This is a genomic window from Mycobacterium fragae (genome assembly GCF_002102185.1).
Taxonomy (GTDB): domain Bacteria; phylum Actinomycetota; class Actinomycetes; order Mycobacteriales; family Mycobacteriaceae; genus Mycobacterium; species Mycobacterium fragae.
The window spans coordinates 1-114258 of sequence record NZ_LQOW01000014.1 but is presented as its reverse complement, the minus strand read 5'-3'; the positions used below and the strand labels follow the sequence as shown (position 1 = coordinate 114258).

At 65.0% G+C, this 114258-nt stretch carries 112 protein-coding genes, 1 other RNA gene and 1 pseudogene (1 of these 114 only partly in view); 53 read left to right on the top strand and 61 right to left on the bottom strand.

Annotated elements, in window-relative coordinates; genetic code table 11:
* Positions 1–537, bottom strand: partial view of a phosphotransferase family protein gene (locus tag AWC06_RS07060; protein ID WP_085195777.1) — the 5' portion only. 612 nt of this gene lie to the left of the window's left edge; only the first 537 of its 1149 coding nucleotides appear in the window; its start codon is at positions 535–537; the stop codon falls past the left edge of the window.
* A 41-nt stretch (positions 538–578) separates the two neighbouring features.
* On the opposite strand from AWC06_RS07060, the gene AWC06_RS07055 reads away from it, so the two are divergent.
* From AWC06_RS07055 to AWC06_RS07045, 3 genes are all read left to right on the top strand, one after another.
* On the top strand, positions 579–1199 hold the full coding sequence (locus AWC06_RS07055; protein ID WP_085195775.1) for a TetR/AcrR family transcriptional regulator: 621 nt from the start codon (positions 579–581) through the stop codon (positions 1197–1199).
* On the top strand, positions 1196–2068 hold the full coding sequence (locus AWC06_RS07050) for an SDR family NAD(P)-dependent oxidoreductase (protein WP_085195773.1): 873 nt from the start codon (positions 1196–1198) through the stop codon (positions 2066–2068). Before AWC06_RS07055 ends, AWC06_RS07050 begins: the two co-directional genes overlap by 4 nt.
* Before the next feature lie 70 nt (positions 2069–2138).
* Positions 2139–2474: a VOC family protein gene (locus tag AWC06_RS07045; protein WP_085195771.1), complete on the top strand. Its 336-nt coding sequence runs from the start codon at positions 2139–2141 to the stop codon at positions 2472–2474.
* A 5-nt stretch (positions 2475–2479) separates the two neighbouring features.
* On the opposite strand, the gene AWC06_RS07040 is transcribed toward AWC06_RS07045, so the two are convergent.
* Positions 2480–2965 carry a polyketide cyclase gene (locus tag AWC06_RS07040; protein ID WP_227371001.1) on the bottom strand — a complete coding sequence of 162 codons (486 nt, stop codon included), beginning with the start codon at positions 2963–2965 and terminating at the stop codon, positions 2480–2482.
* Between the two features lie 17 nt (positions 2966–2982).
* Entirely contained in the window at positions 2983–3396 is a 414-nt protein-coding gene (locus AWC06_RS07035) for a hypothetical protein (RefSeq protein WP_085195767.1), read from the bottom strand.
* A gap of 46 nt (positions 3397–3442) precedes the next feature.
* Between AWC06_RS07035 and pdxR the strand changes: the two genes are divergently transcribed.
* Positions 3443–4864, top strand: a complete 1422-nt coding sequence (gene pdxR, locus AWC06_RS07030) for a MocR-like pyridoxine biosynthesis transcription factor PdxR (RefSeq protein ID WP_085195765.1) — start codon at positions 3443–3445, stop codon at positions 4862–4864.
* Here the strand turns inward: pdxR and AWC06_RS07025 are convergent.
* Together AWC06_RS07025 and AWC06_RS07020 are read right to left on the bottom strand one after the other, a co-directional pair.
* The gene (locus tag AWC06_RS07025) at positions 4810–5847 is read right to left on the bottom strand and encodes an aminotransferase class V-fold PLP-dependent enzyme (RefSeq protein WP_085195763.1); all 1038 of its coding nucleotides are present in this window, start codon (positions 5845–5847) and stop codon (positions 4810–4812) included. The genes pdxR and AWC06_RS07025 overlap by 55 nt on opposite strands.
* An 11-nt stretch (positions 5848–5858) precedes the next feature.
* Positions 5859–7193, bottom strand: a complete 1335-nt coding sequence (locus AWC06_RS07020; RefSeq protein ID WP_085195761.1) for an aminotransferase class I/II-fold pyridoxal phosphate-dependent enzyme — start codon at positions 7191–7193, stop codon at positions 5859–5861.
* 39 nt (positions 7194–7232) lie between these two features.
* Between AWC06_RS07020 and AWC06_RS07015 the strand changes: the two genes are divergently transcribed.
* The 8 genes from AWC06_RS07015 to AWC06_RS23935 all read left to right on the top strand — a co-directional run bounded on the left by AWC06_RS07015 (position 7233) and on the right by AWC06_RS23935 (position 12901).
* Entirely contained in the window at positions 7233–7886 is a 654-nt protein-coding gene (locus tag AWC06_RS07015) for a pyridoxamine 5'-phosphate oxidase family protein (RefSeq protein ID WP_085195759.1), read from the top strand.
* The gene (locus AWC06_RS07010) at positions 7886–8344 is read left to right on the top strand and encodes an SRPBCC family protein (RefSeq protein WP_085195757.1); all 459 of its coding nucleotides are present in this window, start codon (positions 7886–7888) and stop codon (positions 8342–8344) included. Before AWC06_RS07015 ends, AWC06_RS07010 begins: the two co-directional genes overlap by 1 nt.
* Before the next feature lie 115 nt (positions 8345–8459).
* The gene (locus AWC06_RS07005) at positions 8460–9401 is read left to right on the top strand and encodes a DUF4129 domain-containing protein (RefSeq protein WP_085195755.1); all 942 of its coding nucleotides are present in this window, start codon (positions 8460–8462) and stop codon (positions 9399–9401) included.
* Complete coding sequence (locus tag AWC06_RS07000; protein ID WP_085195753.1) at positions 9398–9880, top strand: hypothetical protein; 483 nt, start codon at positions 9398–9400, stop codon at positions 9878–9880. The genes AWC06_RS07005 and AWC06_RS07000 overlap by 4 nt, the downstream gene beginning before the upstream one ends.
* Positions 9881–9899: 19 nt before the next feature.
* Positions 9900–10868, top strand: a complete 969-nt coding sequence (locus AWC06_RS06995) for an AAA family ATPase (protein ID WP_085195751.1) — start codon at positions 9900–9902, stop codon at positions 10866–10868.
* Positions 10869–10881: 13 nt separating this feature from the next.
* Positions 10882–12138: a DUF58 domain-containing protein gene (locus AWC06_RS06990; protein ID WP_085195749.1), complete on the top strand. Its 1257-nt coding sequence runs from the start codon at positions 10882–10884 to the stop codon at positions 12136–12138.
* Positions 12135–12599, top strand: a complete 465-nt coding sequence (locus tag AWC06_RS06985) for a hypothetical protein (RefSeq protein WP_085195747.1) — start codon at positions 12135–12137, stop codon at positions 12597–12599. Before AWC06_RS06990 ends, AWC06_RS06985 begins: the two co-directional genes overlap by 4 nt.
* A gap of 44 nt (positions 12600–12643) precedes the next feature.
* Positions 12644–12901, top strand: a complete 258-nt coding sequence (locus AWC06_RS23935; protein WP_372458020.1) for a three-helix bundle dimerization domain-containing protein — start codon at positions 12644–12646, stop codon at positions 12899–12901.
* On the opposite strand, the gene AWC06_RS06980 is transcribed toward AWC06_RS23935, so the two are convergent.
* The 18 genes from AWC06_RS06980 to AWC06_RS06895 form a co-directional block, all read right to left on the bottom strand.
* Positions 12821–13603 (bottom strand): enoyl-CoA hydratase, encoded by a 783-nt coding sequence (locus AWC06_RS06980; protein WP_085195745.1) that lies wholly within the window; start codon positions 13601–13603, stop codon positions 12821–12823. The two genes, AWC06_RS23935 and AWC06_RS06980, sit on opposite strands and share 81 nt — an antisense overlap.
* Positions 13600–15180, bottom strand: a complete 1581-nt coding sequence (nuoN, locus tag AWC06_RS06975) for an NADH-quinone oxidoreductase subunit NuoN (protein WP_085195743.1) — start codon at positions 15178–15180, stop codon at positions 13600–13602. The genes AWC06_RS06980 and nuoN overlap by 4 nt, the downstream gene beginning before the upstream one ends.
* The gene (locus AWC06_RS06970; protein WP_085196053.1) at positions 15177–16745 is read right to left on the bottom strand and encodes an NADH-quinone oxidoreductase subunit M; all 1569 of its coding nucleotides are present in this window, start codon (positions 16743–16745) and stop codon (positions 15177–15179) included. Before AWC06_RS06970 ends, nuoN begins: the two co-directional genes overlap by 4 nt.
* Positions 16742–18622 (bottom strand): NADH-quinone oxidoreductase subunit L, encoded by a 1881-nt coding sequence (gene nuoL, locus AWC06_RS06965; RefSeq protein WP_085195741.1) that lies wholly within the window; start codon positions 18620–18622, stop codon positions 16742–16744. Before nuoL ends, AWC06_RS06970 begins: the two co-directional genes overlap by 4 nt.
* Position 18623: 1 nt before the next feature.
* Positions 18624–18923, bottom strand: coding sequence for an NADH-quinone oxidoreductase subunit NuoK (gene nuoK / locus AWC06_RS06960; RefSeq protein WP_085195739.1), 300 nt, complete (start codon positions 18921–18923; stop codon positions 18624–18626).
* Entirely contained in the window at positions 18920–19675 is a 756-nt protein-coding gene (locus tag AWC06_RS06955) for an NADH-quinone oxidoreductase subunit J (protein WP_085195737.1), read from the bottom strand. Before AWC06_RS06955 ends, nuoK begins: the two co-directional genes overlap by 4 nt.
* The gene (gene nuoI / locus AWC06_RS06950) at positions 19672–20196 is read right to left on the bottom strand and encodes an NADH-quinone oxidoreductase subunit NuoI (protein WP_085195735.1); all 525 of its coding nucleotides are present in this window, start codon (positions 20194–20196) and stop codon (positions 19672–19674) included. The genes AWC06_RS06955 and nuoI overlap by 4 nt, the downstream gene beginning before the upstream one ends.
* Positions 20189–21427 carry an NADH-quinone oxidoreductase subunit NuoH gene (gene nuoH, locus AWC06_RS06945; protein ID WP_085195733.1) on the bottom strand — a complete coding sequence of 413 codons (1239 nt, stop codon included), beginning with the start codon at positions 21425–21427 and terminating at the stop codon, positions 20189–20191. The genes nuoI and nuoH overlap by 8 nt, the downstream gene beginning before the upstream one ends.
* The gene (locus tag AWC06_RS06940; RefSeq protein ID WP_085195730.1) at positions 21424–23820 is read right to left on the bottom strand and encodes an NADH-quinone oxidoreductase subunit G; all 2397 of its coding nucleotides are present in this window, start codon (positions 23818–23820) and stop codon (positions 21424–21426) included. Before AWC06_RS06940 ends, nuoH begins: the two co-directional genes overlap by 4 nt.
* A 49-nt stretch (positions 23821–23869) precedes the next feature.
* Positions 23870–25198: an NADH-quinone oxidoreductase subunit NuoF gene (gene nuoF / locus AWC06_RS06935; RefSeq protein WP_085195728.1), complete on the bottom strand. Its 1329-nt coding sequence runs from the start codon at positions 25196–25198 to the stop codon at positions 23870–23872.
* On the bottom strand, positions 25198–25962 hold the full coding sequence (gene nuoE, locus AWC06_RS06930) for an NADH-quinone oxidoreductase subunit NuoE (RefSeq protein WP_085195726.1): 765 nt from the start codon (positions 25960–25962) through the stop codon (positions 25198–25200). The genes nuoF and nuoE overlap by 1 nt, the downstream gene beginning before the upstream one ends.
* Entirely contained in the window at positions 25959–27287 is a 1329-nt protein-coding gene (gene nuoD / locus AWC06_RS06925; RefSeq protein ID WP_085195724.1) for an NADH dehydrogenase (quinone) subunit D, read from the bottom strand. Before nuoD ends, nuoE begins: the two co-directional genes overlap by 4 nt.
* The gene (locus tag AWC06_RS06920; RefSeq protein WP_085195722.1) at positions 27287–28030 is read right to left on the bottom strand and encodes an NADH-quinone oxidoreductase subunit C; all 744 of its coding nucleotides are present in this window, start codon (positions 28028–28030) and stop codon (positions 27287–27289) included. The genes nuoD and AWC06_RS06920 overlap by 1 nt, the downstream gene beginning before the upstream one ends.
* The gene (locus AWC06_RS06915) at positions 28027–28581 is read right to left on the bottom strand and encodes a NuoB/complex I 20 kDa subunit family protein (protein WP_085195720.1); all 555 of its coding nucleotides are present in this window, start codon (positions 28579–28581) and stop codon (positions 28027–28029) included. The genes AWC06_RS06920 and AWC06_RS06915 overlap by 4 nt, the downstream gene beginning before the upstream one ends.
* Before the next feature lie 8 nt (positions 28582–28589).
* Positions 28590–28967, bottom strand: coding sequence for an NADH-quinone oxidoreductase subunit A (locus AWC06_RS06910; RefSeq protein WP_085195718.1), 378 nt, complete (start codon positions 28965–28967; stop codon positions 28590–28592).
* 195 nt (positions 28968–29162) lie between these two features.
* Positions 29163–29633, bottom strand: coding sequence for an Rv3143 family two-component system response regulator (locus AWC06_RS06905; protein ID WP_264479928.1), 471 nt, complete (start codon positions 29631–29633; stop codon positions 29163–29165).
* Positions 29608–30141, bottom strand: coding sequence for a YceI family protein (locus AWC06_RS06900; protein WP_085196051.1), 534 nt, complete (start codon positions 30139–30141; stop codon positions 29608–29610). Before AWC06_RS06900 ends, AWC06_RS06905 begins: the two co-directional genes overlap by 26 nt.
* Positions 30142–30159: 18 nt before the next feature.
* Positions 30160–30573 carry a nuclear transport factor 2 family protein gene (locus AWC06_RS06895; protein ID WP_085195714.1) on the bottom strand — a complete coding sequence of 138 codons (414 nt, stop codon included), beginning with the start codon at positions 30571–30573 and terminating at the stop codon, positions 30160–30162.
* A gap of 152 nt (positions 30574–30725) precedes the next feature.
* Between AWC06_RS06895 and AWC06_RS06890 the strand changes: the two genes are divergently transcribed.
* Positions 30726–31160, top strand: a complete 435-nt coding sequence (locus tag AWC06_RS06890; protein WP_085196049.1) for an Hsp20/alpha crystallin family protein — start codon at positions 30726–30728, stop codon at positions 31158–31160.
* A 164-nt stretch (positions 31161–31324) separates the two neighbouring features.
* Positions 31325–32032 carry a hypothetical protein gene (locus AWC06_RS06885; RefSeq protein WP_139819943.1) on the top strand — a complete coding sequence of 236 codons (708 nt, stop codon included), beginning with the start codon at positions 31325–31327 and terminating at the stop codon, positions 32030–32032.
* Here the strand turns inward: AWC06_RS06885 and AWC06_RS06880 are convergent.
* The 10 genes from AWC06_RS06880 to AWC06_RS06835 all read right to left on the bottom strand — a co-directional run bounded on the left by AWC06_RS06880 (position 32029) and on the right by AWC06_RS06835 (position 41723).
* Complete coding sequence (locus AWC06_RS06880; RefSeq protein ID WP_085195712.1) at positions 32029–32373, bottom strand: DUF6285 domain-containing protein; 345 nt, start codon at positions 32371–32373, stop codon at positions 32029–32031. The two genes, AWC06_RS06885 and AWC06_RS06880, sit on opposite strands and share 4 nt — an antisense overlap.
* Positions 32370–33311, bottom strand: a complete 942-nt coding sequence (locus AWC06_RS06875) for a phosphotransferase family protein (protein ID WP_085196045.1) — start codon at positions 33309–33311, stop codon at positions 32370–32372. Before AWC06_RS06875 ends, AWC06_RS06880 begins: the two co-directional genes overlap by 4 nt.
* Before the next feature lie 44 nt (positions 33312–33355).
* Positions 33356–34594 carry an acyl-CoA dehydrogenase family protein gene (locus tag AWC06_RS06870; RefSeq protein ID WP_085195710.1) on the bottom strand — a complete coding sequence of 413 codons (1239 nt, stop codon included), beginning with the start codon at positions 34592–34594 and terminating at the stop codon, positions 33356–33358.
* A 10-nt stretch (positions 34595–34604) separates the two neighbouring features.
* On the bottom strand, positions 34605–35225 hold the full coding sequence (locus AWC06_RS06865; protein ID WP_085195708.1) for a TetR/AcrR family transcriptional regulator: 621 nt from the start codon (positions 35223–35225) through the stop codon (positions 34605–34607).
* Positions 35225–36121 carry a hydroxymethylglutaryl-CoA lyase gene (locus tag AWC06_RS06860; RefSeq protein WP_085195706.1) on the bottom strand — a complete coding sequence of 299 codons (897 nt, stop codon included), beginning with the start codon at positions 36119–36121 and terminating at the stop codon, positions 35225–35227. Before AWC06_RS06860 ends, AWC06_RS06865 begins: the two co-directional genes overlap by 1 nt.
* A complete protein-coding gene (locus AWC06_RS06855; protein ID WP_085195704.1) occupies positions 36118–37323 on the bottom strand; it encodes a CaiB/BaiF CoA transferase family protein in 1206 nt (401 codons plus the stop codon). The genes AWC06_RS06860 and AWC06_RS06855 overlap by 4 nt, the downstream gene beginning before the upstream one ends.
* The gene (locus AWC06_RS06850; protein ID WP_085195703.1) at positions 37320–38498 is read right to left on the bottom strand and encodes an alpha/beta hydrolase family protein; all 1179 of its coding nucleotides are present in this window, start codon (positions 38496–38498) and stop codon (positions 37320–37322) included. The genes AWC06_RS06855 and AWC06_RS06850 overlap by 4 nt, the downstream gene beginning before the upstream one ends.
* Positions 38499–38500: 2 nt before the next feature.
* Positions 38501–39589: a homogentisate 1,2-dioxygenase gene (locus AWC06_RS06845; RefSeq protein WP_085195701.1), complete on the bottom strand. Its 1089-nt coding sequence runs from the start codon at positions 39587–39589 to the stop codon at positions 38501–38503.
* Between the two features lie 128 nt (positions 39590–39717).
* Positions 39718–40692 (bottom strand): NADPH:quinone oxidoreductase family protein, encoded by a 975-nt coding sequence (locus AWC06_RS06840; RefSeq protein ID WP_085195699.1) that lies wholly within the window; start codon positions 40690–40692, stop codon positions 39718–39720.
* A gap of 32 nt (positions 40693–40724) precedes the next feature.
* On the bottom strand, positions 40725–41723 hold the full coding sequence (locus AWC06_RS06835; protein WP_085195698.1) for an acrylyl-CoA reductase family protein: 999 nt from the start codon (positions 41721–41723) through the stop codon (positions 40725–40727).
* Between the two features lie 22 nt (positions 41724–41745).
* Between AWC06_RS06835 and AWC06_RS06830 the strand changes: the two genes are divergently transcribed.
* Positions 41746–42603 carry an oxidoreductase gene (locus AWC06_RS06830; protein WP_085195696.1) on the top strand — a complete coding sequence of 286 codons (858 nt, stop codon included), beginning with the start codon at positions 41746–41748 and terminating at the stop codon, positions 42601–42603.
* The gene (locus AWC06_RS06825; protein ID WP_085195694.1) at positions 42603–43148 is read left to right on the top strand and encodes a GNAT family N-acetyltransferase; all 546 of its coding nucleotides are present in this window, start codon (positions 42603–42605) and stop codon (positions 43146–43148) included. Before AWC06_RS06830 ends, AWC06_RS06825 begins: the two co-directional genes overlap by 1 nt.
* A 25-nt stretch (positions 43149–43173) precedes the next feature.
* Here the strand turns inward: AWC06_RS06825 and AWC06_RS06820 are convergent, their stop codons facing one another.
* On the bottom strand, positions 43174–43836 hold the full coding sequence (locus AWC06_RS06820; RefSeq protein ID WP_085195692.1) for a TetR/AcrR family transcriptional regulator: 663 nt from the start codon (positions 43834–43836) through the stop codon (positions 43174–43176).
* A 90-nt stretch (positions 43837–43926) separates the two neighbouring features.
* Between AWC06_RS06820 and AWC06_RS06815 the strand changes: the two genes are divergently transcribed.
* The 3 genes from AWC06_RS06815 to AWC06_RS23575 are packed head-to-tail and all read left to right on the top strand — an operon-like array spanning position 43927 to position 45996.
* Complete coding sequence (locus tag AWC06_RS06815) at positions 43927–44481, top strand: pyridoxamine 5'-phosphate oxidase family protein (RefSeq protein ID WP_085196043.1); 555 nt, start codon at positions 43927–43929, stop codon at positions 44479–44481.
* Positions 44482–44493: 12 nt separating this feature from the next.
* On the top strand, positions 44494–45846 hold the full coding sequence (locus tag AWC06_RS06810; RefSeq protein WP_085195690.1) for an amidohydrolase family protein: 1353 nt from the start codon (positions 44494–44496) through the stop codon (positions 45844–45846).
* A gap of 39 nt (positions 45847–45885) precedes the next feature.
* Positions 45886–45996 carry a type II toxin-antitoxin system Phd/YefM family antitoxin gene (locus tag AWC06_RS23575; RefSeq protein WP_227371000.1) on the top strand — a complete coding sequence of 37 codons (111 nt, stop codon included), beginning with the start codon at positions 45886–45888 and terminating at the stop codon, positions 45994–45996.
* Positions 45997–46160: 164 nt separating this feature from the next.
* Here the strand turns inward: AWC06_RS23575 and AWC06_RS23860 are convergent, their stop codons facing one another.
* From AWC06_RS23860 to AWC06_RS06785, 5 genes are all read right to left on the bottom strand, one after another.
* Positions 46161–46427, bottom strand: coding sequence for a cytochrome P450 (locus AWC06_RS23860; protein ID WP_308066044.1), 267 nt, complete (start codon positions 46425–46427; stop codon positions 46161–46163).
* 29 nt (positions 46428–46456) lie between these two features.
* On the bottom strand, positions 46457–47350 hold the full coding sequence (locus AWC06_RS06800; protein ID WP_308066043.1) for a cytochrome P450 family protein: 894 nt from the start codon (positions 47348–47350) through the stop codon (positions 46457–46459).
* 12 nt (positions 47351–47362) lie between these two features.
* Complete coding sequence (locus AWC06_RS06795; RefSeq protein ID WP_085195688.1) at positions 47363–48130, bottom strand: 1-acyl-sn-glycerol-3-phosphate acyltransferase; 768 nt, start codon at positions 48128–48130, stop codon at positions 47363–47365.
* Positions 48130–50001, bottom strand: a complete 1872-nt coding sequence (locus tag AWC06_RS06790) for an acyl-CoA synthetase (protein ID WP_372458024.1) — start codon at positions 49999–50001, stop codon at positions 48130–48132. Before AWC06_RS06790 ends, AWC06_RS06795 begins: the two co-directional genes overlap by 1 nt.
* A gap of 312 nt (positions 50002–50313) precedes the next feature.
* Positions 50314–50982 carry a TetR/AcrR family transcriptional regulator gene (locus AWC06_RS06785; protein ID WP_085195684.1) on the bottom strand — a complete coding sequence of 223 codons (669 nt, stop codon included), beginning with the start codon at positions 50980–50982 and terminating at the stop codon, positions 50314–50316.
* A gap of 124 nt (positions 50983–51106) precedes the next feature.
* Here AWC06_RS06785 and AWC06_RS06780 point away from each other — a divergent pair, with 124 nt between their 5' ends.
* The 6 genes from AWC06_RS06780 to alsS all read left to right on the top strand — a co-directional run bounded on the left by AWC06_RS06780 (position 51107) and on the right by alsS (position 58153).
* A complete protein-coding gene (locus tag AWC06_RS06780) occupies positions 51107–52237 on the top strand; it encodes a VOC family protein (RefSeq protein ID WP_085195683.1) in 1131 nt (376 codons plus the stop codon).
* Entirely contained in the window at positions 52234–53172 is a 939-nt protein-coding gene (locus AWC06_RS06775; RefSeq protein WP_085195681.1) for a fumarylacetoacetate hydrolase family protein, read from the top strand. The genes AWC06_RS06780 and AWC06_RS06775 overlap by 4 nt, the downstream gene beginning before the upstream one ends.
* Positions 53169–54743 (top strand): bifunctional 3-(3-hydroxy-phenyl)propionate/3-hydroxycinnamic acid hydroxylase MhpA, encoded by a 1575-nt coding sequence (gene mhpA / locus AWC06_RS06770; RefSeq protein WP_085195679.1) that lies wholly within the window; start codon positions 53169–53171, stop codon positions 54741–54743. The genes AWC06_RS06775 and mhpA overlap by 4 nt, the downstream gene beginning before the upstream one ends.
* A gap of 98 nt (positions 54744–54841) precedes the next feature.
* Positions 54842–55720 (top strand): enoyl-CoA hydratase/isomerase family protein, encoded by an 879-nt coding sequence (locus AWC06_RS06765; protein ID WP_169715308.1) that lies wholly within the window; start codon positions 54842–54844, stop codon positions 55718–55720.
* A 1-nt stretch (position 55721) separates the two neighbouring features.
* Positions 55722–56480 (top strand): acetolactate decarboxylase, encoded by a 759-nt coding sequence (gene budA, locus AWC06_RS06760; RefSeq protein ID WP_085195675.1) that lies wholly within the window; start codon positions 55722–55724, stop codon positions 56478–56480.
* Between the two features lie 2 nt (positions 56481–56482).
* Positions 56483–58153: an acetolactate synthase AlsS gene (alsS, locus tag AWC06_RS06755; RefSeq protein ID WP_085195673.1), complete on the top strand. Its 1671-nt coding sequence runs from the start codon at positions 56483–56485 to the stop codon at positions 58151–58153.
* Between the two features lie 32 nt (positions 58154–58185).
* On the opposite strand, the gene AWC06_RS06750 is transcribed toward alsS, so the two are convergent.
* The 5 genes from AWC06_RS06750 to hisN form a co-directional block, all read right to left on the bottom strand.
* Positions 58186–58599 (bottom strand): EVE domain-containing protein, encoded by a 414-nt coding sequence (locus AWC06_RS06750; protein ID WP_085195671.1) that lies wholly within the window; start codon positions 58597–58599, stop codon positions 58186–58188.
* A 208-nt stretch (positions 58600–58807) separates the two neighbouring features.
* Entirely contained in the window at positions 58808–60016 is a 1209-nt protein-coding gene (locus AWC06_RS06745) for an acyl-CoA dehydrogenase family protein (RefSeq protein ID WP_085195669.1), read from the bottom strand.
* Positions 60017–60043: 27 nt separating this feature from the next.
* Positions 60044–61432 carry an acyl-CoA dehydrogenase family protein gene (locus AWC06_RS06740; protein ID WP_085195667.1) on the bottom strand — a complete coding sequence of 463 codons (1389 nt, stop codon included), beginning with the start codon at positions 61430–61432 and terminating at the stop codon, positions 60044–60046.
* Positions 61433–61511: 79 nt separating this feature from the next.
* Entirely contained in the window at positions 61512–62600 is a 1089-nt protein-coding gene (amrS, locus tag AWC06_RS06735) for an AmmeMemoRadiSam system radical SAM enzyme (protein WP_085195665.1), read from the bottom strand.
* Between the two features lie 23 nt (positions 62601–62623).
* Positions 62624–63406 carry a histidinol-phosphatase gene (gene hisN, locus AWC06_RS06730; protein ID WP_085195663.1) on the bottom strand — a complete coding sequence of 261 codons (783 nt, stop codon included), beginning with the start codon at positions 63404–63406 and terminating at the stop codon, positions 62624–62626.
* Positions 63407–63482: 76 nt separating this feature from the next.
* Here hisN and AWC06_RS06725 point away from each other — a divergent pair, with 76 nt between their 5' ends.
* Positions 63483–63812: a hypothetical protein gene (locus tag AWC06_RS06725; protein WP_085195662.1), complete on the top strand. Its 330-nt coding sequence runs from the start codon at positions 63483–63485 to the stop codon at positions 63810–63812.
* Here the strand turns inward: AWC06_RS06725 and AWC06_RS06720 are convergent.
* The 6 genes from AWC06_RS06720 to AWC06_RS06695 form a co-directional block, all read right to left on the bottom strand.
* Positions 63706–64842 (bottom strand): tellurite resistance/C4-dicarboxylate transporter family protein, encoded by a 1137-nt coding sequence (locus AWC06_RS06720; RefSeq protein WP_085195660.1) that lies wholly within the window; start codon positions 64840–64842, stop codon positions 63706–63708. The two genes, AWC06_RS06725 and AWC06_RS06720, sit on opposite strands and share 107 nt — an antisense overlap.
* 10 nt (positions 64843–64852) lie before the next feature.
* The gene (narI, locus tag AWC06_RS06715) at positions 64853–65602 is read right to left on the bottom strand and encodes a respiratory nitrate reductase subunit gamma (protein ID WP_227370999.1); all 750 of its coding nucleotides are present in this window, start codon (positions 65600–65602) and stop codon (positions 64853–64855) included.
* A complete protein-coding gene (narJ, locus tag AWC06_RS06710) occupies positions 65599–66222 on the bottom strand; it encodes a nitrate reductase molybdenum cofactor assembly chaperone (RefSeq protein WP_085195658.1) in 624 nt (207 codons plus the stop codon). Before narJ ends, narI begins: the two co-directional genes overlap by 4 nt.
* Complete coding sequence (narH, locus tag AWC06_RS06705) at positions 66219–67793, bottom strand: nitrate reductase subunit beta (protein ID WP_085195656.1); 1575 nt, start codon at positions 67791–67793, stop codon at positions 66219–66221. Before narH ends, narJ begins: the two co-directional genes overlap by 4 nt.
* Positions 67793–71545: a nitrate reductase subunit alpha gene (locus AWC06_RS06700; protein WP_372458019.1), complete on the bottom strand. Its 3753-nt coding sequence runs from the start codon at positions 71543–71545 to the stop codon at positions 67793–67795. Before AWC06_RS06700 ends, narH begins: the two co-directional genes overlap by 1 nt.
* Before the next feature lie 346 nt (positions 71546–71891).
* Positions 71892–73250 (bottom strand): FAD-dependent oxidoreductase, encoded by a 1359-nt coding sequence (locus tag AWC06_RS06695; RefSeq protein WP_085195654.1) that lies wholly within the window; start codon positions 73248–73250, stop codon positions 71892–71894.
* Between the two features lie 64 nt (positions 73251–73314).
* Here AWC06_RS06695 and prfB point away from each other — a divergent pair, with 64 nt between their 5' ends.
* The 9 genes from prfB (at position 73315) to ssrA (ending at position 80142) form a co-directional block, all read left to right on the top strand.
* Positions 73315–74421: a peptide chain release factor 2 gene (gene prfB / locus AWC06_RS06690; protein WP_085195652.1), complete on the top strand. Its 1107-nt coding sequence runs from the start codon at positions 73315–73317 to the stop codon at positions 74419–74421.
* Positions 74411–75382: a mechanosensitive ion channel family protein gene (locus AWC06_RS06685; protein ID WP_085195650.1), complete on the top strand. Its 972-nt coding sequence runs from the start codon at positions 74411–74413 to the stop codon at positions 75380–75382. The genes prfB and AWC06_RS06685 overlap by 11 nt, the downstream gene beginning before the upstream one ends.
* Positions 75379–75837, top strand: a complete 459-nt coding sequence (locus AWC06_RS06680; RefSeq protein ID WP_085195648.1) for an Rv3103c family proline-rich protein — start codon at positions 75379–75381, stop codon at positions 75835–75837. The genes AWC06_RS06685 and AWC06_RS06680 overlap by 4 nt, the downstream gene beginning before the upstream one ends.
* Positions 75838–75883: 46 nt before the next feature.
* Positions 75884–76573 carry a cell division ATP-binding protein FtsE gene (gene ftsE / locus AWC06_RS06675; RefSeq protein ID WP_085195646.1) on the top strand — a complete coding sequence of 230 codons (690 nt, stop codon included), beginning with the start codon at positions 75884–75886 and terminating at the stop codon, positions 76571–76573.
* Positions 76574–77467, top strand: a complete 894-nt coding sequence (ftsX, locus tag AWC06_RS06670) for a permease-like cell division protein FtsX (protein ID WP_085195644.1) — start codon at positions 76574–76576, stop codon at positions 77465–77467.
* Between the two features lie 2 nt (positions 77468–77469).
* The gene (gene smpB / locus AWC06_RS06665; RefSeq protein WP_085196037.1) at positions 77470–77964 is read left to right on the top strand and encodes an SsrA-binding protein SmpB; all 495 of its coding nucleotides are present in this window, start codon (positions 77470–77472) and stop codon (positions 77962–77964) included.
* On the top strand, positions 77961–78809 hold the full coding sequence (locus AWC06_RS06660; protein ID WP_085195642.1) for a DMT family transporter: 849 nt from the start codon (positions 77961–77963) through the stop codon (positions 78807–78809). The genes smpB and AWC06_RS06660 overlap by 4 nt, the downstream gene beginning before the upstream one ends.
* A gap of 26 nt (positions 78810–78835) precedes the next feature.
* Positions 78836–79675, top strand: a complete 840-nt coding sequence (locus AWC06_RS06655; RefSeq protein ID WP_085195641.1) for a maleylpyruvate isomerase family mycothiol-dependent enzyme — start codon at positions 78836–78838, stop codon at positions 79673–79675.
* 98 nt (positions 79676–79773) lie between these two features.
* Positions 79774–80142: a transfer-messenger RNA gene (gene ssrA, locus AWC06_RS06650) on the top strand.
* 35 nt (positions 80143–80177) lie between these two features.
* Here the strand turns inward: ssrA and AWC06_RS06645 are convergent.
* Complete coding sequence (locus AWC06_RS06645) at positions 80178–81995, bottom strand: serine/threonine-protein kinase (RefSeq protein ID WP_085195639.1); 1818 nt, start codon at positions 81993–81995, stop codon at positions 80178–80180.
* Positions 81996–82329: 334 nt separating this feature from the next.
* On the opposite strand from AWC06_RS06645, the gene AWC06_RS06640 reads away from it, so the two are divergent.
* Entirely contained in the window at positions 82330–82809 is a 480-nt protein-coding gene (locus tag AWC06_RS06640; RefSeq protein ID WP_169715307.1) for a CAP domain-containing protein, read from the top strand.
* Positions 82810–82819: 10 nt separating this feature from the next.
* Here AWC06_RS06640 and AWC06_RS06635 read toward each other — a convergent pair whose 3' ends face one another.
* From AWC06_RS06635 to AWC06_RS06590, 10 genes are all read right to left on the bottom strand, one after another.
* Positions 82820–83215 carry a GNAT family N-acetyltransferase gene (locus AWC06_RS06635; protein WP_085196035.1) on the bottom strand — a complete coding sequence of 132 codons (396 nt, stop codon included), beginning with the start codon at positions 83213–83215 and terminating at the stop codon, positions 82820–82822.
* A gap of 55 nt (positions 83216–83270) precedes the next feature.
* Positions 83271–83876 carry a GNAT family N-acetyltransferase gene (locus AWC06_RS06630; protein ID WP_085195635.1) on the bottom strand — a complete coding sequence of 202 codons (606 nt, stop codon included), beginning with the start codon at positions 83874–83876 and terminating at the stop codon, positions 83271–83273.
* Positions 83877–83957: 81 nt separating this feature from the next.
* Positions 83958–84347, bottom strand: coding sequence for a hypothetical protein (locus AWC06_RS06625; protein WP_085195633.1), 390 nt, complete (start codon positions 84345–84347; stop codon positions 83958–83960).
* A 60-nt stretch (positions 84348–84407) separates the two neighbouring features.
* Complete coding sequence (locus AWC06_RS06620; RefSeq protein ID WP_085196033.1) at positions 84408–84935, bottom strand: YkgB family protein; 528 nt, start codon at positions 84933–84935, stop codon at positions 84408–84410.
* Positions 84936–85279: 344 nt separating this feature from the next.
* Positions 85280–85717: a DUF5709 domain-containing protein gene (locus tag AWC06_RS06615; RefSeq protein WP_085195631.1), complete on the bottom strand. Its 438-nt coding sequence runs from the start codon at positions 85715–85717 to the stop codon at positions 85280–85282.
* A gap of 29 nt (positions 85718–85746) precedes the next feature.
* Complete coding sequence (locus tag AWC06_RS06610; protein WP_085195629.1) at positions 85747–87330, bottom strand: GMC family oxidoreductase; 1584 nt, start codon at positions 87328–87330, stop codon at positions 85747–85749.
* A gap of 230 nt (positions 87331–87560) precedes the next feature.
* Positions 87561–89840 (bottom strand): winged helix-turn-helix domain-containing protein, encoded by a 2280-nt coding sequence (locus tag AWC06_RS06605; RefSeq protein ID WP_085195627.1) that lies wholly within the window; start codon positions 89838–89840, stop codon positions 87561–87563.
* A 601-nt stretch (positions 89841–90441) separates the two neighbouring features.
* Positions 90442–91452, bottom strand: a complete 1011-nt coding sequence (locus AWC06_RS06600) for an alpha/beta fold hydrolase (RefSeq protein ID WP_085195625.1) — start codon at positions 91450–91452, stop codon at positions 90442–90444.
* Positions 91453–92110: 658 nt separating this feature from the next.
* Positions 92111–94924 carry a helix-turn-helix transcriptional regulator gene (locus tag AWC06_RS06595; RefSeq protein ID WP_085195623.1) on the bottom strand — a complete coding sequence of 938 codons (2814 nt, stop codon included), beginning with the start codon at positions 94922–94924 and terminating at the stop codon, positions 92111–92113.
* Between the two features lie 91 nt (positions 94925–95015).
* The gene (locus AWC06_RS06590) at positions 95016–97823 is read right to left on the bottom strand and encodes a helix-turn-helix transcriptional regulator (protein WP_085195622.1); all 2808 of its coding nucleotides are present in this window, start codon (positions 97821–97823) and stop codon (positions 95016–95018) included.
* Between the two features lie 511 nt (positions 97824–98334).
* Here AWC06_RS06590 and AWC06_RS06585 point away from each other — a divergent pair.
* From AWC06_RS06585 to AWC06_RS06500, 17 genes and pseudogenes are all read left to right on the top strand, one after another.
* Positions 98335–98688: a phosphoenolpyruvate carboxylase gene (locus tag AWC06_RS06585; protein WP_227370998.1), complete on the top strand. Its 354-nt coding sequence runs from the start codon at positions 98335–98337 to the stop codon at positions 98686–98688.
* A gap of 443 nt (positions 98689–99131) precedes the next feature.
* Positions 99132–100358, top strand: a complete 1227-nt coding sequence (locus AWC06_RS06580) for a PPE family protein (protein ID WP_085195618.1) — start codon at positions 99132–99134, stop codon at positions 100356–100358.
* A 339-nt stretch (positions 100359–100697) separates the two neighbouring features.
* The gene (locus tag AWC06_RS06570) at positions 100698–101618 is read left to right on the top strand and encodes an NADP-dependent oxidoreductase (protein WP_085195614.1); all 921 of its coding nucleotides are present in this window, start codon (positions 100698–100700) and stop codon (positions 101616–101618) included.
* Positions 101619–101635: 17 nt separating this feature from the next.
* Positions 101636–102070, top strand: a complete 435-nt coding sequence (locus AWC06_RS06565; protein ID WP_085195612.1) for a cupin domain-containing protein — start codon at positions 101636–101638, stop codon at positions 102068–102070.
* Positions 102071–102117: 47 nt separating this feature from the next.
* Complete coding sequence (locus tag AWC06_RS23570; RefSeq protein WP_085195610.1) at positions 102118–102585, top strand: hypothetical protein; 468 nt, start codon at positions 102118–102120, stop codon at positions 102583–102585.
* Positions 102582–104105, top strand: a complete 1524-nt coding sequence (locus AWC06_RS06555; RefSeq protein ID WP_085195608.1) for a dihydrolipoyl dehydrogenase family protein — start codon at positions 102582–102584, stop codon at positions 104103–104105. Before AWC06_RS23570 ends, AWC06_RS06555 begins: the two co-directional genes overlap by 4 nt.
* A 26-nt stretch (positions 104106–104131) precedes the next feature.
* Entirely contained in the window at positions 104132–105070 is a 939-nt protein-coding gene (locus AWC06_RS06550; protein WP_139819951.1) for an NADP-dependent oxidoreductase, read from the top strand.
* Positions 105071–105101: 31 nt separating this feature from the next.
* Positions 105102–105491, top strand: coding sequence for a Rid family hydrolase (locus AWC06_RS06545; RefSeq protein ID WP_085195604.1), 390 nt, complete (start codon positions 105102–105104; stop codon positions 105489–105491).
* Positions 105488–106153, top strand: a complete 666-nt coding sequence (locus AWC06_RS06540) for a nitroreductase family protein (RefSeq protein WP_085195602.1) — start codon at positions 105488–105490, stop codon at positions 106151–106153. Before AWC06_RS06545 ends, AWC06_RS06540 begins: the two co-directional genes overlap by 4 nt.
* 103 nt (positions 106154–106256) lie before the next feature.
* Positions 106257–107792, top strand: a complete 1536-nt coding sequence (locus AWC06_RS06535; RefSeq protein ID WP_085196031.1) for an MFS transporter — start codon at positions 106257–106259, stop codon at positions 107790–107792.
* Entirely contained in the window at positions 107789–108211 is a 423-nt protein-coding gene (locus AWC06_RS06530; RefSeq protein ID WP_211281925.1) for an MmpS family transport accessory protein, read from the top strand. The genes AWC06_RS06535 and AWC06_RS06530 overlap by 4 nt, the downstream gene beginning before the upstream one ends.
* Positions 108208–111189 (top strand): MMPL/RND family transporter, encoded by a 2982-nt coding sequence (locus AWC06_RS06525; RefSeq protein ID WP_085196029.1) that lies wholly within the window; start codon positions 108208–108210, stop codon positions 111187–111189. The genes AWC06_RS06530 and AWC06_RS06525 overlap by 4 nt, the downstream gene beginning before the upstream one ends.
* A 155-nt stretch (positions 111190–111344) precedes the next feature.
* Positions 111345–111563: a ferric uptake regulation protein gene (locus tag AWC06_RS06520; RefSeq protein ID WP_085196027.1), complete on the top strand. Its 219-nt coding sequence runs from the start codon at positions 111345–111347 to the stop codon at positions 111561–111563.
* 252 nt (positions 111564–111815) lie between these two features.
* The gene (locus tag AWC06_RS06515; RefSeq protein WP_085195599.1) at positions 111816–112196 is read left to right on the top strand and encodes a nuclear transport factor 2 family protein; all 381 of its coding nucleotides are present in this window, start codon (positions 111816–111818) and stop codon (positions 112194–112196) included.
* 36 nt (positions 112197–112232) lie between these two features.
* Complete coding sequence (locus AWC06_RS06510) at positions 112233–113150, top strand: TIGR03564 family F420-dependent LLM class oxidoreductase (RefSeq protein WP_085195597.1); 918 nt, start codon at positions 112233–112235, stop codon at positions 113148–113150.
* A gap of 188 nt (positions 113151–113338) precedes the next feature.
* Positions 113339–114109, top strand: a complete 771-nt coding sequence (locus AWC06_RS06505; RefSeq protein WP_085195595.1) for an SDR family NAD(P)-dependent oxidoreductase — start codon at positions 113339–113341, stop codon at positions 114107–114109.
* Between the two features lie 30 nt (positions 114110–114139).
* Positions 114140–114258: pseudogene (locus AWC06_RS06500) on the top strand (WXG100 family type VII secretion target); the annotation flags it as partial.

Genomic DNA, 114258 nt, shown 5'->3' with positions numbered 1-114258 from the left:
GATCGAGTGCAGCTTGGCGAGGATCTCGATGGTCGCGTCCTGCAGTTCGCGTTGACGTGCGGGGGGAGCGTCGGCAAACCAGTTGTTGCCGAAGGTATAGGGCATCACGTCGGGCGGCACGCTGCCCTCGACGTAATCCATCAAGAAGAACGGCGTGCCGAGCACCTCACCGATGGATTCCAGCCAGCGCACCCGGGGCACCGGAACGTCGGTTCGCTCGGCGACCTGACGCATCACCTCGAATTGGTGATCGAGCCGGTACGACGGAAACACCGGGACGTCTTGCGCGGTCGGTGCGACCCGGGCCACCAGCTTCTGCTCCACCGTCTCGCCGTCTTGGGGCCAGCGGGCGGTCAAGATGATGGTTTCCGACGACATGCCGGTCGAGTCGACGCCGCTCTCCACGGTCACGTCCGGGGTCACGCCGCCGGGTAGCACCGTCGAGAGCCATTGCGACATCAGCGTCGGGACGGTGGTGGTGTCCCGGCTCGAGCGTTGCAGTCGGCCGATATCCTCGACGGCCGGTTCGTTGGGCACGGGTGCCTCCTCGAGGCAATTACGATACGGTGGGTAGCGTTATGAAATCAGACCCTTCGGCGGTTGACAAGGCCCCAAGTGCCGGGCGCCCCCGGGATCCGCGTATCGACGCTGCCATATTGTCGGCGACCTCGGAACTGCTTGTGCAAATCGGCTATTCGAACCTGACACTGGCCGCGGTCGCCGAACGCGCCGGCACGACGAAGACCGCGCTGTATCGACGGTGGTCGAGCAAGGCGGAGTTGGTGCACGAGGCCGCGTTTCCGGTGGCTCCCACGGCGCTGGCGCGGCCGGCCGGGGACATGGCGGCAGACGTGCGGGCGATGATCGCGGCGGCGCGCGACGTGTTCACCACTCCGGTGGTGCGCGCGGCGTTGCCCGGGCTGGTCGCCGACATGACCGCCGATTCCGCGCTGAACGCCCGGGTAATGTCGCGTTTTGCGGATTTGTTCACCGCCGTGCGGGTGCGGCTGCGTGAGGCCGTCGACCGCGGCGAGGTGCATCCGGATGTGCACCCCGACCGGTTGATCGAGCTGATCGGGGGAGCGACGCTGTTGCGGTTGCTGCTGCGCCCGGACGAGCGGCTCGACGACTCCTGGGTCGATCAGACCACCGCCATCGTCGTGCATGGTGTCACCCGCGATGTAGGGTCGGCCGGATGAGCCGACGACTGGACGGCGGGGCCGCGATTGTCACTGGCGCCAGCCGCGGATTGGGGCGCGCGATCGCTTTGGCGTTGGCGGCCGAGGGAGCTGCGGTAGCCGTGGTCGGCCGAACCGAAAACGTCTGGGACGAAAGGCTTCCCGGCACCATTGGCCAGACCGTCGCAGACATTGAGGCCGCCGGCGGACGCGCGGTCGCCATCCGGGCCGATTTGCTCGAGCGCGACGATATCGCGCGGCTGGTCAGCGAGGCTCGAGATGCATTGGGCCCCATCACAATTCTGGTCAACAACGCCGCGTTCACAGCACCCGGCCGCCCGCCTAAGCCTGGTGACGACGCACGCACAAAGCCGGCCAAAGCGGCGTCGGGCGCGGCCAAACCGGACTGGCCGCCGGTGCTCGGCACGCCGTTGGCTGCGTATCGGCGGCACTTCGAGATCGCCGTGTTCGCGGCCTACGAGCTGATGCAATTGGTCTGCCCAGACATGATTGCGGCGGGCTCGGGTTCGGTTATCAACATCACCTCCATCGCGTCGCGGATGCCCGGTGACGGGCCGTACCCCGACCGAAGCGGCGGCGTGCTGCCCGGCTATGGCGGATCCAAGGCCGCCCTCGAGCACTTGACCTGGTGTGCGGCCTACGATCTGCAGGGCCACCACATCGCGGTGAACGCCCTGTCGCCGTCCAAACCGATAATGACGCCGGGCCTTTCCTACTACGCCCGCGACTTCGTCGAGGTGGCGCCTGCGGAGGAATTCGCTCAGGCAGCCGTGGAGCTGGCACTGGTGAATCCCGATGTCGTCACCGGGCGGACGATCGGTCATCTGCAGGTGCTCGACGGTAGCTTCCAGCCGTACGCGTCAGGCTGATCGGAACTTGTCAGACCCCCGCGCGACACTGCTGTCGTTGAATGCAATCTTCAGCGAAGGGATGACGAGCATGGCCAACGCAGTGAACTATTTCGAAATCGGCACCCCCGACCCCGGCGCCACCAGTGCTTTCTACGACGGACTGTTCGGCTGGCAGATCGATCAGTCCGGCGACTACCGCATGATCGACGGCGACAAGGGCGGGGTGTGGGACAGCACGGCGATGGGCGGCGGGTCGTACGCGATCTTCTATGTGCAGGTCGACGACGTGCAGGCGACCATCACCAAGGCGTCCGAACTCGGGGCGACCGTCGTGGTGCCCTACACCGACAACGGGCCACTCGAGTTCGCCCATCTGCAGGACCCGCAGGGTAACCGGTTCGGGGTGTGGCGGCCCAAGGGGTAGGGGGCTCAGCGCGGCTTGGTCGCGGCTCGTTCGGCGAGGTGCTTGAGGTTGAGCAGCTGCCGGCGAGCCATGACCAGATCGCCAACCGATAGCCACGGCGCCAACCAGCGACTCATGGCGGTAGTCACCTTCATCAGCAGCCGGGTGGTCCGGTCTTTCGGCACAAGGACATAGGAGATGCAGGCACCCATGATCTCGCCGGTGAGGTGGGTAGGCGGGTCTACGGCGAGGATGCGCCCGAATCGACGCCTTCCAGCGGTGGTGAACGCCTCGCCGACGGCGGGCTCAGGCAAGCCGGCCAGCTCCATTGGCGATCGACGCCCGAGGTTGTCGATCCAGTCGTACGAGTATGGCGCCAGCCTGATCTGAGCCACCCACGGCCACAGTGCTTCTGGCGTTGTGTGCACGGTGACTCCGCGCCACGCCTGCAAAGTCGGCGCGCGGACGAAGTCATCGCATGGATAGTGTCGGCCGACTTCGTCGTCCGTCACATTCCAACGGTCGCCGATCATCGGCCTCGGTTGTCCGCGGTGATGCAGTTCCGCAGTGCCACGGCAAGCAGTATGGTGCCCAGCGCCAGGCCGACGAACTCGAGCAAACCGACCAGCCTGCCGTCGGCGTGCCCGGTGTCGACGATGTGGCTGAGGGCGTGCAGCGCCCAGTGCAGCGTCGCGAACGCCAAGGCCGGCACCCGCCAGGCCGGCCATCGCAGCGCGGCGAGCAACAGCAGGCCAAGCGGCAGTTCGAACGAGGCGTTGTCGAAGATGTAGTGGCCGTTGCGCGGACCGAACGCCCCGAGGGTCTCGAAGAACACGTCCGGCGCTGCCAGCATGAACAATCCCATGAGCGTCGAGTACACCCCGAACGCGAGCAGAACCGCCATGACGAACCGTGAACGGGTGGGCACAGACGTGGTGGTCATGGTCAAACACTAGTCGCTGACTGGCCGCAGGTTAGGCTCCAATTCTATGACGGTTTTGGGTACCACTTCAGGTCCGGAGCTGCTGGTGCAGCTTGATCGCGGCCGCTCCGAGCCGCTGCACCGCCAGCTCGCCGACGCACTACGCGCTGCGATCCGCGCCGGCCGGCTCGCGCCGGGTGCTCGGATGCCGTCCACCCGGGTACTCGCGACCGACCTGGGCGTCTCGCGGAGGTTGGTCGTCGATACCTACGGCCAGCTGATCGCCGAAGGGTTTCTGGTCAGCCGGCGCGGATCGGGCACCCGCGTCGCTCGGGTCGACATCCCCGCCGCTGCGCCTCAGGCCGACGTCGATGCGCCACCGCGCTACGACGTCGACTTCGCTTCGGGCACGCCTGATCTCACGGGGTTCCCGCGCGATATCTGGCTGCGGGCGCTGAGACAGGGTCTATCGCACGCGTCGTCGGACATATTCGGCTACGGCGCTGCGCGGGGAATCGCCGGCCTGCGGTCGGCACTGTCGGAATACCTGGGGCGCACGCGCGGCGTGGTCGCCGACCCGGATCGCATCGTGATGTGCTCCGGGGTCACGCAAGGCATCGGCCTGGTTGCCCAGCTCTTGCTGCGCCGTGGCGGCCTGCCGCTGGCGATGGAAGATCCCGGTTTCTGGGTACATCGAGTCGTGTTGCAGCACCACGGTATAACCCCAGTCCCGGTTCGGGTCGACGACGACGGCATCGATGTTGGGGTGCTCGAACAAACCGGAGCGGGCAGCGTACTGACCACGCCGGCCCATCAGTCACCCACTGGGGTGGTGCTGAGCGCGGCTCGCCGTGCCGCGCTGCTCGAGTGGGCGCGCGCCGGACGTTTCATCATCGAAGACGACTACGACGCCGAGTACCGATACGACCGTGCGCCCGTCGGCGCACTGCAGGGTTTGGGTCCCGACCGTGTCATCTATCTGGGTTCGGCCAGTAAGACCCTTGCGCCTGGCCTGCGCTTGGGTTGGATGGTTTTGCCAGCTGAGCTGGTGGACACCGCGACAGGTTTGAAAAACCTGGCCGATTATGGCAATTCGGTCATGGACCAAATCGCGTTTGCCCAGCTGCTGGCCTCCGGTGGATACGATCGCCACTTGCGTCAGATGCGTCGGCGCTACTTGACTCGACGAAACATCTTGCTGGGAGCCATAAGTCGATACCTGCCGCAGGCAACCGTGCTCGGGGCCGCGGCCGGTGTGCACCTGACGGTAAAGTTCCCTCGCGGTTATCCGATCGATGCGATCGTGCGTCGCGCCGCCGAAATGCGGGTCAGGGTCGAAGCTCTCACATCGTTTTACGCCGACGAAACTGCTGCGCCACCGGGCTTGATACTGGGTTACGCGAACCTCACCGAGTCGCAGATCATCGCGGGGGTTCAGACGCTGGCCAAGGCGTCGAGGAGCCGGTCGAGGTCGGCCTCAGTGTTGTAGAGGTGAAACCCGACGCGAACGGCGCCGGCCCGCACAGATGCGTGGATACCGGCTCGCCTCAACGCGTCGGCGGCGTGCGGCGCCGGAATCGACACGATCGCCGAGTCCACTGGCGGCAAGTCGAGTTCGTAGCGCAGCCGGTTCGCCAGCCCTACCGTGTGGGCTTCGACCGCGGACCGATCCAGCGATGCCACCCACGGCAGTGAAATCCCCGCCCCCAGCACGCTGAACCAGGCCGGTGAAGCGTCGAACCGGCGTGCACCGGAAGCCAAACGCAACGGCAACCCGTACAGTGACGACCACAGCTCTTGGCCGGCATAGGGATTCGCCCCGTGCGGTACCAACACGTCTTGCATTCGCTTGCTCAACGACATCCACGCCACGCCACGCGGTCCGAGTAACCACTTGTAGCTCGCGGCGATTGCGACGTCGACCCATGGCAGCTCGATGTTCTTCCATCCAAGAGCTTGGCTGGTGTCGATCACTGTGATGGTTCGCGACCCCGCGACCGCCCGGCGCAAGCTCGGCACGTCCAGCAGGGCGCCGTCCGCGGATTGCACCAGGCTGGCAGCCACTACATCGAAATCACCGGCAGAATCCTCCAGCCGGCCATGCGGCAACTCGGTGATGGTGACACCCCGGCCCGCTTGGGCTGCGAATGGGAAAGTGACGCTGGTGAATTCGTCGTGAAACGTTGCCACTCGACTGCGGTCCGGTATCGACGACGCCACCAGGCCGATCAGCGACGAGACGCTGTTACCCAGCACGACGTGGCCCTCATCGACCCCGTTCATTGCCGCGTAGGCGCGCCGACTGGCGCGCATCGGTTCGTCGAATGTGCTCAGCTCCAGTCGCCCCTGCTCCCAGCAGTCGGCGCCCTCGCGCAGCGCGTCGGCCACAAACCGCGGCGGCACTCCGTATGTGGGGGTATCCAGAAACCCCTCCGCTCCGATGAACTCGGCACCGAACGCCTCGCGCGACACGGTGCATCCTCTCACACGCCGGCAGGCCCGACAGCCTGTATTGCCTCAGCAACAGCGTCGGCGAGCGCGTCGATTTCGGCGGCGTCGAGGGTGGAGACGGTGATCCGCATGCCTGGCGGTGTGTCGATCCTGAAGCGTGTCCCCGGCGCCGCAGCCCAGCCCGCGCCGAGTAGCCGGGTGATTGCCACCGTTTCGTCGGGAACCGGAATCCAGACATTGAGGCCGGAGCGACCATGAGCGACGATGCCGCGCTCGCCCAGCGCCGAGCGCAGCAGGTCGCGGTTGCGGGAATAGACGGCTTGCGCCTTGTGCACCAAGCGGTTTGCCGCCTTGTCGCGCCACAGACTCACAGCGAGATCCTGCAGTAGGTAACTGACCCAGCCCGGACCAAGCCGCAACCGCCCTTGCACCCGTTCGGCGGTGCGGCGGTCGCCGGCGAGTATTGCCAGCCTCATGTCGGGGCCGTACGCCTTGGATGCCGAGCGCACGAACGCCCAGTGGCGAGTTGACCCGGCCAGGGTATGCAGCGAGACGCCCGCGATACCGGCGCAGTGGTCGTCTTCGACCAGCACCACGTCGGCATGGTCAGCCAGCAGCCGGCGCAGCTCGCCGGCCCGTCCCGCCGAGACGGCGGCGCCGGTCGGGTTCTGGGCACGCGTCGTCACAACCAGCGCACGCGCACCCCGTCGCAGTGCCCCGGCCACATCGGCGACCAGTGGCCCGTCGTCGTCCACCCGCACCGGCTCGACCGAAAAGCCTAGCGCGCCCAGCAGATCCAGCAGGTTGGCCCAGCCCGGGTCCTCGACCGCCACCCGGTCACCGGGGCGCAGGTGCGCAGCCAGCACGCGCTCGATGCCGTCGAGGGCCCCGGCGGTCACCGCGAGGTGCTCGGCCGAAACGCCATCGGCAGGCAGCGATGCCTCCGCGTAGTCGGCCAGCTCCGGCGAGACCGCAGGTTCCCCGTACAACACCGGGGCCCGGCGTCGCCGCGTACCGGCACCGCAGAGTTCGGCGGCGGCGATCGGCAGCAGAGCCGGATCGGGATTGCCCGTGGAAAGATCTCGCGCGCCCGGCGGGACGGCCAGCCCGCGCAGGGAGCGCGGCGTGGTCGCCGGCCGATCCCGCACCCGGGTTCCGCGCCGGCCTGCGGTCTCGACGGCGCCGCGATCGCGCAGCAACCGGTAGGCCGCAGCCACCGTGTTGGCATTGACGCCGAGCCGCATGGCCAGCTCCCGGATCGGCGGTAGCTCGGCGCCGGGCGGTAAGGCGCCCGTGGAGATGGCCTCTTCGACGTTGGTGGCGATGGCCTCCGCACCGGAACCCGTTATGGTGTATTGTACTGGCACGGATTACAGTATGTACTATTACAAAGTGGGAGGCAACCGTTGTCCTACCTACCGACGCCGCAGACCACGCCCACCCGGTATCGCGAGCGCGCCCGCTATGACCGCGCAACCGTGCACGGCATCCTCGACGAGGCGTTGATTTGTCACGTCGGTTATCTCAATGCGGGTCGCCCGGTGGTGCTCCCGACCACGCACGCCCGCCGAGGGGAAACGCTCTATTTGCACGGATCCACCGGCAGTGGGCCGATGCTGGCGGCGTCATCGGATGGGCTGCCGGTTTGCGTCACCGTCACCCTGGTCGACGGCCTGGTGCTGGCCCGCGCGGCGCTGCGCCACTCTCTGCAGTACCGATCGGTGGTCGTGCTGGGCACCGCGCGTCTGGTCCAGGATCGGCGGGAGAAACTGCGCGCGCTGGACGCGCTGCTCGATCACATCGCGTCCGGCCGCTCCGCTGACAGCAGACCGCCGAATTCTCGCGAACTCGCGGCCACCGCCGTGCTCGCGGTCGATCTCGTCGAGGTGTCCGCGAAGGTGCGTGTGGGCGGACCTGTCGACGACCAAGACGACATCGCGCTGCCGCACTGGGCTGGGGTGGTGCCGCTGACCCTGGCCGCCGCCGCGCCCGAGCCTGCCGACGACCTGAACCCCGCTGTTCCGCTGCCGCCCTATCTCGAGCCTTATCGTCGACCCTGATGGCCGACGACACCGACGTTCCTCGGGTGGTGAGCGCGACCCGCGAGATCGCGGCGAGCGTGGACCGCATTTTCGAGCTGATCGCCGATCCGTCGCAACAGCCGCGGTGGGATGGCAACGACAACCTCGCCGAAGCGAAAGCGGGACAACGTGTTCGGGGCGTCGGGGACGTGTTCATCATGACGCTGACCGGCGGCAGCATTCGCGAGAACCACGTCGTGGAGTTCGAGGAAGCCCGTTGTATCGCTTGGCTCCCGTCGGAGCCTGGTCGGCGACCGCCCGGGCATCTTTGGCGCTGGGAACTCGAGCCGCTGGGCGAAACCCTCACCCGGGTTACCCATACCTACGACTGGTCGCGCTTGACGGACAAGAATCGCCTTCCGCGCGCGCGACGCACGACGCCGGAGAGGCTGCGGGCTTCGCTGGATCGGCTCGCCGAGATCGCTGAGCGCGGCTGACCGTGGTGCGGCGGGCCTAGATGCCGCGATTGGTGGCAGCACAGGCGGCCGACGTGCCAGGATGAGCAAACGACGTGCCGCAACAGCGGCAGGCAACCGGTCGAGTGGTGTGCCAATGTTTGATAGGGCGACGGGCCGCGTGGTCGTCGTGATCGTGCTGTTGATCCTGCTGGCCGCGTCCCTGCGCGGCTATATCCCGGGCGCCCCGCGCGCGACACCTCAAAAACCGCCGGACAACCCGGGGTCGCTCGTCTACGTTGTCGTGCTGCTAGGCGTGTCACTGGTGATCGTCGCCGTCGCGCTCATCGCCCGACTGAGTGATCCACGTACGCGAGCAGGCAGCGCCGGCGGCCTACCCGACAGGTTTTCCGGCGGTGCGGGCTCGGGCCGACCGGGTTGGCGGGTGCTGCTGATCGGCACGGCAGTCCTCGTCGCGTGGCTGCTGATGGTGTGGTTGCTCGCGGGCCTGGTTGTGCAGCACGGAATCAGGCAGGGTGCGCCGACACCGGAATCACCCGCGCCGACCCCCCCGAGCACCGTCCCCTCACCGCCCGGGCCGCCCGCTGCAGGGGGAGAGGGCGACGTGCTGGGATACCTGATCGCGAGCGCGGTGGCATTGGCGGTGCTGATCGTCACAGGTGCGATCGTCGCCCTCCGCCGTCGGCGCGTCGCGCCACCGCACGCCGTCTCCGCCGGACCGTTTGTACCGCCTCCGGCCCCCGGGGCCTCCGAATCGTTAGCGCGCGCAGCAGAAGTCGGCCTGGCCGAAATCGGGGACCTCAGCCGCGAACCACGGGAGGCGATCATCGCCTGTTATGCCGCGATGGAACGTGAACTGGCGCATGTTCCCGGGGCGGTCCCGCAGGACTTCGATACCGCGACGGAGGTGCTCGCTCGTGCCGTCGAACACCATGCGCTGCATGTCGATAACGCCAGCCAGCTGGTGAATTTGTTCGCCGAGGCCAGGTTCAGCCCGCATGTGATGAACGAGGGACATCGCGAAAAGGCGGTGCGGGTGCTGCAGCTGGTGCTCGCCGAATTGCGGAGCGCCGTATGAAAAGGCTGGTGGTCCTGAGTGTTTGCGTCGTGGTGAGCGTCGAGCTGGCCGCGTTGGCGCTACACGATCGCCGGCTCGTGCTGTGGGTGGCGGGTGCCGCGGTGGTGTTCGCGTTGATCAACGTGCGCCGCTACCTCGGCCATGACGCCGAGCCGTCGCCGGCCGTGTCTCCGAACGGCCTGGAGGAATCCCTGCGCAACTGGTTGTCTCGAACCGAGACGATGATCCACTGGTCGGAATCCACCCGATCAGACTGGGACCGCCATCTGCGTCCAATGTTGGCGCGGCGGTTCGCGATCACGACCGGCCAAAAACAATCCAAAGACCCGGTAGCGTTTCACGCCACCGGGCGAATGCTTTTCGGCGCCGAACTGTGGGCATGGGTCGATCCCAATAACGTCGCGCAGACCGGTGGGCGCGAGCCCGGACCGGGCCGGGCGACGCTCGAGCGAATTCTGGAACGGCTGGAGCAGGTGTGACTGACGGTATGACTCGATCATGACTATGCCGGCGGCAACAACCACTGCCCGCTGCACGGCGGTGCTCGACGAAATCGAGCGCGTCGTGGTCGGCAAGCGTTCCGCGCTTACCCTCATCCTCACCACCGTGCTCGCTCGCGGGCACGTGCTCATCGAGGATCTGCCCGGCCTCGGCAAGACGCTGATCGCCCGCTCCTTCGCCGCGGCGCTCGGGCTTGATTTCACCCGCGTGCAGTTCACGCCCGACCTGTTGCCCGCGGATCTGCTCGGCTCGACCGTCTATGACATGCAATCGGGCCGCTTCGAGTTCCGCTCCGGGCCGATCTTCACCAATCTGCTGCTCGCCGACGAGATCAATCGGACGCCGCCCAAGACCCAGGCGGCGTTGTTGGAGGCGATGGCGGAGAACCAGGTGAGTATTGACGGCGAAACCCACCGGTTGCCAACACCATTCATTGTTCTGGCGACGGACAACCCGATCGAATACGAAGGCACCTACCCGTTGCCGGAGGCGCAGATGGACCGGTTCGCGGTGCGGCTGGAACTGCGTTACCTCTCCGAGCAGGACGAGACATCGATGCTGCGCCGACGCCTGGACCGGGGGTCGGCCGAGCCGACGGTGGGTCAGGTTGTCGACGCGCACGACCTGCTGGCCATGCGTGAGTCGGTGGAACAGGTCAGTGTGCACCAGGACGTCCTGCACTATGTGGTGTCGCTGGCCGCCGCGACTCGACACCACCCGCAGGTGGCCGTCGGCGCCAGCCCCCGCGCGGAGCTCGATCTGGTCCAGCTTGCCCGCGCCCGTGCCCTGCTGGTCGGCCGCGACTATGTGATACCCGAAGACATCAAGGCACTCGCCACGCCCGCTGTGGCGCACCGGATCACGTTGCGTCCGGAGATGTGGGTCCGAAAGATCCAGGGCTCCGACGTCATCGAGGAACTATTGCGGCGCTTGCCAGTTCCACGAATGCGGGGCGGCGCCGAGTGAGCGACGCATCGATGTGATCGAGACCTGCGAACCCGACCTGCATTGGCGCGCATCGGCGTTGACGCGTGCAATAGCAACCTGTGCCGCGGTGGCGTTGGCCGCCGCGTTTATCCGATCATCCTGGCAGCTGATCGCGTTCGCGGCGCCCCTACTCGGTGTGCTGTGTTCGATCAGCTGGCAGCGCCCGCTGCCCAAGGTCAAGGTGCACGCGGAGCCCGGCTCTCAACGATGCTTTGAAACCGAGCAAGTCCAGCTGACCGTATGGACCACGACGGAAAACCCCGGTGTTGCAGCAAAACTCACGGTGTCGGCAATCGAAGGGATGTCACTCGACGTTGTGGAGCGCACCTCCAGACAGCGCCAAACCGTGGTCACCTCAGCCGAACGGTGGGGCCGCTATCCGATCCGCGCCACGGTCGAGGTGGTCGCGCATGGCGGACTGCTCGCGGGCACCGGAACCGTCGACTCGGCCGACGTCACCGTATTTCCGCTGACACCTCCGCAAGCCACGTCGACACCGCAGACCGAGCTGCTCGACCGACTGGGCACTCACCTCACCCGGCACATCGGCAGCGGCGTCGAGTACGCCGACATCCGTACGTACGTACCCGGCGACCAACTGCGCAGCATCAACTGGCCGGTGAGCGCTCGCCGCGGCCGCCTGCACGTGACGCAGCGGTTGACCGACCGGTCCGCTGACGTGGTGGTGCTCATCGACAACTATCCGCAGCCCGCGGGCCCGGCGACGGACTCCACTGAGCGAACGGTGCGCGGCGCTGCGCAAGTGGTGCAGACCGCGCTGCGCAACGGTGATCGGGCCGGCATCGTCGCGCTCGGCGGCCGACGGCCGCGGTGGCTGGGCGCCGACATCGGGCAGCGGCAGTTCTACCGGGTACTCGATACCGTGCTCGGCGCCGGTGACGAATTCGAAACCACCACTGGGACATTGGCGCCGCGCGCCGCCGTTCCGCCGGGCGCGATCGTCGTCGCGTTCTCCACGCTGCTGGACACGGAGTTCGCGCTGGCACTGATCAACTTACGCAAACGCGGTCACGTCGTGGTGGCGGTCGATGTTCTGCAAGGCTCCCCGTTCAGCGATCGGCAGGATCCCCTGGTCGACCGGATGTGGGCGCTGCAGCGGTCCGCCATGTACCGCGACATGGCCACCACCGGTGTCGACGTGGTGGCCTGGCACGAGGATCGCACCCTGGAGCAATCGATGCGTGCGATGCCCGATCGCCGCCGCCCCGTGCGGGGACGCCGATCATGACGCTCGGTACCCAGGTCGCCGGCATCTTGTCGACGGTGTGCGGGCTACTGATGGTGGCGGTCGCCGGGATCGGATCGCACGGATTGGCCTTCACCGGGGCACTGTTGGCAATCGCGGCCGTCGCAGGCGGAACGGTGTCTCGCCCGGTGGCCACGCTTGCGGTGCTGCTGACCGTGGCTGCGCTGGCGCTCTCGGATCCCGCTGCCACCCAGGCCGCGGCCTCCGGACTGGCCGCGTGCGGCTACCTGGTGCTGCGGCATGCAGCCAGTAGCGGCACGGGTCTCGACGGTCTCAGCGGAACGACGATGATCGGCGCCGTGGGGTTTGCCTTCGCCGGCTTGGTCGCCACGGCGTTTCCGCTGCAATTGGCGTGGATACCGCTAGTTGCGCCCCTGGCGGTGTTCGCGATCTATCTGTTGGCCACCCGGCCGTTCCTGCGCGACGAGAATCTTCCACGCTGATCAAAAATGTTGACCGGCGTTTACCAGTTGGTAAGGCTATCGCAATGCCGTATGAGGAACGGGCCCTGCTGGTAGACATCGAGCGCCGCCTCGCCGACAAGTACGCGGCGCTTCCCCCGGATCATATTGCCGCTGCGGTGCGGAACGCGTATGCCCCGTTCCGGCGCAGCCGGATACGCGGGTTCCTCTCGCTGTTGGTGGAGCGACGCGCCGAGCGGGAATTACGTGGGTTGACGGCGGATCTGGCGCCGGTTGCGTTCACTGACTTCGGCGTAGCGGGCGCCGAGACCATCGCGATCTAGCTGCTGTGCGCCGGCGATGGCCTGCTCGGCGACGAGCGCCGGATCGGTGACGGCCGCCGACCCGGTGACGTAGATTTCCTTGAGAGCAGCCATGGTTGGCGCCGGCACCTCGGCGATCTGGCCGGCCAGCTCCACGGCCTGCGGCAGTAGCCGGTCGTGCGCCACCACCTCGGTCACCAACCCGATCCGCTCGGCACGCGCGGCGTCGATGACTTCGCCGGTCATCGACAGCCGCCGCGCCATGGCCGCGCCGACCAGCTGGGGCAGCCGGGCCGTCATCCCGCCGGCGGGCAGGATGCCAACTCGGGCATGGGTATCGGCGAAAACGGCGCGCTCCGAGGCGATCAGGAAGTCGCAGCCCAGCGCCATCTCCAAACCGCCGGTGAATACGGGGCCGTTGACCGCGCCGACGACCGGTGTGGCCATCTCGGCCACCCGGGTGATGCAGCTGCGCGACCGGAAGCGCTCGAAGTATGCCGAGCCCTCGCGCGCCGCCTGCTTCAGATCGATCCCGGCGCAGAACGCCGGATCGGCCCCGGTGAGCACCACCGCTCGCACCGACGGGTCGGCGTCGGCCTCATCCAGCGCCGTGTAGAGCGGCTCGATCAGGTTGGTGTTCAACGCGTTCCGCGCTTCAGGGCGGTTCATGGTCAGTACGCGCACCGGGCCGGTGTCGTCGGTGAGAACGAGCACCGTGCTCACCTGACCAGTTGGGCAGCCTGGTTGACCAGATCGAGCAGCGGCTGCGGGAAGACGCCCAGCCCGATGGTGACTGCCGCGCACACCGCGATCGTCGCCTTGCTCCAGTTGCTGGGCATCACCACGTGCACCTGCTCGGTGGGCGGCTCGGTGAAGAACATCAACACGATCACCCGGACGTAGAAGTACGCCGCCACCCCGCTGGCGATCACACCGATGATGACCAGCGGCACCGCGCCTCCCTTGGCCGCCGCTCCGAACACCGCGAACTTGCTGACGAACCCGCTGGTCAACGGTATCCCGGCGAACGCCAGCAGGAACATGGAAAACAACAGGCCCACAACAGGATAACGCTGGCCCAGCCCGGCCCAGCGGGACATGTCGGCGTCTTCGTCGCCGTCGGCATTGCGGACCAGGCCAACGACCGCGAACGCGCCCACCGTGCTGAAGCTGTAGGCGACCAGATAGAACATCGTCGACGAGACACCCGCCGGGATGTCTGCGATCACGCCGGTGAGGATGAAACCCACATGCGCGACCGACGAGTACGCCAGCAGCCGTTTGACGTCAATCTGATTCACCGCGGTGATGGTGCCGACCACCATGGTCAGAATTGAGATCGCCCACACCACCGGCCGCCACTGGTCATGTAGCGGCGGCAGCGCCACATACACCACCCGCAGCAGCGCACCGAACGCGGCGACCTTGGTGGCCGCGGCCATGAACCCGGTGACCGGAGTCGGCGCGCCCTGGTAGACGTCGGGAATCCAGGAATGGAACGGCACCGCGCCGACCTTGAACAGCAGGCCGACCGCCAGCAGCGCAACACCGGTCAGCGCCAGCGAGTCGTTGGGGTGCGCCTTGAGCGCGTCGGCAATGCCGGCCAGCGCCAGCGTGCCTGTGGCGCCGTAGAGCAGCGCCACACCGTAAAGGAAAAACGCCGACGAGAATGCGCCCAGCAGAAAGTATTTCAGTGATGCTTCCTGTGACAGGAGCCGGCGGTGCCGGGCCAGTCCACACAAGAGGTAAAGCGGCAGCGACAGGACTTCCAGTGCGACGAACATCGTCAACAGGTCGTTTGCAGCCGGAAACACCAACATGCCGCCGACGGCCAGCATCGTCAGGGGGAAGACCTCGGTCTGTCTTACACCGGCGCGGATCGCCTGACGCTCGGCCACGCTGTCTGGCACGGCAGACGCCTGCGGGGTAAACGAATCCAGCCCGGGAGCAATGGCCGTGGCAGCGCCCGGACCGGCGCCGGAATCCTCGCCGCCGCGGCGTTCCGCGATGAAGATGATCGCCATCACCGAGACCAGCACGATGGTGGCCTGCAGCAGCAACGCCGGGCGATCGATGGCAAGCCCCCGCAGTACCGCCGTGTTACCGGCCGCCGGAATCTTCTTGGCCACCAGGATAACTGCAACAAATGCGGCGACCAGTCCGCAAATCGCAAGTGTCACCTGGGCGCCGTAGCGGAACCGCCGCGGCAAAAACGCCTCCAGCAGCACGCCGATCACCGCGGCCCCGAACACGATCAGCATCGGGGAGATCAGGACGTACTCGACGCTGGGCGTGCTCATCGGCGAGGCCCTTCGGCCGTGCGCGGCGCGTGCTGGTGCACAGTGGGCGCGGGGTCGTGCTGGCCGATCGTGGTCATGGTGTTGCCGACCGCGGGATTGATGATGTCCAGCACCGGTTTCGGATAGAAGCCCAACAGCACCAGCAGCGCGATCAGTGGCGCGACAACGACGACTTCGCGCGGCACCAGGTCGCGGATCCGCTCGTTGCCTTCCCTGACCGGTCCGGCCATCACTCGTTGGTAGAGCCACAACATGTAGATCGATGAGAGCACCAGGGCGGTAGCGCCGAATGCCGTCGCCAGCCAGTAGCGGTTGAAAGTGCCGACCAGGACCAAGAACTCACTGATGAAGGGCGCCAGACCGGGCAGCGACAGCGTGGCCAGCGCCGCCACCAGGAACGTCCCCGCCATCACCGGGGCCACCTTCTGCACGCCGCCGAAGGCAGCGATCGAGCGAGTGCCGCGGCGGGCGATGAGGAACCCCGCGATCAAAAACACCGCGGCGGTAGACAGCCCGTGGTTGACCATGTACAGCGTCGACCCGCTCTGCCCCTGGCTGGTCATCACGAAGATGCCGAGGATGATGAAGCCGAAATGGGAGATCGACGTGTAGGCGATCAGCCGCATGATGTCGGTCTGGCCGATCGCCACGACCGCGCCGTAAACCACACCGATGACCGACAGCACGACGATCAGCGGACGGAAATACGTTGACGCGTCGGGGAACAACTGTAGGCAGTAGCGCAGCATGCCGAAGGTGCCGACCTTGTCCATCACCGCCATCATCAGCACCGCGGTTGCCGGTGTGGACTCGACCGCGGCGTCGGGCAGCCAGCGATGGAACGGCCACAACGGGGCCTTGATCGCAAACGCGAACATAAAGCCGCCGAAGAGCGCCTTGAGCACCGCCGGATCCACGCCGAGGCGCCCGGACTGCACAGCGGTGACGATTTCGCGGAAGTCGAACGTGCCCGAACCGTGCTGCGCGGTCACCACATACAGCCCGATCACCGCGGCCAGCATGATCAAGCCGCCGAACAGGTTGTACAGCAAGAATTTCACCGCGGCGCGTGACCGGTGTGCTCCCTCACCGAAGCCGCCGATGAGGAAGTACATCGGGATGAGCATGGCCTCGAAGAACACGTAGAACAGCAACACGTCCAGCGAGACCAATGAGATCAGCACCATCGACTCGACGGTCAGGGTCAGCGCGACGTAACCCTGGGGTCCTCGAGCGCGTTCTCCGCCGTCGTTCCAGCCGGCAAGCATCAGCAGCGGCACCAGAACGGCGGTCAACAGCACCAGGACCACCGCGATGCCGTCCACGCCCAGGGTGTAACCGGCGCCGAATGCCGGTATCCACGAATGCGATTCGGTGAACTGGTACGTCGCACCGCCGGTCTTGAACCCGACCGTGATCACGATCGCCAGGGCCAGCACCGCCGTGGCCACGGCCAGGCCGAGCCATTTGGCGAATTGCCGGCCCGCGGGCGGCACCACGATCACCACCACCGCGCCGGCCAACGGCACCAGCCACAGCGCGCTCAGCCACGGAAAGGTGGTCATGCCCACAGTTGCACCGCCAGAATCGCCGCGGCAACCAGCGCCGCTCCCACCAACATCGACAACGCATACGAGCGGGCGAATCCGGTCTGCAATCCGCGCAACCCGTCCGAGATCCGGCTCACCAGGGCGGCCAGCGCGTTCACCGAGCCGTCCACGCCTTGGTTGTCGATCTCGACCAGCGCGCGGGTCACTTGTCCGCCCGGCCGCATGAACACCTCCTCGTTGAAGGCGTCGCCGTAGAGGTCGCGCCGTGCCGCGACAGTCAGCACCGACACCTTTTCCGGCGCCGCGTCGGGCACCGGACGCGTGCCGAAGGCCCAGTAGGCCACCGCGATTCCGACCCCGACGACGATTATCGCCACTACGCTGATGACCCATGCCGGGACGGCATGGCTGGCTTCATGAACCCCGACCACCGGTTCCAGCCAGTGCTGTAGCGTGCCGCCGACCGCCAGCAGGCCGCCGGAGAATACCGATCCGACCGCGAGCAGGATCATCGGCCAGGTCATCACCGCCGGCGCCTCGTGCGGATGCGCATCAGCGGCCCAACGCTTTTCGCCGAAGAAGGTCATGAGCATCACCCGCGTCATGTAGAACGCGGTGATCCCGGCGCCGAGCATCGCCGCGCCGCCCAGGATCGGCCCGCGGATCCCGCCGGCGCCCAGCGCGGCCTCGATAATGGCGTCCTTGGAGAAGAAACCGGCGAGGGGCGGCACCCCGATGATCGCCAGATACCCCAGCCCGAAGGTGGCGAACGTGACCGGCAGGAAGGTGCGCAGGCCGCCGTAGCGGCGCATGTCCTGTTCGTCGTTCATCGCGTGAATCACCGCGCCGGACCCGAGGAACAGCCCGGCTTTGAAGAAGCCGTGGGTGAGCAGGTGCAGGATCGCGAAAGCGTAACCGGCCGGGCCCAATCCGGCGGCCAACACCATGTATCCGATCTGGCTGATCGTCGACGCCGCCAAGGCCCGTTTGATGTCGTCTTTCGCGCAGCCCACGATCGCGCCGAACAGCAGGGTCGCGGCGCCGACGATCACCACGGCAAGTTGCGCATCCGGGGAGAGGTCATACAACGGATTCGACCGCACGATCAGGTACACGCCCGCGGTCACCATGGTTGCGGCGTGGATCAATGCCGACACCGGGGTGGGGCCCTCCATAGCGTCGAACAACCAGGCCTGCAGCGGAACCTGAGCGGACTTGGCGCAGGCGCCCAGCAGCATCAGCAGTCCGATCGCGGTCAGCACGCCCCGCCCGGCCCCGGGTGCGGCGGAGAAGACACCTGCGAACGACAACGTGCCGAAGTTGGCGAACATCAAGAACATCGCGAGCGCCAGCCCCACGTCGCCGACCCGGTTCATGACGAAGGCCTTCTTGGCGGCGGTGGCCGCGCTCGGTCGCTGGTACCAGAATCCGATCAGCAGGTATGACGCCAGGCCGACACCTTCCCAGCCGACGTAGAGTCCGAGATAGTTGTCGGCGACCACCAGCAGCAGCATCGCCGCGAGAAACAGGTTGAGGTAGGCGAAAAACCGTCTGCGGTCGGGGTCGTCGGCCATGTAGCCGATCGAGTAGATGTGGATCAGCGACCCGACGCCGGTGATCAACAGCGCGAAGCAGATCGACAACTGGTCGACCTGCAGCCCGAAATCGACCTGTAATCCGCCGACCGGCACCCAGCTGAACAGGTTCTGGTGGATGGCACGGTCGCTGCGGCAAACCATGTTGGCGAGCAGCGCCAGACCTACCCCGAACGAGGCCAGCGCCGCAGCGCAGCCCAGTAGGTGTCCCCACCGGTCGGTGTGCCTGCCGCCCAGCAGCAGGATGAGGGCGCCGGCCGCGGGCAGGGCTACGAGCAGCCAGGTGAAGTCCGTCATCTCAGCCCTTGAGCAGGTTGGCGTCGTCGACCGAAGCCGATCTGCGGGCACGGAAAATCGTCATGATGATGGCCAGGCCGACGACGACCTCGCAGGCGGCCACGACCATCGTGAAGAACGCCACCATCTGGCCGTCGAGGCGGCCATGCATCCGGGCGAAGGTGACGAACGCGAGGTTGACCGCGTTGAGCATCAGTTCCACGCACATGAACATCACGATGGCGTTGCGCCGCAACAGCACACCGGCAGCGCCGATGGTGAACAGCAGCGCCGAAAGATACAGGTAATTCTGCGGATTCACGACCCACCGTCCTGCTCGGAACCATTGCCGACCGTGCGCTGCTCCAGCACCGGAGGCACCGACAGTTTCGAATAGGAGCCGTCGGGCAGCCGCGCGGCCACGTCGACCGCGTTGTGGCGGGCGTAGACGCCCGGTCCGGGCAGCGGCGTGGGGTATCCGCCTGAGCGGAACCGTTCGATCGAGAGCTCCCGTTGGGTTTTGCGTCGCTCGAAGCGCTCCCGGTGGGCCAGCACCATTGCCCCGACGGCCGCAGTGATCAGCAGGGCGCTGGTCAACTCGAACGCCCAGAGGTAGCGGGAGAAGATCAGTGTCGCCAACCCTTTGACGTTGCCGCCGGCGTTGGCCTTGGTCAGCCCGGCGAAGCCGGACGTGGTCACGATGCCGATACCGGCGATCAGCACGACGCCGAACCCGAGGCCGGCAACCACGGCCGCAATTCGTTGTCCGCGTATGGTTTCCACCAGCGACTCAGCCGAATCCACGCCGATGAGCATCAACACGAACAGGAACAGCATCATCACCGCACCGGTGTAGACCACGACCTGGACCACGCCCAAAAACAGGGCGTCTTGGGTCATGTAGAACACGGCCAGGATAATCATCGTCATCGCCAAAAACATCGCGGAGTACACCGCGTTGGCGGCCATCACCACCCCCAGCGCACCGATCAGTGCCAGCGCACCCAGCACCCAGAACATCACCGCTTCACCGGTGGAGGTGCGGGTCAGCGCGTCGGCCAGCAGTGTGGTCATTGGCTCGCCTCGGCAATGGGTTTCACGTTGCCCTGGTAGTAGTCGAAGTCGGTGGCACCCGGAGCCCTCGGGTGCGGCGGCGGTTGCATCCCCGGCTGCAGCGGCGCCAGCAGCCGGTCCTTCTCGTAGATCAGGTCGGCGCGGTTGTCGTCGGCCATCTCGTAGTCGTTGGTCATCGTCAACGCCCGGGTTGGGCAGGCTTCCACACACAGGCCGCAACCGATGCAACGCAGGTAGTTGATCTGGTACACCCGCCCGTAGCGCTCGCCGGGCGAATAGCGTTCTTCCTCGGTGTTGTCGGCGCCCTCCACGTAGATCGCGTCAGCGGGGCAGGCCCAGGCGCAGAGCTCGCAGCCGATGCACTTTTCCAGGCCGTCCGGGTAGCGGTTGAGCTGATGGCGGCCGTGATAACGCGGCGCAACTGGGCCGGGCTTCTCCGGATACTCCTCGGTGACCGGGCGTTTGAACATCGTCGCCAACGTGACACCGAAGCCGGCGATCGCATCGAAGAATCTAGCCACGCGCTTCCTCCTTGGTCCGCGCTTCGCCCGGCAGCGGTGGCGTCGGGAACACCGCCGCGGGAAGCTCAGTTTCGGCCGGTGACTCGCGGCGGGCCCGCTTGCGAACAGCCCTGCGGCTGAACGGTCTTCGCAAAACCAGCAATAGTCCAGCGGTGACGACGAAGCTGGCAATGACCAGCAGGGCGGTCCAGTGTGCATACCCTTGGTCGCGCATCGTGCGGATTACCGCGGCGATCATCACCCAGATCAGCGATACCGGAATGAGGATCTTCCACCCCAGCGCCATGAACTGGTCATAGCGGAGCCGCGGCAGGGTGGCCCGCAGCCAGAAGTAGATGAACAGGAAGGTCCACACCTTGGCGGTGAACCAGATCAGCGGCCACCAGCCGCTGTTGGCGCCCGCCCACATGTTCACTGGCCATGGCGCGTGCCAGCCACCGAAGAACAGCGTCGCGGCCAACGCCGACACCGTAGTCATGTTGATGTACTCGGCAAGGTAGAACATCGCGAACTTCAGCGACGAGTACTCGGTATGGAAACCGGCGACCAGTTCGCCCTCGGCCTCGGGCAAATCGAATGGTGCCCGGTTGGTTTCACCGACCATGGAAACCAGATAGACGACGAATGACGGCAGCAGCAGAAAGACGAACCAGACGCGGTCTTGCGCGGACACGATCTGCGACGTCGACATCGATCCGGCGAACAGGAACACGGTCGCAAACGACAGCCCCATCGCAACTTCGTAGGAGATCACCTGGGCGGTGGACCGCACTCCGCCCAGCAGCGGGTAGGTCGAGCCCGACGCCCAACCGGCCAGCACGATTCCGTATACCCCGACCGCGGAAAGCGCGAGGATGAACAACACCGCGACCGGTAGGTCGGTCACCTGCAGCGGTGTTCGATGGCCGAACACCGAGACCTCGGGCCCGAAAGGAATGAACGCGAACGCGGTGATCGCCGGGATGGTCGAGATGATCGGGGCCAAAAAGAAGACCGGGCGATCGACGCCGGTGGGAGTGATGGGCTCCTTGAGCGCCAACTTGATTCCGTCGGCCAGGCTCTGCAGATAACCGCGCGGCCCAACCCGATTGGGGCCCCACCGCAGCTGCATCCGGCCCAGGATCTTGCGCTCGGCCAGGATCGCCACCAGCACGGTCAGCACCAGGAACACGAAGACCGCGATCGCCTTCGCCACGATCAGCCACCACGTGTCGTGCCCGAAGCCACTCATTTATCCGTCCCAATCTTCACGACGGCGCCCACGGTGACACCGAGTTCCCTGTGCACCGCCGAGCCCTCCGAGTTCAGCGGCAACCACACCACACGATCGGGCATGTCGGTGACGGCCAGCGGCAAGGTGATCGCACCGTGTGGGGTGCTGACGGTGACCGGATCACCGTCAGCGGCGCCTATTTCGGAAGCGGTCTCGGCCGACAGGCGCGCCACCGGCTTCCGCGCGGTGCCGGCCAGATGCGGTTCGCCGTCTTGGAGTCGGCCCGCGTCGAGCAGCATCCGCCAGCCGGTCAAAACCGCCTGACCTGTACCGGGTTTCGGCGGTTCTGCCGCGGACACATCCGGCACCGCGCCGCGGTCGCCGTCCCAGGAACCCAACTGCCTGAGCTCCGCGCGGGCCGCGTCGACAGACGGCAACCCGAGATCGACACCCATTTCGTCGGCCAGCGCGTCGAGCACCCGCAGATCAGGTGTCGCGCCCTCGATCAATGCGGCGGAGAAACCGCGATAGCGGCCCTCCCAGTTGACGTAGGTCCCCGACTTCTCGGCCGCCGGCGCGATCGGGAACACCACGTCGGCGCGCTCGGTGACCTCGCTGTGCCGCAGTTCCAGGCTGATGACGAACCCGACAGCGTCCAGCGCGGCCAGCACAGCCTCCGGGTCGGTGAAGTCGCCGGGCTCGACGCCCCCGACCAGCAGTGCGTCCAGCGTTCCGTCCGCAGCCGCGGCCAGTATCCCATCGGCGTCACGCCCAGCGGCGGAAGGCAATTCGGCAACATGCCACGCCTTGCACACCTGCGAGCGGGCCGTTTCGTCGCCCACCGGGCGGCCGCCGGGCAGCAGCGTGCCCAGCGCGCCGGCCTCCAATGCGCCGCGTTCGCCGGCGCGGCGCGGCACCCACGCCAGCCGCGCCCCGGTGGTATCGGCAAGCCGGGCGGCGGCAGTCAATCCACCGGGTACGGCGGCCAGTCGTTCGCCGACCATGATGACCGCGCCGGGCGTGGACAGCAGATCACCGACTTCTCCGGTGGCGAGCCCGTCGAGCGCCGTGGCCTCACCGCCGGGCACGGTCTTGAGCAGTCGGCCGGACATCTTCTGCAGCCCACGGCTGGCGAATGGCGCGATCGCATAGACCGGCAACCGGTGCTTGCGGGCGGCCTTACGCAACCGCAGGAACACGATCGGCGACTCGTCCTCCGGCTCGAACCCGACGAGCAGCACCACCGGCGCCGATTCCAGATCGGAGTAGCTGACGCTGACTGGCCGGCCGGCGACGCGGGCCGCCAGGAACTCGGCCTCCTCGCGCGAGTGCGGACGGGCGCGAAAGTCAATGTCGTTGGTGCCCAACGCGATCCGGGCGAACTTGGCGTACGCGTAGGCGTCCTCCCAAGTCATCCGGCCACCGACCAGGACACCCGTACCGGCGCGGGCGGCTTCCAGCCCACTGACCGCCGCAGCCAGTGCCTGCGGCCACGACGCGGCTACCAGCGAGCCGTCGGCGTCGCGGACCAGGGGAGTGGTGATCCGATCGGGCTGGGTGGCGTAGGTGAACGCCCAGCGGCCCTTGTCGCAGTTCCACTCCTCGTTGACCTCGGGATCGTCGCCGGCCAGGCGCCGCAGCACCTTGCCGCGACGGTGGTCGGTGCGCTGGGCGCAGCCCGACGCGCAGTGCTCGCACACACTCGGGCTGGACACCAGGTCATAGGGGCGCGCTCGGAACCGGTAGGCGGTTCCGGTCAGCGCGCCGACCGGGCAGATCTGCACCGTGTTGCCCGAAAAGTACGACTCGAACGGCTCATTGGCATAGATACCGACCTGTTGCAGCGCGCCGCGCTCCAGCATGTCGATGAAGATGTCGCCGGCGATCTGCTCGGAGAACCGGGTGCACCGGGCGCACAGAATGCAGCGCTCCCGGTCCAGCAGGACCTGCGAGGAGATGTTGATCGGCTTGGCAAACCTGCGTTTGTCGTCGGTGTAGCGGGAATCGGCGCGGCCGTTGGACATTGCCTGGTTCTGCAGCGGGCATTCGCCGCCCTTGTCGCACATCGGGCAGTCCAAGGGATGGTTGATCAGCAGCAGTTCCATCACGCCGTGCTGCGCCTTGTCGGCGGCCTCGGAGGTGTATTGAGTGCGCACCACCATGTCGTCGGTGGCCACCGTGGTGCACGACGCCATCGGTTTGCGCTGGCCCTCGACCTCAACCAGACACTGGCGGCAGGCACCGACCGGGTCCAGCAGCGGGTGGTCGCAGAACCGCGGAATCTGGATTCCCATCAGCTCGGCGGCGCGAATCACCAACGTGCCCTTGGGGACACTGATCTCGGCGCCGTCGATGGTCAACTTGACCATCTCTTGGCCGGCAACGCTCTTTTCGGCCTCCGCCTGGGTCATCTGCGCCGCTCCTCCTCATCGCTGCGCTCTGCATCGTCGCCGGCGCGGGTCATTGCTCTCCGTTCACGAGCATGGACTTTCGGGGGTCGAAGGGGCAGCCGCCGCCCTCGACGTGCGCGACGTACTCGTCGCGGAAATATTCGAGCGACGACATCACCGGGCTGGCCGCGCCATCGCCCAAGGCGCAGAACGACTTACCGAGGATGGTGTCGGAGATGTCTGACAGCTTGTCCAGATCCTCGGCGGTGCCGCCGCCGGTTTCCAGCCGCGCGTAGATCTTGTCCAACCAGAACGTGCCCTCCCGGCACGGCGTGCACTTTCCGCAGGACTCGTGTTTGTAGAACTCGGTCCAGCGCCGCACCGCACGCACCACGCACGTCGTCTCGTCGAAGATCTCCAACGCCTTGGTGCCCAGCATGGAGCCGGCCTCGCCGACGCCCTCGTAGTCCAGCGGAATGTCCAGGTGCTCGTCGGTGAGGATCGGCGTCGACGAGCCACCCGGCGTCCAGAACTTGAGCCGGTGCCCTTTTCGCACCCCGCCGGCGTAATCGAGCAACTCGCGCAACGTAATTCCCAGCGGAGCCTCATACTGGCCGGGGCGAGTCACATGCCCGGATAGCGAATACAGGGTGAAGCCAGGCGATTTGTCGCTGCCCATCGACCGGAACCAGTCCACGCCGTTGAGGATGATCGGCGGCACGCTGGCGATGGTTTCGACGTTGTTGATCACCGTCGGGCAGGCGTAAAGCCCTGACACCGCCGGGAATGGCGGACGCAGCCGGGGCTGGCCGCGGCGGCCCTCCAATGAGTCCAGCAGCGCGGTCTCCTCGCCGCAGATGTAGGCGCCGGCCCCGGCGTGCACCACCATCTCCAGGTTGTAGCCCGACCCGGCGATGTCGCGGCCGAGAAACCCTGCGGCGTAGGCCTCCTCGACCGCGTTGTGCAGCCGCCGGATCACCGGCAACACCTCACCGCGCACGTAGATGAACGCGTGGCTGGCCCGGATCGCGTAGGCGGCGATGATGCTGCCCTCGATCAGGACATGCGGGGTCGCCAGCATCAGCGGTATGTCCTTGCAGGTGCCCGGCTCTGATTCGTCGGCGTTGACCACCAGATAGTGCGGCTTGGCGGCGGGGCCCTCGTCGCCTTGCGGGATGAACGACCACTTGGTCCCGGTCGAGAAGCCGGCGCCGCCGCGACCCCGCAGCCCGGAATCCTTGACGGTCTGCAGCACCGCGTCGGGCTCCATGTCGAGCGCCTTCTGCAGCGCCCGGTACCCGTCGTGGCGGCGGTAGGTGTCCAGCGTCCACGACTCCGGCTCGTCCCAGTAGCTGGTGAGCACCGGCGTCAGACGGGTGGGACGCGTCGACTCCGCCATCACTTGTCTTTCCCGGAGTTGTCGGATGGCGGCGCCTGCATGTCGCGTTCCTGGGCTACCCGCAGCCCCGCCAACGTCGCTGGCCCGGCACCGCCCTGGCCGTCGTCGGGCCGCTGGTCGGGGAAGCCCGCCAGGATGCGCTCGGTCTGACGGAACGGGCACAGCTCAGCACCGCGGGTCGGCCTCGGCGGCTTTCCGGAGATCAGCCCGTCGACGAGTTCGCGTGCGGACTCCGGGGTTTGGTTATCGAAGAACTCCCAGTTGACCATCACGACCGGCGCGTAATCGCACGCGGCATTGCATTCCACGTGTTGCAGCGTGATCTTGCCGTCGGTGGTCGTTTGGTCGTTGCGAATACCGAGCTGGTTCACCAGCGCCTCGAAGATGGCGTCGCCGCCCATCACGGCACACAGGGTGTTGGTGCAGACACCGACCAGATACTCACCGGTGGGCCCGCGGCGATACATCGTGTAGAAGCTGGCCACAGCCGCGACTTCGGCGCCGGTCAGGCCGAGCTGCTCGCCGCAGAACTCCAAGCCCGCCGGCGTCAGGTAGGAGTCCTCGGATTGCACCAGGTGCAGTAACGGCAACAGCGCCGAACGGCCGTTGGGGTAGCGGCCGATGATCTCCTTGGCGTCGACCTCCAACCGCGCCTTGACGTCGGGCGGATACGACTCGGGGGCGTCCTCCACCACGAACTGCCCGGGCTCGTCGGGCGGCGGGCCGAGGTGCAAAAACACCGGCTCACCCTGCGGGCCGGTCACCGGTCGACCCCGCCCATGACCGGGTCGAGGCTGGCGACCGCGGCGATCACGTCGGCGACCATGCCGCCCTCGCACATCGCGGCCACCGCCTGCAGATTGGTGAACGACGGGTCTCGGTAGTGCACGCGGTAGGGGCGGGTGCCACCGTCGCTGACCATGTGCACGCCCAGCTCACCGCGGGGCGATTCCACCGCCACGTAAACCTGGCCGGCCGGAACCCGGATGCCCTCCGTGACCAACTTGAAGTGATGAATCAGCGCCTCCATCGACGAGCCCATGATCTTGGCGATGTGCTCCGGCGAGTTGCCCAGTCCGTCGGGACCGACTTTCAGATCGGCCGGCCAGGCGATCTTGCGGTCTTCGACCATGACCGGGCCGGGCCGCAATTTATCCAGACACTGTTCGACGATCTTCAGCGACTCCCGCATCTCTTTAACACGAATCATGTAGCGCCCGTACGCATCACACCCGTCGTGAGTGATCACGTCGAATTCATAGGTCTCATACCCGCAGTAAGGGTCGGCCCGCCGCAGGTCGTAGGGCAACCCGGTCGAACGCAGCACCGGCCCGGTGATACCCAATGCGATGCACCCGGTCAGATCGAGGTAGCCGATGCCCTGGGTGCGGGCCTTCCAGATGTAGTTCTCGTTGAGCAGATTTTCGATGTCGTTGAGCCGACGACTCATCAGGTCGAGGAATTCCTTGATTTCGTCGACCGCGCCCGGCGGCAGGTCCTGGGCCAGTCCACCGGGGCGGATGTAGCCATGGTTCATCCGCAAACCGGTGATCGACTCGAACAGGTTCAGCACGAGTTCGCGTTCCCGGAAGCCGATGAACATCGCTGTCATCGCACCGAGTTCCATGCCGCCGGTCGCCAGCGCGACCAGATGCGACGAGATCCGGTTGAGTTCCATCATCATGACCCGGATGACGTTGACCCGCTCCGGAATCTGGTCCGTGATGCCGAGCAGCTTCTCCACGCCCAGGCAAAAGGCCGTTTCGTTGAAAAACGGTGACAGGTAATCCATCCGGGTCACGAACGTCACGCCCTGCGTCCAGTAGCGGTACTCCAGGTTTTTCTCGATCCCGGTGTGCAGGTAGCCGATTCCGCAGCGGGCTTCGGTGACCGTCTCGCCTTCGATCTCCAGGATCAGCCGCAGCACGCCATGGGTGGACGGGTGCTGCGGCCCCATGTTGACGACGATGCGTTCACCCGGATCCCCGCTGCGGGCGGCGTCGACGATCTGCTGCCAATCCTGGCCGACGACGGCTACAACCGTGTCGTCGGACCCGCTTTCAGGTGGTGTGCCGTTGGGATTGCTCATCAGTTGTAGGCCCTCCGCTCGTCGGGCGGGGGAATCTCTGCACCCTTGTACTCGACTGGGATGCCGCCGAGTGGGTAGTCCTTGCGTTGCGGGTGCCCCTGCCAGTCGTCGGGCATCTCGATCCGGGTCAACGACGGGTGGCCGTCGAAGATGATGCCGAAGAAGTCATAGGTCTCGCGTTCGTGCCAGTCGTTGGTCGGATAGATCCCGAACAGCGACGGAATGTGCGGATCACTATCCGGCGCAGACACTTCCAGCCGAACGCGGCGGCCCTGGGTGATCGACTTCAACGGGTACACCGCGTGCAGTTCGCGGCCGGTTTCGTGCGGGTAATGCACCCCGCTGACCCCCATGCACAACTCGAAGCGCAGCTTCGGCTCGTCGCGAAGGTGTTGGGCCACCTGCGGTAGAAGGTCGCGGCGGACATGCAGGGTCAGCTCGGCGTGCGGACCGGGAGGGTAGACCACGACTTTCTCGATCGCGTCGGTGAGTTCGATGCCGTTGGCTTGCAACGCCTCCGCCAGCGCGTCGACTACCTCGTCGAAGTATCCGCCGTAGGGCCGGGGGCTGCTGCCGGCGGCGGTGACCTGACGCACCAGCCGCCCGTATCCCGAGGTGTCACCGGTGCCGGAAACCCCGAACATGCCGCGCCGAACATCAATCACTTCGCGTTCGCCATCCGGCGGCACCCCCGCGCCGGACGGCTCGGCTGTTTGGTGCGGGTCGTGGTCCGGTGAGCTCATCGCAGCAGTCCGCGCATCTCGATCGTGGGCCTGGCCGCCAGCGCCGCCTTTTCGGCTTCGGCGATGGCATGCTCCCGGTTGACGCCCAACGGCATCTCCTGAATCTTCTCGTGCAACTTGAGGATTGCGTACAGCAGCATCTCCGGGCGCGGCGGGCAGCCCGGCAGGTAGATGTCCACCGGCACGACGTGGTCCACGCCCTGCACGATCGCGTAGTTGTTGAACATTCCGCCCGAGGATGCGCACACACCCATCGACAGCACCCACTTGGGCTCGGCCATCTGGTCGTAGATCTGACGCAGCACCGGCGCCATTTTCTGGCTGACCCGGCCGGCGACGATCATCAGATCGGCCTGGCGGGGAGTCGCTGAGAACCGCTCCATGCCAAAGCGCGCGATATCGAACCTCGGCCCGGCGGTCGCCATCATCTCGATCGCGCAGCAGGCCAATCCGAATGTCGCCGGCCACAACGAGTTCTTGCGAAAGTAGCCGGCCAGCGTTTCCACGGTGGTCAGCAGGAAACCACTGGGCAGTTTCTCTTCCAGGCCCACGTCTTACCTCAATCCCACGTCAAGCCGCCGCGACGCCACACGTAGGCGTAGGCCACAAACACCGTGAGTATGAACACCGCCATCTCGACGAGCGCGAAGACTCCGAGTGCGTCGTAGCTGACCGCCCACGGATACAGGAACACGATTTCGATGTCGAAGACGATGAACAACATGGCGGTCAGGTAGTACTTCACCGGGAATCGTTGCCCGCTGCCCGCGTGCGGGGCGTTCGCTGGCTGGTCGCTGGGTTCGATCCCGCACTCGTAGGCCTCCAGTTTCGACCGGTTGTAGCGGGACGGGCCGACGATGCTGGCGATCACGACCGAGAACACGGCAAAAGCTGCGGCGATCCCCCCGAGCACCAGGATGGGCAGATACAGATTCATCCCGAGAAGCCGCTCCCTCGCTGTTCGTCTTCATTGACCGACTGTGAGCTCAAACACAGCCTAGCGATCAGGTGCCTGCCCTCGCTCAGGGGTCTGCATGTGAGCTCCGACACAGCCGGGAACGGCTCACGCGCGCAAAGGCGAGAGCCGGTCGTGACTCCGCGAAACAGTTATGGCGAGAGCGAATTTCGCGTCTTACTGGACCGGTGCGCGCAGCAGTCCGAGCACCGTCCGGCTCAGGCCGATGGGATCGATCGGATGTGGCACGGCCGCCTCGGCGCGTGACCAGCTGGCCAGCCAGGCGTCGTCACGCCGTCCGGTGAGCACCACGATCGGCGGACACTGGGCAACCTCGTCTTTCAGCTGCTTGGCGATCCCCATCCCGCCGACCGGTGTCGCTTCCCCGTCCAGGATGGCCAGGTCGATGCCCCCCGCATCCACCTGCCGGATCACCATCGGCGCCGTCGCGACTTCGACGTAGTCCAACTCGGGCAGATCGGGATGCAGCCGTTTGCCCAACGCCAGCATCACCTCTTCGCGGGTTTTCGCGTTGTCGCTGTATACAAGGATCCGCAGGGCATCCGTGGAAGCAGGGCTGGTCGCAGGCACGGTGCAGATGCTACTGCCCGGCGCACGTGGCTTAGCCGGCCCGGACGAAGACGGCATCGGCCGATGCCGTCGCGGTTTTGCCGATCATGCCGACGCGGTTCCAGTCGACGCCGAACTGGGCCCGGTCGACCTGGGTTTTCGCTGACACCCGCACCGAGCCGTCGTCGAGCACGCTGACCCGCACCGGCAGCGGCAGCTGCGCGGTGATGCCCTTGATCGTGAATTCGGCCCGCAGGTCGGCGGCGTTGCCGGTGGTCGGCTGCACGGCGGTGACCACGACACTGATGTCCGGGAAATGCTCGACGTCGAAGAAGTCCGCGGACCGCAGGTGCTCGTCGCGTTTGCCGATGCCGGTGTACAGCGAGGCCGCCTTGATGTCGATGCGGCCGAAGACTGCGCCCTTGCCGGTGACCTGGCCGTCGCCGTCGAAGTCGGTGAACCGGCCTTTGACGTTGAGCAGCCCCCAGAAGTTCTTGATCTTGAAGGTGATGTCGGAGCGATCGGGAACCAGGTTCCACACCCCGGCGGTGTCTGGATCGCTCAGCAGTGTTTCCACGGTGGTCATCAGCACCTCCGTCACCGGCTAGTCAATCAGGGGCGCCATTTCGGCTGGGTCGAAGTACTCGTCGATACGGCTGATCAGGGCCTGTTTCGCGGCGTCGACACCCAACTTAATCACGATGCACACGCGCATTGCGATCGATCCGCCGTTGTGGCCCGTGGCATGCAGGATGTGCTGCTGGACGAAGCCGTTGGCAAACAACTGGCGGTCGAGGATCTCGTAGCGGCGTTCGGCGGTGAGGTCGATGAACCAGCGCAGCACCCGCAGGGCCCGTTCTTTATCGTTGTCGCGCCGCGCACCGACCCGCCACACCGCGACGTCGTCGCTGAAGATCCGCTCGAGTGTCGCCACGTCGCTGCCCTCGATCGCGGTGAACAGTCGATCGGCCAGGTCGACGATTACTTCCTGACTATGGCCGGACTCGGTAGTGGGCATGGCAGACATGACCGTACATCGTTCGGCTGGGGCATATGGCCGGGCCGCCAGGCCGGACTTTTCCCAGTCGTTGGGGAATATGTGGCTGGACACAGAGGTTTTCTGTGGCGAAAACGATAGATACCTGCCATGAGACCAAGGAGGTGATGGCCATGCTGAGGTTCGAACCACTGTTTCGTGACATCGACCGGCTGACCCAGCAACTTTGGGGGAACCCCGTCGGTACCGCCACACGTCCGGCGGTGATGCCGATGGATGTCTGGCGTGAAGGTGACAAGTTCCTCGTCGAGCTTGACCTGCCGGGCATCAAGGCGGATTCGATTGACATCACCGTCGACCATGACGCGCTGACGGTGCGCGCCGAGCGCCCGTACGCAGGGGACGAGGGCCATGACTGGGTGACCGCAGAACGCCCGCACGGGGTCTTCAGCCGGCAGCTGTTCCTCGGTGACCAGCTGGACACCGAGAACATCAGCGCCGACTACACCGACGGGGTACTGCGGCTGACGGTCCCCGTGGCTGAGCAGGCGAAGCCCCGCAAGATCGCCATCCAGTCAGGCGCCGACCGGCAAGCGATCAGCGCCTAGCCGGGCCTCGCCTCGGTGCCGTCCGCGCGATCATGCGCGGACGGCCCTCTGCGCTGGATTCGACTCGACGACGACCGCCGAGCCTCGGCACGTATTGCTGAGCCACGTCCTAGTATTTGATCTCGACACCCCGACGACCGTGATACGGGACTAGTACGGCAGTGGTGACCGACATCGACAGCAAGCGGCGCGGCCGCGACCAGATCAGCGCCCTGGTTGCGGCGCACGGCGCGTTCACCCATGCCGCCGTCCAAGCATCACAATTGATGACAGCCAAAGGCCGGAGCCAATATGCAGCGCACCTGGACGTGCACCGCGCCGAGCTGAACGTCGCGATCGGTGAACTCGGGCTGTGGGCCGAGAGTTTCGGCGATTGGGCGCGAGTTGATGTCCGCCATGCGATCCATCCTCCGTCGACGAGCCGGCCTACCGTTCCAGCGACGGATGGCCGAATCGGAGCCGATCTCTATTCGGCGCGAGAGAATCTCAAAGCTCGGCGCAGAAGACTATTGGCGGAGGTCGGCAAAGCACGCTCTATTCTGGGCCACGCCGGGATACCAGCCGAAGAAATCTGTGCGTATCGCCGCATCGTGCGGCTATGGGCCGGCGAGGCAATCGATTTGGTGACCGGAGTTCATCGATTGACCTTGGCTGACCAATACATTCGTTGCCTCAGCCGGCTGCGTGCCAGCCAACAAGCCCTGCCGGCGGCACCGAGGACAGGTGCGGTGTTCGTGCGGCAGTGGATGGATGATCTCGAGGAAGTGGATCGAGAAGGCGAGCTGGCCTTGGCCGAAACGTGCGGCTACGGCGACTTCGTCGAGTGCTACCGCGTTAGTGCGATGCGGCAGAAGCCTTTTGACTGCAATTAAGCCTCCTCGCGGTCGTATCCGGGGTGGGCGACGGATAACCGATGCCGTACCAGCGTCCGCAGACACGACAGCAGCTTCTCGCCAGCGTTGTCCAGGGCGCCGGCCCGGATTGCGGCCGCCAATTCGTCTTCGTCGCCGAAACCCAAGCCGGCCAATGCATCCCTGACGTCCTCGGGTGAGTCGACGAGCAGTTCACGCTCCACCATGCGCAACGCGTTGGCGGCCACCCGGGCGTGGAAGTTGACCTGACCACTCGTCGCGGCCCGCACATCGGATTCCAGGAATTCGGCGACGGCGCCGACGAGTTCGGCAGCGGTCGGGCGGCCATAGAGCTCGCTCATTGATGTGTCCCGTCCAGCAAGGTGAGCAGATCCCACTCCGTCTCGCAGACCCGACGCCCGATTGTCGCCAGCTCCACCGACCGGTTCTGCCCGCTCAGGTGGCGCTCCGCCTGGTAGCGGCAGATGATTCCCCACCGCAGCGTGGCCAACACCAACCACCAGCGAAACGCCGCCCGGTCGACGGTGGTCCCGCCGGCTTGTTCGTAGGAGCTGAGAAAGCTTTCGATGCTGCCCAAGCCGCCGGCGGCGCGGCTGGCCGGCGCGCCGAACCGCCAAGCGCGAATGCAGAACCAGGCCAGGTCCTCGTACACCTCACCGATGTGCACCAGCTCCCAATCGAGCACGGCGGCAAGCTCGGAGCCGTCGACGATGAGGTTGCCCATCCGGAAGTCGCCGTGCACCAGGCGCGGCGGTGACGGTGCCGGCCGGTGCGCGCCCAGCCAGCGAAACGCCCACTCGAAGGTGGCGGTGGTGTCGCCCATGGCGTCCAGCCGCGCGCGCCACTCACCGAGCTGGTCCTCGCTGGCCAGCGCCGCATCGCCGGGCTCGGCGCGGTGAATCGCGGCCAGCGCCTGCGCGCACTGGCGCAGCAGACTTTCGCGGCCGGCGGCCCCTCCTCCTCTCTCGAGCATCCGCTCGATGCGGCGCACGATCGTCTCACCCTCGACCGCTTCACAGATCAAAAACGGATTGCCCAGCGCGGCAGTGGAATTGTCGGCGACCAGAATCCGCGGGACCGGCGCGCCTGCCGCGGCGGCCGCGGCCTGGACACTGGCCTCGAGCTCCATGCCGGCGTGCATGTCGTCCGGCGGTCCGATGCGTAAGATCAAGGGCCTGCGCCCCTCGGGTGTGACGGCGTCGAACGCCAACGTGCTGCGACTGGCCCCGCCGGTGAGCGCATGCAGGTTCTCGATCGTGACGTCGGCGTCGAGCGCCATCGCCACCACCCGGGCCAGCGCCGGTGACAACTCCGCGACGTTGGTCACTTTCTGCCGAACTTGAACAGCCGCTGGGCCACTCGGCGGATCTGGATCTCCTCGGCGCCCTCGGTGATGCGGTAGCGGCGGTGGTGGCGGTAGATGTGCTCGAACGGCTCGTGGCGGCTGTATCCCAGGCCCCCGAAGACCTGCATGGCCCGGTCGGCGGCATCGCACACCAACCGATTGGCGCGGTAATTGGCCATCGAAACCTTGTCCGAGACCTCCATGTGGTGGTTGCGGTCCAAGTGCCAGGCCGCGTACTGCACCAGCAACCGCACCATCTGCGCTTCGGTCTGCAGCTCCGCCAGTGGCCACTGTACGGCCTGGTTGACCGACAGCGGCTTGCCGAACACCGTGCGCTCGCCGGCATACTCGGCGGCACGGTCGATGCAGTATTGCGCTGCGCCCAGACTGCTCGCCGCTTGCCGAATCCGGTTCTCGTGCAGGAAGGTTTGGGCAACCTCCAGGCCACGGTCCACCTCGCCGAGTATCGCATCTTCAGGCACCCGCACGTCGGTCAACTCGACTTCGCCGTGATCGGTGGGCATGTTGAACGTCCACCAGTAGTAGGGGATGTTGAATCCGGGCGCATCGGTCGGCACCAGGAACGCGGTGATTCCCCGCGCCGCTCCGGGCTCACCGGAGGTGCGGGCGAAGATCAAGTCATGTGTTGCACGATGCACGCCGGTGTTGAATCGCTTGGAGCCGTTGATCACCCAGCTGTCCCCGTCGGGCTTGGCATGCGTTTCCAGCCACGTCGCGTCGGATCCGTGCTGCGGCTCGGTAAGGCCGAAGGCCATCGAGCGTTCCCCGGTGATCAGCGCCTCCGACCATTCGCGACGCTGCTCCTCGGTGCCGAACCGCTCCATCATGATCACCTGCGGGAAGTTCCCGACAATCGAGGACTCGTTCTGTAAGTCGTTGTGCAGGCCGAGGCCCTTGTGCGCCAGATGCTCACGGATGACGGCCATGTCGAGGTTGGTGCCGTCGCGCCCGCCCAGCGACGCCGGTAACGCGTAGCGCAGCCAGCCGGCCTTGTCGGCTCGCCGGCGCATCTCGGCGAGCAGATCCTCCCACTTACGGGACGGAATGCCGTCGTTGTCCCAATCGGTGCGGGCATGCTCCCGACGCTTGTCGAAATACTGGATGTGTTCGCGTTCCAGCGGTTTGATCTCGGCTTCGATGAACGCATCCATCTCGGCGAGCAAGCCCGGGAGGTGTTCTGGCAGAGTGAAGTCCACGGTGATCTCCTTACGCGCCGTACAGAGTTTTCTTCCAGATGGCCGACAGGGTTGCGATAGCATCCTCGTCACTGATTTCCAGGTCAAGCCCTGCAGGGCCGGACGGGCCCACGAAGACGGTGGTGAAGTTCTCGAACAGCAACGCGATGGCCGCTGCCGTGTGCTGCGGGTTGAGCTCGGTTCCGTAACCCTGCTCCTGGGCACGGCGGACAGAAGCGCTCACGATGTCCATGCCGAAACGCCGAAATTCGTTCTGCACAGCCGCAAACCGCTGCTGGGTTGCGGCCAGCTGGGCGACGGCGATCATGATGCCGATGTTCTGCTTGAAGATGTTCCAGTAGCCGGTGACCACCGAGGTGAAGAACCCATCGTCATCCGGGGACTCCGGCAGGTGCAGGCTCAACCCGGAGGGGGTGACGACATCGTGTAGAAAAGACTCCGCCAGCGCAGCCAGCAGGTCTTCTTTGTCGGCGAAATAGCGGTAGAACACCGCCGGTGATTTTCCGGCGGCCGATGTGATGTCGGCCAGCGTGGTGCCATGAAAGCCCCGTTCCGCGAACAGCTTGCGGGCAGCCTGCTCGATGGCCTGCCTGGTTTGGCGGCCCTTGGCGGTCAGGACGTCTGCCGGCATCAGTTGTGCATCCGGTCGCCGGCGCGCAGCAGAGCGCTCGGCAGATCATGGCCGACAACCGATTTCGCAACTTCCGCCGCGGCGATAGCGGCCTGCAGGTCGACATCGACATCGATGTCGCTGTCACGCAGCAGGTACACCAGGTCCTCGGTGGCGATGTTGCCGGTGGCGCCCGGTGCAAACGGGCAACCGCCCAGCCCGCCGACCGAGGCATCCAGCCGGGTGACGCCGGAGCTCACCGCGGCGTAGGCGCTGGCCAGCCCGGCGCCGCGGGTGTTGTGGAAATGCCCGCCCAACGGCATGTCGCCGATCACCGGTCGCAGCTGTTCGATCAGCGAACTGACCCGGCGTGGGGTGGTGGTACCGATGGTGTCCGCGATCGAGAACCGGTCGACGCCCTGATCGCGTGCCGCAGTTGCGATGTCGAGAACTCGCTGCGGCGGCGTGGGCCCCTCGAACGGGCAATCCCACGCGGTAGCAACGATCACCTCGACAGCCGCGTCGCTGTCGTGCGCAATCGTGACGATCTCGTGGATCTGGTCGGTGGCCTCCGCGCTGCTGCGTCCGACGTTGGCGTTGCTGAATGCGTCGCTGGGCGACACCACGTACTCGATCGAGCGCAGCCCCGCGGCGACCGCACGTTTGGCACCGTTTGGGCTGGCCACCAAAGCGGAGAACTCGATGTCGGGGTAGTTGTGCAGCTCGGCGGAGAGTTCTGCGGCATCGGCCATCGAGGGCACCTTCGACGGCGAAACGAAGGCCGTCGCCTCCACCTCACGCACCCCGGTGGCAGCCACCGCGGCCAGCAGTTCCAGCTTGGCCGACAACGGGATTGGCTTCTCGATCTGCAGCCCGTCGCGCAGCGACACCTCACGAATATCAACGTGCTCGGTCATAGCACCCCCTCGGTGCGCAACTCTTCGAGCTCTTCGGCGGTCTTGCCAAGCAGCCCGATATAGACGTCGTCATTGTGCTGTCCCGGCCGTGCCGGGCCGGCGGCGCGAACGGTGCCCGGAGATTCCGAGAGCACCGGCACGATGCCCGGTCCGAGCACCGTCCGGCCGATCCGCTCGTCGTAGTGTTCGGCCAGCATTCCGCGGGCCCGCAGCTGGGGGTCGTTGACCACCTCGGCGACCGTGTTGATCGGTCCCGCGATCACGCCTGCGGCGGACAGTGTTTCGATGATCTCCCCGGGTTGCCGCTCGGCGGCCCAGGCCCCGATGATCTTGTCGAGCTCGTCCTGGTTGCGGCCGCGGGCGCCGTGCGTGGAAAACCGGTCGTCGCTGGCCAATTCGGGGCGGCCCATCGCCTGACACAGCCGCGCGAACACCGTGTCTTGGTTGGCGGCGATCACCACCCAGGAGCCGTCTGCGCTGCGGTAGATGTTGGACGGCGCAATACCCTCCAACCGTGTGCCCGACGGTCCGCGCACCACGCCGCCGACGTCGTAGTCGGGGATCGTGGATTCCAGGACGGCCAAACACGATTCGGTCAGCGCGACATCCACCACCTGTCCGTGGCCGGTGACGCTGCGACGATAGAGTGCGGCCAGGGCGCCCTGGGCGCCGAACATGCCGGCCAGGCTGTCGCCCAGCGATAACGCCAGCCGCGGCGGCGGCCCGCCGGGGAAACCGTTGAGGTGTCGCAGCCCGCTGGCCGCCTCGGCCACCGAGGCGTAGCCGGCTTTGTGCGCGTCGGGTCCGGTCTGCCCGTAACCCGACACCCGAACCAGGATGATGCCCGAATTGCGTTGGCTGAGCACGTCGTAGCCCAGGTCCCACTTCTCCAGTGTGCCCGGACGGAAGTTCTCCACCACGATGTCGGATTTCTCGACGAGATCAAGGAACAGCTCCCGGCCGCGGGGCCTGCGCAGGTCGAGGGTGATGGCCCTTTTGTTGCGCGCGTGTACGGTCCAGAAGACGTGGTGCCCGTCGAGCTCGGCCTGGCCCCAGGTGCGCAACGGGTCCGGCGCGCCGGGCGGTTCCACCTTGATGACGTCGGCGCCCATATCGGCGAGCAGTCGGCCGGCAAACGGCCCGGCGATCAGGGTGCCCAGCTCGAGCACCCGGATACCGTCCAGCGCGCCGGTGGCGGTCAATGGGGCTCCGCGAATTCGTGGCGCACCAGCCAGTCGGTGACGATGTCGACGGCCTGGCGCAGCTTGTCGCGCTGGTCTGGCCCCGCGTAATAGTGTGTGGCGCCTGGAATTTCGTGCATCTCCTTGTCAGGATGGCCGATCGCCTCGAAAAGCCGCCGGGTGTGGCTGGGTGTGCAGGCGTCGTCGGCCAGGTTGCCGATCACCAGCGTCGGCACGGCGATGTCGCGTCCGCAGTTCACCCCGTCGCCGTTGGCGTCGTCGTAGCTCCATTGCGACAGCCAGCTGCGCAGGGTGCAAAACCGGGCCAGCCCGACTGGGCTCATGTTCACCACTTGAGGATCACCCAGATAGCAGGTTCCCGGTGTGCGTTCGTTGGGATCGACCCGCGGGTCCAGCCACCGCGGGTCGGCCATGGTGCCGTGCACGACGAAACAGAACTCGTCGTTCGGTCGCCCGGCAGCCTTCAGCTCGGCCAGCTTGCCCTTGACCCAGGCGGTGATGCGACGGTTGCGGTCGATCTGGGCTTGCCGGTAGCGGGCCAGGAATTCCTCGCTGTAGGGCGGTTGGTTGGGGTTGTCCGGGTTGTAGAGGTCCAGTTCGGGATCCCGCTTGGAGGGGTCGGATTCGTCGAGGATGGACGCGTCCAGCCATTCGGTCAGGGTGCCGTGCCGGCTGATGTGCGCGGCCAGCAGCATGATGCCGTCGGCGGCGGGCAGATCGAGCTGGGTGATGTCGGGCCCGTCGCCCGACGGGCTCGACGTGACCGTGGGGTGCTGGGCCTGTTGCTGATAGAACACCGACAGCGAACCGCCGCCGCTCCAGCCGGCCAGCACCACCTTCTGATAGCCCAGCCGCTTTTTGGCGTCCTTGATGCACTCGCCGAGATCCTCGACCACCTTCTCCATCAGCAGGGCCGAGTCGGTGCCGCGGAACCGGCTGTTGCAGTAGATGACGTGGTGTCCGGCCCGGCCCAGCGCGTTGATCATCGGCAGGTAGGCGCCGCCGCCGATCGGGTGCATGAACACGATCACGGTGTCCGACGGGCGGTCTTTCGGCTTGAGCAGGTAGCTCTCCAGCACGGTGATCTCGGCCAACCCGCCGTAGACGTCACGGACAACGGAATTGTTCTGGAACGCAACGAGATACGGGATGCGGTCGTATTCGTACCGGGCCATGATCAGTGCTGCCCCAGGTCATGGGCCAGCACCTCGGCCGACGGCGTGAGCCTGCGGCGGGTGTCGATGGCGATCACCTGCCAGTCGACTCGGGAGTGCTCGTCGAACTTGCGGCGGGCCCGCTCGCGCGCCTTCTCCGGAGCACCGTGGTGCACACCCTGCGGTGCATGGGAGATCAGGCCCGGCGGCAGAGGGATGCCGTAGAGCGAACCGCCGTGGAAGAAGGCGATCTCGTCGTAGTCGACATTGCGGTGATACCACGGGGTGCGTTCGGTGCCCGGCACCGTTTCCGCCGGCCTCGGCAGGAAGTTCATCACGTAGACGCCGGTGGCCTGCATGACCAGATGCACGGTCGGCGGCAGGTGGACACTGTCGGAGGTGATCACGTTGTAGTCGGCGATGTTGAAGGTGAACGCGAAGTTGTCCCCGCGCCAGCCTTCAACATCAAGCGGATTGTGTTGGTAGAACAGCGTTGTCGGGCCGCCCTCGTGCACCAGCCTGACCTCGTACTCGTCGCGCTCGTCGTCGAGCGGCTGCGGCTCGGGAATGGTTGCCTGCGACGGGTCGAACGGAAAGTGCCGGCCCAGCGCGCCCGGCGGTGGCACACGGAACTCGTCGGTGGCCTCGATCATCAGCAGCGTCGTCTCGCGATCCGGCAGCTGCCGCCACGTCGTCGCCTTCGGCAAATACACCCAGTCGCCCTCGCGGTAGGACAGCGGCCCGAACTCCGTCTGCAGCAGGCCTGCGCCGGCGTGCACGAAACACAGCAGGTCGCCGTCGACGTGGCGGATGTAGAACGGCATCGGCTCGGTGCGGCGGGACAGCGAGATGCGGCAGTCGGGATTGGCGAACAGCAGCAGCGGGCCGCCGTCGGCATCGGTGGCATCACTGGGCTTGAGCTCGCCGGCCAGCACATCGATGGGGCGCAGCGGACCCGTCGAGCGGTAGGCGGTGGGGTCGTGGCGGCGGTACATGTTGGCGGTTCGGCCGGTGAACCCGCCACGGCCAAGCTCGTCGTCCTTCAGGCCGTCCAGATCAGCATGCAGGCGACGCGGCGTCTTGCCTTTCCGCAGGTGGACAAACGATTCCATCGGGGCTCCCAGGTTGCAGACCAGCAAAACTGAAAGTGACATTACTTTTTGTTATGGTGCGGCACAAGAGCGGCTCTGCGCCCAGACTTAATCCGTTGCGCACCGTCGCGGCGTGTCGTCGCAGCCGGTTATGTGTCGCGCACGCGTACGACGACTTTTCCTTTGGCGGTGCGATTCTCCAGCGATGCGATGGCGGCGGCGGCCTCCTCCAGCGGATAGACCACGGGCTCCGGAGGGGGCAGTCGCCCGGAAGTGAGTAGCCGCTCGAGTCCGGCCCATTGCTCGGCCAGCGCGTTGGGATGTGTCCCGGTCCACGCGCCCCAGCCAACACCCACGACGTCAATGTTGTTGAGCAGCAGGCGGTTTACTTTCACGGTGGGTATTTCACCGCCGGTGAAGCCGATTACCAGCAGTCGCCCCCCTGGCGCCAGCGAGCGCAGTGAGTCGGTGAACCGGTCGCCTCCGACGGGATCGACAACGAGATCCACCCCACGGCCGTCGGTCAATCCTTTCACCGCGTCCTTGAACCCGTCGGCCAGCACGACGTCCGTCGCACCGGCCGCCGTGGCGATCTCGGCCTTGTCCTCCGTGCTGACCACCGCGATGACGCGGGATGCCCCGAGCACCGGCGCCAGCCGCAGCGTCGACGTACCGATCCCGCCCGCTGCTCCGTGCACCAGCACCGTCTCGCCCGACTGCAGCCGGCCGCGGACGGTCAGCGCGAAGTACACCGTCAAGTCGTTGAACAGCAGACCGGCGCCTGCCGTGAAGCTGACGTTGTCCGGCAGCTTGAACACTCGCTCGGGCGTGAGCACCGCGACCTCGGCCATACCGCCCGTGAGCATCGTCAGTCCGACAACCCGGTCGCCGGAGCGGACGGGCGCACCGTTCGGCGCGGATCGAACCACGCCGGCGATCTCGGCGCCCAGCACGAACGGTGGGTCCGGCCGGTATTGGTAGAGGCCGCGGGTGAGCAACGCATCCGGGAACGCCGCCCCCGCGGCATGCACCTCGACAACGATGCCGTCACTTGTGGGTTCGTCGACCTCGCGCACCTCGACCGCGTCCGGACCTTCGAGTCGAGTCAACACAGCTGCGCGCATGCCAAAAGAGCCTACTGGCGGCCGCGGAACGCTCAGAAGCCGCCCGCGACCCGCACCACGGCCCGGCCCGAGAAGGCCCCGTCGCGCAACTGGTCGAGCACACCGACCACGTCTCTCACGTCGACGTCGGTGGTGATCGCCGCGAGGTGACGCGGACGCAACGAATCGCCCAACCGCGCCCACAGTTTCCTGCGCGGACCGATGGGCATCTGGACGGAGTCCATGCCGAGCAACGCGACGCCGCGCAGGATGAACGGCATCACCGTGGTGTGCAGCGCGGCGCCGCCGGTCAGCCCGCTACAGGCCACCGCGCCACCGTAGTCGATGGCGCTGAGCACATCGGCCAGCGTCGCCCCGCCCACGCAGTCGACGCCCGCGGCCCATCGCGCCTTGGCCAGCGGCCGCGGCTTGGCGTCCGGGTCGGCGGGCAGCCTGCCGATAACATCAGTGGCGCCAAGGCTTTTCAGCCGTTCTGTTGCTTCGGGCTTGCCTGTTGACGCCACCACTTGGTAGCCGGCGCCGGCGAGCAGGTCCACGCTGATCGAGCCGACACCGCCGGTCGCGCCGGTCACCACGACGGGTCCGGCATCGGTCGAGACGCCCCAGTCGACGAGCGCTTGGACGCTCATCGCCGCGGTGAAGCCCGCGGTGCCGATCGCCGCGGCGTCATGGGGACTCAGTGTGCCGAGGGGTACCACCTGATCGGCGGGCAGCCGGGCGTATTCCGCATAGCCGCCGTGATGGCCGGTGCCGATCTGGTAGCCGTGGGCGAGCACGCTGTCGCCGACCGCGAAATCCGGTGACTGCGACTCGACGACTTCGCCGGTCAGGTCGATGCCGGGGACGACGGGATAGTTGCGCACCACGCCGCCGCCGGGGGTCAGCGCCAGCGCGTCTTTGAAGTTGAGGCTGGAATACAGCACCCGGATCGTCACGTCGCCGGGCGGCAGATCCGACGCGTTCAGTGTCTCGACGGCGGTGGTGATCCGATCCTCGTCTTGGTGCGCGACCAGCGCGTGAAAGCTGTCCATGATTCGACGCTAGCCTCATGCCATGGATTCGTTTCCGCTTGGCCGGTTTAGCGTCGCCCGCATCGGCTTCGGCGCAATGCAACTGCCTGGTCCCGGGGTAATGGGGCCGCCGCGCGACCGCGACGAAGCGCTGGCCGTGTTGCGGCGCGCCGTCGATCTCGGCGTCAACCACATCGACACCGCTCAGTTCTACGGGCCGGAGGTCGCCAACGAGCTGATCCGCGAGGCGCTGTATCCCTATCCGGAGAACCTCGCGTTGGTCAGCAAGGTCGGCGGACGCCGCGACGACGCGGGGGCCTGGCTGCCGATGTCGGAGCCCGCCGAGTTGCGACGCGACATCGAGGCCAATCTGCACACCCTCGGTGTCGACCAACTGGCTGTGGTCAACCTCCGGCTGATGGATAGCGAAGGCCCGAATCAGCTATTCGAGGACCAGCTTTCGGTCCTGATCGACGCGCGTGACGAAGGTCTGATCGGCGACGTCGGGCTCAGTGAGGTCACGCTCGATCATCTGCTCCATGCGCTAGAGCACACCGAGATCGCCTGTGTGCAAAATGCTTTCAACCTGGCCAACCGCTCGTCGGCCCCGGTGCTAGAGGAGTGCTCAGCGCGCGGGATCGCGTTCGTGCCGTTCTTCCCACTGGGATCGGCTTTCATAAAACCGAACCCGGTGTTGGGCAACGAGTCGGTGCAACAGGCCGCCGAGCGGCTCGGTTGTACCCCGGTGCAGATCGCGCTGGCCTGGACGCTGGGAGTGGCGCCGAATGTGCTGCTGATTCCAGGAACTTCGTCGGTGCGGCATCTTGAGGAGAACCTAGCCGTCGCCTCGATCGAACTCGACGACGATACCCGCGAGCAGCTCAACGCCGTCGCTGCCTGATGCCGGCACACGTCCGACCTGCGACCGCCGCCGATGCCGCGGCGTGCGTCGAAATCTATCGTCCCTATGTACTGGACACGCCGATCACGTTTGAGACGGACGTGCCGACGGTCGAGGAAATGGCGGAGCGCATCCTCGCCGCCCGCGCGACCCACGAATGGTTGGTGCTCGAGGTCAACGATAACGTAACCGGTTACGCCTATGCGCACCAGTTCAATCCGCGGGCCGCGTATCAGTGGTCGGTCGAGACAAGCGTCTACCTCGCGCAGGGTGGGCTGCGCTCCGGCGGCGGGCGAATGCTCTACGGCGAGTTGCTGCGGCGCCTCGCGGAGCGTGGTTTCCGGCGAGCGTTCGGCGGCATCACTCAACCCAACGAAGCCAGCAACGCGCTACATGAGGCGTTCGGCTTCCGGCGAGTGGGCCGGTACCGGCGCGTCGGATGGAAGCTCGGTGCGTGGCACGACGTGGACTGGTGGCAGCTCGACCTGATCGCGCCGGACAATGAGGTCGACCCTCCGCGTCCGATCGGCGCAGGTCAACCGTGACCTTAGGAGCAAGCATGCGTGTGCGCTATCGCCTTGCGCTGCGGCGCATCTTGGCGAGGCCGTCGAGTATCAGCTCGAGTCCGAGCGCGAATTCTTCCTCCAGCGGCACGGGTAGGTAGTCGGCCACGGTGAGGGTCGCGGGAAACGCCCGCGGGTCCAGCGTGTCAAAGTAGTTGGCCAGCTTCGCGTCGTCGAATTCATGACCGGCGAGCTGGAGAGCGAAGCCCAATACATAGCGGGCCAGGGTCGCATATGAGCGCGCTGCGAGCTGCGGTGTGAACCCGTTGTCGAGCAGGAGCGCTAACAATCGTTCGCGCTGTGCCATCGCGTTAGGGCCGATTGGCGCCTGCTCGCTCAGCAGCGGCGTCAGGTTGGGGTGGCGGCGAAACACCTCGAACATCGCCCGCGCGAACGACTCGCACGCTCGCTGCCACCCCTTGGCGGCGAGCTCTTCGGCGCTGAATTCCACCTCGCCGAACACGCGGTCCACGACCCGCGCGATCACTTCGCTCCGGTTGGCGAAGTGGCGATAGAGAGTGGCCGTCCCCGACTCCAGCCGCTGCGCAAGCGTTCTCATAGACAACGCGTCCGCGCCTTCCTCGTCCACGATCTGTAGCGCCCTGTCAACAATCCGGTCGAGCGGGACCGGCGGGCGCCCGCGGGAGCGACGAGCCTGTGCGGTGGTCACGGGCCCAGTATTGCGGCTCTTGACAACGGGCGCAATATCGGCAACACTGTAGCCATTATATCTCCGCCTATGCAGACAGGACGCTGCCTCATGCTGTTACCACTTGCCACGGAGCCATTCACGGCTCCCACAGATCGCGACATGCTCCCTTCGGAGCGGCGCGAATTTGTCCGCACACATCGCACGTGCGTGTTCGGCTACCGGCGCAAAAACGATGGCCCCGCCATGTCGATCGTGTACTACATCCCCAACGACGATGACGAGTTGCTGGTGTCCACCATGGCAGGACGCGGCAAGGCTCGGGTAATCGCTCGAGACGGCAAGGTGAGCTTGTGCGTGCTCGACGAACGTTGGCCATTCGCCTATCTGCAGGTGTACGCCGACGCAGTGATCGAGCGCGACCGCGATCTGGTAGTGGATGTGATGACGGCGGTCGCCGGACGGATGTCGGGCCAGCCGCTACCCGATGAAGGCCGCCCGCTTATCGAGGCGATGGCCGAGACGGAGGACCGCGTGGTCGTTCGCTGTCGGCCCTACGCGACGTTCGCGCAACCGCCGCGCCACTTGTACCGCAATGATCAGGAAGAGCAGATTACCCATTGGATTTCAGGCACTGTCCCATGGGACGCGTCTGACCCGGCTTGAGGCGGCTTGCCCGTGATTCGCACGTTGCTCCGTGGCGCGCAGGTGATCACCATGTCACCGGGCAGGCCCGACGCCGAAGGCATCGATATCCTCGTCGAGGGCGACCGCATCGTCGAAATCGCTGAGCACATCGACTGGCCCGAGACCGAAACCGTCGATTTGTCGGGGCGCATCATCATTCCCGGGCTGATCAATGCACACCTGCATACCTGGCAGAGCGTCCTGCGTCTCGCGGGCGCCGACTGGACGCTGCTGGAATACCTGCACAGAATGCACGGTATCGTCGCCCAGCATTGCAACCCGGCCGACATCTACATCGGCAATCTTGCTGGGGCGCTGAACCAAATCAACTGCGGTACTACCACGCTCGGTGATTGGTGTCATAACAATCCCACACCCGAGCACACCGACGCCGCCGTCGAAGGGTTGCAGAAGTCCGGCATACGCGCCGTCTTCTTGCACAGCACGCCGGGTCGGGCTCCCGATGCCCCTCATCCGCTGGCCGAGATCGACCGATTGCTTGACGGGCCGGTTCGGGCGCACGAGTTGATCACCATCGGGATGGCGATCGCCGGGCCGCAACACTCGACTCCCGATGTGGCGGTGGCAGATTTGCGTGCCGCCGACGAGCGCGACCTCGTCGCCTCGATGCACCAAAGCGGCGGTGAGCCGGCCCCTGCTTGGGAAGCCGTACACCGCGCTGGGCTGTTCGGGCCGCGCACCAACATCGTGCACGGCGCCGGCCTGACAGGCGATTGGGTCACGACACTGGTCGAGTCTGGCGTCAGCTTTACGACCACGCCGGAAAACGAACTCGGCCACGGCCATTGCACGCCGATCACCGGACAACTGCTGCGCCGTGGCGCGGCACCATCATTGGGCACCGACACCGAGACCGCGGTATCTGGCGAAATCCTTACTGCAGCACGGATCGCGCTGGCCCATCAGCGCGGTCTCGACCACCAGCAACACCGACAAGCGACGGACATGATGTCCCCAACGGCGTCGGTCACCAGTAAGCAGGCGCTGTCGTGGGCGACGGTCGAGGGAGCGCGCGCGCTCGGCCTGGCCGATACGGTCGGCCGCCTCGAGCCAGGCATGCAGGCTGACCTGGTCGTCATCGACGCCACCGCGCTGAACCTTTGGCCCGCACACGATCCAATCGCCGCCGCGCTGCACGCCGGCCTTGCCAACATCGAAGCGGTGATGGTCGCAGGTCGATGGCGCAAACGTGACCATGCGCTGATCGACGTAGACGTCGACGAAGTAAAGAGCAAGCTATTGGAATCGGGCGAACGGCTTGTTCGCGAGCTGAATGCGGTTGTGGGCAATGCGGGCTATGCGACGTCGCAACCACCAAGGTAATGCCTAGTCCGACTAGACTAAGTCCAGTATGTTGGTCGGATGCCGACGATCAACATCCACGATGCGAAGACCCACCTGTCGCACTTGCTCGCGCGCGTCGAGAATGGCGAGACGATCACGATCGCCCGCGCGGGCCAAACCTGTCGCTGACCTCGTCCCACATATGCGCAGCGACATAGTCTTCGGTGGTCTAGCTGGCCGCCTCCACTACGACGAGGATCATTTCGACGACACCGACCGCGATCTCAATGCGTTGTTCGGCCTCGAATGAGCGGCCTCTTGCCATCGCCCTCGACCTCACCGCCGGCTGATGGCTATGCGGGAACCAGCTTGAGGGGCAGGTGTTCATGGCGGTGGATGATGTTGTTGATTGCCCAGACGGGCGCGCCGGTGACTTCAATACGGTCGACTCTTTCGAGCAGCGCGTTGAGCATCGCGGTCATTTCCAAGCGCGCCAAACTCTGACCGGCGCACGCGTGCGCGCCCTGCCCGAAGCCGATGTGACGGCCGGCGTCACGGCGGATATCGAAGACATCCGGTTCCTCCCACTCGCGTTCGTCGCGGTTGGCCGACGCGTACATGACAAGGACGCGCGAACCCGAAGGGATTCTCACGCCGTCGATTTCAGTCTCCTGGCCGCAAAGCGCGTGAATGCGCGCAGTGGCGGCTCGTAGCGGATCACTTCATTGATCGCGTTACCCATGCGCGCCCGTTCGTCTTTGAGTAGCTGCCACTGCTCAGGGTGGCACGCGAACAGATACAACGCATTTGAGATGGCACTCATGGTGGTGTCTATCGAGGGCGCGAGATAGTCGACTATCAGCGGCGGGCATTCCGCCGACGACAGCTTCCCTTGGTCGGCGGCGGTCATCAGTTCATGTGCCATGCTGTCGTTGAGAAAACTGCGCTCGCGTACGACGCGCCGCGCAAAGCTCAGCATCCTCAACGCGCGGGGCGTTGCCTTGATCCCTTGCCAGTTGAGCGGGCCGAGGACGTCGAAAGTGGCCCCGCCCCAGTCGATGAGATGGTCGCGTTCGTTTCGGGGCCAACCGATGAGGTCGGGGACTACTCCCAGCGGCAGGGCCGCCGCGAGCTCGCTGACACCATCGATTTCACCTTTGTGCAGCGCGGCTTCGACAACGGTGGCGGCCGTCGCATCCACGCTGTCGCTGATCGTACGCAGCGCGCGTGGCAACATGCGATGCGCGAGCAACTTGCGTCGCTGATCGTGTTCGATTCCATCGCTGTTGAGTGTTGTGCCCCGGGACAGCCGGTTGCTGATTGGATTGAGCGCGACTCCCTTTCCGGACAGGAAGGTCTTGTCATCGCGCAACACCGCCTTGCACTCGGCGTAGCGGGGCAGCGCGTAGACCTTGTGTTTGGGCAACCACACCACCGGACCTAGGTCTCGCAGCCGTTGGTAATGCGGATAAGGATCGACGATGGCATCGACGGAGTAGATGTCTGGCTTGTAGACCGGGACACCGGTCCGTCCGCGACGCATCGGTTCTCTCCTTCAGCCCAGAACGGGCGTGCGATCAATGACGAGTTCGTCCAGGCGCGTTTGCATCGCCGTTTCGACGCGGCGAGCGAACTTCTCGGCAGATTCATCCGGGTCGGGATACATGGCCGGCAGCACGGCGGTCTGTAGCTTCGTCGGGAGCGGGACGTAGGGCAGCATGCCGACGATGCCGACATTGAGGCCCCAGGGCATCGACACACTTACTGGCAGCGCCTTGACCCGCAAGAAACGAGGTAATTGCAACGCCCGGGCAAGGCGACGGCCGTCGGAGATCACAAACAGCGATTCACCGGCACCGGCGGTGACGATCGGGACGATCGGTACGTCGTTTTCGACGGCCAAGCGGGCGAATCCGTAGCGTCCGTGAAAGCTCACCCGGTTTCTATCTGCCCATGCTTTCGCCGCGTCCACGTCACCGCCCGGGAAGACCAGCACGTTGTTTCCGGCGGCGAACGCTTTTTCGGCTGACTCACACGAAGCCGGCTGCCCACCCATCGCTTCGGCGATCTTGCCGGCACCGACCTTCCATGCGACCTGGTGAACCAATGCCGTGGTGGGCCGCTTGAACCCGACGGCGCGCTGCACGGCGAACATCACCAAGACATTGAGATCGACCAGTCCGCCGAACCCGTGATTGCCGACCAGCAGCGCCGGTTCGGGCATATCGCCGTCGAGATAAATATCGTGGCGGTGATAGACCCGCAGATAGGTCTCGAGGCCGGTACGCACTAGCGAGCTAAGGGACGACGACAAATCGGCCATCATCGCACCTTGATGTCGTAGGCGATGGCGTAGCGGTCGAGCATGGCGCGCACCGATTCCACATCGGCAGACGGGCCCAAGCTGACGGTGACGCCAACGGTGCCGTCGTCGACCGTCGCATCGACCTCGTGAATCCCTGGGCGATCGGCAAGGGCGGCCTGAATCTCGACGCGTGTGGCGTCGGCCCGCAGCGGCAGCTTGTACGTTTTGCCTACTGCGGTCATCGGGATGGTGTCGATGACGCTGACGGACTTCGGCGCCGCCGCAGGTTCGAGGACCAGCTCGGCGGCCCACCGTCGCAACTCGTCACCGCTGACCGTGGAGCCCGCACGCAGCGTCACGTACGCGACAGGCACCTCGCCGGCGTGCGCGTCAGGCCGGCCGACGGCCGCGGCATCCGTCACATCGGGATGCGCGAGCAATACATCTTCGATCATAGCCGGGTCGATGTTGTGGCCGCCGCGGATGATGAGATCTTTTGCGCGGCCGGTTAGATGTACAAAATCGTCATCGTCGATCCACGCCAGGTCACCGGTGTCCAACCAGCCGTCGACCAACTTTCCTTTGCCGTCCAGCGCATAGCCGCCTGTGTCATGGCCGATGACATAACCCGGGAACACCGTCGGCCCGCTGATGACCAAATTGCCGACCCTACCGCGCGGCAGGTCATGCCGCGTGCCATCGTCGTCGATACGAACCGCTTTTAGCTGCTGGTAGGGCAGGCGTTGGCCGACCGAGCCGGGACGGGGGTGGTCGGGAAAGCTGCGCACGCTGGCACACGTCGCCTCGGTCAACCCGTAGCCCTCGACGAGGCTGATGCCGGTGTGTGATTCGAAGCCCTTGCGCACGGCGTCCGGTAGCGCCGACGCCCCGACAATGGCTAGCCGCATGCTGGAGATGTCGGCGTCGACGGGCCATTGGGCCAGCACCGAGTACACGGTTGGCACTGCGCTCATCGTCGAAATACGATAGCGTTCAACAATTTTCCAGAAGTTGCGGTACAGCGCCATGTCGCGGTAGCCCAGCGGCCCGGCCCAGACCAGGTGCTGTCCGCGCAGCAGCGGTGCCAGGGTGGTGACCACGAGCGCATTGACGTGAAACAACGGCAGCCCCGCGAACACCACCGAGTCCTCGTCGAGCAATGAGTTAGCGGCAATCATCCACGCGTCGGTCACCTCGTTAGCGTGGGTGTGGGCAGCCAGCTTGGGGGCACCCGTGGTGCCGCCAGTGTGAAACAACGCGGCCAGATCACCTGACTCGGGTGGTTGGCCGGAAAACTTTGCAGCATCGTGCTTCTCGGCGAGCAACGCGAAGTAACCGACGACCGCGCCCGGCAGCTTCGGGGCACCGTTGTCATTTGCGTCAGCACCGGTCGGACGCAGCAACAGGACTGTATCGACCACTCCGGTCTCGACCAAGCTGGACGCGATCTGCCATCCGGTCGGATCCAATTCCGGAGCCGCGGTGATCAGGACACGCGCGTTGGAGCGGTGCACCAGTTGGCTGATGTGCTCGGCCGACAGCGCGCCGTTGATGGGTGCGGCGATGCCGGCGAGCTGGGCCGCCAGCGTGGCGGTGATCAGCTCGTCGCAGTTGGGCGCGATCAGGGCGACGGCGCTGTCACGCTGTATGCCTAAGTCGCGCAGCATGTTCGCCGTCTTGTGGACATCGCCGAGAAGTTGCGCGAACGTGCGCTGCGCCGGCCGTTGCCAGCGTTCGCCGTCGGGTAGCACGCTCACGGCGATTCGGTCAGGCCAGCAGCTGGCCGCGCGGACCAGCATCTCATAGGTCGAGACCGGCAGACCGCGCTCGGCGAGCGGAACCTCTTCGATCGCGCGTATGTCGGCGGGGCTGACATAGCGCGGCCACATCAGGTCGGCGTTGACGCCTGCCTCACGGTGTCGTGCTGTGCGCTGGTAGGCGCCGACCCCATCGCCCATCTCATGCCTTTCTTATTGACTGACGAAATCGTCACATACGACGGCACGCTCAGTCAAGCGTTTTTGACGAAATCCTCAAAAGTGACCGAATCGGCGAGAATGTGGTGGAGCGGATGGTGCTCGAGGCCATCGGACTTTGTGTGGATCGGCTAGGGGTTCTTTACGCGCGGCGCCGGGGCCGCGAAGACTCGATGACCGAGCTGCGCCCGCACGGGCGCACGGTCAAGCCGTGGGGTTCCGACTTCACGCGGCTGAGTCGGGCCGCGTCAGGCCATCGATCTCTGGGAGGGGCCGTCGGCAGATTTTGTCGGCCTCGTTTGCGCGAAGCCCGAACAATCGCAGCACATTGGCGGTCACCTGATCGGTGGCGAGCGCGTCGTCCCGCGAGTGTTCGTCGTGCAGCAGTTGGCCAAGACCCATCAGTGCACCGCCGGCGACGGCCAAAGCCAAGCGGGGGTCCTCGACGCGGAATCGGCCCGCCTCAACGGCATCGGTGATATCCCGCAACGCGCGGGGTGCCAGGCCGCGATCGGAGGACATCAGTGATAGTCCGTTTACCAGCAGCACCTTGCTCTCGTCAGGGCGACGCCGAAAGAACCGGCCGGTGAGCCGAAAGCTGCATGCGAACTTCTCGGCCGGGTCGTCCAGGTCCGCGGTGAGCTGGTCCAGCAGTGCACCGTGGGCATCGAGCACCTCGGCGACGGCCGCCTCGAACAGTTCTTCCTTGCTCTCGAAGTGGTTATAAAACGACCCCATGCCGACGTCGGCGGCCTGGGTGATCTCCAGGATCGGCACGTTGAGCTTGCCTGAGGCGATGAATGCCTGCGCCGCCCGGATCAACGCGGCGCGCGTGCGCTGCTTGCGGCGCTCCAAACGATTCGGTGTATCGCCTTGGGCCAGGTCTGCTGTCACGTCGGTCTCCTTCCGGTCTGCCCCATCGTAGCCGACTCGGTCACTTTTGAGGATTTCGTCAAAAACCCTTGACTGAGGATAGCATCGTATGTGACGATTTCGTCAGTCAAATAAGGAGTTGGAGATGACCGGCACGGTCGGCGCCCACAATGACCTGCACAGCGAGCAGGGAGCCCGCAAGGGCGAACACCCGGGACGCTCAGCAAACCCGCTGATCAAGGTCGTCGACCTCGCGTGGCTGGAGTTCCAGAAGCCGGACCTGGTTCGCGCCGAGGCGTTCGCCCACGCCTTTGGCTTCACGACGGTGTTGCGCACCGGCAATGAGCTGCAGTTGCGTGGCACCGACGTGGGTGCGCCGTGCGTTCTGATCCGCCGGGGTCCCCGGTCGCAGTTTGTCGGCATGGCGTTCAAGGCTGCCGACGAGGCCGATGTGCAGCGGCTGGCCAAGGCCACCGGTGCTCCTACGCGGGCGTTGCCCGCGACCATCGGCGGCATCACGGTCGATCTCGTCGATCCGAGCGGTATCCCGGTCCGTGTCATTGCCGGCACCCACCAACTCGAGGCTCTCCCGGCTCAGACGCCGCATACCTTTAACTTCGGACACGAGCTGCGCCGCGCCAACGCCATGCAGCGCCCGCTTCGCGAGCCCGCGCGGGTGCAACGGCTCGGACATGTGGTGTTGCAGACGACGAAGTATCGGGAAGCGCTGGACTGGTATTTGGACCACCTGGGGATGATCGTCAGCGACTTCCTGTTCTTCCCCGGTCAGCGCGACCGCGGGCCGACGATGAGTTTCATTCGCTGCGACCGCGGCCAGACTCCCGCCGACCATCACACTCTCGCGATGGCGCTGGGGCCGAGCAACCGCTACGTGCACTCGGCGTATCAAGTCTGTGACCTCGACACCCTAGCCGCAGGCGGTGAGTATCTGAAAGACCGTGGCTACCAACGGTCTTGGGGGATCGGCCGCCACATCCAGGGCAGCCAGATCTTCGACTACTGGCGCGACCCAGATGGTTTCTTGGTGGAGCACTTCAGCGACGGCGACATGTTCGATTGCACGCTGGAGCCGGGCTGGGCGCCGTTCACCGCCTCTGGCCTGGCGCAGTGGGGGCCTCCCGTCAGCAAGGACTTCCTCGGCACCAATCCCAAAGTCCTACCGCACGAGGCGCGCTCGATGATCAGCGCGCTTCGCCACCGCAACGAATTTGATATCCATCGTCTGATCGGCCTGATGAAAGTAGCCACCTCATGACCATCTCGATCCTGCGCACCGCCGACGCCTGGTGGGTCCAAACCGCGACCGGCGCCGTCAAAGTCAACACCGACGCCGCCACCACGCGGGAGCTGCTCGCCGACCGTGCGGCCGTCGAGGCGGCGGCATCCAGCTCCGACACCGTGCCAGTCGACAGCCTGAACCTGTTGTCTCCGGTGACGGCGCCGTGCCGGGTGGTGGCGCAGATGACCAACTTTGCCTCGCACGTCGCAGACGCCGGCATGAATCCCAAGTCCATCCCGCTGACGTTCTTCCGCAAGGCGTCTGGTTCGATCACCGGGCCGTTTGATGACATCGTCAAGCCCGACCACGTTCGTTTCCTGGATTACGAGGTGGAGATCGGTCTGGTCATCGGTCGGGAGATGCCCGTAGGTACCGACATCACGGAGGTGAACTTGTCGGAATACGTCGCGGGTTTGGTGGTGACGAACGACGTTTCGGCGCGCGATGTCCAGCTCCCGAAAACCCAGTTCTACGAATCTAAGTCGTATCCGACGTTCACTCCGGTGGGTCCGGCACTGGTACTGATGGAAGCCGGCCATCTGAAGCGTTTCGGCGACTTGCGGCTTCAGCTGCGGGTCAACGGTGAGGTTCGCCAGGACATGCTCGTGGGCGGGGACATGATCTACCCGCCGGTGCAGGCATTGCAGACGCTGGCCCAGTTCCAACGCCTCGATCCGGGCGACTTGGTCTTGACCGGCACTCCAGTCGGCACCGCGCTCAGCGCTCCACCCAAACCAGTGGAGATCATCGCATCGCTGCTGCCGCCCGCGGTCAAATGGAAGGCGTTTTTCAACCGGCAAGCCAAAAACCCAAAGTACTTGCACGATGGCGACGTCGTCGAGACCGCTATCGCGACCGACGATGGCGCCATAGACCTCGGCACACAGCGCAACGTAGTGAGGTATAAGTGAGCAGCCCTAGGCCGGCGTCGGTTCCGGTCGTCATTGTGGGCGCTGGCCCGACCGGCGTCACCGCGGCCACGCTGCTGGCCCAATACGGCATCCAGTGCTTGGTGCTCGAGCGGTACGAAGACGTCTATCCTCAACCGCGCGCGGTTCACGCCGACGACGAAGTCCGCCGCATCCTGGCCCGAGTCGGCATCGATGACGAGTTCGCTGCGATTTCCCGCCCGGCCCTGGGACTTCGGCTACTCGACCCAAAGATGCGGGTACTGGCGGAGTTTCGCCGGGACCCCACAAACAGCGTTCACGGCTACCCGCAGGCGAATATGTTCGACCAGCCAGAGCTGGAAGGGCTGCTGCGCGCCAGCCTCAAGGCCCAGCCACATGCAATGCTCAGGGGCAACGCAGAAGTCACAGACATCGCGCGGACGGATTCAGGACGAGTGCGGGTCAGCTTCACGGACCGCGTCAGCAGCAACGAACACGTCGTCGAGGCCGACTATGTCCTTGGCTGCGACGGAGCCAACAGCGTGGTGCGTTCGGCGATCGGGGCGGCCATGAACGACCTGAGATTCGAGCAGCGCTGGCTGGTGATCGATGTCGACACCGCCGCGCAGCTCGACCAGTGGGAGGGCGTGCACCAAGTCTGCAATCCCGATCGCGCCGCTACCTACATGCGGGTCGGCGATAGGCGCTACCGGTGGGAATTTCAGCTGACGTCAGGAGAGACGGCCGACGACTACCAGACGATCCCCGACGTTCTCCCACTCATCTCTCCGTGGCTCGCCGGTACCCCCGCTGAAGACTTGACGCTGGTGCGTGTCGCCGACTACACGTTCCGGGCCCAAGTGGCCAACCGATGGCGCGACCGCAACGTGTTCATCCTGGGGGACGCTGCGCACCTAACTCCACCGTTCATCGGCCAAGGCATGGCCGCCGGGCTGCGCGACGCAATGAACCTGAGCTGGAAGCTGGCCGGCGTGCTGAGCGGAGACCTTCCCGAGAGGGTGCTGGACACCTACCAGCAGGAGCGAAAACCGCATGTTCGCGCCATGATTCTCGTGGCCATTTCGATGGGGTGGGCGATGACCGCGGGAGGGGATCTGGGCAACTTCGCTCGACGAGTCATAGTGCCCCGGCTACATCACCTGCCGGGCTTTCGGGCCCGAGCGGCCGGCCGCGGCACCCCACCGTTGCGCAAATCCGGGCTGGTGATCAAGACAGGCCATCGACGAGGATTGCCCGGGACGCTGTGCCCGAACCCGGTCGTGGACAATGGCATTCGACTCGACGACTTAGTCGGAAATCGATTCGCGCTGGTAACATCCGCGGCACTGACGGACGGGCAGACCAGTGAACTCCGCAGCCGCGCAGCCGCCGTCGTATCAACCGACCCGGAATCTGAACTCGGTCGTTGGCTGCGGCAAGGCTGTGCTATTGCTGCGATCGTTCGGCCCGACCGCACGGTGATGCGAGCCGGCCGCGACGTCGCCGCGCTGTGTGATGCGGTGCCGTCTTTCTGTCGTGGAGACAGGACGGGCGCGCAGAGCACGATCTCGCAGGAAGAAGGACATCGGTAATGGCCCCGCGCACACGCGATCTGACATTCGACACGCTAACCGTCGAGCAAGACGGCCGAGTCGTCACAGTGCGCATTTGCGCCCCGCCGTACAACTTCATGACGGCGCAGATGCAAAAAGACCTCGACACCCTCACTACGGCCGTCGACGACGACCCGAGCGTTGGCGCGGTCATCGTCACCGGCGGTGTACCCGGGCGCTATATCACCCACTTCGACATCGCGGAAATCTTTGCCGCCAGCGAACACAACGCGCGGCCGCTCTCACAAAAGGCAGCGCGGAACCTCATGCGCGGCATTGATGTGATAGAGGGCCTGCCCGGCGGCGAAAGAGCTTTGGAACGCAGCCCGGTCAGCGGCTTGCTCAACGTCACGCGATTCAACGAGGTGGTGCTGCGGATCATGCGGTCGCCGGCGATTTATATCGCTGCCATCGGCGGACCGTGCGGCGGTGGAGGACTGGAGATGTCGGCCTGCTTCGACGTCCGCCTGGCCGGCGACGACGACTCTGTCGGTTTCATCCTTCCGGAATTGCTCATCGGTCTGACGACGACGGTCGGTGGTCAGCGACTAGCCCAGCTCATCGGGCCGGCTAAAGCGCTGGAGATGATGCTCGAGGGTCGGATGTACTCCGCCCACGAGGCACTCCACATGGGGCTGGTGAATCGCCTGGTACCGGCGGACGACCTGATGGATGAAGCCAAAGTACTCGCTGCTCGCTACGCTCGCCGAAACCGCGAAACCGTTGCGGCACAAAAGAGGATCTTCAACGAAGGCCTACATCTGAGCACCGCGGAAAGCCTGTGGATCGAAGGTGCCTCCAACGCATCCGCCATCCTGTCGGGTCCCGCTCCGAAAGCGCTACGCAAATGGCTCGGCATGCAACATGAGCACAATGGTGACTCCGTATTCCTGACAGACCTCCAGCCGTGGCTCCGTGGCGAAGCGGTCGATCTCAGCGCGGGGGAGGAGACCTGAAATGGCGGACTTCGACCCGTGTGAGACTGACACAACTGGCTTACAGTCTTGGGCCCAGGCGATCTTCCAGACCTCAACCATGGGCGCACTGCTCGATGGTGTGTACGAGGGGAACGTCACGGTCCGCGAGTTGTTGCGCCACGGTGACTTTGGCCTCGGCACCTTCAACCGTCTGGACGGCGAAATGCTGGTGCTCGACGGAGTCTGCTACCAACTGCGCGGCGACGGCAGCGCGGCGATCGCCGATCCTGATGAACTGACCCCGTTCGCAGCGGTGACCTGGTTTCACCCAGACCGGACGATAGACGTCTCGGCTCCGTGTGGCCGGGCGGCGCTCAAAGCGCTCATCGACGAAGCGCTGGAGAGCACGAACCTCATGATCGCCGTTCGCGTTACCGGTCATTTCAGCACGATCCGCACCCGCACCGTCACCGAGCAGCACCCGCCTTACCGGCCATTCACCGAAGCAACCCAGGACCAGAAAGAAGTGACGTTTGCCGACGTGGCCGGGACGCTGGCTGGATTCCGGATGCCCGACTACGAACAGGGCATTTCGGTGGCCGGCTACCACTCTCACTTCATCGACGCCGACCGCCGGCACGGTGGACATACCCTCGACTACCAACTGGTTCGCGGAACCGTCGAGATTGGTGTGCGCTCCGAGCTGCATCTGAGCCTGCAGCGCACCCCTCAGTTCCTCGGCGCCGAATTGAACCAAGCGAATCTGGACAGCCAGATCCGCCAGACCGAGGGCGGCTGAGGATGGGCGAAAACGAAGTGCGCTCGGCGCAGCGGGTCGTTGAGACCTTGCGCGCCTACGGCGTTCGATATGTCTTCGGCGTGCCCGGGGCCAAGATCGACCCGGTCTTTGATGCCCTGCTCGACAGTGATGTCGAACTGGTGGTGTGTCGCCACGAACAGAACGCGGCGTTCACGGCGGCCGCCGTCGGCCGGCTTACCGGCACGCCAGGAGCCGCACTGGTGACCTCCGGGCCAGGTACCACCAATCTCGCCACCGGTTTGATTACCGCGACCACCGAGCAGGATCCGATGATCGCGATCTGCGGTGCTGTTGCTAGGGCCGACCGGCTCAAGCGCACTCATCAGTCGATGGATGCTGTTGCGGCGCTGAAACCGTTCACCAAATACACCGGCGAAGTCAATGACCCTGATAACGTCCCGGAGGCCGTCGCTAACGCGATCCGCGCCGCGACGACCGTGCCGCGCGGTGCCGCCGCAGTGGTCCTGCCCGCCGACGTATCCACCACCCCGACTGGGGCTTCCATCGTGCGGCCAGTAGCGGTGTCATCGCTTGGTGCCGCACCAGCGCAGGCAATTGCTCACGCAGCCAATCTGATACGTGCCGCTATACGTCCGGTGCTGTTCTTGGGTATTCGCGCCGGTGATCCGGCACCATGCGCGGCGTTGAGAGAGCTGCTCGCGGTCACGGACCTGCCAGTGGTGCAGACTTTCCAGGCCGCCGGCGTGGTTTCTCGCGAACTCGAGGATCACTTCGTGGGACGCGTCGGGCTTTTCCGCAACCAACCCGGCGACATCCTGATCAGTGAGGCCGACGTTTTGGTGACCGTCGGTTTCGACCCAGTCGAATACGATCCGCGCTTGTGGAACACCGATCCGACTCGCACGGTCGTTCACGTGGACGAAGTACCAGCGGACATCGACCATTACTACCAGCCAACCGTCGAGTTGCGCGGCGACATCGCCGCGACCTTGACCGAGCTAACGCGGTTGCTATCGGGTCTGCGGTTACCAGAGGCAGCGAGGATCGCTATCGCTGACCAACGTGCGGCACTGCGGCGCATCGACGCGGAAGCAAGGACGCATCCACAAGCGGGGCAGGCATTGAATCCAGCAGCCGTCGTCCTCAAGATTCGTGACTTGGTCGATGATGACGCCACCATCGCCTGCGATGTGGGATCGCACTACATCTATATGGCCCGGCACTTTCGGGCGTATCAGCCACGCCGTCTGCTGTTCTCCGATGGCCAGCAAACCCTCGGTATCGCGCTACCGTGGGCCATGGCCGCTGCGATGGTGCGCCCGGGGACTCAAGTGGTGTCCGTTTCTGGCGACGGCGGATTCCTCTTCAGCGCACAGGAATTGGAGACCGCGACACGCCTTGGCTTAAATTTCACACATATCATCATGCGCGACAACGCTTACGACATGGTCGCGTTCCAGGAGGTGCTCAAGTACGGACGCAGGTCGGGCGTCGAGCTGGGCGACTACGACATCGTTCAGTACGCGGGCGCATTCGGCGCCAAAGGGATCCGGGTGGACAGTATGGAAGCGTTCGAGGACGCGCTCAAACAATCGCTGACTGAATCCGGTGTCACCATCATTGACGTCCCTGTCGACTACAGCCGCAACACCGAACTCTTCGCACAACTGCATGACGGAGTCGTCGAATGAAGCGGCGACCGGCGCGAGAAGACGCAGAAGCGTCAGCCGGTCATCGCCGAGCGGATCACTTCCAGGTCGTGATCGTCGATCTTGAACACCCCGAATCGGAACTTGTAGCCCCATCGAGCCTTGTCCTCGATGAAGTCGAGTTGGTCGATCAGCGGCCGAATCGGCGTCTCGGTGCACTCGAGAAAGTCGACGTTGCGACGCCATGGTTGGAAGTCAGGCGTCATCGTCGTCTGATAGGGCTCGTCATCGGCGACTCGGCCGATCGCGGTGAAGGCCTGCAGCGGCTCGCCGTCGGGGTGGACGGTCTTGGGTGAGTAGAAGATGATCCAGTCACCACGAGCCATCCTGCGCAGCATGTTCGGCTTGCCGTGGTTGGCCTGGGTGAAGCGGCCGCGAACCCCCTCCGCGACATGGTCCCGGCTGACCGTATTGATCCAGTTCGTCATGACCGCATGCTAGGCCGGACGGCCGACACATCTGTGCGCTTGTCGTGGGGCTGTGGATAACGCCGCGCTAGAGCTCCCGGGGGAACTGCGTTCCGGCATGGGGGAATGAAAATTGGCGACGAGTGTGCGGTTTCATACGCGACGCGCCGCTGTTGGCGTACGAAACCGCACAATCGCGACGCTCTAGGGTGGCCGCGCTCGACAAACCTTACTTGAGTTCGGACGACGACAGGCCCAACAGGCGGCGGGCGACCACCAGCTGCTGGATCTGCTGGGTGCCCTCGAAGATGTCCATGATCTTCGAGTCCCGCGCCCACTTCTCGAACAGCGTTTGCTCCGAATAGCCTGTGGTGCCGGTCAGTTCGACGGCCTTGAGCGTGATGTCGCTGGCCACCCGACCGGCCTTCGCCTTGCCCATCGAGGCTTCTTTGGAGTTGGGAATCTTGTTGTCGGCCTGCCACGCCGAGCGGAGCGTCAGCAGATAGCTGGCTTCCCAGTCCGCCTCCATCCGAAGGAATTCGGCCGCTGCGGCACTTTGGGCGTGCCACGGCTTGTCGTAGGAGATTTCCACGCCCGCCTCGGTGAGGACCTTGCGGAGCGACTCCAGCGCGGCACGGGCGACACCAATTGCCATGCCGGCGACCACCGGCCGGGTGTTGTCGAAGGTCTCCATCACCCCGGCAAAGCCTTTCCCCGGTTCGATTTCGGGGTTGCCGAGCAGGTTGTCCTTCGGGATGCGGACGTTGTCGAAGCGGATGACCGCGGTGTCGGAACCCTTGATGCCGAGCTTGTTCTCGAGCCGTTCGACGGTGACACCGGGATGTTCGCGCGGGACGATAAACGATTTGATTGCCGGGCGGCCTTTGGATTTGTCCAGCGTCGCCCACACCACGATGTGGGTGGCTCGCGATCCGGCGGTGACGAAGATCTTTTCGCCGTTGATCACGTACTCGTCGCCGTCGAGCTTGGCGGTGGTGGACACCGCCGCGGAGTCGGATCCGAATTCCGGCTCGGTGATTGCCATTGCCGCCCAGACCTGGCCTAGCCGTTTCAGCTGTTCGTCGGTGGCCACACCGGAGATCGCGGCATTGCCCAGACCTTGATAGGGCATCGAGAGCATCATCGCCGCGTCACCCCAACTGGCCTCGATCGTTTGCAGGACTGCAGCCATGTTGGCGCCGTTGCGGTTTTCTTCGTTGCCGCCGCTGTCGCGGAACGCCTCGGCTCCACTGAGCCCCAATGTGTTTGACTCGGCCGCTCCCATGAACAGGCTGGCCAACGTGTCGAGCTCCACCGGATAGGCGTGCTCGTTCTGGTCGTATTTGCGTGCAATCGGCCGCATCATTTCGGCAGCACCTTGATGCGCCTTGTCGATGACGGAATGCATTTTCTTGGGGAGTTCCAAATTGATTGCCATCGCAGGTCTTTCGGTTGACGGAGAAACTCAGATGACGACAACACCCTCGGCGACACCGATGGCCCGCAGGTCGCGGTACCAACGCTCGACCGGGTGTTCCTTGGTGTAGCCGTGGCCGCCGAGTAGTTGCACGCCGTCCAGGCCGATCTGCATGCCCTTGTCGGTGGCCAGTCGCTTGGCAAGTGCGGCCTCGCGGGTGAACGGCAGGCCCTGCTCGGCGCGGGCGGCGCCGCGCCAGGTGATCAACCGCATCCCGTCGAATTCGATGGCGATGTTGGCGCACATGAATGCCACCGACTGCCGGTGGGCGATTGGCTCGCCGAACGCGTGGCGTTCCTTGACGTAGGGCACGACGTAGTCGAGCACCGCGTGCGACGTGCCGACCGCGAGCGCAGCCCAACCAAGCCGGGACAGCGCGATTGCCTCGGAGTAGTCGGCGTCGCCGGCGTCGTCCTCGCCCAGACGGGCGCCGACCGGAACCGATACGTTGTCCAACTCGACCTGCCCCAGCGCCGCGGCCCGAATTCCCATGCTCGGGTCGGGTTTGACGGTCAGGCCCTGCGTCGACGACTCGACGATGAACATCGCTGGCTTGCCGTTCAGCTGGGCGGCGACGATGAACAGTTCGGCGTCGGCCGCGGCGGGGACCAACGACTTCACCCCGTCGAGCCGGTAGCCGCTCGGTGTCCGCACGGCGGTGGTCTTCAGGTTGGTCGGATCGAACAACGGCTGCGGCTCGGCGATCGCCACGCAGGCCTGCGGGACGTTGTCGCCGGCGAACTCCTTGAGGTAGGTGGCTTGCTGATCGGCGCTGCCCCAGTGGGTGAGCGCCGCGGCGACCCCGGCGGGGGCGACGATCGGCAGCGCCAACCCCATGTCGCCGTATGCCAGCGCCTCGGCCACCAGCACATTCGTCACGCTGGAGCGCTGCGCGGCGATGCCCTCGAAGTCTTCGGGGACGTTCACCGCGGTGATGCCCAACTCGGCCGCCTTTGCGATCAGGTCGCGGGGGCAGGTCGCTGCTTCGTCGGCGTCGTGCGCGGCGGGTCGCAAAATCTCTTCGGCGAATTGCTCGACGGTTTCGACGATGAGCTTTTGGTCCTCGTCGGGCGTCAGGTCGAAGTAGTCCTTGCCGCTGGCCTTCAGCCGGGTCGGCCCGCCGCGAAGCCCCTGGACCTTCTTGAATTGCCGGTTGGTCGCACCGGCGGCGGAGAACATCGTCTTGACCCCGTAGCGCAACGTCCGGTTGAGCGGATCGCGCAGGTGGTATTTGTCCAAGAAGTCCTGGCCGACGATCGGGGTGAGCAGCGCAAGGCTGATGTCGATCCCGGTTCGCTTGTGCTTGTGCTCACCAATGCCGGTCTTTCGGCCGCTCCGCTTGGGGCGTCCATTGGTGGCGGGGACGGTGTTGGTCATGTCAGCAGCCTCGGTCGTTGGGCTTGTGCGATACCGGCGATCTTACTCCGGAGTAAGATAGACGCACCTGTTAAATACTTCACACCCTCGAGAAGCTGGTCAGCAGGGGAAGTCGCCGCGGGCCCCAGTGCCCGACCGGGCCGTCGTACACACCGGCCAGCCGAAAACCGCAGTCCCGGCAGTGGCCGTCATCGGTCAGCGCGTAGTGCCGCATCGCATACCAGTCCCGGACGACAACGGCGGTTCCGCAGCTGGGACATAACGTGCTGCCGCCGGCGGGGTCGTGCACGTTGCCGGTATAGACGAAGCGCAGGCCTTCGTCGATGGCGATCCGGCGGGCCCGCGTCAGCGTGGCGGGCGGTGTCGGCGGTGTTTCCAGCATTTTGTAGTCGGGGTGGAACGCGGTGAAATGCACCGGCACGTCGACGCCGAGGTTGTCGCGGATCCACGCGCATTCGGCGGCGATCTCGGTGTCGCTGTCGTTACGCCCGGGAATCAGCAGGGTGGTGATCTCCACCCACACATCGGTCTCGTGGCATAGGTAGACCAGGGTGTCGAGCACGTCGGCCAAATGCCCGACGCAGACCTTGCGGTAGAACTCTTCGGTGAACGCCTTCAGGTCGACGTTGGCCGCGTCGATGTACCGGTAGAACTCCGCGCGGGGCTGCGGACACATGTAGCCGGCCGTCACCGCGATTGCCTTGATACCCCGTTGGTGGCAGGCCTCTGCGGCATCGGCGGCGTACTCCCAGAAGATGGTCGGGTCGTTGTAAGTGAAAGCCACGCTGCGGCAACCCAATTCGTCGGCCACCCGTGCGATGTCGGCTGGCGTGGCGTGGCTGGCAAGGGTATCAACCTCGCGGGATTTGGAGATGTCCCAGTTCTGGCAGAATTTGCAGGCCAGGTTGCAGCCCGCGGTGCCGAACGACAGCACGGCCGAGCCCGGCAGGAAATGGTTGAGCGGCTTCTTCTCGACGGGGTCGACGCAGAATCCACTGGAGCGCCCGTAACTGGTCAGCACGATTTGGTCGTCGACGCGGGCGCGCACGAAGCACAGGCCGCGCTGACCCTCGTGCAGCTTGCAGGCGCGCGGGCATACGTCGCACTGGATGCGGCCGTCATCGAGGCGGTGCCAGTGTTTCGTCGGGATGGTGAACGGATCACTCATAACGGACGCTCTCGACGTTTAGGCTACGCCCGCAGTCGGCTCAGTACCTGGTCGTGGAGTAGGCCGTTGGTCGCCACCACGCTGCCGCCGTGCGGCCCGGTGGTGCCCTCCAGGCTGGTGAATGCGCCGCCGGCTTCGCGCACCAGGATGTCCAGCGGCGCCAGATCCCATACCGACACCTCGGGTTCGGCGGCGATGTCGACGGCTCCCTCGGCGACCAAGCAGTATGACCAGAAGTCGCCGTATGCCCGTACTCGCCACACGGTGTCGGTCAATTCGAGGAATCGTTTCCGAAGACCTCGCTCGGCCCACCCGGACAGGCTGGAGAACGACAGGCTGGCCGAATCCAATTGCGCCACAGTGGAAACCGTGAGCCGACGGGCGGGGGAGTGGCCGACTGTTGCGAATGCACCTGCGCCCGCGGCTGCCCACCACCGCCGCTGCAGCGCGGGCGCACTGACAACTCCGACGGTCGGGACGCCGTCGTCGAGCAATGCGATCAGGCTCGCCCACACCGGCACGCCGCGCACGAAGTTCTTGGTGCCGTCGATCGGGTCGATGATCCATTGGCGGCCAGCGAAAGTCGTTGGCCCGCCGAACTCCTCACCGAGAATGCTGTCGCCGGGCCGGGCTTGCGCCAGCGCCGCACGCAACCCGGTTTCGACCGCCCGGTCCGCGTCGCTCACCGGCGTCAGGTCGGGTTTGGTGTCGACCTGCAGGTCCAGTGCCCCGAAACGGGCCAACGTCACCGCGTCGGCCTGGTCGGCCAAGTCCAACGCCACGGCGAGATCATCGGCCTGGGTCATTGGCGCCGCTCCTCCTCATCGCTGCGCTCTGCATCGTCGTCGGCGCGGGTCATCTGTGCAGTCCTACCATGGTCAGATGGGTTGGGAAATCGGTGTGGTGTTGTTACTGGCCGCGACGCTCGTGGTATTCCTGGCGCCGCGGTTCCTCCGTGGCCCACGCGCAGACGCGCTGAACGGCACGCTGCTGATCACCGGCGTCAGCCCACGCCCCGATGCCACCGGCGAGCAGTACGTCACCATCACCGGTGTCATCAACGGGCCAACCGTCAACGAGCACACCGTCTATCAGCGCATGGCCGTCAATGTCGACGACTGGCCGTCGATGGGTCAGCTGCTGCCGGTGCTGTACTCGCAGAGAAATCCGGACAACTGGAGTTTCGCGCCGCCGGAGTCATCCGCCGGTTAGCTACCCCGGCGAAGCCGAGCGTGGTGACCAGGTGGTGCAGCATCGCGAAAAACGTGATGACCCAGGCCGCCAGCGCGATCCAGGCTTCGTCAGCGCCGAGATGTTGCACGATCGGCAGGTGGTCGGCCTTGCCCAGATAGTCCCCGCCGACCGCGTACATCCCGAGCGGGAACACCACGCTCCACATCGTTGCCTCGTAGCGCAGCGGGATGCGATGGATCACGTGCTTCCAGATGCCCGCGCCGATCAGCGGCGGTATCAACCATGTCCCGAAGGCCCAGAACACCACCGAGGTTCCCGCGACCAGCCCGCGGGTTGCGTCGACCATCGGTGCATGCGCCATCTCCACGATCCGCGCGCCGGCGACCACGGTTATCGCGGTGGCGCCCATGGACACCCAGTAAGGCGGGCTGAGATCCTCCGGCCGGAACCCGAAGAGCAGAATCCGCGCACCGACAAAGATGCCGGCGGCTGCGTAGAGAAACACGCCGACCGCCCAGGAGAACACCGCCAGCAGCGCCAGCTCGCGCCGCCCGGTTTCCAGTTCCGGTTCCAGCGCGGCAGCGAGCACCGCAACCGATTGGCTGGCGACCACCCAGATGAACCAGGTGCCGTTCGCGTGCTGCAAGACCGGCCGATGCGTGGTGCGGACTACCGCGGTCCACGGCACCACATAGCCCAAAATCAGCCAGGCCAGCCAGCCGACCAGCAGCAGCGCGGACGCGATCCGGTAATGGGTGTCGACGGCCAGTCGGGTCCCCAGCACATCGGCGGCGGCGACGAAGGTGAACGACCCGAATGCGCGGCGTGGGTCTTTGAGGTCTGCGATGAAGTTCGCTCTGAAGGCGATGATCTTTCCCGCGGTCGCAACGATCAGAACGGCGAAGGCGGCGAAGCCCAGCCACAGCAGCCCCACCGATAGGGGATAGAGGCCGTGGTTGTGCATACCGATCGACACGATGCCGGTTGCCATCACCAGAGCGAAATAGCCGGGATGCAACGTGCGCACCGCTTCGCGGACGCCGGTCATTCCGGCCGTATCAGTAAGGGACACCAATCTTTCGCCACCTTCGGCCGCCGGTGCCCGGCTCTTCCGGGGGTCTGGCGACGCGGCTCCGGATGACAATATAGGGCCGCCACAGATACCAGAGCGGGTAGCTCCAGGCGTGCACGAGCCGGCTGAACGGCCAGACGATGAAGATTGCCCAGGACGCGACGGCGTGCACCTGGTAGAGCCACGGCGCGCTTGTGATGGCTTTCACATCCGGGTGGAAGGCGAACAGACTGCGGAACCACACGCCGACGGTGTTGCGGTATTCGTAGTGCGAAGTGTCCTCGATGCCCAGCGTCAGGAAGATGCCGAGCAGCACGATGATGCCGAGCAGGATCAACGCCAGGTAGTCCACGGCGCTGGTCGTCGCCCGTACGCGCGGGATGGCGGTGCGGCGAAAGGTCAGTATCCCGGCTCCGATCAAGATGCCGATCGCGGCGGTCGAACCGGCGACGGCGGAGAAATCCTGATACCACGTTTCCGGGATGCCCAGCCAGTCGGTGAACGCTTTCGGGATCAGGATGCCGAGGATGTGCCCGCCGATCGCGGCGAACGTCGCGTAATGGAACAGCGGCGAGCCCCACTTGAGTAGCCGGCGCTCCTGCAGTTGCGTCGAGCGGCTGGTCCAGCCGAACTGGTCATAACGCCAGCGCCAGATGTGGCCGACGATGAAAACGGCGATCGCGATGTACGGCAGGATCACCCACCACCAGATGTTCCACGTGCTCAGCGGGATCATGACTCTCGCTTCGGTGCGTAACGGGCAAGATATTCCGGCGGAGCGAACGGCTCCAGCCCGACGTCCTCGCGAGGCGGGCCGGAGTCCCAGGCGGCCCGCACCTGCTCCAGCTCCCGCTTGCCAAGCCCGGGTAGGTCGGCGATGACCGCGGAAACCACCTCGGCATACGGCGACTCGGCCTGGGTCAGGTTGCGCCGCAGCAACTCCAGATCGGCGCGGTGCGCGGACAGCAGCCGCTGGCCGCGGGTACACAGCGCGGCGAAGTCCAGCACCATCGGCAAGTAGTCGGGCAGCTCGTCGTCGGAGGGGACGAACCCGGCGTCGCGGTAGGCGGTCTTGAAGATCACCATCGCCATGCCCCGTTTGCGGGTGTCGCCGTAACGGTAGTAGGTCAAATACAGTGTGCAGCGCCGGTGCAGGTCGAACGTTTGCACGTAGTGTCGTGCGACCTGCTCGGATGTGGTGGCGCGCAACCAGCCGAGGAAACGGCCGAACGACTCCCGGGCCGGCTTCGGATTGGTGTCCGCCGCGAATGCCTCAAGCGCGTCAAGCCCGTCGAACAGCGCCGTCGTCGGATACTGCAGCAGCACCGACGCCAGCTTGGCCGTCTGGGTGTTCATGTCCGACCCGCTTTCGGGAACATCCCGGGGGCCCGGTCCTTCCCGTTCCAATTGAGCAGATTGAAACCGCGTCTGCGGTCGCCGGTTTCGGGTGGCCCAGAGCCGCCCATGCCGGGCCCTCCGTCGGTGTCGAGACTGCAGAACAGCTGCTCGTGCTGGCCCATCAGCACGCCTGCCTCCTCAGTGTGGGCCGACGGAATGACGTAGCGCTCTTCGTATTTCGCGATGGCCAGCAACCGGTACAGGTCATCGAGATCGTCGGTAGTGGCGCCGACCGATGCCGGCAGGTCCTCATCGATGTCCAGGCCGAGCTGACCGGCGCGCTGAATGGCCCGCACCGCGGCCAGCTTGCGTAACACGGTACGGACTACCTCCGTATCGCCGGCGGTGAACAGGTTGGCCAGATACTCGATCGGGATGCGCAGTGCGTCGATCGTCGCGAACACGTTGTCCGGATTGTCGTCGTAGCCGGCGGCATTGACCACGTCGGCCACCGGCGACAGCGGCGGGATGTACCAAACCATCGGCAGCGTGCGGTATTCCGGGTGCAGCGGTAGGGCCACCCTGTGGCGTACCGCCAGTTCGTAGACCGGCGAGCGTTGCGCGGCCTGAATCCAGTCGTGCGGGATGCCGGCCCGCGCCGCCTCGGCCCGCACGGTCGGGTTGTTGGGGTCGAGGAATACCCCGAGCTGGGCTTCGTAGAGGTCCTGAGTGTCGGGAGTGGAGGCCGCGTCGAGCACCTTGTCAGCGTCGTAGAGGAACAAGCCCAGATAGCGCAGCCGGCCCACACAGGTTTCCGAGCAGATCGTTGGCAACCCCTGCTCCGTCCGCGGGTAGCAGAACGTGCACTTCTCCGCCTTGCCCGTGCGGTGGTTGAAGTAGACCTTCTTGTACGGGCAGCCGGACACGCAGAATCGCCAACCGCGGCAACGGTCTTGATCGACCAGCACGATGCCGTCGTCGGCACGCTTGTACATCGCCCCCGACGGGCAGGACGCGACGCACGACGGGTTGAGGCAGTGCTCACAGATGCGGGGCAGGTAGAACATGAACACCTGCTCGAATTCCATCCTCACCCGGTCCTCGAGGCCGGCCAGGTTCGGATCATCGACGGCGAGCTCTGGCGCGCCGGCCAGGTCGTCGTCGAAGTTGCTGCCCCAGTTGACCTTTACGTCCCGACCCGTCAGCGCGGAAATCGAATGCGCGCTGGGATTGGCGGTTCCCAGAGGTGCGTCGATCACGGTCTGGTAGTCATAGGTCCATGGGTCGCCGTAGTCGTCGATGCTGGGCAGATCCGGGTTGTAGAAGATCGACAACAGCTTGCGAAGCCGCCCACCGGCTTTCAGTTGTAACCGGCCCTTGCGGTCCAATGTCCAGCCGCCGTGCCACTGCTCCTGGTCCTCGTAGCGCTTCGGATAGCCGATGCCTGGCTTGGTTTCGACGTTGTTGAAGTAGACGTATTCGAGTCCCGGGCGGTTGGTCCACACCTGCTTGCAGGTGACCGTGCAGGTGTGGCAGCCGATGCACTTGTCCAGGTTCATCACCATCGCCAGCTGCGCCATCACTCGCATCAGTAGGTCACCTCCTGCGAGCGGCGGCGGATTACGGTGATCTCGTCGCGCTGGTTGCCGGTGGGGCCGTAATAGTTGAAGCCGAACGACATTTGGGCGTAGCCGCCAATCATGTGCGTCGGCTTGATCGCCAAGCGCGTCAGCGAGTTGTCCCCGCCGCCGTGCCATCCGGACACCTCCGATTTCGGAGTCATCAGATGCCGGTCCATGGCGTGGTACATGAACACCGTGCCTTTCGGCATCCGATGGGTGACGACCGCCCGGCAGGCCACCACACCGTTGCGGTTGTAGGCCTCGATCCAGTCGTTGTCTTTGACACAGATGGTGGCCGCGTCTTGGGGACTCATCCAGATCACCGGCCCGCCTCGGAACAGCCGCAGCATGTGCAAGTTGTCCTGGTACTCCGAGTGAATCGACCACTTGGAGTGCGGAGTGAGGTAGCGCACGGTGACCTCGGGTCGGCCGTCTTCGCTCAGCCCCTGTTCGCCGAAGTGGCGGATGTAGTTCAGTGGCGGACGGTAAACGGGCAGCCACTCGCCGTATTCGGCGATCCAGTCGTGGTCGAGGAAAAAGTGCATCCGACCAGTCAGCGTGTGCCAGGGTTTCTTGCGTTCGACGTTGACGACAAACGGCGCGTAGCGCCGCCCGCCGGTCTCGCTGCCCGACCACTCCGGTGAAGTGATCACCGAACGCGGCTGAACCTGGGTGTCTTCGAACGTGATGTGCTCGCCGGAACGTTCCTCGGCCAGGTCGGCTAGATGCATCCCGGTCTGCTCCTCCAACGCCTCCCAGCCCTGCATGGCGACGGCACCGTTGGTGGTGCCGGACAGCGCCAGGATCGCCTCGGCCATATGCACGTCGCGGGCCAGCGAAGGGCGACCGTCCGCGACTCCGCCGCGGACGACGCCGTTGCGCCGGCGCAGGAAATCAACCGCCGCAACGGGTTTCCAGGTCACGCCTTTGACCGGGGTTCCCGCCGTCTCGACCAGCGGGCCCAGCGCGGCCATCTTTTCCGCGACCGCGCCGTAGTCGCGTTCGATCGTCACCAGCTTCGGCATCGTCTTGCCGGGCACCGGCTCGCACTCGCCGTAACGCCAGTCGCGCACCACGCCGCCGGGCTGGGCCAGCTCGTCGGCGCTGTCGTGCAGCAGTGGCGCGGCGATGACGTCGGTGCGGGTACCTAAATGCTTTGCCGCCAGCCGGGAGAAGTCGCGGGCGATGGTGGCGAACGCGTCGAAGTCCGTGCGGGCATCCCAGGGCGGAGAGATGGCCGGGTTGAACGAATGCACGAACGGGTGCATATCGGTAGTGGAGATGTCGTATTTCTCGTACCAGGTCGCCGCCGGTAACACGATGTCGGAATACGTGCAGGTGCTGGTCATCCGGAAGTCGATGGCAACCGCCAAATCCACCTTGCCGCAAGGTGCCTCGTCGTGCCAGCGCACCTCGGCGGGTCGCAGCGCGCTGGGCGTCTCGTCGGCCCGCACCGCGTTGTGGGTGCCGAGCAGATGCCGCATGAAGTACTCCATGCCTTTGCCCGACGACCCCAGCAGGTTCGCCCGCCACACGGTCAGCACCCGCGGGAAGTTCACCGGATTGTCCGGGTCTTCACCGGCGAAATTCAAATGGCCGCTTTGCAGTTCGTCGACTACATAGTCGCCGACGCTCTTGCCGGCTTTTTCGGCCGCTTCGGCCAGCTCGAGGGTGTTGCGGTCGAAGGTCGGAAACGTCGGCGTCCACCCCAGCCGGGACGCCTGGGCGAGCGCGTCGGCCATCGCCTTGCCACGGAACAGGCCGCGGCCCAACGGGGTTGACAGTTCGGCTGCGCCGAACTGCTCATAGCGCCATTGGTCGGTGTGCAGGTAGAAGAACGACGTGCCGGTCATCTGCCGCGTGGGGCGTTGCCAGTCCAGCGCAAACGCCACCTGCTGCCAACCGGTGAGCGGGCGTACCTTCTCCTGCCCGACATAGTGTGCCCAGCCGCCGCCGTTGACACCCTGACAGCCGCACAGCATCGTCAGGGTGAAGAACGTGCGGTAGATCTGGTCGGAGTGGAACCAGTGGTTGGTGCCGGCGCCCATCGCGATCATCGACCGACCCCTGGAAAGCTCTGCGCTGCGGGCGAATTCGCGCGCCACGCGGGCTGCTGCGGCGGCCGGCACCGAGGTGATCGCCTCCTGCCACGCAGGGGTATACGGTTGCGACGCGTCGTCGTAGCCCGACGGCCATTCACCGGGCAGCCCGTCACGGGGCACCGCGTAGTGGGCCATCAGCAGGTCGAACACCGTCGTCACCAACTTCTCGCCCAGCCGTATGACCGGAACACCCCGACGGATCGCCCCGCCTCCCTCTGTGTCGCCGATGTCGAAGCGCGGCAAGTCAATAGGGACTGCGTCCGCACCTGGCCCGTGCAGACTTAGCAGAGGGTCGACGTCGCCGAGGTCGAGATTCCATTTGCCCTTGCCCGCGTCGCCGAAGTGGTCCGCGATGGTGCCGTTGGGAACAACAGGCTGCCTGGTCGCCGAGTCCAGCAACACGGTCTGGTGCACGGCGCGCTCGTCGTCATGGCCCAGGTCGGCTGCAGTGAGGAAGCGGTCGGGCACATACGCGTCGCCGTTCTCGCGGAGTGTCACCAGGAACGGCAAGTCGGTGTATGTCTTCACGTACTGCTGGAAATACGGCACCTCGCGGTCGCGGAAGAACTCGGTGAGCACCACATGGCCCATCGCCATCGCCAGTGCGCCGTCGGTGCCGGGTGCGCAGGCCAGCCAGTCGTCGGCGAATTTGGTGTGGTCCGAGTAGTCCGGGCTGACCACGACGACCTTCTGCCCGCGGTAGCGGGCCTCGACCATGAAGTGTGCGTCGGGAGTGCGGGTGATCGGCAGGTTGGTGCCCCAGATGATCAGGTAGGCGGCGTTCCACCAGTCGCCGGACTCCGGGACGTCGGTCTGATCGCCGTAGACCTGCGGGGAGGCCAGCGGCATATCGGCATACCAGTCGTAGAAGGACAGGATCGTGCCGCCGATCATCGACAGAAACCGGGTGCCGGCCGCGTAGGAGACCTGCGACATCGCCGGAATCGGCGAAAAGCCGACCACCCGGTCGGGGCCGTAAGTCTTGATCGTGTGTACGTGTGCGGCCGCGATCAGCTCGCTGACCTCGTCCCACGTCGACCGCAGGAACCCGCCCTTGCCGCGCGCCTGTTTGTAGCGCGCCGCGCGTTCGGGGTTGCCGGTGATCTCCGCCCACGCCTCGACCGGATCTTCAACGCGCGCACGGGTTTCCCGCCACATCTCCAGCAGCGGCTGGCGTATGTAGGGAAACTTCACCCGCGACGGCGAATAGGTGTACCAGGAAAACGACGCGCCCCGCGGGCAACCCCGCGGCTCGTATTCGGGGCTGTCCGGGCCGACCGACGGATAGTCGGTGGCCTGGGTTTCCCACGCGATGATGCCTTCCTTGACGAACACCTTCCACGAGCACGAGCCGGTGCAGTTCACCCCGTGCGTGGAGCGCACCTCTTTGCCGTGCCGCCAGCGCTCGCGGTAGAACTCCTCGGCGCCGCGCCCGCCCCGGCGATGCACCTCGCGGTGGTCGGGCGTGGGCGTGCCGGCGGTGAAGAACTGCGCCTTGCGCAGCAGGGTTTCGACAGGTTCACCGCCCGGCAGTAGCGGTGCCAGTAGCGCGCGGGGTGCCTGCCCGTCGGTGGCTTCGACGTCGCTCGGTGTCGGCCGAGAGTTGATTGCTGTCAACCCATACACCCCGGTTCTCTCGCGCATCGCACGCCGATCCGGGGGATCGACGCCGACAACAGCCGCCTCAGGCAGTAGATCCCGAGCTATTCAGATCGCTGGATGCCGCTTCGATACCGCTGAGTACACCCGTCTTCTCTCGGTATACCACCCGTCGCGGCCAGTGGTACCGGGCGCGCCGAGAATTTTTACGAAACGCAGGTGTGAAAAACCGCTACCGTTCCCTATCGGCGCCCTCGTCGGCGCTCGCGGCGGACACAAGTCTTCGTCGAGTGTGCGGCTCTGTACGCCAACAGCGGCGCGTCGCGTACGAAACTACACACTCGACGCAATTTGCTGCTCGCCGTCAGCCGTGGCTAATCCGCAGCAGGTCGGCCAGGCTCGACAGCTTGACCCGCGGGCGACCGTGCGGCTCGCCGGCCGATCGCTCGTACTCGTCGATGAGTTTCCAATGCCGATCGGTGACGAGTTTGGGCTGGCGGGAGCTCAGCCATTCGGTGAGCTTGTCGGCATGGTTCGCACCGAAGTCGGCGAGGCTGGTTTGTGTCAGGTCGTTCAGCAGGGTGTCGACGGTGTCCTGCGAGTCTTTCTTGTTGGTGCCGATCACCCCGGTCGGCCCGCGCTTGATCCAGCCGACGACGTACTCGTTGCGGCTGCCGTCCACCCGGCCATCGGTGTTGGGAATCGTTCCGCTTCTCTCGTCGAACGGCAGCCCCGGTGTGGGCACGCCGCGATAGCCGACCGAGCGGACCACCAACTGGACGGGCAGCTCTTCCCGCGCGCCGGTGTCCTTGGCGACCACCCGCCCGCTGTCGTCGCTGACCAGTTCGTTGCGCCCGAGCACGATTCGCTCGACTCTGTTGTCGCCCTTGATCTCGATCGGGGATGTCAAGAACCGGAACACGATTCGACGGTGTCCGGGGCGGGGCTCGCGCTCCGCGTAGCCGCGCAGCACCTTGATGTTCTGCTTGCAGACCTTGCCTACCGCGGCCGCGTCGTCGTCGCTGATGCCATCCAGTTGTGCGGGGTCGACGACCACGTCGACGCCTTCGAGGTCGGCAAGTTCGCGCAGCTCCAGTGTCGTGAAGGCGGTCTGGAGCGGGCCGCGACGGCCGATGATCACCACTTCCTCAACCGCACACGGGCGCAGCGACTCCAGGGCATGGTCGGCGATGTCGGTGAGTGCCAGCACGTCGGGGTCGGTCACCAGAATGCGGGCCACGTCGAGCGCGACATTGCCGTTGCCGACGACGACGGCCCGGGCGCCTGACAAATCGGGGCACATCTGCTCGAAGTGCGGGTGAGCGTTGTACCAGCCCACGAAATCGACCGCCGCGATGCTGCCGGGCAGGTCCTCGCCGGGAATGTTCAGCGCCCGATCGGATTGCGCGCCGATGGCATAGATCACCGCGTCGTAGTGCTCGGCCAGTTCGGGGGCACTGATGTGCTCGCCCACCACGACGTTGCCGAAGAACCGGAAGCGGGGGTCCTCGGAGGTTTTTTCGAACTGCCTGCTGATCGACTTGATCTTCGGGTGGTCGGGTGCGACGCCGGAGCGGACCAGCCCCCACGGCGTGGGCAGCATCTCCAGCATGTCGACGGCGACGTCGATCTCCCCGGATGAGTCGGCGGCCTTGAGCAGCGACGCGGCGGCGAAGAATCCGGACGGCCCGGAGCCGACGATCGCGACGTGGTATGGACGCATGATGCTCGATGCTAGACGTCCGCCTGGCCAGGCCGCCGCCGGTCGAGCGGTAACGTGAGCAGCTGTGGAACCCGATCGCCAGGCCGACATCGCCGCCCTCGACTCCACCCTGACCACGGTGGAGCGGGTGCTGGATGTCGACGGTCTGCGCACCCGCATCGACAAGCTCGAGCACGAGGCGTCCGATCCCAATCTGTGGGACGACCAGGCCCGGGCGCAGCGGGTGACAAGCGAGCTTTCGCATACCCAGGGGGAACTGCGCCGCGTTGAAGACCTGCGCCGGCGCCTAACCGACCTGCCGGTTCTCTACGAGCTGGCAGTCGAAGAGGGCAGCGCAGACGAGCTGGCCGAGGCCGACGCGGAACTCAAGGCGCTCAGCGCGGACATCGAGGCCATGGAGGTCCGCACGCTGCTCTCCGGCGAATACGACGAGCGTGAGGCGCTGGTCACGATCCGCTCGGGTGCGGGCGGCGTGGACGCCGCCGACTGGGCCGAGATGCTGATGCGGATGTATATCCGCTGGGCCGAGCAGCACAACTACCCCGTCGAAGTGTTCGACACGTCCTACGCGGAAGAGGCAGGCATCAAAAGCGCGACGTTCGCGGTGCACGCGCCGTTCGCTTACGGCACGCTGTCCGTCGAGCAGGGCACGCATCGGCTGGTGCGGATCAGCCCGTTCGACAATCAGAGTCGACGGCAGACGTCGTTCGCCGAGGTCGAGGTGCTTCCGGTGGTGGAGACCACCGACCACATCGATATTCCCGAGGGCGACGTGCGGGTTGACGTCTACCGCTCCAGCGGGCCCGGCGGCCAATCGGTGAACACCACCGACTCGGCCGTGCGACTCACCCACATCCCGACCGGTATCGTGGTGACTTGCCAGAACGAGAAGTCGCAATTGCAGAACAAAGTGGCGGCGATGCGCGTTCTTCAGGCAAAGTTGTTGGAGCGCAAGCGCTTAGAAGAACGCGCTGAGCTCGACGCCTTGAAGGGCGACGGCGGCAGCTCCTGGGGCAACCAGATGCGGTCTTACGTACTGCACCCGTATCAGATGGTCAAGGATCTGCGCACCGACTATGAGGTCGGGAATCCGGCAGCCGTCCTGGACGGAGACATCGATGGATTCCTGGAAGCAGGGATCCGGTGGCGCAACAGGAAAGATGACGACTGATAAGAACGTTCTCGCGACAGCTCAAGCCCAGCCGTGGCACGACATTGTCCGCGGCGATATCCGCGAGTGGTTCCTGACCAGTGGCCTTCACATAGTCCTGCTGCTGATCGGGGCGGTGCTCGCCGCGCGGTTCGTCAACTGGGCTGCGAAAAAAGTGACCGAGCGCCTCGACGTCGGCTTCGCCGAGAGCGACGCGTTGGTGCGTTCGGAGGCCACCAAGCACCGTCAGGCCGTCGCCTCGGTGATCTCGTGGGTGTCGGTTGTCCTCATCGCTATCGCCGTGGCGATCCAGCTGGCCGACGTACTTCATATCTCTGTGCGGGGACTTGTCGCTCCGGCGACAGTGATCGGGGCGGCGCTGGGTTTCGGCGCCCAGCAGTTGGTCAAGGACTTGCTGTCCGGATTTTTCATCATCGTCGAGAAGCAATACGGCTTCGGTGATCTGGTTGAGCTCACGATCCTGGGGTCGCCGAGCGACGCGGCCGGCACTGTGGAGAACGTCACGCTGCGGGTCACCAAGCTGCGCTCGCCCGACGGCGAGGTATTCACCGTGCCCAACGGGCAGATCGTCAAATCGATCAACCTGTCCAAGGATTGGGCACGCGCCGTGGTCGACATTCCGGTGCAGACCAGCGCCGACCTCAACCTGGTGAACGAGGTGTTGCACCAGGAATGCGAGCATGCCCGCGACGACGATGTGCTGGGGGAGTTGTTGCTGGATGCGCCAACCGTGATGGGTGTGGAAAGCATCGAGGTCGACACGGTCACCCTGCGGTTGGTGGCGCGCACGTTGCCCGGCAAGCAGTTCGAGGCGGGCCGCAAACTGCGTGCGATGGTGGTCCGCGCGTTAGCCCGTGCGGGCGTCGTCACCAAGGCCGACGCGACGGCGACGGTCGGCGCCATCGTCCACCCGGCGACGGCGACCGGCGCCGAGGATGAGACACAGGGCGCAGCCAGGTGAGGGTATTCACGCTGGACCGGCTGAGAAAGATCGGCGACGACGTGGAACGCGGCTGGCCGGGCTACTTGTTCGGCGGCCATGTGCGCACCTCCACGTTGGTGCTGATCGTTGCGTTCGCGGCGTTGTGGTGGGTCTACGACGACCACCAGCACTCCGCTAGCTCGCAGCCAACCACCCAGGTGCCGGCCACCCAGGTGGTGCCGCCGGGCTTCGTGCCCGACCCGAACTACACCTGGGTGCCGCGTAGCCGGGTGCAGCAACCGCCGTCAACCGTCACCGTGACCAAGACGCCGACAACCACCGCCACCACGCCACCGACCACGACGACGACCGCACCGCCGCCGTTCCAGCTGCCCGTCCTGCCGCCGCCGTTCGGCCCGGGGACGGCGACCACGACGACATCACCACCGCCTGGCCCCGCACCCGAGACCCCTGCCGTGCCGCCGGCCGGATGAGCCGAGGCGGGGATACCGAAACTCCCCGTTACACTGGCGATCCGTGATGATCACCCTCGACCACGTCAGCAAGCAGTACAAATCGTCGGCGCGTCCGGCGCTGGACAACATCAACGTCAAGATCGACAAGGGTGAGTTCGTCTTCCTCATCGGTCCCTCCGGCTCGGGCAAGTCGACGTTCATGCGGCTGCTGCTGGGAGCCGAGACACCGACGACCGGTGATGTGCGGGTCTCGAAGTTTCACGTCAACACGCTGCCCGGACGCCACATTCCGAAACTGCGACAGGTGATCGGCTGTGTCTTCCAGGATTTCCGGCTGCTGCAGCAGAAAACGGTGTTCGAGAACGTTGCGTTCGCGCTGGAGGTCATCGGCAAGAAGCCCGATGTGATCAACCGGGTGGTGCCCGACGTGCTGGAGATGGTCGGTCTGTCCGGCAAGGCCAACCGGCTCCCGAACGAGCTGTCCGGAGGTGAGCAGCAGCGGGTGGGGATCGCCCGCGCGTTCGTCAACCGGCCGTTGGTGTTGCTGGCCGATGAGCCCACCGGGAACCTTGACCCGGAAACCAGTAACGACATCATGGATCTGCTCGAGCGGATCAACCGCACCGGGACCACCGTGCTGATGGCGACGCACGACTATCACATCGTCGACACGATGCGGCAGCGCGTGGTGGAACTGTCGTTGGGCAGGCTGGTACGTGACGATCAGCGCGGTGTCTATGGGATGGACCGCTAAGTGCGCTTCAGCTTCCTATTCAACGAGGTCGTAACCGGACTTCGTCGCAACGTCACCATGACGATCGCGATGATCCTGACCACCGCAATTTCGATCGGCCTTTTCGGCGGTGGCCTGCTGGTGATCCGATTGGCCGACAACTCGCGCAGCATCTACCTCGACCGGGTGGAGACACAGGTCTTCCTGACCAACGACATCTCCGCCAACGACCCGACCTGCGACAGCCCACCATGCAAGGCGCTGCGTGAGAAGATCGAAGCGCGCAACGACGTCAAAGCGGTGCGGTTTCTCAACCGCGAGGACGCCTACCAAGACGCCATCCGCAAAATTCCCCAGTTCAAGGACTTGGCCAGTAAGGATGCGTTCCCGGCGTCATTCATCGTCAAGCTCGAAAACCCCGAGCAGCACAGCGAATTCGATCAGGCCATGCTGGGACAGCCCGGGGTGGACCATGTGCTCAATCAGAAGGAGTTGATCGACCGGCTGTTCGCTGTGCTCGACGGGCTGTCGAACGCCGCGTTCGCTGTGGCTTTGGTGCAGGCCATCGGAGCCATCCTGTTGATCGCCAACATGGTCCAGGTCGCGGCCTACACCAGACGCACAGAGATCGGCATCATGCGGCTGGTCGGCGCCACCCGCTGGTATACACAGCTGCCGTTCCTGGTCGAAGCCATGGTGGCCGCTACCGCGGGGGTCATCATCGCGATCCTCGGCTTGATCGTGGTGCAAGCGGTGTTTCTGGGCAACGCGCTCAACCAGTTCTATCAAGCCAATCTCATCGCCAAAGTCGACTATGCCGACGTCCTGTACGACTCGTGGAAACTGTTCTTGGTGGGCGTGGCGATGGCCGGGATTACGGCATACGCAACCCTGCGCGTGTACGTGCGGCGGTAGTGATGGCCAAGAAGTCCGGCGGAACCAAGACCGGCGGCAGGCACGTCCTAGCCACTAACCGCAAGGCGCGGCACAACTATTCGATCCTGGAAGTGTTCGAGGCGGGGGTGGTTTTGCTCGGCACGGAGGTAAAGAGTCTGCGCGAAGGCAAGGCGTCGTTGGCGGACGCCTACGCCACTGTCGACGACGGCGAAGTTTGGCTGCGTAACCTGCACATTCCGGAGTATCACCATGGCAGCTGGACGAACCACGAGCCGCGTCGCACCCGGAAGCTATTGCTCCACAGGCGCCAAATCGACACGCTCATCGGCAAAATCAGAGATGGTAACCTCGCGCTCGTGCCGTTGACCCTGTATTTCTCCGAAGGAAAAGTCAAGGTGGAGCTTGCATTAGCGCGAGGCAAGCGGGCGCACGACAAACGTCAGGATTTAGCCCGCCGGGACGCCCAGCGGGAAGTGCTCCGTGCATTAGGTAGACGCGCCAGGGGCATGAACTGATCGGCGCGGCGTACGCCCAGCTGTCCGCGGTCAGCTACGGCGTCAGCGACTTCGTCGGAGGGGTGGCGTCTCGGCGCGTGGCTGGGCTGCGCGTCATGCTGGTGACCTATCCGATCGCCACCGCGCTGCTGGGCGTGACGGCCGCCACCGCCGGCGGGCCTGTCCACGAGGGCGCGCTGCTGTGGGGCAGTCTGTACGGGATCAGCCAGGCCGTCGGCGTGTACTGCTTCTACGCCGCCGTGGCCGCCGGACCGATCTCGGTGGTGTCACCGCTTGCGGCGGTGCTCAATGCCGCCGTACCGGTCGCCGCCGGCGTGGCTCTCGGCGAGCGGCCGGGGGAGACGGCCTCGATGGGCGTGGTGGTGGCGATGCTCGCGGTGATCCTGGTCAGCCGGGAGTCGCCCGCCGACGAGGATGTCCGGACTCACCGGTTCACCAGCAAGGTGGCTTGGTTGACGGTGGGCTCCGGGGTGGCGTTCGGGCTGGACTTCGTGCTGCTCCACCAGGCCCCTGCGGAGTGTCGGTTGTGGCCGCTGTTTTTTGCGCGAGCGGCGGCGACGGTGCTGGTGTTCACCGTTGCCGGGATGAGCAACAACCTTCAGCTTCCGTCCAAGACGCCGCTGCGGCTGGCGGTGATGGCGGCGCTGCTGGATAGCTGCGCCAATATCACCATGCTGCTGGCCATCCAGAAATGGCTGCTGTCGTTGGCCAGCATCTTGATCTCGCTGTATCCGGCGACGACGGTCATTCTGGCCATCATCGTGCTGCGCGAGCGGGTGACCCGCTGGCAGGCCATCGGCATGGTTTTGGCGGCGCTGTCGGTAGGGATGATCGCCGCCACCTGACGCCTGCGCCGTCTACCATCAGGCCGATGAGCAGCCCCTCGCGCCCGGTCACCCAACTCGACAAGTCCGATGTGCTTGCGGGTCTTTTCGCCACCTGGGATGCCCTTGACGGATTGATGACTGGGCTGACCGAGGAGCAGTGGCAGACGCCGACGCCGCTGCCGGGTTGGTGCGTGCACGATGTGGTGGCCCACATCATCGGCACCGAGTCGGTGCTGCTGGGATTGGCCCCGCCAGACGCGGATATCGACGTGTCGACTTTGGCCCACGTGCGCAACGACGTCGGCGTAATGAACGAGTGCTGGGTGCGTCACCTTAGCGCCGAGTCCGGCTCCGACCTGTATCGGCGTTTCCGGACGGTGACCGATGATCGTCGAAAGCGCTTGGCGGACATGCCCGATGACGAGTGGAACGCGCTTACTGCGACGCCGGTAGGCCCGGACAGTTATGGCCGGTTCATGCGGGTTCGAGTGTTCGACTGCTGGATGCACGAGCACGACATCCGCGATGCGCTGGGCGCGCCCGCCTCGGAGGCGGAACTGGTTTCGCCCGCGTCAGGGCTGGCGCTCGACGAGATGGCCACCAGCATGGGCTACGTCGTGGGCAAGCTGGGTAAGGCCCCCGGCGGGTCCCGGGTGGCCATCGAGCTGACGGGTCCGCTGGCCCGCACCATCCGCGTTGCCGTGGACGGTCGCGCCCAAGTGGTGGACGACTTCGGCGGGCGGGAGCCGACGGCCACGATCCGGCTCGACGGTTTGCTGTTCACTCGGCTGGCGGGCGGCCGTGTAGACAGCGTCCCCGTCGAGCTCAGCGGTGACGAGCAGGTCGGGACTCGCATCGTCGAACATCTCAACTTTGTGATGTGAGCCACTCCGCGGCGCGGATGAATATTCGCTGGCCTGTTGTTCTAGAGCGCGTACCATTGATTGTCCTGCCGAAAGTCGGCGGGGATGCTCGAAGACATGGGGCTGAACGGTTTCGACTTCGCGCATCGAATCAAGGGAAGCGTGCCGGTGCAGGCAAGAGACCACCGTAAGCGTCGTTGCAACTAGATAAGCGCCGATTCACATCAGCGCGACTACGCTCTCGCTGCCTAAGCGACAGCTAGTCCGTCAGACCGGGAACTCCCTCGACCCGGACCCTGGCGTCAGCTAGAGGGATCAACCGTTAGGTTCGGTCGCGGGACCTAGCGGGACACCAAACAGCGACTGGGATCGCCGTCCCGGCTAGTTCGCGAGACCGGGAGATCCGAGTAAGGGCAAGGCGAACTGCGCACGGAGAAGCCTTGAGGGCATGCCGTAGGACCCGGGTTCGATTCCCGGCAGCTCCACCAGGATTTAGCTGAACAGTCGACCTCCAGGACGTCGCTTAGGCAGTCGCCTGCAGGGTGATTTCGGATATTTCCGTCCGGCTCTCGCCATTGGTGGTTCCCAGGGTGGAGATCCACACCAGCACGTCGGAGGTCTTGGTCCGGTTATGCACCGCTATGCGGTTGTGCCCCGCCCGCAGTGGCGTGTTTGGGGTGAGCTCGACGGTGTCGGCCAATTTGGCGGGGGCATCGGTGGGCGACGAGCGGATCTGGACCTTGGTTCCTGTGCTGGGCACGTCGATCGTCACGGCGCTCAGTGCGGTCGGTTCGGACAGGTGCAGCAGCAGACCCATTCCTTCGATGAACTCCGGAAAAGGGACGGCGTCCTTATAGGTAACGGTGGACCACGCCGTGTTTGGGTTGCCGTCGATTGCCAACCTGGCGTCCTGCGGATTGTCGGGGGCGCCGTCGGGGGAAAACACCGTTGCGCTCACTGGCTTGACGATTGGTCCTGGACGAGTCCAGGCGCCGAATCCCTGGGTGAAATACACAACCGCAGTCGCGGTTAACACGATCACACCGAGGGCGGCAACGACGGCCGCGATCCGGACCTTTCTGCCTTGTGGCGCCTTGTATCGCGATAGTTTGGCGCGGACCTGGGATCGGCGTCGCTTCTTACTAGGTTCAACGGAGAAGTTGATGATTTTGTCGGCATCGAGCGTGTCGCCGTCCCACGCGCCGCTGACCTCGACCTCATCCCCATCTGCGAGCCGACTTGCTACGAGATCAGTTTGTATCTCGACCGGAATATGGGCAGGCCGGTTAACTAGTGGTTCATATGGGACCAACTGAAACGACAAGACCCCGACCTGATCGTGAGCATCGACCACGCTTTGCTGGACGCCGCGTGCTATCCCGTTGACGACCAGGCGCTCCAGACGCTGCGTGGCTGGACGTTCGCCCGAACCGAGGCTCTCGGCGGGGGCCGACACCGACGTCTGTGAGCCGGCTTGCGGATGCGGTGCAGCCGCATCGCGGCCGGGATCCTGGTGGGTGAGGGCTCGGGCAAAGTCGACGCAATTCGGGTATCGCTCGTTGGGGTCTTTGGCCAGCGCCCTTGCCAGCACGGCGTCCAGGTGCGCGAGATCGGGTCGGCGCTGCGAGATCCGCGGTGGCGGGGTACCGAGATGGTGGCTGAGTACGACGGCGCGATTTGAGTCTTGAAACGGTGGGGCACCGGTCAGTAGGTAAAAAGTTGTGGCGGCCAGCGCATATTGATCCGCTCGGCCGTCAAGCGGCTTGCCCAAGAGTTGCTCGGGGGCCACGTAACTGATCGTTCCTATGGCGACGTTGGCCTCAGTGAGGTTGCTGACGTCATCGATTCTGCGAGCGATGCCAAAGTCGGTTAATAACACCCTGCGTCGGTGGCCATCGGCCGCGGTCACGAGGATGTTCTCAGGCTTGACGTCCCGATGGAGCAGACGGCGATCATGACCGAAGTCGAGCGCATCAGCCACCGCCGTCACAATTTCCGAGACCTCTTGTTCTGGCATGCCGCGCGGGTGGCACTCCCGAACCAATCGGCCTGCGTCGGTGCCCTCCACGTAATCCATCGAGATCCAGAGCCGGCCGTTGAACTCACCACGATCGAGAACGCCGACGATATGTGGGTGCCACAGCGTCGCTGCCAATTCGGCTTCGCGATTGAATCTTGCGCGAAACTCCTCGTCGGCCGTTGAGGCCAGTGACAAGATCTTCAGCGCATCGTGACGAGGCAGACGAGGATGCTGGGCGAGGTAAACCTCACTCATACCACCAGTGCCCAGCAAGCGCTGAATAACGTAGCCAGCGAAGACCTCACCGTTGTTGAACGGCATGTCCGAAAGCCTACAAATCGGCACGGCCGGAGAGCGAATTCCGTCAGCGAGCAGTAGAACCGCCGCGTGGGGCTCTTGACGCCGTCAAGACCCGAGACCGAAACCGCAGGTATCGAGCGGGATTGAAACGCACCGAGACGTAGCGAACCGGCAGCTCAGAGAGCATATTGCCTGGTAGAGCGACGGATTCGATTCCCGACAGCTCCACCAGATAGGGCCGCAGAGATGCGGCCCCTTTCCGTGGATCGCAGTTAGTAGACCGATTCTCGACTTTCCAGGGTGGAAAGTGGATAGCATTTGTTTGCTATAAAGCTTGTGCGTGTCAAGAGGCAACATGACGAGGAAAGTCGACATCGTCGCCGTTCTCTCGGTCTGGACTGTCTTCTTAGCGTCTTCCGGCGCAGTCGCTGATTTTGCTGCGCGCGCAGACGATTTAGGGTCCGCGGTGTACAGCGGTGTCAGCCAGCTTCGCCAGATATGCGGGGAAACCGGCGATGACCCGCGCTTGGCCGCAGCAGCACAGCGGCACGCCGACGACATGCTGAAGACTGGTGTAAACGGTCATATCGGTTCGGATGGCTCTTCACCGCAGGCGCGTATCACCGATGCGGGTTACGTCAGGCCCAGCTACACCGGTGAGATCGTCTACTGGGGCACCGGATCCGATGCGACTCCGGACGTAGCGCTCGACCTGTGGATGCAAAGTCCTGCGCACCGGGCGATCATCCTGAACTGTGCCTTCACCGCCGTCGGCTTCGCCACCGCCTCGGACGGCGACAAGATGACCGCGGTCGGTGACTTCGCGAGTCCTTAAAACACCGCAATCACAAGTCCCGAGGCCCCGGCGCAGGGGGCCGCGACACGGGGCCGAGCAATCCCTGATATTGGTCGGCCACCAGGTCCCGGTATTCAGGATGGCGCAGAATGTAGTCACCCGTGATCTTGCACCGCGGAATGACCGTGTGTCCGGCCCCCCGGATCAGTTCAAGCACACCACCGATCATCGCGGACGAGACGCCCCGATCACGCCATTGCGCATCGACTTCGGTGGCCATCAACACGATATGGCTGCGGTAGCGGCGGTAGGGCTGCCGACCGATCACCTGGTCGCCTATCGCGGCCTCGAACCGATCACCTTGGGCGTTGTCGGTGATGATCGTCTGTAGTCCATCGTGGGCACTGCGTTCGATACTGCCCATGGGCGTTGGCGATTCATTCACAATCGAGTATCCCTTCCATGTCATCACAGGCGGCAGTACGGGTGTGATTTCCTGCTCAAGGCCACGAGACAGGCGGGCCGCAACCCGGTTCTGGTAGATCCAGGTCCGCTTTCCTGAGCCGATACACCTGAAGGGACAACCCGTAGTATTTGTCGGTCTCGCCGACCCATTCCATACCCACTCGTCGTGCGGTGGCCACCCCGCGACTGTTACGCGGCCGCACAACCGCGAACACCTCACTGACACCCGCGTTCTCAAAGGCCTGATGCGCAACCGCATGACCGGCTTCAGCACCATAACCACGACCCCACATGGCGGGGGCCACCTGCCATCCGATCTCTAGGTCGGTTCGCTCGGGTGGCAGCGGCAGCAACGCCACCCCACCGATTACGTCTCCGGACTGCTTCTCGGTGATCGCCCAGCGGCCCAGCGGCAGTCCAGCCGCGTCGTTTTCAGCCATCCAGACACCCAGCACGCGCCGCATCTCGGGAACATCCACGATCGCCGGCAACGCCGGGCACAACCACGAAGCCACTTGGGGGTCACCATATATCGCGCGCGCGGCACTCTCGTCGTCAAGGCGCCACGGCCGCAACACCAACCGATAGGTGTGAATGTGTCGCGACGTTGAGTCCAGCTCGACGTGGCGATGCTCAGCCATGACAACCCCCAACGTCGCGCGCACGGCCGCCGCCGCCGCAGCACCGATGTTCGTGGCGCGAAAGAAGTGCCGTTGACCGCGTCATTGGTCGGAACGGAATCGACTGAGCGGCAGTAGCCTCGTGGCCACCGGTGATTCCGCGGTGAGGCAGACGTTTCCGCAGTCGTGATGAAACACCAAGGGGCGCTGTTTGAATCGGTCATCGACCTCAAACCGCACGGCCAACCCGAGGTCGGTACGCTCGACGATACCGGTGGCCCGGATCACCACCGCCGCATCACTTCTGAGCGTGTCCAATCGGATCGGCCGCGTGACCATCTCATAGCTGCGTTCACCGCCGCCAGCGGCGTCGGCGAGGACAATATCGACACAACGCTTGGCGATCAGAAGATCGATTTCCGCCAGCGCCTTAGCGGTGACCATGATCGACACGCTGCCGGCCGGACTTGCCCCCGGCGGTGCGGTCGTCACGAGTGCGGCCGCACCTCTCAATACAATGCCTTCAGCCATAACCGATCACGCCCGACTTCATCAGCGGGAAGTGTGAGTCCGGTCGGCGAACGTCTCCTGTCTGCGGTTTGCATCAATTGCGTCCGTCAGCAGCCACAGGGCTAAGCCGAGGAGCGCAATGTCCTTCATCAAGAACTCCGCGTCGGCGGAGAGAACGGGAAAGCCACCAGCAGACGCCTCCCCGGTGCCGGGAGTCGTGACCATGAAACTCAGTGTGATCGCGAAGAACAGCGTGGCGAGTATGCCGCCCACCACGGAAGCCTTCGGCAACCACGGCTTGACGGCCAGCAGTGCTGCAGTAAGCAATTCTATTGATCCATTCAATCGACCAAAGGCGTCGATGGACATGATGTTGTAAAACCAACTCAAGAAGGGGCTATGGGCCACCCAATGTGAAATACCCTGGGACTCATAGTAAGTGAACTTCATGGCGCCGAACCAGGCCAGGACTATGACCAGACCATAGCGCGCGATGAGAGGCGCGATTGCGCTCGTTCGAGACTTTCCCGGCGCATCAGTCATCATGACGGCGGCCTCTTTCTGTGACATGCGGTCTCCGTTCTTCATGCGTCGTTCACCGCATGGCCGCGCAGTTGGTCAAGAAGGTGATCCAGGCGGTTTACGGTCGCGGCTCAGATCAACAACCACTATCTGTGCGCAGAGGGTGAGTTGTCCTCATCCGAGCGTGCAATTCACCCGGGTGAGGCGCTGACGGGAAACGATCTGCGGCGCACCTCCGGCTACAGGACCGGCCAGTCAGTCCTCAGACGTTGTCAAGCGTGCTGTCCAGCCCGCACGCACGAGAGTGAACACGATGACCGGCCAGTACGCACCGGCCAGCATCTGCCGCTCCCGCGGCGTCACCCACGAGCGGCGTGTAGTGCGGCGCTTACTCATGGCGACTCGACGATATGGATGGCGGCTTCCTCAGCGGACGCAGCGCCCCCACCAATGCCGACGTCGTGGGCAAGGTAATCGGTACTCGGATCCGTGGGGTCGAGATCGAAGGCGACGAGCCGGCCTGCGCGCATGCCGCCGATCTGATCGTCGATAGGCTCGCCATCGCTGTCGGCGATATCGCCGATCCCGTCACCGTCCCACTGGTCGGTCACGTCGGGCAGCTCACGGGCCAGTCGGCGCGCCAGACTTTCATGGGTACGCGCTTCCCTCGCGGTGAGACCCCACGCCTGCAATTCGCGCGGGCTTTCCGGGGGCGAGTAGCCTTCGTCCAGGTCGATGCCCGTCTGTTCGGAGTCCAGGCTTTCTTCTGGCTCGAGCAGATGGGCCTCGACGTCATCGAATTCAGAAATCCCCATCAGCGCCGTCTCCATTCCGTATCCGCGAAGGCCATTCGCGGCCTTCAGAGCGCGTGGTCGGCGACGAGCATGCCTGCGGCGCGTTCGCCGATGATCACGCACGGCGCCATGATGTTGCCGGTAGTGATGCGCGGCATGATGGAGCTGTCTGCAACCCGCAAGTTGTCGATCCCGTACACCCTTAGGGCGCCGTCGACGACCGACACGGAGTCGTAAGGTCCCATCTTCGCCGTGCCGCACAGGTGCCAGTAGGTTGTGGCGGCATCGCGGATGAATCGTTCGAGCTCGCGGCCTTTCAAATTCCCGGGCATGACTTCGCGGCTAACGAATGGACGCAGCGGAGCCGAGTTGCCGATCTCGCGGCACAGCTCCACACAGGCTGTGGCGGTCTTCAGGTCGGCAGCGTCGCCGAATGTGTTGGCATCGAGCTGGATCGGGTCACGCGGATCGGGCCCGCCTAACCGCACCCTGCCGCGGCTCTTGGGGTGTGTGACACCGCCGACCATCGTCCACCCGAACTCGGGCAATCCGAACCGCGCTGCCGTCTCGTCCGTGCCGTACGGTGCTTCGGCTTGATTGATAAACACGTCTGGACAGTCTGAGTCCGAAAGAGTCCAGTAGACAGTCGACTCGCCTGTGTTGTTGCGCGGCGTCCGCGGCGCCTGGTCCTGCCAGACACAGTGGAGCGCGATATGATCGTGGAAGTTTCGCCCCACACCCGGAAGGTGTTGGTGCACAGGGATCCCAAAGCGCTGCAATTCTTCTGCGTCGCCGATTCCGGAATACATCAACACCTTGGGTGTGTGGATCGCGCCGAGCGACAACACCACTTCCATCTCGGCCCTGATCGCATGCTGTTCGCCGCGATAGAAAATCTCCACACCGGTAGCCCGGCTCCCGACGACGGTTACGCGCGTGAGGAGCGCATCAGTGAGAACTACTAGGTTCGGGCGGTCCATGTATGGGTAGACGTAGGAACGGAATACCGATTCGCGCTTGCCGTTCCGAACGCGGATATCGGTGATGGACGCGCCACCTGTCGTCTCCATCATTCGTCCATTGGGGTTTTCGAAGATCGGTATGCCGATCGAGTTCGCACCCATAAGCGTTGCCGGCGCTAGCGGGTTCGGTTCGGGGGCAGGCTGGACGAACACCGGACCGCCAGTGCCGCGATATCGCGGATCGGGTACGCCATGCCAGTCTTCAATGCGGCGGTAGATGTCAAGCACGGACTCATATCCCCATGCCGGGTCATTGGCTTCGGCGGCGAAAAGATCCCAGTCGGCTCGATGCCCGCGGGCCCAGACCATCGCGTTGATCGACGATCCGCCTCCCACCACTTTGCCCATAGAGAAAGGAACCGACCGTCCGTTGATCCGCGGATTCGGTAATCCCTTGAAGCTCCAGTCACGTTCGCTGCCCAGGTTCAGTGGCCACTGGCTCGGCTCGGTGACACTTGGAGCGCTGTCATCGCCACCCGCCTCTACCAACAACACGCTTACGTCGGGGTTTTCGGCTAAGCGCCTGGCTACCACCGAACCCGCTGAGCCTGCGCCGCACACGATGAAGTCATACCGGGGCTTCAGCGTGGCGGTAGCAGTGCAGCTACTTGTCGTGCTGGTCGTCATCTGTGAATGACTCCTTAAGTGTTCTTGATCCAGTCGACACAAGTAGCGGTCGAGGCTGCGTCCTGCTAGGTGGTGGTGAACCTGCCAGCATGTGCTCTTGTCTGAGGCTGCCCCAGCGCGGGGTGAATTTTCATCACCCGGGCGCTCTTTTCACCCGGGTGATGACTCAATCGCATTCTCAGGTGCGACGATTCGTGATCGGCTGCGGCCATACGACCCAGTTGTGCGAGCTAGAGCAGGCCGAGTTCTCGCGCCCGGCTGACCGCCGCGCCGCGGTGCTCAACGCCGAGCTTGCGGTAAATAGCGCGCTGGTGGGTCTTCACAGTGTTGAGCGAGACGTATAGTCGCTCACCGATTTCACGTCGCGATAGTCGGGTGGCGAGCAGGCGAAGAACCTCAAGCTCCTTGGGCGTTAGCTCCTCACCTGCCGCGCACCCCTCGCTGCGAGAAGTCGCCGCGACGCCCGCGCAAAACCGCTGGACCGGACCGAGCAGCCTCGATACGACGTCAGCGTCGGCGCAACTGCGTACCAGGACGTCGACCTCGTCGAGGATGGGTTGCGCGCCCTGATGGTCGCCGAGATTCTCGAGGATCTCCGCTCTGACCAACAGCGTCTTGGCCACCTCGAGGATTGCTCCACCGTGGCGAGCCGACATGACGGCCGTGTCGGCTGCGGCTATCGCTGCAGCCGTGTCACCGCGCATGGCAAGGAGTTCGGCCGCAGCCACCGACACCATCGCGTCCACGAGGTGTTCCGCATCCGCCAGGTCCCGGGAGCTGCCCGAAGCCCGGCGGATATCGCGTTCGGCATCTGCGAGCTGACCATGTTCTGCCGAAATCAGCGCGGTATAGCCCAACGCGTGGATGCGAACGCGACGATCACCGACCTTCTCGGCGAGCTCTACGGCCTGCTCGAAGGCAGCTTGCGCCTCGCGGGTGCTGCCCGAAAAGTACAGCGCGGATCCATAGATGGAGTAGGCGGTTGATCGGCCCAAAGGCGCGTCGCCGAGATCGAGGGTGATTGCCCGGCGAGCCGTGTCAAGCGCCGCGGCGACGTTAGCCGTCTTGAACGAGTGAACCGCGCGCAAGACGACGACTTGAGCGCTGACGGCGGCACCATCCGCGGTGTCGGCCGCAGACCGGGTCTCGATTGCCTCGATCCACTTGGCGGCGTCATCGAGTTGACCAACGCTTAGTGCGACCCAGGCCCGGGCCACGCTCAGCCGTGGATCCTGTCGAACAGTCTCTTCGGGAAGCAGATCAAGCATGCCGCAGACCGTCGACACGCCGCCCCCGTTGAACTCGTCGACCCAGTCCGCGGCGATCAGATCAGCACTGCGCGCGATGTCACCGCCGGCGATCAGGTGGCGGACTGCCTCATCGATGAGGCCCTCGGCCTCGAACCAGGCCGCGGCTCGTCGGTGCAGATTGGGGACGAGATCGGGCTCGGTGCGCCGCAGTTCGGTTCGCAGCAACTCTCCGAATAGCTGGTGGTAGCGGTACCACTGACGCGACATGTCCAGCGGCACCACAAACAGGTTTTCACGCTCGATTTTCTGCAAGATCGAGGCCGAGTCAGACGTCTGCAGCGTCGCGTCGCACAGCGCACCGCTGAGTCGTCCCAAAACCGAGGTACGTAGCAAAAAGCTCCGCAGGTGCGGTGGCTGACCATCGAGCACCTCGGCCATCAAGTAGTCGACGATATGACGGTTGTCGCCGGCGAAGGCTCTGATGAACGCTGGGGCATCAGCGCGCCCGGCTAGCGAGAGGGCGGCAAGGTACAGGCCGGCAGCCCACCCTTCGGTGCGTTGGTGCAACAGTTGAATATCTGCGTGGGCCAAGTCCAGGCCGAGGACATCGTTCAGCAGATGGCCCGCCTCAACAGCTCCGAAACGTAAATCATCGGTTCGCACTTCGGCAAGCTCGCCGCTGGCCCTCATCCGAGCCAACGGCAACATCGGATCGGACCGGGTGGCCAACACCAGGTGAAGATTCGCCGGCATCCGGCTGATGAAGAACGCAAGCTGCTCATGGACCGCTCGACTCACCACCAGGTGGTAGTCATCAAGAACGAGCACTATCGGGCGAGCGACCGTGTCGAGATCATTCAGCAGCGTAGGCAGGACGACCTGCACTGGGTCGGCGCTCATCGCGAGGAGTTCCACCGCGCGAGCCCCTACTCCGGGACTGATCTTCTGCAGCGCGGCAACCGTATACATCCAAAACCACACCGGGTCGTTGTCGGAGGAGTCAAGCGACAGCCAGGCGAATCGCTCGTTCTCGCCCGCACGCAGAGCCCACTGCGCAAGCAATGTCGTCTTGCCCCAGCCCGCCGGAGCACTCAGCAGGGTCAGTTTGCGGCAGCGCCCCGCCGATAGCGCATCGAGTAGCGCAGCCCGGCGAACAAGCTGGGCCCCGATATCCGGGACGTGCAGCTTGGTGCCGAGCAGAACTGCTCGCGCAGCGGCTTCCGCGGCACCGTTGTCGGTTCGTTCGGCCGAGTCGGTCATGTCGGAACTCGGCGAATCGATCGAACCCGGCGGCAGGGCAGGGAAACTCGGCGTCGGCGCGCCATTGCTGGGCGCTGGTGTCTCGGCATCCCAGTAGTTTTCTGAAGGGTCGGACGGGCTCATTCTGCCCGGTAATCGCGGTGCCTCCATTGAATCAGATGCGCTCATCGCGATCGAATTCAGCGCACGCTGGCGACGTCCGTATGGGCTGGCGTACCCCAGCGCAATGGAGCCGATGAATCTCTCATGATCCGCGCTCACGCTGTGCCCGCTCACCGCATTTCTCCTCTTGCGTCGGTGTATTCGCTCATTGGCAGCGGCGGGCATCGTCGTCTTCGCGTGCTCATGGTCGTCGGGACACCAACGCGTACCCACCGACGCCGAACACCACCGGCATCGCCATCAACATTCCCAACGCTGTGCTCAGCATCGTTTTCTCAACTCCTCTGTGTCGTGTTGAGCGGCGGCGGTCGCGGCGATCCAGAGCTCAATGACTACGTTGCAGCGCGGGCAGCGCCGCCACCATCGCCCGGGGGGTGATCTTTAGGGCCGGATGGGTGTATGCGTAGTGGCCCGGAAGGGGAGGCTCTGCGTACCCGGGTCATGACACTCGCGCCTCGACTTCGATGGGTGAGGCTGGGTCGCAAGCTCCGCTCCCAGCCGCGAGAGCATGGCTGCCGGCGGCGATGGCGGAGTTGATGGCTTCGGTGACCACCTGCGGGATTTCATGCAAAAGCGTGTGCCCTGCGGTGGGCCGGTGGATGAGCGTCGCCCCGGGGATACTATCGGCCAGCTCGCGGGCGTGCCACATGGGCGTGAGCTTGTCCGCTCCTCCACTGATGATGGTTGTGTTGGCCGTGATAGAGCTCAGGGCCTGAGAGCAGTCGTACTCTTTCAGACCGCGCAGGAAGCCGACTTTGATCGTCGACGGGGTGGTGTTGATGGCGGCCGCAGACTTAGCGACCAACGCTTTCGGGGCGGCTTCACCGTATCCGCCATGTCTGGTCAGTGCCGCGCACACCGGCCGGGCGAGGAATTGAACTACCTGATCGGTACCTGCGCGAGGCATGCGATGTACGAGGTGGTAGAGCATGCTTGTCGCGGGGCTCCGCAGCAGTCGGCCGAGGCCGTGCGACCTGAGATTTCCCGCGGCGGTCGCGACGAGAACAAGGCTCTCCGGGTCAACGGGACGCTTGCTGGCGGGCCGGCGAAGATAGGCCAAGGCCGTCATACCGCCCATCGAGTGCCCTACCAGAGTGAGCGGGCCCGTGACGCCGAGCGCGACCAGCAACTCGGCGAGGTCGTCGGCGAGTCTGTCGATCCGATATGTGTGCATTGAGGCATTGCCAGAGTCGCCGTGACCACGGTGGTCGTAACTGATGATCCGGATGTTGTTGCCCCAGTGACGGATTAGCTGCGTCAACTGGATGTTCCAGGACTCTTTGTTTAAGCAAAAGCCGTGTAGAAGTACGACTGTATGGCCGGGGGCGTGAGATCCCCAGTCACTAACGGACAGCGAGACGCCATCGCTCGTGGTAACTATGCGGTTGCAGGCCAGCGATCGATGTGTGCCGGGTATTCGCCTGCGGTTGCGTCGCGTTGGCGGCAACATTGTTCGCTCTTTTCTTCGTGTGCTCACCAGCACGGTGTGTGGCCTAGCGGTCGACTACTACGGTCGTCGCGCGGCAAGCGCAAAACCATCGCCCGAGGATTGATGTTTAGAGCCGGATGGGTCTAGTACTAGGCCGACGACGGGGCAACCAGTTGAGATGGGACACGCTCCCGGCTGAATCGTGGTCTTCCCAGCCTCAATCGCGAAAGGAATCGCGGCTGCGCATGTCGAGGCGGTCGCTCGGGTCAGAGCGTGAGGCATGGCCAACGAACCTTTTACCAGAGTGGGCGCGCGGTTATCTGTAGCCATGCTCTGAATTCCCTTTGTTCACAGCGCTTTTGCGCTCTTTTGGCACGAAATCGTTGGATTATGATTGCAAGTTGGCGATTGCCAGCTTGGGCGCTGGAATCGATAGTGCAGCTCGCTGATTCGGCGATCGGGCTGCGCCAGCTTGCGGTCATCACGACACCATCCGGTACCCGGCAACCCAGAATGTCACTGGCAGCATTGCCAGCATTCCGTAGGTTGCGTTCAGCATTGTTCGGTCTTGCGTCGACTACTACGGTCGTCGTGCGGGCAGCGCAAAACCATCGCCCGAGGGTTGATGTTTAGGACCGGATGGGTGCAGTACTAGGCGGCGCCGTACTTGACGTGTCAGTCAATCGGCGCCGCGCATGAGCTGCGCTAATTGGGCGCGGGAGGTAATGCCCAGTTTGGCAAACGCATTGTGCACGTGGGTCTTCACCGTGTGAGGGGAGAGGTGCAGCTGCGTAGCGACGGAGCGGTTGGTCGCACCCTGTGCGATGAGGTTGACGACCTTGAGTTCGGAGTCGGTAAGGCTGTCCCAGCCCGTTTTTGCCCGCGGGCGCGTGACGATGCGCCTTTCCACGCCTAATCGGCGCAGCGCGCGGCCGACTCGCCGAGCATCGGCGATCGCTTCGCACTCGACGTAGGTGTCGAATGCGGCATTGAGCTGGTCGAGCGCCTCGGCGTTGCGCTGTGCGCGACTCAGCTCGCCGCCGGCGTGCTCGGCAGCGCTGGCATAAAGAAGCGGCCGCGGAGACGCGCGAAGCACGTCGGTGGCAGCCACCAGTGCTTGGACGTCACGCTCGAGTATCGCGCGGGCATATCCGGCCACTCCGGCCAACAGCGGCACGGCGGGCTGCTCGGACTCCAGCATCTGGGTGGCCTGCAAGACCCGCGCGCGCAAGCCGGCATCACCGGCGGCCGAGGCCACCCGCGCACTCAAGATCACCCGATTCAAGGCATAGGACTGCAGTGGTGTCCCGAGAAGGGCGATGTCGCCGCCGAGCCAGCGGGCGGCTTCATGAACGTCGTCGCGCTGCCACGCCGCCAGCGCGAGCACATACGCCGCTCCTCGACGGATGGCACGTGAACCCGTGGAGTACGCATCGCGCGCCTGATATATCATCTGCTGCAACAAGTTTCGGTCGTCAGTGTGCACCGCCACCGAGGCCATGATCACAATGCGGAGCAGGTCCGGCTCGCTCACGCCTGTCGGCTGTGGGGACGGCAGCGGCTCCGCTGCGTAGCGAGCGGCCGACAGCCGCCCCGCCGCGAGGTGAACAATCCCACTGATGACGGCCCACATATTGAGAACCATCGCGTTGCCTTCGCGGCGGGCCCGCCCGATGCCGTCGGCGACCTGGGCTGTCGCGTCGTCCAACCGGCCGACCACTGCCAGCAGGATTGCGTAGTGCATCGCGGCAAAGCCATGAGCCGAGGCCGCGTCATTCGTGTAGGGGAGCGAGCAAAGCTTTTCGAGGCGGCTGAGGGCGCGGCTCCTGAACCCCTCACCGACGTCGATTAGGGCGAGGGTGACGTCGGCCATGATTGTGGCCTCGAGATCACCGGTGGTTGCCGCCGCGGCGGCAGCCTCGTCGGCTGCTGTGCGCCGTTCGCCGCCTTGGTCCTGCAACACGATGTTGTAGGCAAGCCACGCCAGATGTCGCGCCCGAGTGACCTCGCTGATAGCGGTTAATTCGAGCGCTCGCCGATTCTCCTCTGCCCGCTGCTGTGTGCTGTGTTTGGTGTGCGCCGGGAGCCGGAGGCGGATCTCGGCCTCTACTTCGGGCGACGCCGCCTCCGCGAGCGCCACGACGGCCAATTCTTCGGCCTCGCTATAGCGGCCGGCCCGGTTGAGCCACTCCACCGTTTCTGCGACCAGGGATCCATGCTCGGCGTCGTCGGCGGGCAACAGCTCCAACGCACGCTTGCTCAAGTCCGCGGCCGCGCTGGCATCGCCGCGGCCAACCGATTGGGCGGCTTGGCGCAGTGCGTCGATCGCCTCACGGTCTCCCGGCTGGGCGCTGCGTGCCAGCTGGGTGGCCGCCTCGGCCGGCGTCGCGCCGACACTCAGCATGAGCGACGCCGACTGGCGCTCCATCGCGCGCCGCAACGACTCCGGCAACGACTGCCGGGTCGCCTCCCGCAGCAAGTCGTGCCGAAACCTCAACCGCTCACCGTCGTCGACGAATAGATCCGCGCGCACCGCCTCCTCCAGCGCCGACATCAACGAGACCGGTTGGCGGTCCAGCATCGCGGCCAGTAAGCCAGCCGAAAATCGATTCGGCAGCACCGCTGCTACCCGCACCACCTCCGAAGCCTCGTCGGAGAGCAGGTCGAGTCGTTGCTGCATACTGGCGCCCAGCCGGCGCGGAAGCCTGTCTCCGGTGACCATCGCGCGGCCGCCGTTGACGGTGAGCCGATCCTCCTCGCCAAGACCCCCGACAAGCTCGCTGACCAAAAATGGATTTCCGTGCGCCTTGGCGGCCAGATTCAGCAGCGACACATCGGCTTTCGCGCGTACGGCGTCTTGAACCATGTCGGCGACCGCATCCGGCGTCATGGCCCCCAAGCGCAGGACTGTGGCGTTCGCGCGTTGCAGCACCGACAACGTCTCTTGCACCGCAGGCCCGCCGGCCCCGGTGCGGGTAGTCAATACCCACAGCACCGGCGCACCCGGGCGGGCAGTGGCCAGCGACCGCAGCGCCAACAGCGTGCCGTTGTCGGCCCAGTGAATGTCCTCCAACATGATCGCCAGCGGGGTCTGTGCGGCCGCCGCATCGATCGCGTCGGCCAAATCGTGCACCACCCAGTAGCGCAGATCCGCCGAGTCGCCCAGGCGGCGCAACGCCTCAACATCGCCGACCGGCGGCTCGGCGCGCAGCGTGGCCATGAACAGCGAGAAAAACGGCACCGTCTGCTGATATTCAAATGCCTCCCCGAACAAGGTGCGCACCCCACACTTGTCGGCCAGCGCCACCATCTCGGTCAACAAGCGGCTCTTGCCAATGCCCGGCGGGCCCTCGATGACCAGCACGCCGCCGCGCCCCTGGGCCACCGCGTTAACCAGTGCGCCGATCACCTTCAACTCGTCAGCCCGCCCCCGAATCGGCGGAATGACCAGCCGCTGGCCGCCGATGTCAAACAGGCCAGTTGGAGGCCCCATCGGATGTCCCTGTCTACGGTTTAATTACCGGACTGCCCTTACAGTGCACGTCATTGTAAAGCCGCAGGCGTCATCTCGCGTTTGCTGTCGATCAATCGGCGCCACGCATGAGCTGCGCCAATTGGGCGCGAGAAGTAATGCCCAGCTTTGCAAAAGCGTTGTGGACGTGGGTCTTCACCGTGTGGGGGGACAGGTGCAGCTGAGCGGCGACGTCGCGGTTGGTCGCGCCCCGTGCGATGAGGTTGACGACCTTGAGTTCGGAGTCGGTGAGGCTGTCCCAGCCCGTTTTTGCCCGCTGGTGCGTGACGATGCGCCGTTCCACGCCTAATCGGCGCAGCGCGCGGCCGACTCGCCGGGCATCGGCAATCGCTTCGCACTCGACGTAGCTGTCGAATGCGGCGTTGAGCTGGTCGAGCGCCGCATCACCATGATCGATGTGGGCGAGTTCAGCGCCGGCGTCCTCGGCAGCGCTGGCGTAAAGAAGCGGCCGCGCAGACGTGCGAAGCGACTCCGCAACAGCCACCAAGGCCTGGGCATCGTGTTCGAGGATCCCGCGGGCATATCCGGCCACCGCCGCGAACAACGGCACCACAGGCCGCTCGCGTTCAAGCACCTCGGTGGCCTGCAGAACCCGCGCGCGTAAGCCGGCATCACCGGCGGCCGAGGCCACCCGCGCACCCAAGATCAGCCGAACTAATGCATGGGGGAAAAACGGTGTCGCCAGCAGGATGACGTCGCCGAGCCAGCGCATCGCGTCATGAACGTCGTCGCGCTGCCACGCCGCCCGCGCGAGCACATACGCCGACCCTCGACGTATGCCGGCGGAGCCAGTGGAGTGGGCTTCGCGCGCATCACTGACCATCTGCTGCAGCAAGTTCCGGTCGTCGGTGTGCACCGCCACCTCGGCGAGGATCACCATGCGAAGAACGTCATGCTCGGTTGCTCCCGTCCGCTGCGGCGGCGGAAGGAATTCCGTCGCGTCGCGAGCGGCCGACAGCCGGCCCGCAGCGAGATGGACAAGCCCACTGAAGACGGCCCACAGCGCGAGGGCCATCGCGTTGCCTTCCCGGCGGGCCTGCCCTATGCCGTCGGCGACCCGGGCAGTCGCGTCGTCCAACCGGCCGACCACTGCCAGCAGGTTTGCGTTGTACATTCCGGCATAGGCATGCGCCAACGCCGTTTCATTCGTGTGGGCGAGCGGAGAAAGCTCCTCGAAACGGCGTAATGCGCGGGACGTGTATCCCTCACCGGCATCGAGCAAAGCGTGGGTGACTTCGGCCATGATCTTGGCTTCGAGATCACCGGTGACTACCGCGGCCGCGGCAGCCTCGTCGGCGGCCGCGCGCCGTTGCCCACCTTCGTCGAACACCAGGTTGTACGCCAGCCACGCCAAATGGCGTGCACGGGTGACCTCGCTGATGCCGCTCAACTCAAGCGCCCGCCGATTCTCCGCCACCCGCCGCTGGTCGGTGTGCTTGGTGTGCACCGGTAGGCGGAGACGGATCTCGGCCTCGACTTCGGGCGACGCTGCCTCCGCGAGCGCCAGGTCGGCCAAATCTTCGGCCTCGCCGTAGCGACTGGCCCGATTGAGCCACCCCACCGTTTCCGCGACCAGTGATCCGTGCTCAGAGTCGTTGGCGGGCAACAGCTCCAACGCGCGCTTACTCAAGTCCGCGGCGGCACTCGCATCGCCGCGGCCGACCGCTTGCGCGGCCTGGCGCAGCGCGTCGATCGCCTCTCGGTCTCCCGGCTCGGCGCTGCGCGCCAACTGGGTGGCCACCTCGGCCGGCGCCGCGCCCATGCCGAGCATGACGGACGCCGATTGGCGCTCCATTGCCCGCCGCAACGACTGTGGCAACGACTGTCGGGTGGCCTCGCGCAGCAAGTCGTGCCGAAACCTCAACTGCTCGCCGTCTTCGGCGAAAAGATCCGCGCGCACCGCCTCCTCCAGCGCCGACAGCAACGACGCAGGCGATCGCTCGAGCATCGCGGCCAACAGCTCCGCCGAAAACCGATCCGGCAACACTGCGGCCACCCGCACCACCTCTGACGCCTCGCCGGAGAGCAGGTCGAGTCGCTGCTGCATACCGGCGCCCAGCCGGCGCGGTAGCCCGTCTCCGGTGACCATCACACGGCCGCCGGCGACATTGAGCCGGCCCTCCTCGCCCAATCCTCCGACAAGCTCGCTGACCAAAAACGGATTTCCGTGCGCCTTGGCGGCCAGATTCAACAGCGACACATCGGCTTTTGCCCGCACCGCGTCGCAGACCATGTCGGCGACCGCATCCGGTGTCATGGCGGTCAATCGCAGGAATGTGGCATTCGCGCGTTGCAGCACCGACAAGGTCTCCTGCACCGCCGGTCCGCCGGCTCCGGTGCGGGCAGTCACTACCCACAACACCGCCACATCCGGGCGCGCGGTGGCCAGCGACCGCAGCGCGACCAACGTGGCGTTATCGGCCCAGTGAATGTCCTCCAACATGATCGCCAGCGGGGTTTGCGCGGCCGCCGCATAAATCGCGTCGGCCAAATCGTGCACCACCCAGTAGCGCAGATCGGCTGAGCTGCCCAGCCCGCGCAACGCCTCCGCATCCCCGACCGGCGGATCGGCGTGCAGGGTGGCCATGAACAGCGAGAAAAACGGCACGGTCTGCTGGTATTCGAATGCCTCCCCAAACAGAGTGCGCACCCCACACTTGTCGGCCAGCGCCAATACCTCGGTGAGCAACCGACTCTTACCAATGCCGGGCGGGCCTTCGATGACCAGCACGCCGCCACGCCCTTGAGCCACCGCGGTAACCAGGGCGCCGATCGTTCTCAGCTCGTCTGTCCGCCCACGAATCGGCGGCATGATCAACCGCTGGCCGCCGACGTCGAAAAGGCCGGTTGAAGACCCCATCGGGTGTCCTGTCTACCGTTTACCGGACTGCCATTGCAGTGCACGTCATTGTAGGACCCGCGCACGTCACCTACCCGATTTGCTGCAGGTCAACCAACACCGCGCATGAGCTGGGCCAACTGGGCGCGCGAAGCAGTGCTCGGCACAGCGCGTGGCCGGCAAGGCGGGCATTGGCAATCGCTTCGCCTTGCTGCTCGTGATATTCGCCGAATCACCCGGGTGAATCAGTTCGCCGGGTGATGACCACTCATCCCACGTCGATTAATGCTGGCTTAACTGACGGCGACCGGACGGTGCGCGGAGCGGTCGCGATGACGGTGGACGAGCTGGCCGTGTTGATCACCGCGGAACGCCATCGCCACAAATTGGAGAAAACCAGATGAAGCCTCGCCCGTTCCAACGATCGACTGCTGAATACGGCTCCGGCGCCGCGCGACCACCACGGCTGCTGCATCGAATGAGGGACGCCGTCTTTGCGCGGCGTTGGGCGCATCGGAAAGGAGTTGGCGCGATGGACATCGTCCCTGCGATCGAGGATCAACTTCTCGCGCTGCAGCCCATCTGCAGTGCCCAGCGGGTGTCAACCGGCATTACGTGCGGTGCGCCGGCGGTGGCGGTCGCCGAGGTCCACGCCGTCGACGAATGCGACCAGATGGGGCTAAGCCCAGACGGCGACCTCGTGGAGACGCTCTGCCAAGCCTGCCTGGCAACTTTGCAATCCGCGATGGCGACCTACGTGGGCCACAAACGCGAGGCGGCGTCCCGATGCGGCACCCACCCCGCGTGCACCACTTGCGGGCGTCCCACTGGATATCTGCGCAGTGTCTTCGCTGTGCGCCCGATCGGGCCCGAGGGGCTGGCATAGTGGCCCGACTACGCATTGGCTCCCTGTTTGTGGCTGTGCTGGCCGGCGATTACGCGGCCCTCATGTTGATCGATGGTCAGCTAATCGATTTCGGAGTCACCGGCGCCATTTGTGCGGGAGCCTCGATCGCAGCCGGGATGAGCGCCTACGCGGGCAGGCGACGCCGAAAGGCGGTGGCTCGGGGACGAGCGACCGCCTGGGCGCGCCGTGACCAGCAGGCGTCTGCGGCCGACCAGCAGTGTCTGTTATGCGGAGGCCCGCGCCAAAAACCAAGTGACTCACCCAGATTCGTCGACAGGCAGGGCGCGCGTTTATGCGGGGCATGCGCGCTGGCCCTCAACCCCGAGCCGGCACGATGAGTCGAGTTCGCCGCTCGCTACGCCAGATCGGCGAGTACATCCGCGAAGCGGCCGGATAACCAAGGGACCCTGAGGTTATCGAAGATGGATTTCGGGGCGCTGCCACCAGAAATCAACTCCGGCCGCATGTATTGCGGGCCCGGCTGCGGGTCGATGCTGGCCGCCGCAGCAGCCTGGGACGGACTGGCCGCCGACCTGCATTCCACGGCGGCCTCCTATCAGTCGGTGATCTGGGACCTGACCGGCGCAGCATGGCTGGGTCCCGCATCGGTGGCGATGACGGCCGCCGCCGCGCCTTACATCTCGTGGCTGACAACGACCGCTGCGCTGTGCGAGGAGACCGCCACCCAGGCCAGCGCCGCCGCAAGCGCCTACGAGGCCGCGTTTGCGATGACGGTGCCGCCGCCGATTATCGCAGCCAACCGGGCTCAGCTGATGGCACTTGTCGCGACGAACTTCCTGGGTCAGAACACCCCGGCGATCATGGCCACTGAGGCGCACTACGGCGAAATGTGGGCCCAGGACGCCGCAGCAATGTACGGCTATGCCGGTAGTTCAGCTGCGGCCTCGACGTTGGCACCGTTCACCCCGCCGACGCCCACCACCAATCCGGCAGGTCTGGCCGGTCAGGCGGCCGCGGTGGCACACGCTGCCGCCGCCACGTCAGCCGGCACGGGCGCCCAGACCGTCATGTCGACGGGCTCGCAGCTGCTTTCCGCAGTGCCCAATGCACTTCAAGGACTCGCGCTGCCTTTACCGGCCGCCGCGGCATCACTCCCGCCGTTCTTGCAATTGCTGAGCTTACTGAGCCCGGTGAACCTGGCCGTTTCGTCGGCCTCGACGGCCATCACGTCGACGGGCATGTCGGGATCGTATGCGGGCTTGGGGTATGCGGCGTACTACGACCCAATGGGTGCCAGCAAGATGGATGCCATATTGGCACGATTGGGGGCGCTTCCGGCAGACCCGGGAACAGGCGCATTAGCGTCATTTGGTTCGGCAGACCTGGGGGCGGGCAGCGGTGCGGCACCTGTAGTGTCCGCGGGCTTAGGCCGGGCCTCCTCAATCGGCGCGCTGCCGGTGCCGCCGAGCTGGGCCGCGGCCGCTCCGCCAGTCAGACCCGTCGCGATAGCGTGGCCCAACACCGTTCCCGGTCCCGCCGCGACGATCCAGGCAGCGAGCCCGGAAAACCTGCTCAACGAGACGCTTTTGGCGAGTGCGGCTTTACGCGGCGTCGGCGGTGCCGCCCCCAAGGGCCAGCCCATGATCACCAAAACTGTGACGTCGCACCCACTGGATAGCGAGAACTGATGCCTTCGCACTCACCCGGGTGAATTGGCACGCCGGGTGATGACGACTCACCCCGCGCTCGGGAATGCTGATCGGCAGCTGGCGAGCGGAGGGCAAGTGCAGTCAACGATGTACCGGATCTGCATTCGCGGCCGCGTGACCGAGCGGCTCGGGTGCGCATTAGAAGGGATGCGCCTCGAGGCCGGTACAACCGAAACCGTGTTCACTGGCGAAATCCGTGACCAGTCACAGCTTTACGGACTCCTCGACCGGGTCCGTGATCTGGGACTTGAGCTCGTCAGCGTACAACCACAGCCCGCAGCTGACCCGACAACAACCCACATCAGGAAGGACCTGTAAATGCGAGCCATCACTGTTTCAGATCGTGACGCCGGTGTCGCTGGCCTGTCGCTGACAGACCTGCCCCACCCTCAGCCAGCCGACAACGAGGTCGTTGTGCGGGTACACGCCGCGGGTTTCACACCCGGGGAGCTTGACTGGCCGCACACCTGGATCGACCGTGCCGGTCGTGACCGGACACCGAGCGTGCCCGGCCACGAGCTGTCGGGCGTCGTGGTTGAGTTGGGGTACGGAACCACCCTTTTGAGCATCGGTCAGCGGGTGTTCGGCCTCACCGACTGGGCCCGCAACGGCTCGCTCGCGGAGTACACCGCGGTGGAAGCCCGTAATCTCGCACCTCTGCCGATGGACATCGACCACACCGTCGCTGCGGCGGTGCCGATCTCCGGATTGGCTGCCTGGCAAGGCCTGTTCGACCACGGCCGCCTCGCCGCCGGACAAACGGTTCTGATCCACGGCGCCGCGGGTGGAGTTGGGTCGATCGCGGTGCAGCTCGCTCGCGAGGTCGGTGCGCGCGTCATAGGTACTGGCCGGACCGCAGACAGGGACCCGGCGGGGGAGCTCGGCGTCCACACCTTCATCGATCTGGAGACCGAAAAGCTCGAGGACGCAGGCGAAGTCGACGTGGTATTTGACGTGATCGGCGGAGAGGTGCTCGCCCGCTCGGCCGAACTGGTGCGGGTCGGCGGAACGCTCGTCACCATCGCCGAGCCGCCAAAGACCATGCCGCGCGATGGGCGGGCAATTTTCTTCCTTGTCGAAGTCGATCGCGTCCAGCTCGCCGAGCTCGCCGCGCGAGTACGCGACGGACGCCTCAAGCCCGTGGTGGGTGCCGTGCTTCCGCTCGCCGAAGCTGCCGCCGCATTCGCTCCCGGCAAGCGCATCCCTGGCAAGACGATCCTGCGCGTGGCCGAAGACTGAAAGGGAGGGAGCCAAAAATGGGCCTGAAAATACCGCTCGCCGCCCTGACAGTTGCAGTAATGCTGGCGCCTGCGGCCCACGCCGAGCCGATGCCAGAGAATTCGGATCAAAACCCGGTTGTACGTCCAGTTTTCAATCAACCTACCAATGTTCCGGGCAAATCACTGGAAGCAGTGACCGTTAGCTATCCGCCAGGAGCTAAGAGCGAAGCTCACCACCACGCAAAATCGGCGTTCATCATGGCCTACGTGATCTCCGGAGCGATCCGCAGCCAAGTCGAAGGTGAGCCTGAACGCGTCTATCACCCCGGCGAGACGTGGAGTGAAGCCCCCGGCGCGCACCACACGATCAGTGAAAATGCCAGCGCCACTGAGCCCGCTGAATTACTCGCAGTCTTCCTGCTCGATACCGGAGACGGCCCGCTCACCACGGACGACAACGCGGAAAATTGAGCCGTCCCGCCGACTTTGAAGACAGCATCCATTTCCCGGAGGAGTCCATGCACACGCCTGATCCGGTTCGGGTTGTCCGGATCGGACTACGCTTGTCGCTCGCGGCGGCCTTCCTGTCCGCTGTTGCCGACCGATTCGGTTGGTGGAAACCGTTTGGGCAGGGTAGCTGGGGAAGCATGGCTGCTTTCGCCGACTATGCCCACCGGCTTGTTCCATTTGCTTCCGGATGGTTGTTGACCGTCATTGTGTGGGCTGCCACTGCAACCGAAGCGACCCTGGGAGTCTTGCTTCTGACCGGCTGGCGGCCGAAACTTGTCGGCGCGGCGACTTGCTTGGTCCTCATAACATTTGGAACCGCGATGGCTGTATCCCTCGGTATCGAATCACCGCTTAGCTACAGTGTTTTCTCCGCAGCAAGCGCAGCCGCGGCCTACGCCATACTCGGCACAACATCGCCACCACACACCACCCGAGCACAGCTGGACGTACCGATGATCGCAAGTGAGGGTAGATGAAAGCCACTAAAGACTTCGACGTGGTCGTCGTAGGCGCCGGGGTGGGCGGTGTGGCGGCCGTGCGGAAGCTTGCTTCGGCAGGCCTTTCTGTAGCGCTCGTTGAGGATCGTCTGGTCGGGGGGGAGTGTCATTACTTCGGCTGCAACCCGAGCAAAACCCTGCTTCGCCCGATCGAGGTGTTCAATCTCGCGAAAGCGGTTCCCGGTGTGCGAGAAACCATTTCGGACGAAGGACTGGACGTTGCGGCCGTCTTTGCGAAGCGCGACGCGATCATCGAGCACCTCTCGGACCAAGATCGAACAGCATCACTGCGGCAAGCCGGTGTAGCAGTGTTTCACGGGATCGGCCGGTTGAGCGGCGAACGAACGGTGCGCGTGACCTACGGCCCGGGGGACACCGCCGAAGCCGTCTTGACTGCACGCCACGCGGTCGTGCTAGCCACCGGCACTCGTCCTAACGTGCCCGAGATACCTGGGTTGGCGCAAGCACGCCCGTGGACCAATCGGGACTTAACGACCATGACACAAGTGCCGGCTCGCGCGCTGGTGGTGGGTGGCGGCCCCGTCGCGGTCGAGTTCGCGACCATCCTGACCGGTTTGGGCTCCGCGGTAACACTTCTCGTACGTGAGAACGCTCTGCTTCTCAACATCGAACCCGAAGCCCGCGAGCTGGTCACGCAGTCACTGCGAAGCAAAGGCGTCACGATTCACTTTGAGACGGAGTTGTCGGCGGTAGCCCGCCCCGTGGCGGGCGGACCCGTCACCGCGACCTTCCAGCGCCAGACCATCGAGGTAGACGAGATCGTCCTGGCCGCCGGACGGCGCACCAACACCGACAACCTCGGACTGGAAACCGTTGGCCTACCGGGCGGCGGGATCGTTTCCGTAAACGACCATCTCCAGGCAGTCGGCGTCACGGGCGGCTGGCTCTACGCGCTAGGAGATACCACAGGGCGCGCTCGGCTGTCACATATCTCGACCTACCACGGCCGTGTCGTGGCCGACATCATCGCGGCCCGGGCGGCAGGGCGAGAACTGTCCGAGAACGAGTTGACTGCCCGTGATACCGGCAATCTGGCACAGGTTATCCACACTGACCCTCAAGTAGTGACGGCGGGGCGCACGGAAAGTCAGGCACGAGCAGAGGGGTTCGCGGTACGGACGCTAACTGCCCACTATCCCGACCCGGTGTCATTCCTCGCCCTTTACAGAGATGGCTTCGATGGTTGGGCGAAATTGGTCATTAACGCCGAGACCAACACACTGCTCGGAGCGACATTTGTCGGGCCGCAGTTCTCCGAACTGGCGCAAGCAGCCACCCTGGCCATCGTCGCGAAGCTCCCAGTCAGTCTCCTACGCCATGCTGTCGCTCCGCACCCAACGGTCAATCAGGTCTGGGACGCGCTGGTCTGGGACCCGCTACTCACCCACGGTTCCGAACTCGCCCCATCACTGGAAAACGAGGCGCAGAAAGTGCAGAAGGGCACTCAAGCGAATCGCCTTAGTTATCAGGCCCGTTAGACCTCGGTCCTTAGGGAAATGTGACCATGCTTGTAGCGGGGTTCCGCACGCTCGGCGGCAAAGTGGAGACGTTCGAAGTGGACGAGCCGCGACCATTGGCGGCCGACGAGGTCCTCATCGACGTTCGCAGCGCTGGGGTCGGTAACTGGGACGACATCGTTCGCACCGGCGGTTGGGACGTTGGTACGAGGCCGCCGCTGGCGCTGGGCGTCGAGGCTGCCGGGGTCATCAAATCCGTTGGCGCGCAAGCGAGCAGATTCAGTGTGGACGATGAGGTGCTGTGCCACCCCATGCCGCTGCGCGACCAAGGCACGTGGGCGCCACTTCTGATCGCGCCCGTTGGATCGCTCGCCCACAAACCGGCCGAGATTTCCTGGGAGACAGCAGCGATCTTTCCGGTGCCGGCGTTGACCGCCGAGCAGGTGGTCGGCGAGGCGTTGGCCCTGCACGGTGGAGAAACATTGCTCGTCAACGGCGCGGGTGGAATCACCGGCGGGCTCATTGTCCAGCTCGCCGCTCTGCGCGGCGTCGATGTGCTAGCCACCGCAAGCCCGCGCAGCGCCGACCGAGTCCGCGCGAATGGCGCCCGCGAGGTGATCGACTACCGCGATCCGATGTGGCCACAACGCGCAAAGGCGTTGGCGCAGGGCTCCATCGACGCCGTCGCCAACGCCGCCCCCGGCGGTGCTGCTGCAGCGATGACCACGCTCGCCGACGGTGGCCGGTTGGCCACCATCACCCCCGACGTGCCTGCATCCACCCACGGCATCAGCGTAACCGCGGTTTACGTCCGGTCCGACGGCGCTCAACTCGACCGCCTGACCGCGCTACTCGACTCCCATCGATTGAGCGTGCCATTTCCGCGTACCTGCAGCCTGGATCAGGCTGCCTCCGCCCTCGCAGAAGTCGTCGCAGGCCACGAACCCAGCGGAGTGGTCATCACAAAAGACATCTCACAAAGTTAGCCGAAAAACCTCACACCGAAGGAGTCTCGAGATGACCACCATTACCCGGATCCGCACCGGAGTGGCCGATCACATTGGCAAATACGCCGACGCTGTCGTCGTATCCGGCGGCGGCACACAGATTTTCGTCTCCGGAACGCCCGGGGTGCGCGAAGACGGCACCGTGCCCGAGGACTTCACCGACGAAGCCCGGCAGTGCTGGGCCAATGTCGAAAAAGCGCTCGCCAATGCCGGCGCCAAGCTCACCGACATTGTCTACATGCGTCAATGGGTCACCAGCCGTGACAATGCGTCCGCCTACCTGGCGGTAAGCAAAGAGATCATCCGTCACGAACCCGCCGCCATGTTCAGCATCATCGACGGGCTGGTGTGGCCCAACATCCGCGTGGAAGTCGAAGTCACCGCCATCCTGCCGGCATGAGCACCTACCCCATCGTCGACTTGTCCACCGACGCACTGCTGACCACGACCCGCTCGGTGCGCAAACGTCTCGATTTGACCAAACCTGTTCCCATCGGCCTGATCCGGGAATGCTTGGAGATCGCGGTACAGGCACCGACGTCGGCCAACGTGCAGAACTGGAGCTTCATCGTGGTCACCGATGCCGAGCAGCGTCGCGCGATCGGCGATGTGTACCGCCGCACATGGGACTTGATCGTTGCGTCCCCTTTCGCGGTCGCCGACCGGTTCAAGGACGACCCCGTGCGCAATCGCGAGCAGCGCAAAGTGTCCGACAGTGCGGCGTATCTCGCCGAGCATTTCGGCGAGGTCCCCGTCTTGATGATCCCGTGTGTCGAGGTTATCGACGGCGACGGCACGCTGACGGGCGAAAACGCCAACCAGTATTGGAGTTCCATCATGCCCGCCGCGTGGAGCTACATGCTCGCCGCGCGTTCTCGGGGCTTGGGAACCACCTGGACCGGGGTGACCATAATGGCCGACGACGAGATGCGGGCCATTCTCGGCCTGCCCGACAACGTTTATCACGCCACGACCATTCCCACTGCCTACTACAAGGGCACGACCTTCCGCCGTGCCAAGCGGCTTCCGCTCGACGACGTGCTGCATTTCGACCGGTGGTGAACGGCCCAGCGAGCGAAACTTCAAGGAGGACAGCCATGGACGGCGATTACGTCGAACGGCTCTGGCAGTGACATTGCGTGAAGCGGCGCCGGCCAGCCGCGCGATGGTGGTCGCTGTGACGGTGTCGATGGTCGCGTTCCTCGACTCCACGGTGATCAACCTGGCCTTGCCGGCCATCGAGCACGACCTCGGCGGCGGCTTGGTGCTGCAGCAATGGATCATCGACGGCTACCTGCTGGCGATGGTGGCCGCGATTCTGCCCGGCGGGTCCATCTCGGATCTGTTCGGGCGCGTTCCGGTGATGCGGTTCGGTCTGTTGGCTTTCGGGGCGGGTTCGGTTCTAGCCGCGGTGGCCACCTCACCGGCGATGCTGATCACCGCGCGCCTCATCCAAGGCCTGGGTGCGGCGTTCCTCGTGCCGGGCTCGCTGGCGCTGATCAGGACGGTGTTCGACAAAGCACACCAGTCCGCGGCGATCGGCGTGTGGACCGGGTGGACGGGAACCGCCTTCGCGTTGGGCCCCCTGCTGGGCGGAATGTGCGTCGATTTCCTAGGCTGGCGTTGGATTTTCGTGTTGTCAGCAATCCCCGTTGCGATCGGGTATGCGCTGACATTCTGGCTGTGCCCGATGTCGGGGCGGGTCGAAGGCGCCCGTGTCGATATCGCCGGGGCGGGCCTGTCGGCGGTAGGGCTTGCTGCGACGGTGTATGCGTTGATCGAATCGCAACGCGATGGCTGGACCGACCCGATGGTCGTCACATCCTTGGTGGTCGGAATTGCCGCACTGGCAGGGTTCGTGAGCTGGCAGCGCCGCAGCAGGTGCCCGATGCTTCCGTTGCCGCTGTTCACCTTTCGCAACTTCGCTGCTGCCAACCTCGTTACGGCGTTCGTCTACGGCGCGTTGACGCTGGGATCGCTGGCGGTCGCCCTCTACACGCAAGAAATCGGCGGCTACTCAGCCACCGCTGCGGGACTGGCCACCCTGCCGATTCCGGCGCTGTCGTTCGTGTTGGCCCGTCATGTCGGCCGCATCGCCACGCGGGTGGGCCCGCGCGTGTTCCTGATCTCCGGCCCCGCCTTGGCGGGGATCGGTCTGCTGCTGATCCGCCCGAAACCTATTGGGTTCCACGCGATCACCGACCTGGTCCCCGGGATGATTGTGCTGGCCATCGGGCTGGTCGCGACTGTCACACCGCTGATGTCGGTGACGCTGGCCTCGGTGCCGACCGAGCACAGCGGCGTGGCGTCGGCGATCAACAACGCCGTCTCGCGGCTGGCCGCGCTGATGTCGATCGGGTCCTTGGGCCTGATCAGCGTTGGCACGGTGAGCGCGACGGGATTCGCCCACGGGTTAGAGGTGAGCGCCGCACTATTCGCCCTGGGCGCGTTGGGTGCCGCGCTGTTGATAACCAATCCCCCTGCCGGGTGTCAACCCGTGCCCTGCGACATCGCGGCGTTGTGCCGCGATCGTCCCGGTGTGCAACCCGCCCTGGCCAGCCGCCCCTCAGCCGCGACCGAGTTTGGCGCCCACCGCGGGAATCAACTCGACCGCTATGGCGTTCGGCTAGCGGTGGCGCACGTGACGAAGTGGCTTGATATCAGTCGGTCGAGAACCCGTGAGCGGGGGGCACGGTGTTGACGGTGATCAAGCGGGCATGGGTTCCGCTGGTCGTGGTCGTCGCACTGATCATCGGCGGCGTTGCAGTTGGCCGACTCCACGGTGTCTTCCCAGGGCCCGGCGTGCCCAAGCCCGATCCCCGGGATGCGACCCCGCCGTACGCCATTAAGACTGCGATCTACGAAATCCTGGGACCGCCCGGCACGACGGGCGTCGTGAACTGGATGGATGCGGAGGCACAACCTCAGAAGGCGAACTTCACCACGTTGCCGTGGTCGAAGACGATAGTCGCCGAGATGCCCGGCATCTTCGCCTACGTCGTCGCCCAAGGTGACGGCCCCTCGATCGGCTGCCGGATCACCGTCGACGGCAAACTGGTCGATCAACAGCAGGCCAACACGCGCGACGCGCAGGTTTCATGCTTGGACAAATCCGCGTGACCGACGACGCCGACACCGAGGAAATCCCCGTCCCGCAGCGCACCGAAGTCGAGCGGAAACCGCTGCTGGCCCGCACCATCCGCGTCCTGGCGCTGCCGATCCTCGCGCTCTGGCTGCTGATCGCGGTCGGCGTCAACATCTTCGTCCCCCAGTTGGAGAAGGTTGCCGAGGACGTGTCGGTGCCGCTCTCGCCATCCGACGCGCCTTCGGTGACCGGGATGAAGCGCATCGGGGAGAAATTCAAGGAGTACGACTCCGACAACCTCGTCCTGGTGACCCTGGTCGGCGACGAACCTCTCGGCCAGGACGCTCACCGGTTCTACGACGACCTGGTCAAGAAGCTGCGGCAGGACACTGAACACGTCGAGCATGCGCTGAATTTCTGGGGGCAGCGATTCACGGCATCAGGCGTCGAGAGCTACGACCACAAAGCCGCCTATGTTCAGGTCAACCTGCGCGGTGACCAGGGCGGAGCCGACGGCGACAAGTCGGTTGCCTCGGTTCGCCAGATTGTGGCGGACTCGAAGCCGCCGCCGGGGGTGAGGGCCTACGTCGCCGGTCAGGGAGCCCTGACCGCCGACACGATCGTCGTCGGCAACAAGAGCCTGGCCAGGATGACGATCATCACCATCATCATCATCGCGATCATGCTGATGTTCGTCTACCGATCCATCGGCACAGTGCTGCTGACGATGGTCATCCTGTTCGTGGGACTGGCCACCGGGCGAGGCGTGATAGCACTGCTGGGCGAAACCGGCATCATGGGGCTTTCGACCTTCGCCGTCAACTTGCTGACGGCATTGGCCATCGCGGCTGGTACCGACTACGCGATATTCATGGTCGGCCGCTACCAGGAGGGCCGCGAACGGCACCTGGACCGCGAAGCCGCTTACTACGACACCTTCGCCGGTGTCAGCAAGGTCGTTCTGGGCTCGGGTCTGACGATTGTTGGGGCGCTGGCCTGTCTGAAATTTACTCGGCTGCCCTACTTCAGTTCGCTGGCGTTTCCGTGCGCAGTCGGTCTGATGGTAGTGGTGGCCGCCGGGGTGACCCTGACACCGGCGCTGATCGTGGTCGCAAGCCGCTTCGGTGTGTTCGACCCGAAGCGAGAGTTCAACTACACACGCTGGCGCCGTCTGGCGACGGCCATCGTGCGGTGGCCAGCGCCCATCCTCGCTACTTCCGTCATCCTGGCGATCGTCGGCGCCCTGGGCTTGATGGGCTTCAACCCGCGCTACAACGACCTGTACTACCTGCCGCAGAGCGCGTCCTCGGTCCAGGCGTACACCGCAGCCGATCAACACTTCACCCAGGCCCGTTTGAACCCGGACCTTCTGATGATCGAATCCGACCACGACTTGCGCAATCCCAGGGACATGCTGGTCCTGGACAAGGTTGCAGGAGCCATCTTCCGGGTGCCCGGCATCGAACGGGTGCAGAGCATCACCAGGCCTCTCGGCCCGCCAATTCAAGACGGATCCGTCCCCTTCCAGCTCAGTGTGCAAACCGCACCCATCCGCGACAACCTCAGTTACCTGAAGGCCCGTGTCGGCGACATCAAGAAGATCGTCGGTAACCTCGACACCCTGATCTCCCTCTTGCAGCGCACGTACACGGTGACGCAAGAGCTCGCGAACGCCGCGGACGACAGCGCGAAGACCGCGGCGAACACAGCGGCCATCACAGACGAAATCCGCGACCATATCGCGGATTTCGACGACGTTTGGAGACCGATTCGCAGTTATTTCTATTGGGAAAAACACTGCTTCGACATCCCGATCTGCTGGTCGCTACGAGGGCTGTACGACGCCCTAGACGGGTTCGATCAGCTCGCCGAGCAGTTCCACAATCTCACCAACGACCTCACCCACACAGCTAAAGCCACGCACGAACTGCTGGCGATCATCCCCCAGATTATCGGCACGTCGATAGCAATCCGGAATACGACGCTGACCATATACAGCACTTTCGACAGCCTGATCGATCAATTCGACCGGCTGACCGATACGAACGCCGTGATGGGCAAGTCCTTCAATGACTCTCAGGTGGAGAGCCTCTTCTACCTGCCGCCCGAGATCTTCCAGAACCCCGACTTCCTGCTGGGGTTGAGCTTGATGGTGTCGCCGGACGGCAAGGCTGCTCGCTTCATCATCACTCACGCAGTGGATCCGGCGACGACGAAGGGAATCGCGTCCGTCGATCAGGAGCGCCAAGCGGCCAAGGAGGCGCTGAAACTCACCTCGTTGGAGAACGCCGACATCTACCTCGGCGGTACGGCTGCGACGTTTTACGACATCGCTAACGGCGCCAAGTACGACCTGATGATCGCCGGGGTGGCCTCGATCGTGCTCATCTTCATCATCATGGTGATCGTCACCCGGGCTTTGGTCGCTGCGGGCGTCATCGTCGGCACGATCGTGATGTCACTAGGGGCCGCCTTCGGGTTCTCGACACTGATCTGGCAGCACCTTGGCAATTTCCAGTTGCACTGGGTGGCAACCGAATTCGCGTTGATAGTCCTCTTGGCAGTGGGTTCGGATTACAACCTGATGCTAGTGTCCCGGATCGAGGAAGAGATCGGAGCCGGCCTGAAAACAGGACTCATCCGCGGCATGGGTCTTACCGGCCCGGTGGTGACTGCTGCCGGTGTGGTGTTCGCCGTCACCATGGCCACCATGATCACCAGCGATCTGCGCGCGATCGGCCAATTCGGCACGACGATAGGCCTTGGTCTGCTGTTCGACACCTTCGTCGTCCGATCGCTCATCACGCCGTCGATCATGACCGTAATGGGACGCTGGTTCTGGTGGCCGAAGCGGGTACGGGTCCGCCCGGCCAGCCAGATGCTTCGGTCCCTCGGGCCACGCCCGCTGGTTCGTGCACTGTTGCACCAGCCGCGGCACGCGGTCCCGCCGGATCGCGGACGTACCAACCGCCACAGCGCGCGCCGCCGATCGCCGATTGGATCGCACCGATAACACATCGCTGTCCGCGAGCGTATGAGCGAATTTGTGAACACTGCCAACGACGGCTTTTGAATTGCAGGCCATCTGTTTTGGAAAACATCGATCGCTCACCGTCTTCGATCTGAAACCAGCACCGAGCTGGGGCCATGGAGCGTACCCTGACAACTATGGTCAAGACCAAGACCTGCGTACATTGCGGCCACACGTTCGATCCGAACGACCGATCACGTGACCTGTCCGATCCGGACTGGCTTCCGGCCGCATCAGCCTATTGTTCGCATGATTGCAGTGACCGGTTCCATTGCGATCTAGGACATTCCTGCTCCACCCACGTGAAGGAGAAGGCTCAGCGCGAAGCCGCCAAGCCGGCACACTCCGAAACGTAGACCGATCGGCGCGAACTAGTCGAAAGACCATCGTTTGGTCGGAACCGCTTTCAGCAGTTCATGTTTCGGCAGACCGGCTTCCGGTCCTCTCAGGCCGGCACATACTCACCCGGGTGAATCGGTGATTGGGGTGATGACAGCTCACCCCGCCTGACGGCAGCCTCGTTACGACCAGAACAGGGCGGGATTGTCAGCCCGATTGCGGAGCGTTCCAGCTGCGAACGCCGAAACGCATAGAGAAGGAACAAGTACGTGACCGACACGAAGCAGACCACCGAAGATCTGGCGGTCCTCGAGCAGCTCAACAATGACTACGTTCGCTCCGACCAGTTCAGCGATGTCAAGCGCTTTAACGAGTTCCTCGCTGAGGACTTCATTGTGCAGACTCCAGGGGTCACCCGGAACCGTGAAGAGTTCCTCGACTACATCGCTAAGCCGCGTCCCTTCAAGGATCTCGCTGTGCACGACGTGAACATCCGCATCCTCAGTGACGTTGCTCTGATCCACGCCCGCGCCACATACACTATGCTCGCCGATGGAGTGGACCAAGAAGCTCTGTACACGGACACATATCAGAAGCGCGAGGGCACCTGGGTCTGTGTCGCGGCCTGTGCGATCGCTCCGGGCGCTTAACCCGCCCACCCGCATCTCCAAAGCCATAGGCGCACTATGCCGACTGGGATCGTGTTGTTTCCCAACCCGCGAGCAATCAATGTCGTCGACGACATGGTGGCGCAGGCCAGCCGTGCGTATCACCTCGGCGTCCGCCAGGTCTGGCTGGGCCAGCAATTCGATCACGACGCGATCGCTCTCGCCGCTTTGATCGGCGCCGCCGTACCGGGGCTCGGTGTCGGCACGTCGGTGGTGCCGATCAACCCGCGTCACCCGCTGATCGTCGCGTCCCAAGCGCAGACGGCGCAGGCCGCGTCGCACGGCAACTTCAGTCTCGGCCTCGGATTGGGCGCGCACGAGCCGGAGCGGCAGGCCTTCGGGATGTCGTGGCCCAACACGATCACACGCCTTCGCGAGCACTTGACGGTGCTGAGGTCCATCTTCGATACCGGAGCCGTGGACTTCCGCGGCAACGAGATCAGCGCACAGCCGGGATGGCCGGTGCGGGTTGCCGGGGGCACGCCCGTCCCTGTGTACGTGGCCGCGATGGGCCCAATTGCGTTGCAAGTCACCGGCGAGCTGGCCGATGGCACACTGCCGTACCTCGCCGGTCCGCGGACGATCGCGGAATTCATCGAACCGGCCATCGCGAAGTCGGCTGCCGAAGCTGGGCGCCGGAAACCCAGGATCATCGCGCAGGTACCCGCACTCGTGTCCGACGACGTTGATGCGGCAAAGAATTTCGTGGCCGAGCAGTTGAGCTTCTACGAGGCCATTCCGTCGTATCAGAAGGTGATTGCGCGAGAGGGCGTCGCTAGCGCGGCAGACCTTGCCGCCGTGGGTTCAGCGAAATCGGTCAGGCGTCAGCTTCAGAGCTATCTGGACGCGGGTGCGACTGATGTGGTTCTGAGCGCGCTGGCTTGGGCGAACGCCGGCGTGGCTGAAGAACTCTGGGCGGTCGCGACCTCGCTCTAACTCACCCGGGTGAATAGGTCGGTGGGGTGATGACAGCTCACCCCGGCAGGCGGCAGTCTCGGTACGACCAGAACCGGGCGGGATTACAACCGTTTGCGGGGCGTCCCAGCTGAGGGCGTTACGCGTCGCCGATACAAAAACTGCGGTTCAGTCGGAGCCGTCAGAAGAACCAGGAAGGGATCCCGCATATGCATTTCGAGGCCAAGAAGGTCATCGTTGTCGGCGGCAGCGCCGGCATCGGTCGGCAGGTTGCGATCGACATCGTCGATCACGGCGGGAGCGCGGTGATCGTCGGCCTGTCGAAAAACCGTGTCGACGACACCGTCGCCGAGCTGACGAGCCGGAGTGGCGAAGCCTGGGGCATCGCCGCCGAGCTGACGGATCGCGAGGCCGTCGCCGACACTCAGCGCGCGCTTTCCGAGCATCACAACGACGCGACACTGCTGGTCAACGCAGCCGGATTCTTCATCCCCAAGCCGTTTCTCGAGTACGAAGCGCAGGACTACGACTCGTACATGGAACTCAACTATGCCCTGTTCTTCCTGACACAGACCGTCGTTGAGGGCATGATCGCCCGCGGTGAGGGAGGGTCCATCGTCAACATCGGCAGCATGTGGGCACACCAGGCGGTCGGTGTGACCCCATCGTGTGGGCACTCGATGCAAAAAGCCGGCCTGCATGCGTTGACCCATAACCTGGCCATCGAGCTTGCCGGGCACAAGATCCGCGTCAACGCGGTGGCGCCCGCCGCCGTCAAGACCCCCGCCCTCGAGCGGTGGGTCCCGAAGGACGAGATCGACGCCACACTCGATACTTTCGCGCCATTTCATCCCCTGGGGCGAGTCGGCACCCCCGCCGACGTCGCCAACGCCGTCACGTATCTGCTCTCCGATGAGGCCAGTTGGGTCACCGGCGCGATTCTCAACGTCGACGGCGGCGTCATGGCCGGCCGTAACTAGCTAGCCAATAGAAGGTAAGGAGACATTCAGGTGACTACGCGTTTTATGACGGACCCGCACGAGATGCGGGCAATGGCGGGCCGTTTTGATGTGCACGCCCAGACGGTGGAGGACGAGGCCCGCAAGATGTGGGCGTCGAGCCAAAACAT

Bases quoted from the DNA above. Each gene is read 5' to 3' on its own strand.
- AWC06_RS07005 (WP_085195755.1), top strand. From the start codon at position 8,460: ATGTTTGATAGGGCGACGGGCCGCGTGGTCGTCGTGATCGTGCTGTTG.
- AWC06_RS06510 (WP_085195597.1), top strand. From the start codon at position 112,233: ATGCCGACTGGGATCGTGTTGTTTCCCAACCCGCGAGCAATCAATGTC.
- AWC06_RS07055 (WP_085195775.1), top strand. From the start codon at position 579: ATGAAATCAGACCCTTCGGCGGTTGACAAGGCCCCAAGTGCCGGGCGC.
- AWC06_RS06610 (WP_085195629.1), bottom strand. From the start codon at position 87,330: ATGACGACCAGCACGACAAGTAGCTGCACTGCTACCGCCACGCTGAAG.
- AWC06_RS06850 (WP_085195703.1), bottom strand. From the start codon at position 38,498: ATGGCCCGGTACGAATACGACCGCATCCCGTATCTCGTTGCGTTCCAG.
- AWC06_RS06780 (WP_085195683.1), top strand. From the start codon at position 51,107: ATGACCGGCACGGTCGGCGCCCACAATGACCTGCACAGCGAGCAGGGA.
- AWC06_RS06800 (WP_308066043.1), bottom strand. From the start codon at position 47,350: ATGCGTCGCGGACGGACCGGTGTCCCGGTCTACAAGCCAGACATCTAC.
- AWC06_RS06615 (WP_085195631.1), bottom strand. From the start codon at position 85,717: ATGGAGACGGCGCTGATGGGGATTTCTGAATTCGATGACGTCGAGGCC.
- AWC06_RS06645 (WP_085195639.1), bottom strand. From the start codon at position 81,995: ATGCCGTTCAACAACGGTGAGGTCTTCGCTGGCTACGTTATTCAGCGC.
- nuoN (WP_085195743.1), bottom strand. From the start codon at position 15,180: ATGAGCACGCCCAGCGTCGAGTACGTCCTGATCTCCCCGATGCTGATC.
- AWC06_RS07000 (WP_085195753.1), top strand. From the start codon at position 9,398: ATGAAAAGGCTGGTGGTCCTGAGTGTTTGCGTCGTGGTGAGCGTCGAG.
- narJ (WP_085195658.1), bottom strand. From the start codon at position 66,222: ATGAACACCCAGACGGCCAAGCTGGCGTCGGTGCTGCTGCAGTATCCG.
- AWC06_RS06815 (WP_085196043.1), top strand. From the start codon at position 43,927: ATGCTGTTACCACTTGCCACGGAGCCATTCACGGCTCCCACAGATCGC.
- AWC06_RS06685 (WP_085195650.1), top strand. From the start codon at position 74,411: ATGACGACTGATAAGAACGTTCTCGCGACAGCTCAAGCCCAGCCGTGG.
- nuoD (WP_085195724.1), bottom strand. From the start codon at position 27,287: ATGAGCAATCCCAACGGCACACCACCTGAAAGCGGGTCCGACGACACG.
- AWC06_RS06520 (WP_085196027.1), top strand. From the start codon at position 111,345: ATGGTCAAGACCAAGACCTGCGTACATTGCGGCCACACGTTCGATCCG.
- AWC06_RS07010 (WP_085195757.1), top strand. From the start codon at position 7,886: ATGGCCGACGACACCGACGTTCCTCGGGTGGTGAGCGCGACCCGCGAG.
- pdxR (WP_085195765.1), top strand. From the start codon at position 3,443: ATGACGGTTTTGGGTACCACTTCAGGTCCGGAGCTGCTGGTGCAGCTT.
- AWC06_RS06890 (WP_085196049.1), top strand. From the start codon at position 30,726: ATGCTGAGGTTCGAACCACTGTTTCGTGACATCGACCGGCTGACCCAG.
- AWC06_RS06830 (WP_085195696.1), top strand. From the start codon at position 41,746: ATGGATTCGTTTCCGCTTGGCCGGTTTAGCGTCGCCCGCATCGGCTTC.
- budA (WP_085195675.1), top strand. From the start codon at position 55,722: ATGGCGGACTTCGACCCGTGTGAGACTGACACAACTGGCTTACAGTCT.
- ftsE (WP_085195646.1), top strand. From the start codon at position 75,884: ATGATCACCCTCGACCACGTCAGCAAGCAGTACAAATCGTCGGCGCGT.
- AWC06_RS06590 (WP_085195622.1), bottom strand. From the start codon at position 97,823: ATGGGGTCTTCAACCGGCCTTTTCGACGTCGGCGGCCAGCGGTTGATC.
- AWC06_RS06775 (WP_085195681.1), top strand. From the start codon at position 52,234: ATGACCATCTCGATCCTGCGCACCGCCGACGCCTGGTGGGTCCAAACC.
- AWC06_RS06620 (WP_085196033.1), bottom strand. From the start codon at position 84,935: ATGTCACAGAAAGAGGCCGCCGTCATGATGACTGATGCGCCGGGAAAG.
- AWC06_RS07035 (WP_085195767.1), bottom strand. From the start codon at position 3,396: ATGACCACCACGTCTGTGCCCACCCGTTCACGGTTCGTCATGGCGGTT.
- AWC06_RS06585 (WP_227370998.1), top strand. From the start codon at position 98,335: ATGGACATCGTCCCTGCGATCGAGGATCAACTTCTCGCGCTGCAGCCC.
- nuoH (WP_085195733.1), bottom strand. From the start codon at position 21,427: ATGAGTGGCTTCGGGCACGACACGTGGTGGCTGATCGTGGCGAAGGCG.
- AWC06_RS06750 (WP_085195671.1), bottom strand. From the start codon at position 58,599: ATGACGAACTGGATCAATACGGTCAGCCGGGACCATGTCGCGGAGGGG.
- AWC06_RS06540 (WP_085195602.1), top strand. From the start codon at position 105,488: ATGAGCACCTACCCCATCGTCGACTTGTCCACCGACGCACTGCTGACC.
- AWC06_RS06655 (WP_085195641.1), top strand. From the start codon at position 78,836: ATGAGCAGCCCCTCGCGCCCGGTCACCCAACTCGACAAGTCCGATGTG.
- AWC06_RS06895 (WP_085195714.1), bottom strand. From the start codon at position 30,573: ATGCCCACTACCGAGTCCGGCCATAGTCAGGAAGTAATCGTCGACCTG.
- hisN (WP_085195663.1), bottom strand. From the start codon at position 63,406: ATGACCCAGGCCGATGATCTCGCCGTGGCGTTGGACTTGGCCGACCAG.
- AWC06_RS06920 (WP_085195722.1), bottom strand. From the start codon at position 28,030: ATGAGCTCACCGGACCACGACCCGCACCAAACAGCCGAGCCGTCCGGC.
- AWC06_RS06795 (WP_085195688.1), bottom strand. From the start codon at position 48,130: ATGGCCGATTTGTCGTCGTCCCTTAGCTCGCTAGTGCGTACCGGCCTC.
- nuoL (WP_085195741.1), bottom strand. From the start codon at position 18,622: ATGACGGACTTCACCTGGCTGCTCGTAGCCCTGCCCGCGGCCGGCGCC.
- AWC06_RS06565 (WP_085195612.1), top strand. From the start codon at position 101,636: ATGGGCCTGAAAATACCGCTCGCCGCCCTGACAGTTGCAGTAATGCTG.
- AWC06_RS06985 (WP_085195747.1), top strand. From the start codon at position 12,135: ATGACGCTCGGTACCCAGGTCGCCGGCATCTTGTCGACGGTGTGCGGG.
- AWC06_RS06570 (WP_085195614.1), top strand. From the start codon at position 100,698: ATGCGAGCCATCACTGTTTCAGATCGTGACGCCGGTGTCGCTGGCCTG.
- AWC06_RS06790 (WP_372458024.1), bottom strand. From the start codon at position 50,001: ATGTGGCCGCGCTATGTCAGCCCCGCCGACATACGCGCGATCGAAGAG.
- AWC06_RS06910 (WP_085195718.1), bottom strand. From the start codon at position 28,967: ATGAATCTGTATCTGCCCATCCTGGTGCTCGGGGGGATCGCCGCAGCT.
- AWC06_RS06840 (WP_085195699.1), bottom strand. From the start codon at position 40,692: ATGCGCGCAGCTGTGTTGACTCGACTCGAAGGTCCGGACGCGGTCGAG.
- smpB (WP_085196037.1), top strand. From the start codon at position 77,470: ATGGCCAAGAAGTCCGGCGGAACCAAGACCGGCGGCAGGCACGTCCTA.
- AWC06_RS23570 (WP_085195610.1), top strand. From the start codon at position 102,118: ATGCACACGCCTGATCCGGTTCGGGTTGTCCGGATCGGACTACGCTTG.
- AWC06_RS06905 (WP_264479928.1), bottom strand. From the start codon at position 29,633: ATGCCGTCTTCGTCCGGGCCGGCTAAGCCACGTGCGCCGGGCAGTAGC.
- AWC06_RS06900 (WP_085196051.1), bottom strand. From the start codon at position 30,141: ATGACCACCGTGGAAACACTGCTGAGCGATCCAGACACCGCCGGGGTG.
- nuoF (WP_085195728.1), bottom strand. From the start codon at position 25,198: ATGGCGGAGTCGACGCGTCCCACCCGTCTGACGCCGGTGCTCACCAGC.
- AWC06_RS06725 (WP_085195662.1), top strand. From the start codon at position 63,483: ATGGGTTGGGAAATCGGTGTGGTGTTGTTACTGGCCGCGACGCTCGTG.
- AWC06_RS06720 (WP_085195660.1), bottom strand. From the start codon at position 64,842: ATGACCGGCGTCCGCGAAGCGGTGCGCACGTTGCATCCCGGCTATTTC.
- AWC06_RS06505 (WP_085195595.1), top strand. From the start codon at position 113,339: ATGCATTTCGAGGCCAAGAAGGTCATCGTTGTCGGCGGCAGCGCCGGC.
- AWC06_RS06630 (WP_085195635.1), bottom strand. From the start codon at position 83,876: ATGGCTGAGCATCGCCACGTCGAGCTGGACTCAACGTCGCGACACATT.
- AWC06_RS06545 (WP_085195604.1), top strand. From the start codon at position 105,102: ATGACCACCATTACCCGGATCCGCACCGGAGTGGCCGATCACATTGGC.
- AWC06_RS06695 (WP_085195654.1), bottom strand. From the start codon at position 73,250: ATGCGTCCATACCACGTCGCGATCGTCGGCTCCGGGCCGTCCGGATTC.
- AWC06_RS06865 (WP_085195708.1), bottom strand. From the start codon at position 35,225: ATGCCGGCAGACGTCCTGACCGCCAAGGGCCGCCAAACCAGGCAGGCC.
- AWC06_RS07045 (WP_085195771.1), top strand. From the start codon at position 2,139: ATGGCCAACGCAGTGAACTATTTCGAAATCGGCACCCCCGACCCCGGC.
- AWC06_RS06595 (WP_085195623.1), bottom strand. From the start codon at position 94,924: ATGGGGCCTCCAACTGGCCTGTTTGACATCGGCGGCCAGCGGCTGGTC.
- narI (WP_227370999.1), bottom strand. From the start codon at position 65,602: ATGATCCCGCTGAGCACGTGGAACATCTGGTGGTGGGTGATCCTGCCG.
- AWC06_RS06580 (WP_085195618.1), top strand. From the start codon at position 99,132: ATGGATTTCGGGGCGCTGCCACCAGAAATCAACTCCGGCCGCATGTAT.
- AWC06_RS06600 (WP_085195625.1), bottom strand. From the start codon at position 91,452: ATGTTGCCGCCAACGCGACGCAACCGCAGGCGAATACCCGGCACACAT.
- AWC06_RS06605 (WP_085195627.1), bottom strand. From the start codon at position 89,840: ATGACCGACTCGGCCGAACGAACCGACAACGGTGCCGCGGAAGCCGCT.
- AWC06_RS06995 (WP_085195751.1), top strand. From the start codon at position 9,900: ATGACTATGCCGGCGGCAACAACCACTGCCCGCTGCACGGCGGTGCTC.
- amrS (WP_085195665.1), bottom strand. From the start codon at position 62,600: ATGAGTGATCCGTTCACCATCCCGACGAAACACTGGCACCGCCTCGAT.
- AWC06_RS06550 (WP_139819951.1), top strand. From the start codon at position 104,132: ATGCTTGTAGCGGGGTTCCGCACGCTCGGCGGCAAAGTGGAGACGTTC.
- AWC06_RS06765 (WP_169715308.1), top strand. From the start codon at position 54,842: ATGACGGCGCAGATGCAAAAAGACCTCGACACCCTCACTACGGCCGTC.
- AWC06_RS23575 (WP_227371000.1), top strand. From the start codon at position 45,886: ATGCCGACGATCAACATCCACGATGCGAAGACCCACCTGTCGCACTTG.
- AWC06_RS23935 (WP_372458020.1), top strand. From the start codon at position 12,644: ATGCCGTATGAGGAACGGGCCCTGCTGGTAGACATCGAGCGCCGCCTC.
- AWC06_RS06555 (WP_085195608.1), top strand. From the start codon at position 102,582: ATGAAAGCCACTAAAGACTTCGACGTGGTCGTCGTAGGCGCCGGGGTG.
- AWC06_RS06535 (WP_085196031.1), top strand. From the start codon at position 106,257: ATGGTGGTCGCTGTGACGGTGTCGATGGTCGCGTTCCTCGACTCCACG.
- AWC06_RS06940 (WP_085195730.1), bottom strand. From the start codon at position 23,820: ATGACCCAGGCGGAGGCCGAAAAGAGCGTTGCCGGCCAAGAGATGGTC.
- AWC06_RS06640 (WP_169715307.1), top strand. From the start codon at position 82,330: ATGACGAGGAAAGTCGACATCGTCGCCGTTCTCTCGGTCTGGACTGTC.
- AWC06_RS06860 (WP_085195706.1), bottom strand. From the start codon at position 36,121: ATGACCGAGCACGTTGATATTCGTGAGGTGTCGCTGCGCGACGGGCTG.
- AWC06_RS06970 (WP_085196053.1), bottom strand. From the start codon at position 16,745: ATGACCACCTTTCCGTGGCTGAGCGCGCTGTGGCTGGTGCCGTTGGCC.
- AWC06_RS23860 (WP_308066044.1), bottom strand. From the start codon at position 46,427: ATGTACGCGTCGGCCAACCGCGACGAACGCGAGTGGGAGGAACCGGAT.
- AWC06_RS06955 (WP_085195737.1), bottom strand. From the start codon at position 19,675: ATGACCACACTGCTGGCCGACGCGCTGACCCGCACCTCCACCGGTGAA.
- AWC06_RS06745 (WP_085195669.1), bottom strand. From the start codon at position 60,016: ATGGCAATCAATTTGGAACTCCCCAAGAAAATGCATTCCGTCATCGAC.
- AWC06_RS06825 (WP_085195694.1), top strand. From the start codon at position 42,603: ATGCCGGCACACGTCCGACCTGCGACCGCCGCCGATGCCGCGGCGTGC.
- alsS (WP_085195673.1), top strand. From the start codon at position 56,483: ATGGGCGAAAACGAAGTGCGCTCGGCGCAGCGGGTCGTTGAGACCTTG.
- narH (WP_085195656.1), bottom strand. From the start codon at position 67,793: ATGCGAGTGATGGCGCAGCTGGCGATGGTGATGAACCTGGACAAGTGC.
- AWC06_RS06835 (WP_085195698.1), bottom strand. From the start codon at position 41,723: ATGGACAGCTTTCACGCGCTGGTCGCGCACCAAGACGAGGATCGGATC.
- AWC06_RS06740 (WP_085195667.1), bottom strand. From the start codon at position 61,432: ATGACCAACACCGTCCCCGCCACCAATGGACGCCCCAAGCGGAGCGGC.
- AWC06_RS06845 (WP_085195701.1), bottom strand. From the start codon at position 39,589: ATGGAATCGTTTGTCCACCTGCGGAAAGGCAAGACGCCGCGTCGCCTG.
- AWC06_RS06875 (WP_085196045.1), bottom strand. From the start codon at position 33,311: ATGGCGCTCGACGCCGACGTCACGATCGAGAACCTGCATGCGCTCACC.
- AWC06_RS07050 (WP_085195773.1), top strand. From the start codon at position 1,196: ATGAGCCGACGACTGGACGGCGGGGCCGCGATTGTCACTGGCGCCAGC.
- AWC06_RS06880 (WP_085195712.1), bottom strand. From the start codon at position 32,373: ATGAGCGAGCTCTATGGCCGCCCGACCGCTGCCGAACTCGTCGGCGCC.